This is a genomic window from Hoeflea sp. AS16 (assembly GCF_038900095.1).
In the GTDB taxonomy this organism is placed as follows: Bacteria; Pseudomonadota; Alphaproteobacteria; order Rhizobiales; family Rhizobiaceae; genus Hoeflea.
Map to the genome: position 1 here is coordinate 343,500 of NZ_JBBMQQ010000001.1, position 113,560 is coordinate 457,059.

The 113,560-nt window shown below is 61.4% G+C and carries 106 protein-coding genes and 1 riboswitch (2 of these 107 only partly in view); of the genes, 72 read left to right on the forward strand and 34 right to left on the reverse strand.

The genetic code is table 11. The features are described 5' to 3' along the window. Positions 1–769, reverse strand: the 5' portion of a protein-coding gene (locus tag WNY80_RS01605) for a citrate synthase family protein (RefSeq protein ID WP_342885589.1). It extends 410 nt beyond the left edge of the window; 769 of the gene's 1,179 nt are visible here — the first part of the coding sequence; the start codon lies at positions 767–769; the stop codon falls past the left edge of the window. Positions 770–862: 93 nt separating this feature from the next. On the opposite strand from WNY80_RS01605, the gene WNY80_RS01610 reads away from it, so the two are divergent. The 6 genes from WNY80_RS01610 to WNY80_RS01635 all read left to right on the forward strand — a co-directional run bounded on the left by WNY80_RS01610 (position 863) and on the right by WNY80_RS01635 (position 8,320). Next, on the forward strand, positions 863–2,254 hold the full coding sequence (locus tag WNY80_RS01610) for a CoA transferase (protein ID WP_342885590.1): 1,392 nt from the start codon (positions 863–865) through the stop codon (positions 2,252–2,254). A gap of 402 nt (positions 2,255–2,656) precedes the next feature. Then, on the forward strand, positions 2,657–3,064 hold the full coding sequence (locus WNY80_RS01615) for a GFA family protein (protein WP_342885591.1): 408 nt from the start codon (positions 2,657–2,659) through the stop codon (positions 3,062–3,064). A 318-nt stretch (positions 3,065–3,382) separates the two neighbouring features. Beyond that, positions 3,383–4,339, forward strand: coding sequence for a TAXI family TRAP transporter solute-binding subunit (locus tag WNY80_RS01620; protein WP_342885592.1), 957 nt, complete (start codon positions 3,383–3,385; stop codon positions 4,337–4,339). A gap of 93 nt (positions 4,340–4,432) precedes the next feature. Further along, on the forward strand, positions 4,433–6,538 hold the full coding sequence (locus WNY80_RS01625) for a TRAP transporter permease (RefSeq protein WP_342885593.1): 2,106 nt from the start codon (positions 4,433–4,435) through the stop codon (positions 6,536–6,538). Beyond that, complete coding sequence (locus WNY80_RS01630) at positions 6,539–6,907, forward strand: DUF1850 domain-containing protein (protein ID WP_342885594.1); 369 nt, start codon at positions 6,539–6,541, stop codon at positions 6,905–6,907. A gap of 123 nt (positions 6,908–7,030) precedes the next feature. Beyond that, positions 7,031–8,320, forward strand: a complete 1,290-nt coding sequence (locus WNY80_RS01635) for a DUF3422 family protein (protein ID WP_342885595.1) — start codon at positions 7,031–7,033, stop codon at positions 8,318–8,320. Between the two features lie 144 nt (positions 8,321–8,464). Here the strand turns inward: WNY80_RS01635 and groL are convergent, their stop codons facing one another. After that, entirely contained in the window at positions 8,465–10,090 is a 1,626-nt protein-coding gene (groL, locus tag WNY80_RS01640) for a chaperonin GroEL (protein WP_342885596.1), read from the reverse strand. A 43-nt stretch (positions 10,091–10,133) separates the two neighbouring features. Further along, a complete protein-coding gene (locus WNY80_RS01645) occupies positions 10,134–10,448 on the reverse strand; it encodes a co-chaperone GroES (protein ID WP_342885597.1) in 315 nt (104 codons plus the stop codon). 273 nt (positions 10,449–10,721) lie between these two features. On the opposite strand from WNY80_RS01645, the gene WNY80_RS01650 reads away from it, so the two are divergent. Further along, positions 10,722–10,991 (forward strand): usg protein, encoded by a 270-nt coding sequence (locus WNY80_RS01650; RefSeq protein WP_342885598.1) that lies wholly within the window; start codon positions 10,722–10,724, stop codon positions 10,989–10,991. 36 nt (positions 10,992–11,027) lie between these two features. On the opposite strand, the gene WNY80_RS01655 is transcribed toward WNY80_RS01650, so the two are convergent. Continuing rightward, on the reverse strand, positions 11,028–11,714 hold the full coding sequence (locus WNY80_RS01655; protein WP_342885599.1) for a TetR family transcriptional regulator: 687 nt from the start codon (positions 11,712–11,714) through the stop codon (positions 11,028–11,030). A gap of 85 nt (positions 11,715–11,799) precedes the next feature. Here WNY80_RS01655 and WNY80_RS01660 point away from each other — a divergent pair, with 85 nt between their 5' ends. From WNY80_RS01660 to WNY80_RS01695, 8 genes are all read left to right on the forward strand, one after another. Next, positions 11,800–13,155, forward strand: a complete 1,356-nt coding sequence (locus WNY80_RS01660) for an NAD(P)-binding domain-containing protein (protein WP_342885600.1) — start codon at positions 11,800–11,802, stop codon at positions 13,153–13,155. Further along, a complete protein-coding gene (locus WNY80_RS01665; RefSeq protein ID WP_342885601.1) occupies positions 13,152–14,054 on the forward strand; it encodes a bile acid:sodium symporter family protein in 903 nt (300 codons plus the stop codon). Before WNY80_RS01660 ends, WNY80_RS01665 begins: the two co-directional genes overlap by 4 nt. Further along, a complete protein-coding gene (locus tag WNY80_RS01670) occupies positions 14,051–14,989 on the forward strand; it encodes an SDR family oxidoreductase (RefSeq protein WP_342885602.1) in 939 nt (312 codons plus the stop codon). The genes WNY80_RS01665 and WNY80_RS01670 overlap by 4 nt, the downstream gene beginning before the upstream one ends. Then, positions 14,986–15,756, forward strand: coding sequence for an SDR family NAD(P)-dependent oxidoreductase (locus tag WNY80_RS01675; protein WP_342885603.1), 771 nt, complete (start codon positions 14,986–14,988; stop codon positions 15,754–15,756). The genes WNY80_RS01670 and WNY80_RS01675 overlap by 4 nt, the downstream gene beginning before the upstream one ends. A gap of 187 nt (positions 15,757–15,943) precedes the next feature. Next, positions 15,944–16,618, forward strand: a complete 675-nt coding sequence (locus WNY80_RS01680; RefSeq protein ID WP_342885604.1) for a CerR family C-terminal domain-containing protein — start codon at positions 15,944–15,946, stop codon at positions 16,616–16,618. Positions 16,619–16,620: 2 nt separating this feature from the next. Further along, complete coding sequence (locus WNY80_RS01685; RefSeq protein ID WP_342886285.1) at positions 16,621–17,574, forward strand: HlyD family efflux transporter periplasmic adaptor subunit; 954 nt, start codon at positions 16,621–16,623, stop codon at positions 17,572–17,574. Next, the gene (locus tag WNY80_RS01690; protein ID WP_342885605.1) at positions 17,571–18,488 is read left to right on the forward strand and encodes an ABC transporter ATP-binding protein; all 918 of its coding nucleotides are present in this window, start codon (positions 17,571–17,573) and stop codon (positions 18,486–18,488) included. Before WNY80_RS01685 ends, WNY80_RS01690 begins: the two co-directional genes overlap by 4 nt. Further along, entirely contained in the window at positions 18,485–19,621 is a 1,137-nt protein-coding gene (locus WNY80_RS01695; RefSeq protein ID WP_342885606.1) for an ABC transporter permease, read from the forward strand. The genes WNY80_RS01690 and WNY80_RS01695 overlap by 4 nt, the downstream gene beginning before the upstream one ends. Positions 19,622–19,642: 21 nt before the next feature. Here the strand turns inward: WNY80_RS01695 and WNY80_RS01700 are convergent, their stop codons facing one another. Genes WNY80_RS01700 through WNY80_RS01715 form a run of 4 tightly spaced genes read right to left on the reverse strand, consistent with a single transcriptional unit; the run spans position 19,643 to position 23,651 of the window. Further along, a complete protein-coding gene (locus WNY80_RS01700) occupies positions 19,643–21,262 on the reverse strand; it encodes a phosphoethanolamine--lipid A transferase (protein WP_342885607.1) in 1,620 nt (539 codons plus the stop codon). 19 nt (positions 21,263–21,281) lie between these two features. Then, positions 21,282–22,691 carry a HAMP domain-containing sensor histidine kinase gene (locus WNY80_RS01705; protein WP_342885608.1) on the reverse strand — a complete coding sequence of 470 codons (1,410 nt, stop codon included), beginning with the start codon at positions 22,689–22,691 and terminating at the stop codon, positions 21,282–21,284. After that, positions 22,688–23,359: a response regulator transcription factor gene (locus WNY80_RS01710; protein WP_342885609.1), complete on the reverse strand. Its 672-nt coding sequence runs from the start codon at positions 23,357–23,359 to the stop codon at positions 22,688–22,690. Before WNY80_RS01710 ends, WNY80_RS01705 begins: the two co-directional genes overlap by 4 nt. Before the next feature lie 4 nt (positions 23,360–23,363). Then, complete coding sequence (locus tag WNY80_RS01715) at positions 23,364–23,651, reverse strand: PepSY domain-containing protein (RefSeq protein WP_342885610.1); 288 nt, start codon at positions 23,649–23,651, stop codon at positions 23,364–23,366. A gap of 157 nt (positions 23,652–23,808) precedes the next feature. Between WNY80_RS01715 and WNY80_RS01720 the strand changes: the two genes are divergently transcribed. The 6 genes from WNY80_RS01720 (at position 23,809) to WNY80_RS01745 (ending at position 30,470) form a co-directional block, all read left to right on the forward strand. Then, positions 23,809–24,081 carry a PepSY domain-containing protein gene (locus WNY80_RS01720; RefSeq protein ID WP_342885611.1) on the forward strand — a complete coding sequence of 91 codons (273 nt, stop codon included), beginning with the start codon at positions 23,809–23,811 and terminating at the stop codon, positions 24,079–24,081. Further along, a complete protein-coding gene (locus tag WNY80_RS01725; protein ID WP_342885612.1) occupies positions 24,081–24,662 on the forward strand; it encodes a cytochrome b/b6 domain-containing protein in 582 nt (193 codons plus the stop codon). Before WNY80_RS01720 ends, WNY80_RS01725 begins: the two co-directional genes overlap by 1 nt. A 244-nt stretch (positions 24,663–24,906) precedes the next feature. Next, positions 24,907–26,313 (forward strand): bifunctional enoyl-CoA hydratase/phosphate acetyltransferase, encoded by a 1,407-nt coding sequence (locus WNY80_RS01730; RefSeq protein ID WP_342885613.1) that lies wholly within the window; start codon positions 24,907–24,909, stop codon positions 26,311–26,313. 162 nt (positions 26,314–26,475) lie between these two features. Next, complete coding sequence (locus WNY80_RS01735; protein ID WP_342885614.1) at positions 26,476–27,693, forward strand: 6-phosphofructokinase; 1,218 nt, start codon at positions 26,476–26,478, stop codon at positions 27,691–27,693. Positions 27,694–28,698: 1,005 nt separating this feature from the next. Continuing rightward, positions 28,699–29,808, forward strand: coding sequence for a cyclic GMP-AMP synthase DncV-like nucleotidyltransferase (locus WNY80_RS01740; protein ID WP_342885615.1), 1,110 nt, complete (start codon positions 28,699–28,701; stop codon positions 29,806–29,808). Further along, positions 29,805–30,470, forward strand: a complete 666-nt coding sequence (locus WNY80_RS01745; protein WP_342886286.1) for an SEC-C domain-containing protein — start codon at positions 29,805–29,807, stop codon at positions 30,468–30,470. The genes WNY80_RS01740 and WNY80_RS01745 overlap by 4 nt, the downstream gene beginning before the upstream one ends. A gap of 43 nt (positions 30,471–30,513) precedes the next feature. Here WNY80_RS01745 and WNY80_RS01750 read toward each other — a convergent pair whose 3' ends face one another. The 5 genes from WNY80_RS01750 to WNY80_RS01770 form a co-directional block, all read right to left on the reverse strand. After that, a complete protein-coding gene (locus tag WNY80_RS01750; protein ID WP_342885616.1) occupies positions 30,514–31,368 on the reverse strand; it encodes a universal stress protein in 855 nt (284 codons plus the stop codon). Positions 31,369–31,381: 13 nt separating this feature from the next. Then, positions 31,382–32,866, reverse strand: a complete 1,485-nt coding sequence (locus WNY80_RS01755) for a SulP family inorganic anion transporter (protein WP_342885617.1) — start codon at positions 32,864–32,866, stop codon at positions 31,382–31,384. 219 nt (positions 32,867–33,085) lie between these two features. Next, entirely contained in the window at positions 33,086–36,571 is a 3,486-nt protein-coding gene (locus WNY80_RS01760) for an AAA family ATPase (protein WP_342885618.1), read from the reverse strand. After that, entirely contained in the window at positions 36,571–37,908 is a 1,338-nt protein-coding gene (locus tag WNY80_RS01765; protein WP_342885619.1) for a DNA repair exonuclease, read from the reverse strand. The genes WNY80_RS01760 and WNY80_RS01765 overlap by 1 nt, the downstream gene beginning before the upstream one ends. A 109-nt stretch (positions 37,909–38,017) precedes the next feature. Further along, positions 38,018–38,587: a transglutaminase-like cysteine peptidase gene (locus WNY80_RS01770; RefSeq protein ID WP_342885620.1), complete on the reverse strand. Its 570-nt coding sequence runs from the start codon at positions 38,585–38,587 to the stop codon at positions 38,018–38,020. 354 nt (positions 38,588–38,941) lie between these two features. Here WNY80_RS01770 and urtA point away from each other — a divergent pair, with 354 nt between their 5' ends. From urtA to urtE, 5 genes are all read left to right on the forward strand, one after another. Beyond that, complete coding sequence (gene urtA, locus WNY80_RS01775; protein ID WP_342886287.1) at positions 38,942–40,216, forward strand: urea ABC transporter substrate-binding protein; 1,275 nt, start codon at positions 38,942–38,944, stop codon at positions 40,214–40,216. A gap of 62 nt (positions 40,217–40,278) precedes the next feature. Next, a complete protein-coding gene (urtB, locus tag WNY80_RS01780; RefSeq protein WP_342885621.1) occupies positions 40,279–42,228 on the forward strand; it encodes an urea ABC transporter permease subunit UrtB in 1,950 nt (649 codons plus the stop codon). Between the two features lie 3 nt (positions 42,229–42,231). Beyond that, on the forward strand, positions 42,232–43,404 hold the full coding sequence (gene urtC, locus WNY80_RS01785; RefSeq protein WP_342885622.1) for an urea ABC transporter permease subunit UrtC: 1,173 nt from the start codon (positions 42,232–42,234) through the stop codon (positions 43,402–43,404). Next, positions 43,401–44,141 (forward strand): urea ABC transporter ATP-binding protein UrtD, encoded by a 741-nt coding sequence (gene urtD, locus WNY80_RS01790; protein WP_342885623.1) that lies wholly within the window; start codon positions 43,401–43,403, stop codon positions 44,139–44,141. The genes urtC and urtD overlap by 4 nt, the downstream gene beginning before the upstream one ends. 2 nt (positions 44,142–44,143) lie before the next feature. Then, positions 44,144–44,839, forward strand: a complete 696-nt coding sequence (gene urtE, locus WNY80_RS01795) for an urea ABC transporter ATP-binding subunit UrtE (RefSeq protein ID WP_342885624.1) — start codon at positions 44,144–44,146, stop codon at positions 44,837–44,839. 313 nt (positions 44,840–45,152) lie between these two features. Here urtE and WNY80_RS01800 read toward each other — a convergent pair whose 3' ends face one another. Next, positions 45,153–46,247: a YeeE/YedE family protein gene (locus WNY80_RS01800; protein WP_342885625.1), complete on the reverse strand. Its 1,095-nt coding sequence runs from the start codon at positions 46,245–46,247 to the stop codon at positions 45,153–45,155. A gap of 105 nt (positions 46,248–46,352) precedes the next feature. Here WNY80_RS01800 and WNY80_RS01805 point away from each other — a divergent pair, with 105 nt between their 5' ends. The 3 genes from WNY80_RS01805 to WNY80_RS01815 all read left to right on the forward strand — a co-directional run bounded on the left by WNY80_RS01805 (position 46,353) and on the right by WNY80_RS01815 (position 49,262). Next, a complete protein-coding gene (locus WNY80_RS01805) occupies positions 46,353–47,279 on the forward strand; it encodes an MBL fold metallo-hydrolase (protein ID WP_342885626.1) in 927 nt (308 codons plus the stop codon). Positions 47,280–47,532: 253 nt separating this feature from the next. Beyond that, positions 47,533–48,543 (forward strand): YHYH protein, encoded by a 1,011-nt coding sequence (locus WNY80_RS01810; protein WP_342885627.1) that lies wholly within the window; start codon positions 47,533–47,535, stop codon positions 48,541–48,543. After that, positions 48,540–49,262 carry a PEBP family protein gene (locus WNY80_RS01815; RefSeq protein ID WP_342885628.1) on the forward strand — a complete coding sequence of 241 codons (723 nt, stop codon included), beginning with the start codon at positions 48,540–48,542 and terminating at the stop codon, positions 49,260–49,262. The genes WNY80_RS01810 and WNY80_RS01815 overlap by 4 nt, the downstream gene beginning before the upstream one ends. Before the next feature lie 63 nt (positions 49,263–49,325). Here WNY80_RS01815 and WNY80_RS01820 read toward each other — a convergent pair whose 3' ends face one another. From WNY80_RS01820 to WNY80_RS01830, 3 genes are all read right to left on the reverse strand, one after another. Then, positions 49,326–50,417, reverse strand: a complete 1,092-nt coding sequence (locus WNY80_RS01820) for a YeeE/YedE family protein (RefSeq protein ID WP_342885629.1) — start codon at positions 50,415–50,417, stop codon at positions 49,326–49,328. Between the two features lie 94 nt (positions 50,418–50,511). Continuing rightward, a complete protein-coding gene (locus WNY80_RS01825; RefSeq protein ID WP_342885630.1) occupies positions 50,512–50,859 on the reverse strand; it encodes a metalloregulator ArsR/SmtB family transcription factor in 348 nt (115 codons plus the stop codon). Then, the gene (locus WNY80_RS01830) at positions 50,859–51,209 is read right to left on the reverse strand and encodes a transcriptional regulator (RefSeq protein ID WP_342885631.1); all 351 of its coding nucleotides are present in this window, start codon (positions 51,207–51,209) and stop codon (positions 50,859–50,861) included. Before WNY80_RS01830 ends, WNY80_RS01825 begins: the two co-directional genes overlap by 1 nt. Before the next feature lie 231 nt (positions 51,210–51,440). On the opposite strand from WNY80_RS01830, the gene WNY80_RS01835 reads away from it, so the two are divergent. The 14 genes from WNY80_RS01835 to modC all read left to right on the forward strand — a co-directional run bounded on the left by WNY80_RS01835 (position 51,441) and on the right by modC (position 64,322). Further along, positions 51,441–52,175, forward strand: a complete 735-nt coding sequence (locus WNY80_RS01835; RefSeq protein ID WP_342885632.1) for a cytochrome c biogenesis protein CcdA — start codon at positions 51,441–51,443, stop codon at positions 52,173–52,175. Between the two features lie 10 nt (positions 52,176–52,185). Beyond that, positions 52,186–52,773 carry a thioredoxin family protein gene (locus WNY80_RS01840; protein WP_342885633.1) on the forward strand — a complete coding sequence of 196 codons (588 nt, stop codon included), beginning with the start codon at positions 52,186–52,188 and terminating at the stop codon, positions 52,771–52,773. A gap of 137 nt (positions 52,774–52,910) precedes the next feature. Continuing rightward, positions 52,911–53,363 (forward strand): sulfur oxidation c-type cytochrome SoxX, encoded by a 453-nt coding sequence (soxX, locus tag WNY80_RS01845; RefSeq protein ID WP_342885634.1) that lies wholly within the window; start codon positions 52,911–52,913, stop codon positions 53,361–53,363. Between the two features lie 25 nt (positions 53,364–53,388). After that, positions 53,389–53,844, forward strand: a complete 456-nt coding sequence (gene soxY, locus WNY80_RS01850; RefSeq protein WP_342885635.1) for a thiosulfate oxidation carrier protein SoxY — start codon at positions 53,389–53,391, stop codon at positions 53,842–53,844. A 21-nt stretch (positions 53,845–53,865) separates the two neighbouring features. Then, on the forward strand, positions 53,866–54,189 hold the full coding sequence (gene soxZ, locus WNY80_RS01855; protein WP_342885636.1) for a thiosulfate oxidation carrier complex protein SoxZ: 324 nt from the start codon (positions 53,866–53,868) through the stop codon (positions 54,187–54,189). A gap of 67 nt (positions 54,190–54,256) precedes the next feature. Next, positions 54,257–55,105, forward strand: coding sequence for a sulfur oxidation c-type cytochrome SoxA (soxA, locus tag WNY80_RS01860; protein ID WP_342885637.1), 849 nt, complete (start codon positions 54,257–54,259; stop codon positions 55,103–55,105). Between the two features lie 225 nt (positions 55,106–55,330). Then, a complete protein-coding gene (soxB, locus tag WNY80_RS01865) occupies positions 55,331–57,031 on the forward strand; it encodes a thiosulfohydrolase SoxB (protein ID WP_342885638.1) in 1,701 nt (566 codons plus the stop codon). A 106-nt stretch (positions 57,032–57,137) separates the two neighbouring features. Beyond that, positions 57,138–58,421 (forward strand): sulfite dehydrogenase, encoded by a 1,284-nt coding sequence (soxC, locus tag WNY80_RS01870; RefSeq protein ID WP_342885639.1) that lies wholly within the window; start codon positions 57,138–57,140, stop codon positions 58,419–58,421. Continuing rightward, the gene (locus tag WNY80_RS01875) at positions 58,405–59,514 is read left to right on the forward strand and encodes a c-type cytochrome (protein WP_342885640.1); all 1,110 of its coding nucleotides are present in this window, start codon (positions 58,405–58,407) and stop codon (positions 59,512–59,514) included. The genes soxC and WNY80_RS01875 overlap by 17 nt, the downstream gene beginning before the upstream one ends. A 119-nt stretch (positions 59,515–59,633) precedes the next feature. Then, positions 59,634–60,296 carry a c-type cytochrome gene (locus WNY80_RS01880; protein ID WP_342885641.1) on the forward strand — a complete coding sequence of 221 codons (663 nt, stop codon included), beginning with the start codon at positions 59,634–59,636 and terminating at the stop codon, positions 60,294–60,296. A 28-nt stretch (positions 60,297–60,324) separates the two neighbouring features. Beyond that, a complete protein-coding gene (locus WNY80_RS01885; protein WP_342885642.1) occupies positions 60,325–61,599 on the forward strand; it encodes an NAD(P)/FAD-dependent oxidoreductase in 1,275 nt (424 codons plus the stop codon). Between the two features lie 155 nt (positions 61,600–61,754). Then, positions 61,755–62,546 carry a molybdate ABC transporter substrate-binding protein gene (gene modA / locus WNY80_RS01890; protein ID WP_342885643.1) on the forward strand — a complete coding sequence of 264 codons (792 nt, stop codon included), beginning with the start codon at positions 61,755–61,757 and terminating at the stop codon, positions 62,544–62,546. Next, positions 62,539–63,237 carry a molybdate ABC transporter permease subunit gene (gene modB, locus WNY80_RS01895; protein WP_342885644.1) on the forward strand — a complete coding sequence of 233 codons (699 nt, stop codon included), beginning with the start codon at positions 62,539–62,541 and terminating at the stop codon, positions 63,235–63,237. The genes modA and modB overlap by 8 nt, the downstream gene beginning before the upstream one ends. Then, a complete protein-coding gene (gene modC / locus WNY80_RS01900; RefSeq protein ID WP_342885645.1) occupies positions 63,234–64,322 on the forward strand; it encodes a molybdenum ABC transporter ATP-binding protein in 1,089 nt (362 codons plus the stop codon). The genes modB and modC overlap by 4 nt, the downstream gene beginning before the upstream one ends. Here the strand turns inward: modC and WNY80_RS01905 are convergent. From WNY80_RS01905 to phnF, 4 genes are all read right to left on the reverse strand, one after another. Further along, positions 64,319–64,978, reverse strand: coding sequence for a class I SAM-dependent methyltransferase (locus tag WNY80_RS01905; protein WP_342885646.1), 660 nt, complete (start codon positions 64,976–64,978; stop codon positions 64,319–64,321). The two genes, modC and WNY80_RS01905, sit on opposite strands and share 4 nt — an antisense overlap. Continuing rightward, positions 64,975–66,219 carry a DUF3419 family protein gene (locus WNY80_RS01910; RefSeq protein ID WP_342885647.1) on the reverse strand — a complete coding sequence of 415 codons (1,245 nt, stop codon included), beginning with the start codon at positions 66,217–66,219 and terminating at the stop codon, positions 64,975–64,977. Before WNY80_RS01910 ends, WNY80_RS01905 begins: the two co-directional genes overlap by 4 nt. 37 nt (positions 66,220–66,256) lie before the next feature. Beyond that, a complete protein-coding gene (locus WNY80_RS01915) occupies positions 66,257–67,072 on the reverse strand; it encodes a UDP-2,3-diacylglucosamine diphosphatase (RefSeq protein ID WP_342885648.1) in 816 nt (271 codons plus the stop codon). A 102-nt stretch (positions 67,073–67,174) separates the two neighbouring features. Next, positions 67,175–67,930: a phosphonate metabolism transcriptional regulator PhnF gene (phnF, locus tag WNY80_RS01920; RefSeq protein WP_342885649.1), complete on the reverse strand. Its 756-nt coding sequence runs from the start codon at positions 67,928–67,930 to the stop codon at positions 67,175–67,177. A 103-nt stretch (positions 67,931–68,033) separates the two neighbouring features. On the opposite strand from phnF, the gene phnG reads away from it, so the two are divergent. The 7 genes from phnG to WNY80_RS01955 are packed head-to-tail and all read left to right on the forward strand — an operon-like array spanning position 68,034 to position 73,327. Further along, positions 68,034–68,516, forward strand: coding sequence for a phosphonate C-P lyase system protein PhnG (gene phnG, locus WNY80_RS01925; RefSeq protein ID WP_342885650.1), 483 nt, complete (start codon positions 68,034–68,036; stop codon positions 68,514–68,516). Beyond that, entirely contained in the window at positions 68,516–69,136 is a 621-nt protein-coding gene (gene phnH, locus WNY80_RS01930; protein ID WP_342885651.1) for a phosphonate C-P lyase system protein PhnH, read from the forward strand. Before phnG ends, phnH begins: the two co-directional genes overlap by 1 nt. 3 nt (positions 69,137–69,139) lie before the next feature. Next, the gene (locus tag WNY80_RS01935; RefSeq protein WP_342885652.1) at positions 69,140–70,267 is read left to right on the forward strand and encodes a carbon-phosphorus lyase complex subunit PhnI; all 1,128 of its coding nucleotides are present in this window, start codon (positions 69,140–69,142) and stop codon (positions 70,265–70,267) included. Beyond that, a complete protein-coding gene (locus WNY80_RS01940) occupies positions 70,264–71,181 on the forward strand; it encodes an alpha-D-ribose 1-methylphosphonate 5-phosphate C-P-lyase PhnJ (protein WP_342885653.1) in 918 nt (305 codons plus the stop codon). Before WNY80_RS01935 ends, WNY80_RS01940 begins: the two co-directional genes overlap by 4 nt. Next, on the forward strand, positions 71,181–72,005 hold the full coding sequence (phnK, locus tag WNY80_RS01945) for a phosphonate C-P lyase system protein PhnK (protein WP_342885654.1): 825 nt from the start codon (positions 71,181–71,183) through the stop codon (positions 72,003–72,005). The genes WNY80_RS01940 and phnK overlap by 1 nt, the downstream gene beginning before the upstream one ends. Positions 72,006–72,008: 3 nt before the next feature. Beyond that, positions 72,009–72,716, forward strand: a complete 708-nt coding sequence (phnL, locus tag WNY80_RS01950; protein WP_342885655.1) for a phosphonate C-P lyase system protein PhnL — start codon at positions 72,009–72,011, stop codon at positions 72,714–72,716. Continuing rightward, positions 72,713–73,327 (forward strand): DapH/DapD/GlmU-related protein, encoded by a 615-nt coding sequence (locus WNY80_RS01955; protein ID WP_342885656.1) that lies wholly within the window; start codon positions 72,713–72,715, stop codon positions 73,325–73,327. The genes phnL and WNY80_RS01955 overlap by 4 nt, the downstream gene beginning before the upstream one ends. Here WNY80_RS01955 and bluB read toward each other — a convergent pair. Continuing rightward, positions 73,324–74,004, reverse strand: coding sequence for a 5,6-dimethylbenzimidazole synthase (bluB, locus tag WNY80_RS01960; RefSeq protein ID WP_342885657.1), 681 nt, complete (start codon positions 74,002–74,004; stop codon positions 73,324–73,326). The genes WNY80_RS01955 and bluB overlap by 4 nt on opposite strands. Before the next feature lie 48 nt (positions 74,005–74,052). Further along, positions 74,053–74,234, reverse strand: a riboswitch (cobalamin riboswitch). Between the two features lie 181 nt (positions 74,235–74,415). On the opposite strand from bluB, the gene phnC reads away from it, so the two are divergent. The 7 genes from phnC (at position 74,416) to phnN (ending at position 81,293) form a co-directional block, all read left to right on the forward strand. Next, positions 74,416–75,297 carry a phosphonate ABC transporter ATP-binding protein gene (gene phnC / locus WNY80_RS01965; protein ID WP_342885658.1) on the forward strand — a complete coding sequence of 294 codons (882 nt, stop codon included), beginning with the start codon at positions 74,416–74,418 and terminating at the stop codon, positions 75,295–75,297. Positions 75,298–75,353: 56 nt separating this feature from the next. After that, on the forward strand, positions 75,354–76,265 hold the full coding sequence (phnD, locus tag WNY80_RS01970; protein ID WP_342885659.1) for a phosphonate ABC transporter substrate-binding protein: 912 nt from the start codon (positions 75,354–75,356) through the stop codon (positions 76,263–76,265). 75 nt (positions 76,266–76,340) lie between these two features. Next, complete coding sequence (gene phnE, locus WNY80_RS01975; protein ID WP_342885660.1) at positions 76,341–77,306, forward strand: phosphonate ABC transporter, permease protein PhnE; 966 nt, start codon at positions 76,341–76,343, stop codon at positions 77,304–77,306. Then, on the forward strand, positions 77,303–78,847 hold the full coding sequence (gene phnE, locus WNY80_RS01980) for a phosphonate ABC transporter, permease protein PhnE (protein ID WP_342885661.1): 1,545 nt from the start codon (positions 77,303–77,305) through the stop codon (positions 78,845–78,847). The genes phnE (WNY80_RS01975) and phnE (WNY80_RS01980) overlap by 4 nt, the downstream gene beginning before the upstream one ends. Next, positions 78,847–79,554, forward strand: a complete 708-nt coding sequence (locus WNY80_RS01985; RefSeq protein WP_342886288.1) for a DUF1045 domain-containing protein — start codon at positions 78,847–78,849, stop codon at positions 79,552–79,554. The genes phnE (WNY80_RS01980) and WNY80_RS01985 overlap by 1 nt, the downstream gene beginning before the upstream one ends. Beyond that, complete coding sequence (locus WNY80_RS01990; protein WP_342885662.1) at positions 79,555–80,694, forward strand: alpha-D-ribose 1-methylphosphonate 5-triphosphate diphosphatase; 1,140 nt, start codon at positions 79,555–79,557, stop codon at positions 80,692–80,694. Further along, the gene (gene phnN, locus WNY80_RS01995; protein ID WP_342885663.1) at positions 80,694–81,293 is read left to right on the forward strand and encodes a phosphonate metabolism protein/1,5-bisphosphokinase (PRPP-forming) PhnN; all 600 of its coding nucleotides are present in this window, start codon (positions 80,694–80,696) and stop codon (positions 81,291–81,293) included. The genes WNY80_RS01990 and phnN overlap by 1 nt, the downstream gene beginning before the upstream one ends. Before the next feature lie 71 nt (positions 81,294–81,364). On the opposite strand, the gene WNY80_RS02000 is transcribed toward phnN, so the two are convergent. Beyond that, positions 81,365–81,619: a hypothetical protein gene (locus tag WNY80_RS02000; RefSeq protein WP_342885664.1), complete on the reverse strand. Its 255-nt coding sequence runs from the start codon at positions 81,617–81,619 to the stop codon at positions 81,365–81,367. Positions 81,620–81,944: 325 nt separating this feature from the next. On the opposite strand from WNY80_RS02000, the gene WNY80_RS02005 reads away from it, so the two are divergent. The 3 genes from WNY80_RS02005 (at position 81,945) to WNY80_RS02015 (ending at position 85,652) form a co-directional block, all read left to right on the forward strand. Beyond that, complete coding sequence (locus WNY80_RS02005) at positions 81,945–83,864, forward strand: methyl-accepting chemotaxis protein (RefSeq protein ID WP_342885665.1); 1,920 nt, start codon at positions 81,945–81,947, stop codon at positions 83,862–83,864. Positions 83,865–83,933: 69 nt separating this feature from the next. Continuing rightward, the gene (locus WNY80_RS02010; RefSeq protein ID WP_342885666.1) at positions 83,934–84,521 is read left to right on the forward strand and encodes a hypothetical protein; all 588 of its coding nucleotides are present in this window, start codon (positions 83,934–83,936) and stop codon (positions 84,519–84,521) included. Positions 84,522–84,827: 306 nt separating this feature from the next. Continuing rightward, entirely contained in the window at positions 84,828–85,652 is an 825-nt protein-coding gene (locus tag WNY80_RS02015) for a metallophosphoesterase (protein WP_342885667.1), read from the forward strand. 33 nt (positions 85,653–85,685) lie between these two features. Here the strand turns inward: WNY80_RS02015 and WNY80_RS02020 are convergent, their stop codons facing one another. Then, the gene (locus WNY80_RS02020; RefSeq protein WP_342885668.1) at positions 85,686–86,090 is read right to left on the reverse strand and encodes a rhodanese-like domain-containing protein; all 405 of its coding nucleotides are present in this window, start codon (positions 86,088–86,090) and stop codon (positions 85,686–85,688) included. A 138-nt stretch (positions 86,091–86,228) separates the two neighbouring features. Here WNY80_RS02020 and WNY80_RS02025 point away from each other — a divergent pair, with 138 nt between their 5' ends. From WNY80_RS02025 to WNY80_RS02035, 3 genes are all read left to right on the forward strand, one after another. Next, entirely contained in the window at positions 86,229–87,500 is a 1,272-nt protein-coding gene (locus WNY80_RS02025; RefSeq protein ID WP_342885669.1) for an FAD-binding oxidoreductase, read from the forward strand. Between the two features lie 133 nt (positions 87,501–87,633). Further along, a complete protein-coding gene (locus tag WNY80_RS02030) occupies positions 87,634–89,286 on the forward strand; it encodes an FAD-binding dehydrogenase (RefSeq protein WP_342885670.1) in 1,653 nt (550 codons plus the stop codon). Positions 89,287–89,447: 161 nt separating this feature from the next. Further along, on the forward strand, positions 89,448–91,466 hold the full coding sequence (locus WNY80_RS02035) for a CocE/NonD family hydrolase (RefSeq protein WP_342885671.1): 2,019 nt from the start codon (positions 89,448–89,450) through the stop codon (positions 91,464–91,466). 24 nt (positions 91,467–91,490) lie between these two features. Here the strand turns inward: WNY80_RS02035 and WNY80_RS02040 are convergent, their stop codons facing one another. Then, positions 91,491–92,507, reverse strand: a complete 1,017-nt coding sequence (locus WNY80_RS02040; RefSeq protein ID WP_342885672.1) for an alpha/beta hydrolase — start codon at positions 92,505–92,507, stop codon at positions 91,491–91,493. Between the two features lie 14 nt (positions 92,508–92,521). On the opposite strand from WNY80_RS02040, the gene WNY80_RS02045 reads away from it, so the two are divergent. Further along, complete coding sequence (locus WNY80_RS02045) at positions 92,522–93,241, forward strand: HAD family hydrolase (protein WP_342885673.1); 720 nt, start codon at positions 92,522–92,524, stop codon at positions 93,239–93,241. A 33-nt stretch (positions 93,242–93,274) separates the two neighbouring features. Here WNY80_RS02045 and WNY80_RS02050 read toward each other — a convergent pair whose 3' ends face one another. Genes WNY80_RS02050 through WNY80_RS02060 form a run of 3 tightly spaced genes read right to left on the reverse strand, consistent with a single transcriptional unit; the run spans position 93,275 to position 96,782 of the window. Continuing rightward, positions 93,275–94,894, reverse strand: coding sequence for an ABC transporter ATP-binding protein (locus tag WNY80_RS02050; protein WP_342885674.1), 1,620 nt, complete (start codon positions 94,892–94,894; stop codon positions 93,275–93,277). Continuing rightward, entirely contained in the window at positions 94,891–95,805 is a 915-nt protein-coding gene (locus WNY80_RS02055) for an ABC transporter permease (protein ID WP_342885675.1), read from the reverse strand. Before WNY80_RS02055 ends, WNY80_RS02050 begins: the two co-directional genes overlap by 4 nt. After that, the gene (locus tag WNY80_RS02060; protein WP_342885676.1) at positions 95,802–96,782 is read right to left on the reverse strand and encodes an ABC transporter permease; all 981 of its coding nucleotides are present in this window, start codon (positions 96,780–96,782) and stop codon (positions 95,802–95,804) included. Before WNY80_RS02060 ends, WNY80_RS02055 begins: the two co-directional genes overlap by 4 nt. Positions 96,783–97,187: 405 nt before the next feature. Between WNY80_RS02060 and WNY80_RS02065 the strand changes: the two genes are divergently transcribed. After that, positions 97,188–98,795 carry an ABC transporter substrate-binding protein gene (locus WNY80_RS02065; RefSeq protein WP_342885677.1) on the forward strand — a complete coding sequence of 536 codons (1,608 nt, stop codon included), beginning with the start codon at positions 97,188–97,190 and terminating at the stop codon, positions 98,793–98,795. 58 nt (positions 98,796–98,853) lie between these two features. Here the strand turns inward: WNY80_RS02065 and WNY80_RS02070 are convergent, their stop codons facing one another. From WNY80_RS02070 to WNY80_RS02095, 6 genes are all read right to left on the reverse strand, one after another. Continuing rightward, on the reverse strand, positions 98,854–99,318 hold the full coding sequence (locus tag WNY80_RS02070) for a PACE efflux transporter (RefSeq protein ID WP_342885678.1): 465 nt from the start codon (positions 99,316–99,318) through the stop codon (positions 98,854–98,856). 221 nt (positions 99,319–99,539) lie between these two features. Beyond that, positions 99,540–101,123 carry an indolepyruvate oxidoreductase subunit beta family protein gene (locus WNY80_RS02075; protein WP_342885679.1) on the reverse strand — a complete coding sequence of 528 codons (1,584 nt, stop codon included), beginning with the start codon at positions 101,121–101,123 and terminating at the stop codon, positions 99,540–99,542. A 3-nt stretch (positions 101,124–101,126) separates the two neighbouring features. Continuing rightward, positions 101,127–103,274: an indolepyruvate ferredoxin oxidoreductase subunit alpha gene (locus WNY80_RS02080; RefSeq protein WP_342885680.1), complete on the reverse strand. Its 2,148-nt coding sequence runs from the start codon at positions 103,272–103,274 to the stop codon at positions 101,127–101,129. Positions 103,275–103,292: 18 nt separating this feature from the next. Further along, positions 103,293–103,784: a MarR family transcriptional regulator gene (locus WNY80_RS02085; RefSeq protein ID WP_342885681.1), complete on the reverse strand. Its 492-nt coding sequence runs from the start codon at positions 103,782–103,784 to the stop codon at positions 103,293–103,295. Beyond that, positions 103,781–105,358, reverse strand: a complete 1,578-nt coding sequence (locus tag WNY80_RS02090) for an NAD(P)/FAD-dependent oxidoreductase (RefSeq protein WP_342885682.1) — start codon at positions 105,356–105,358, stop codon at positions 103,781–103,783. The genes WNY80_RS02085 and WNY80_RS02090 overlap by 4 nt, the downstream gene beginning before the upstream one ends. Positions 105,359–105,385: 27 nt before the next feature. Beyond that, entirely contained in the window at positions 105,386–106,177 is a 792-nt protein-coding gene (locus WNY80_RS02095; protein ID WP_342885683.1) for a cyclase family protein, read from the reverse strand. A 135-nt stretch (positions 106,178–106,312) separates the two neighbouring features. On the opposite strand from WNY80_RS02095, the gene WNY80_RS02100 reads away from it, so the two are divergent. The 7 genes from WNY80_RS02100 to WNY80_RS02130 form a co-directional block, all read left to right on the forward strand. After that, positions 106,313–107,887 carry an NAD(P)/FAD-dependent oxidoreductase gene (locus WNY80_RS02100; RefSeq protein ID WP_342885684.1) on the forward strand — a complete coding sequence of 525 codons (1,575 nt, stop codon included), beginning with the start codon at positions 106,313–106,315 and terminating at the stop codon, positions 107,885–107,887. A 27-nt stretch (positions 107,888–107,914) separates the two neighbouring features. Continuing rightward, complete coding sequence (locus WNY80_RS02105; RefSeq protein WP_342885685.1) at positions 107,915–109,447, forward strand: ABC transporter substrate-binding protein; 1,533 nt, start codon at positions 107,915–107,917, stop codon at positions 109,445–109,447. A 101-nt stretch (positions 109,448–109,548) separates the two neighbouring features. Beyond that, positions 109,549–110,520 (forward strand): ABC transporter permease, encoded by a 972-nt coding sequence (locus WNY80_RS02110; protein ID WP_342886289.1) that lies wholly within the window; start codon positions 109,549–109,551, stop codon positions 110,518–110,520. Then, positions 110,513–111,364 carry an ABC transporter permease gene (locus tag WNY80_RS02115; RefSeq protein WP_342885686.1) on the forward strand — a complete coding sequence of 284 codons (852 nt, stop codon included), beginning with the start codon at positions 110,513–110,515 and terminating at the stop codon, positions 111,362–111,364. Before WNY80_RS02110 ends, WNY80_RS02115 begins: the two co-directional genes overlap by 8 nt. Further along, entirely contained in the window at positions 111,361–112,239 is an 879-nt protein-coding gene (locus WNY80_RS02120; protein WP_342885687.1) for an ABC transporter ATP-binding protein, read from the forward strand. Before WNY80_RS02115 ends, WNY80_RS02120 begins: the two co-directional genes overlap by 4 nt. Beyond that, a complete protein-coding gene (locus tag WNY80_RS02125) occupies positions 112,229–113,068 on the forward strand; it encodes an ATP-binding cassette domain-containing protein (RefSeq protein ID WP_342885688.1) in 840 nt (279 codons plus the stop codon). Before WNY80_RS02120 ends, WNY80_RS02125 begins: the two co-directional genes overlap by 11 nt. A 68-nt stretch (positions 113,069–113,136) precedes the next feature. After that, positions 113,137–113,560, forward strand: the beginning of a protein-coding gene (locus WNY80_RS02130; protein ID WP_342885689.1) for an aminotransferase class V-fold PLP-dependent enzyme. The gene runs 731 nt beyond the window's last position; only the first 424 of its 1,155 coding nucleotides appear in the window; its start codon is at positions 113,137–113,139; its stop codon lies off the right edge, out of view.

The window sequence follows — 113,560 nt, forward strand, 5'->3', positions numbered from 1 at the left end:
TGATGCCGCTCAATGCCGCGAGCGCGCCGACAATAACCGCCTTGAGCGAGGCGCCGGTGGAGGCGACGCAGCGCGCGGTGAAGCTCGAGGCGTTGAGTTCATGATCGGCGCACAGAACCAGGGCCTGGCGGATCAAATCAGCGCCGGAACTGTCGACGTTCCATGCCTCGGCCAGTTGGCGGTGGATCGGTGCGGACCGTGGAGGCTGACGGAGCGCGCAGGCCGTCAGGATGCGAACCAGATCTCCGCTGCCGCGTGCCACTGATACCGGATCAGTGCGCCAGGCCGATGTCGGCTCGTCACGTGCTGCCACCGCAAACAATGGCAGCAGGGTTTCGGCTGCGGGCGCGTCGCCTGCCTGTGCCGCGAGATCGACATAGGCCTTGATGCTCATCGGGGCGCGGCGCGGGAAAGCGCTCTTCGCCGGGAGCTGCCAGAGAAGGGCCGCAATGTCTTCGAGAGAAGCGGAGCGTGACAATTCCACGGCATTGCGGCCACGATAGAAGCACTCACCGCTCTCGATCAGCGTCAATCCGGATTCGAGTACCGGCATGCCCCAGTCGAGCGTTGCCTTGGCGATCTCCCGGGGTTTGCGGCCGCGCCGCCTGGTTTCGGCCAGTTGTTCGACCGCATCGGCAAGGTAGCGGCTCTGGCGTGGGTCGTCGCCCGGCACGGCCTTGATCAGCCCGCGGCTGACATAGGCGTACAGGGTCTGGCGGGAAACGCCGAGGCGGTCTGCGGCCTGCCTTGCATCCATGTAGTCCGCCATTCCGAAAACCTTATAGTTGATTTATATGATCAATATTGACGATATTCTAAATCGGCGGTTCTGTGAAGCTCGAAACCGGACAGGAGCTTTGCCATGACCCAGACATCGGAAGCAGCCAGAACAGGCACTCACAGGATGATATCCGCGCTTTGGAGCGCTCTCGGCGGAAACGCGGACCTGAGCGGGACAGTCGCGATCACCGGGGAGGGGGCGCTGCCATCGGTCTTTGCGGTGAGCGATTTTGCTGCGGCCGCGGTGGCCAGCGCAGGACTTGCGCTTGCCGAGTGGAGCGAGGTGCGTTCGGGCAAGCTGCCCGCTGTCACCGTTGACCGTCGGCTGGCTTCGTTGTGGTTCGGGTTTTCGATCGCGCCGCAGGGCTGGTCGCTGCCGCCGGCGTGGGATCCGGTGGCGGGAGATTACGCCGCCGCCGATGGCTGGATCAGGCTTCATACCAATGCGCCGCACCACCGCGAAGCCGCACTGAACGTGCTGGGAACCGAGGCAGAGCGCGCTGCGGTGACGGCGGCTGTGGCAAGATGGCGTGCGGACGAGCTGGAAACGGCGGTCGTGGCCAAGGGCGGATGTGCGGCAGCAATGCGCAGTGAGGACGAATGGGCGCAGCATCCGCAAGGCCGCTCGGTGCTGGCGGAACCGCTGATGCGGATGGAAACGGGGACAGGCGCGGAGGCGTTTGCCCGGGATTTCGATGCATCGCGACCGCTGAAAGGCACAAGGGTACTGGATCTGACGCGGGTGCTGGCCGGGCCGGTGGCGACGCGGTTTCTTGCCGGCTTCGGCGCGGATGTGCTGCGGATTGATCCGCCCTCATGGGAAGAACCCGGCGTCGTACCGGATGTGACGCCGGGCAAGCGTTGCGCACGGCTTGATCTCAAAAGCGATGCCGGCCGGGCGCGGTTCAAGGCGCTGCTGGGTGAAGCCGATGTTCTGGTGCATGGCTACCGGCCGGACGCACTGGAGGCACTGGGGCTTGGCGCCGAGATTCGCGCGAAAATCCGACCCGGCCTGATCGATGTGTCACACGACGCCTATGGCTGGACCGGACCGTGGGCCAACCGGCGCGGGTTTGACAGCCTGGTGCAGATGAGTTCGGGCATTGCCGAGGCAGGGATGGTGGCCGCAGGTGCGGACCGGCCGGTGCCGCTGCCGGTGCAGGCGCTGGATCATGGCGCAGGCTACCTGCTGGCGGCGGCCGCGGTGCGCGGGCTGAGCTTGCGCCAGAACCAGGGGACCGGGTCGCGGTGGCGTACGTCGCTGGCCCGCGTCGGCGGTTTTCTGGCCTCGCACCGGCAAGGTCCGGTTGCAATGGAGATCGGAAAGCCGGAACGGCGGGACTACGCCGGTGAGGTCGAGCATACGGACTGGGGGCCGGCGCTGAGGCTGCTGCCACCGGTGCGGCTTGGTGATGTCGGCATGAAATGGGACAGGCCAGCCGGTGCTCTGGGGACGTCGCCGGCGCAATGGTGAGCGGCGCTCCGGCGGCCTGGTGAGGGGCGGGACCGGATCCGGGATCCTGCCTGCCGGGCCCTCACGATTAGCAGACAATACGTAAAGACATCAGACCGCGGTGGCGCCATGTTGGTGGCGGGAGCGGCAGGCAGCGTCCTGAACCAGGCCTGCTCGTCTTCCGACCACAGACAGGTTTCGCTCCGCCGCATCCATACGGCCGCTATCCTCCCAAGCGGCCGGTGCGGGGCGAAACCGTCGAAGCCTATTGCCCAGGTGACGGTGTCTCTTTCGGGGCCACGCACCCGGGCGATCAAATGCAAGGTGTGTGCGCAGTCAAGGATAGGCGCCCGAAACTTGCTCATCCGCACCATTACCAACTCGCGAACCGAACATGGCCGATGCGGCCAGATGGAGACTTTGATGACAAAATTTACCGGCGGATGCCTTTGCGGCAGCGTGACATACAGCTGTGAAATCGATCCGCCCCTGATCATGAACTGCCACTGTTCCGATTGCCGCAAGGCAATGGGCTCGGTTCATGCCACAACCATGTTCGTGCCCGAGGCCAGCGTCACCATCAGGGGCTATCCGCGCACCTACAATCACGGTGCTGACAGCGGATCGAACATGACCAAGATGTTCTGCGAAAATTGCGGATCGCAATTGTTCAGCAAGAACACCAGCCGTCCGGGCGGAATCGGCATTCGGGCAGGCTCGGTTGACGATCCATCCGTGATCAGGCCGATGATGAACATCTTCCTCAGCAGTGCCTTGCCGACCACGCCGCTGGACCCCGACCTGCCGCAGCATCAGAAAATGCCAGGCTGAACTCCGAGAAGGCTGTTCGGCTTGCGCTGATCTTCCATATTCGATGCATTGAAACCGGACTGGCAAGGGGGTGCCAGTCCGCGCTTTCTGCCTGGCAAAGGCAGATGCGGGGCCTCTTGCAAAAGCGAGGGCGGGCAGTTCCTTGCCCATTGGGTCTTGCATGTGGGCAATAAATTGCCAGTATCCCAGTTCGGATCTGCCCAGAGCTGCAGAATTCCTGTACAGCGGAATTTGGCACGCTCATTGCAGGCGGAAACCCGTATTGAAGTGCTGCGAAGCCGCATGCTTCCCAATCAGAATAACATGGAGGAGATCCTTATGATCAGCATCAACCGAAGAAGCCTGCTCAGCCTTATGGCTGCGACAGCCATGGGCCTGTCGATGGCGCCTGCAAAGGCCGCCGAATTCGTCAACATCCTGACCGGCGGAACCTCGGGCGTCTACTATCCGCTCGGCGTTGGCCTGTCGAAAATCTACGCAGAGAAGATCGACGGCGTTCGCACCCAGGTGCAGTCGACCAAGGCTTCGGTTGAAAACCTCAACCTGCTGCAGCAGGGCAAGGGCGAACTGGCCCTGGCGCTCGGCGATTCCGTCAAGCTGGCCTGGGAGGGCGACCCGGAAGCCGGTTTCAAGGCTCCGCTCGACAAACTGCGCGGCATTGCCGCCGTCTACCCCAACTACATCCAGATCGTTGCGTCGAAAGAATCGGGCATCAAGAACTTTGCCGACCTGAACGGCAAGAGCCTGTCGGTCGGTGCTGCAAAGTCAGGCACCGAGCTCAATGCGCGCAAGATCTTTGGCGCGGCCGGCATGTCCTATGACGATCTGTCGAAGACCGAATACCTGCCATTCGCGGAATCGGTCGAGCTGATCAAGAACCGTCAGCTGGATGCGACACTGCAGTCGGCCGGTCTCGGCGTGTCGTCAATCAAGGACCTGTCGACCTCGATCGATGTGCAGATGGTGGCCGTGCCCGAGGACGTGGTGACGGCGCTTGGCGCACCTTACATCGCCGCAACCATTCCGGCCGGCACCTACAACGGCCAGGACACCGATGTCAGCACAGTGGCCGTGGTCAACTTCCTCGTCACGCATTCCGATGTCAGCGATGAACTTGCCTACCAGATGACCAAGCAGCTGTTCGAGAACCTTCCCGAACTCGAGGCCGCTCACAAGGCTGCTGCCCAGATCAAGCTGGAAAATGCGATCAAGGGCATGCCGCTGCCGCTGCATCCCGGCGCCGAGCGCTACTACAAGGAAAAAGGCCTGATGTAAGACCGGGCGACCGGATCACATCACTATCTGACCGTGGCGGCTCCTTAGGAAGGTGGCCGCCACGGACTTTTGCGTTTTGGGGGAGAACATCGCATGCTTCATGATCAGACGCCGCATCAGGCACCGGAAGGTCAACCCGATCTGGGTCTGCATGACCCGCTGGCGGAGAGTTTTCCCTCCACGCCGGAAGGGCGGCTCTTGTTCTGGCTGGCGCTGATTTTCTCGGTTTTCCAGATTGCGACGGCAGCCCATATTGTCGATTTCGCCAGCCAGGTGGTGCGGGCGATCCATGTTGGCTTCCTGATGCTTCTGACCTTCCCGCTGGTGGCGCTGGCAAGGAAATCCGGCCCGGCGGTCAAGACGCTGGCCTGGATCATGGCCGGGCTTGGCGTCGTTGTCGCCTTCTATCAATGGTATGAATACACCGAGCTGCTGTTGCGCGCGGGCGACCCGCTGCAACGCGACATCGTGCTGGGCGTTATCGCGCTCGCCACCGTGTTCGCTGCTGCGTGGGTGATCATGGGGCCGGCGCTGCCGATCATTTCCGGCGCGTTCCTGGCCTATTGCCTGTTCGGCGAATATCTGCCGGCGCCGTTCGATCATCGCGGCTACGATTTCGCCCAGGTGATCGACCATATGGCCTATGGCACGGAAGGGATCTACGGCATCCCGATCTTCGTGTCGTCGAGCTTCATCTTCCTGTTCATCCTGTTCGGCTCGTTCCTCGAGAAGGCGGGCATGATCCAGCTGTTCACCGATGTGTCGCTGGGCATCGTCGGGCACAAGCGCGGCGGGGCCGCCAAGGTGTCGGTGATTTCTTCGGGACTGATGGGCACGATCTCGGGCTCGGGCGTGGCCAATGTCGTGACCACCGGGCAGTTCACCATCCCTCTGATGAAGAAATTCGGCTACCGCGCGGCCTTCGCCGGCGGTGTGGAATCGACCTCGTCGATGGGCGGGCAGCTGATGCCGCCGGTGATGGGGGCGGTGGCCTTCATCATGGCCGAGACGCTCGGCGTCGAATATTACGAAGTGGTGCAGGCGGCGATCATTCCTGCGGTTCTCTATTTCGCGTCTGCCTTCTGGATGGTGCATCTGGAAGCGGGCAAGCACAACCTGGTCGGCCTGCCGAAGAGCGAGTTGCCATCGCCGATGAAGGCGCTGAAGGAACAATGGTACCTTGTGCTGCCGTTGCTGATGCTGATCTATCTGCTGTTTACGGGCTATACGCCGCTGTTTGCCGGAACGGTCGGGCTGGCGCTGACGGTGCTGCTTATTCTCGGCGGTTCGATCGCGCTGGGCCTGCCTGCCGGGGTGATCCGGATCATGTTCTGGATCGGGCTCGGGCTAGTCGCTGCAGCCTTCCTGCAGTTCGGCATCATGGTGATCCTGGCCGCGGTGCTGGCGCTGGTTGCCTGGAATGCGCTGAGCAAGGGCGGGCGCGAGACGCTTGTCATCTGCCGGGATTCGCTTGCCGAAGGCGCCAAGACCGCGTTGCCGGTGGGCGTTGCCTGCGCCGTGGTCGGCATCATCATCGGCACGATGACGCTCACAGGTGCTGCCAATACCTTTGGCCAGTTCATCGTCTCGGTCGGTGACAAGAGCCTGTTCCTCTCGCTGGTGCTGACGATGATCACCTGCATCGTGCTGGGGATGGGGATTCCGACGATCCCGAACTACATCATCACTTCGTCTATTGCCGGCCCGGCGCTCCTGGAACTCGGTGTGCCGCTGATCGTCAGCCACATGTTCGTGTTCTATTTCGGCATCCTGGCGGACCTGACGCCGCCGGTGGCACTGGCCTGTTTCGCTGCCGCTCCGATTGCCAAGGAGAACGGGCTAAAGATCTCGATGGAGGCGATCAAGGTGGCCGCCGCGGGCTTCGTCATTCCGTTCATGGCGGTCTACACGCCGGCGCTGATGCTGCAGGATGGCGGGCCCCTGGCAGCCGAAGTCGGCTATGTGCCGGCGGTGATCTACATCGTCGCCAAGACCGCGCTGGCGATCGGGCTGTGGGGGGCTGCAGTGATCGGGTTCCTGGGCAGCCCGCTCGGCTGGCCGCTCAGGGCGTTGGGAATGGTCGCTGCCTTCACGCTGGTGGCGTCCCTGCCGCTGACCGACGAGATCGGCTTTGTGCTGGCGGCTGTGTTCGCATTCCTCGCGTGGCGGCAGATGCGCAGGCGCACGGAAGCGGCCTGAATGTCGCTCGCGCTCTGTGTTGCGGCGGGTGGCAAGGCGGTTGCGATTGCGACCACGCTGTTTACGCTGTCCTGGACCCATTCGGTGGAAAAGACCGAATGGGCAGAGGCCTGGCGGGTAACGCCGCAGGGGCTGGAACTGACTGAGGCAAGGGTCAAGGGCTCGGGCGCCGGCATGGATCCGGGCGAAGGGGCAAGGCTCGAAGATGGCTGGTGGGTGTGGTCGCCCGACACACCGCTGGTGCCTGAACTGGTCCTGGCCTCCTCGGGGGCTACCGTGTCGGCCTGGAAACTGTGTCACGCGGGTGGGTGCCTGGAGCTTGGCGCCGCGGCGGACGAGCCGGTGCGGGTGTCGGCTTGCCAGCGCTGAATTGTCGCTTTGCCTGCCATTGCCGCCGGCCCTACACATAGCGCAAATGCAATGTTACGGTACTCCCGTGTCCGGGCAGATCTGCTATGATCAAAGTGCGCGGGGCAAGGAGAGGGCAGCAGCATGGGCAGATTCTCGTTTCCGATGGCTCCGGGCCGGGCCGATGCGCTGGGCGAAATCCATGCGCGGCCGCTGGCGCTTGTGGGCAAGTCGCGTGTCATCTTTCAGCTGGCCTTTTTAACCGATGGCGGGTCGGCGGTGGATCATGCGGTGCTGGCCGAGTTGGCGCGGGCGCGGGGTGTGGCGGTGCCGGGACGCGACGCGGCGCATTTTGCGATGGGCTGGGGGCAGGGCACCCTGCGCTGGGAACGGCACACGGAATTTTCCACCTATTTCTGGGATGCGCCTGCGCCGGCAAGGTTCGGCGACGGGCTGGACACGCACCCGTTCGGTGACCAGTTTTCGCCGCCGGGCAGCCTGATCGCGGGCATCCGGCTTGAGGTGCGCCAGGATTCGGCGGCAACAAAGGCGGCGCTTGAAAGTTTCGACCCCACCAGCCTTTGCCTGAGCGAGGTCAAGGATGGGCAGGCGCTGATCGCCACCGATTTCCGGCAGGATGGCGACGGGCTGACCCGCATTCTGGTGATCGACAAGGGCATGAGCGATGCCGGCCGCGGCGCGGTGGTGCAGCGGCTTCTCGACATCGAAACCTACCGGACGCTCGCTGCGCTGGGGTTGTCGTTGGCACGATCGCTTTCGCCTGAAATGCGCCGCATCGAGGACGGGCTGACCAAGATCACGCAAGCGATGAAGACCGGTGCGCGCGAGCAGGCCGACAGCCTGCTGGCCGACATCACGGTGCTTGCTGCAGAGCTCGAGGCCAACGCCGCGCTCAGCCTCTACCGGTTCGGTGCAAGCCGGGCCTACTACACCATCGTGCGTGAGCGCATTGCCTCGCTCAATGAGACCGGCCAGCCCGGCTTCGAGACCATCGGTGCGTTCCTGGAAAAGCGGCTGGCACCGGCGATGCGCACCTGCCAGTCGATCGAGGAGCGGCAGGCGAACCTGTCGCGAAAACTCTCGCGCGCAACGGCGCTGCTCAGAAGCTGGATCGATGTTGAACTCGAACGCCAGAACAGTGCGCTTTTGAGCTCGATGAACCGCCGGGTGAAGTTGCAGCTCAGGATGCAGCAGACCGTTGAAGGCCTGTCGGTGGCGGCAATTTCCTACTACATCGTCGGCCTGTTCGGCTATCTCGCCAAGCCGCTCGACGGGCTGGGGCTGCCGATCAAGGCGGGAATGATGTCGGCACTGTTCGTGCCGGTGGCGATCGGCTTTACCTGGATGGTGGTCCGGTCGATCCGCAAAGGCCATGACATCGAGGACACCTCCGGGGACGCGGACAAGTCCTAGAAGGGGGCGCGCGTGCCGGGCAGGTCTCGCCGGGCATTCTCGCGCGCCCGGTGCTGGTTTCGGGCTGGCCTGACGACCTGTTCGATCATATGAAAAAGCCGCCCCGGAGACGAGGCGGCTTCTTTTGTCGGGCCGGATGATGGATCAGAAGTCCATGCCGGACGGCATTGCCGGGGCGGGAGCTTCCTTCTTGGGCTTCTCGGCAATCATGGCTTCGGTGGTGACCAGCAGGCCTGCAACGGAAGCGGCATCCTGCAAGGCGGTGCGAACCACCTTTGCGGGGTCGATCACGCCCATCTTGAACAGGTCGCCATATTCACCGGTCTGGGCGTTCCAGCCCCAGGCGCGGTCGTCCTTCTCGCGCAGCTTGCCGACGATGATCGAGCCTTCGGCCCCGGCGTTCTCTGCGATCTGGCGGACGGGCGCCTCGATGGCCCGACGGACGATCTCGATGCCGACGCGCTGGTCGTCGTTGGCGGGCTTGAGGTCATTGAGCGCGGAGACCGCACGCAGCAGGGCTACGCCTCCGCCGGGCAGGATGCCTTCTTCGACCGCGGCACGGGTTGCGTGCAGGGCGTCGTCGACCCGGTCCTTCCGCTCCTTGACTTCGACTTCGGTGGAGCCGCCGACGCGGATGACGCCGACGCCGCCGGCAAGCTTGGCCAGCCGTTCCTGCAGCTTCTCGCGGTCATAGTCGGAGCTGGTTTCCTCGATCTGCGCCTTGATCTGGGCGATGCGGCCGTCGATCTCGCTGCGCGATCCGGAGCCGTCGATGATCGTGGTGTTTTCCTTCTCGATCGAGACCTTCTTGGCGCGGCCAAGCATCTCGAGGGTGACGTTCTCGAGCTTGATGCCGAGGTCTTCGGAAATCACCGAGCCGCCGGTCAGGATGGCGATGTCCTCAAGCATTGCCTTGCGGCGGTCGCCGAAGCCGGGTGCCTTGACGGCAGCGATCTTGAGGCCGCCGCGCAGCTTGTTGACGACCAGTGTCGCCAGCGCTTCGCCCTCGACATCCTCGGCAACGATCAGCAGCGGCTTGCCCGACTGGACCACGGATTCAAGAACCGGAAGCATGGCCTGCAGGTTGGAGAGCTTCTTCTCGTGGATGAGCACATAGGGCTCTTCCAGCTCGACCCGCATCTTGTCCTGGTTGGTGATGAAATAGGGCGAGAGGTAACCGCGGTCGAACTGCATGCCCTCGACAACTTCGAGTTCGGTCTCGGCGGTCTTGGCTTCCTCGACGGTGATCACACCGTCATTGCCGACCTTCTGCATGGCCTTGGCGAGATATTGTCCGATTTCGGTGTCGCCATTGGCCGAGATGGTGCCGACCTGGGCGATCTCGTCATTGTTGGAAATCTTGCGGGCGCTGTTCTTGAGGTCCCCGACAATGGCGTCGACGGCGAGATCGATGCCGCGCTTGAGGTCCATCGGGTTGAGGCCGGAGGCAACCGCCTTGGCGCCTTCCTTGACGATCGCCTGGGCGAGAACCGTTGCGGTGGTGGTGCCGTCGCCGGCCAGATCATTGGTCTTGGAGGCGACTTCGCGCAGCATCTGTGCGCCCATGTTCTCGAACTTGTCCTCAAGCTCGATTTCCTTGGCGACCGAGACGCCGTCCTTGGTGATGCGCGGTGCGCCAAAGGACTTGTCGATGACAACATTGCGGCCCTTCGGACCGAGGGTCACCTTTACCGCATCAGCGAGAATGTCGACGCCGCGCAGCATCTTGTCGCGTGCGTCGGTATGAAACCTGACTTCTTTTGCAGCCATTTTTCGTTCCTTTCAAATCTTTCCCAAGTGGTCCGGCAGACGATCAGGCCGCCGCCTTGACTGCAGAACCGGCGTCGAGAATGCCCAGTACGTCGGACTCCTTCATGATCAGCAGGTCTTCGCCATCAAGCCGGATCTCGGTGCCGGACCATTTGCCGAAGAGCACGCGATCGCCTTGCTTGACATCGAGCGCGATGGTCTCGCCCTGCTCGTTGCGTGCGCCGGGGCCGGTGGCGATGACTTCGCCTTCCTGCGGCTTCTCCTTGGCGGTGTCGGGAATGATTATGCCGCCCTTGGTGCGGTCGTCGCTTTCAACGCGGCGAACAAGGATACGGTCATGCAGAGGTCGGAATTTCATGTTTTCCTCCTGGACAAACATTGTATTGGCTCCCATTCCGCCCGGAGCCGATGGCCTCCCGGCGAAAGCCCGGCCCTCATTTTTCAAGGCGCCCGGCGGCAGACGATTTGGTTTTTGAAAAGTGCGTTTTCAAGAGCCTCATGCGAAAAAATCAGCACTCGTGAATGATGGCTGCTAACATATTGAAATATCATCGGAATGTACGATTTCTCTTGCCAAGTCAACCGTCTTTTGGTGTCATTTGACTGTTGAACAACAGGAGGTTCGAGAGCGATGGTTTCACCCGAGTTCGAACGGCAGATGGATGGCTATGGCTTGACCACAGCGCACATATTCTACCGGCGGCCCGACTTTCAGTCGCTGCTGCAAAGCTACATCTGGCAGGATTACGATCTTGCCCCGGAGTTTCCGGAAATGCGGAAGTTCCTCGATTTCTGGGAAGCCAGGCTCGATGGCAAGCTTCACTCCGTCCGGTATGCGCATCAGAAACTGATCGGCCCGAACGAGTGGCGCCGGGTTGACGGGGAAATCCTGCTGAACTGACCGGGATGGGATGGTTCTTTGGACAGGGTGCTGACGTCAGCGCTCGAGTGCTGCGCGCATGCCGGCGGCGCAGAACCTGACCAGATCATCGGCCAGCCGCTCCATGGCTGGCTGATCGCCGGATGCCGCGGCCAGAGCCTCGATACGCCATCGCGAGGTCGACAGTGACAGCATGGCAGAGACCGAGAAAATGAAGCTTACCGCGATGGTCGTTGTGTCGGCGTCGGGGAACAGGGTGGCGATTTCGGCGATGAAGACCCCGGCTGTCGGGTCGAAGCAGCGCTCGGAGATCGTATGCCAGCGGGTATCGGCGGAGACCATGGCCACCAGCCGTGCATAGGCAAGCCATTGCGGGTCCCCGGCGCCGGCCTTTTCGAGATAGGGGCGCAGGAAAGCCGACAGTACCGCTTCAAGCGTAAGCGGTTCATTCCCTTGCTTCCGCGCCGAAAGCGCTTCAAGCCGCAATTGCGACAATTCCGAAGCCCGCCGTTCGACAACACGCTCGAACAGTGTTTCCTTGTTGACGTGGTGAAAGCTGATCGAGGCGATCTGCGCGCCGGCGGCGCTGGCGATGTCGCGCACCGAGGCGCCGTCATAGCCGCGCTCGGCAAACAGCCGTTCGGCCGCATCCAGGATGCTCAGGCTGGTGGCCAGCGACCGTTTGGAAACGGCGCGGCGGCGCGGCTGGTCCTGTCGTCCGGTGGCTGGTGATTTGCTGTCCATAATTCATCTTGCCTTAAATTGAACGATCGTTCAATATTGAGTCGAAGAGGATATCCACTGAAGCCAGGGAGGGGGACAGTTGGACATGAGAGTTGAGACGGCTGGAGAGAAGCCGGCCGGTAGCGAAGACCTGCGCGGTCATTATGCCTTGATCGGCGCCGGCCCGATGGGGCTGGCGATGGCCAAGACGCTGATCGAGCAAGGGATCGCCTTTACCGGGTTTGAATTGCATGGTGACGTCGGTGGGCTTTGGGACATCGACGGGCCGAAATCGACCATGTACGAGACGGCGCATCTGATCTCGTCGAAAAAGATGACCGAGTTCGCCGATTTTCCGATGGACAGCGACGTGGCGGAATATCCTTCGCATCGTCAACTCAGGGACTATTTCCGCAAGTTCGCCGATCATTTCGGCATCTACGAGCATTTCCGCTTTGGCACTGAAGTGCTGTCGGTCAATCCGCTGGGCAAATCCGGCGACGGCTGGCGCGTGACATGGCGCGAGGCCGACGGGACGGAGAACCAGGCCGAATTTGCCGGGGTGCTGATCGCCAACGGCACCTTGTCGGAACCGAATATGCCGGAGTTCAAGGGCAGTTTTTCCGGCGAGCTGATGCATTCCAGCGCCTACCGGGATCCGGAGGCGTTCAAGGGCAAGCGGGTGTTGATCATCGGGGCGGGCAATTCGGGCTGCGACATTGCGGTGGATGCGATCCATCACGGCAAGAGCTGCGATATCTCGATGCGGCGCGGCTACTATTTCGTCCCCAAATATGTCTTCGGGCGGCCCGCCGATACGATGGGCGGCGCGATCAAGCTTCCGATGTGGCTCAAGCGCCGGGTCGACGGCATGATCCTGAAATGGTTCACCGGAGATCCGTCCAAATATGGCTTCCCGAAGCCTGATTATGCGCTTTACGAATCCCATCCGGTGGTCAATTCGCTGATCCTGTTTCATGCAGGCCACGGCGACATCAAGGTCCGGCCGGATATCGACCGGTTTGACGGCAACACGGTTCATTTCAAGGATGGCGGCCAAGCCGATTATGATCTCATCCTGGCGGCGACCGGCTACAAGCTGCATTACCCGTTCATCGACAAGGCGCTTTTGAACTGGCAGGGCGACGCGCCGCACCTGTTTTTGAACTGCCTGCATCCCGAGCGCGACGATTTGTTCGTGCTGGGCATGGTGGAGGCGTCCGGTCTCGGCTGGCAGGGCCGTCACGAGCAGGCTGAAATGGTGGCGCGTTATATTGCCGGGCTGAAGAAAGAGACAATGGCAGTCAAGGCGCTGAGGGAGGAGAAAGCCTCCGGCTTCAAACGTGCCACGGGCGGGATGAAGTACATCGATCTGCCACGGATGGCCTATTACGTCGACAAGGCCACCTACCGCAACGCCGTCAACAGCTGGATCGCGGCGCTGAAAGGCGGTGGCAAATGAGCGATATCGACGCCATCCGGCTGAATTTCAGCCCCGGAAGCCTGATGCTGCTCAATGCCATCCTGGCGGTCGTGATGTTTTCGATCGCGCTGGACCTGAAGCCCGGCGATTTCCGCGCGCTGGTGCGGACGCCGAAATCGCTGCTGACCGGCATGGTTTCGCAATTCGTGGTGTTGCCGGTGCTGACTTTCGCGATGCTGCTGGTCACCAATCCGCAACCCTCGATCGCTCTTGGACTGATCCTGGTGGCGGCCTGTCCGGGCGGCAATATCTCCAACTTCATCACCCACCGTGCGGGCGGAAATTCGGCACTGTCTGTGTCGATGACCGGGATTGCCACGGTTGCTGCCATCATCATGACGCCGTTCAACGTCGCCTTCTGGGGCAACCTGTATGAGCCGACGCGGGCGATCCTGCGACAGACGACGCTTGATCCGGTGTCGATAGCCATCACCGTGTTCTTCATGCTGATCCTGCCGTTGATCCTGGGAATCCTGCTCAATGTCAGAAGCCCGGAATTTGCCGCGCGGATCCGCAATACGATGCAGCGGATCTCGATGGCGATCTTCATCGCCTTCATCGTGCTGGCACTGGCGGCAAACTGGAGCTTCTTCCTGTCCTATGCCGGGGCTGTGGCCGGGCTGGTGATCCTGCACAATGGGCTGGCGCTGTCGGGCGGTTACCTCTCAGCCAGCGTGATGCGGCTGTCGGATTACGACCGCCGCGCCATCACCATCGAAACCGGGATCCAGAACTCGGGGCTCGGCCTGGTGCTGATATTCGCCTTCTTCGGCGGGCTTGGCGGCATGGCGGTGGCCGCGGCATTCTGGGGCATCTGGCACGCCATCTCCGGGCTTGCGCTGGCCAGTCTCTGGTCGCGCCGGGAGGCTGTGCGATGAGCCGTGTGCTGGTTACCGGCGCTGCCGGTGCGGTCGGGCAGGTGCTGATCGAGGAACTGGCGGCAGCCGGTATCGAGACGCTGGCGACCGATGTGCGCAAGCCCGACGTTGTGCCGGACGGGATTGGCTTCGAGGTGCTGGATGTCCGTGGCGACGATGCGGAACGCTTGATCGGGAATTTCCGGCCCGAGGTGATCGTGCATCTGGCGTCGATTGTCTCGCCATCGCGCGGCATGACCCGTGAATTTGCCCACGATGTCGATGTGAAGGGTACGCGCAATGTGCTTGACGCCGCGATCCGGCACGGCGTCAGGCGTCTCGTGGTGACCTCGTCGGGCGCGGCCTACGGTTACCATGCGGACAATCCTGTGCCGCTCAGCGAGAGCGATCCGGTGCGGGGAAACCGCGAATTTGCCTATTCCGACCACAAGCGCCAGGTCGAGGAAATGCTGGCCGAGGCGCGCGTTACGAACAAGCAGCTCGAACAGGTGGTGCTTCGGGTTGGCACGGTGCTGGGCGCCGGGCTGGAAAACCAGATCACCGAACTGTTTCACCGGCCAAAGCTGATCGCTGTCCAGGGCTCGGACAGCCCGTTCGTGTTCATCTGGACCCGTGACCTGGCACGCATTCTCAAGCGTGCAGCGGGTGAGGGGCCGGCAGGCATTTTCAATGTCTGCGGCGACGGGGCGTTATCGGTTCACGAACTGGCGAAAGCGCTGGGTAAACCGGTAATGGTCTTGCCGGCCTGGCTTTTGAAAGCGGCGCTGGGCATAGCGCGGCCGCTCGGCGTCTCGCGCTATGGGCCGGAACAGGTGCGGTTTCTGCAATATCGTCCGGTGCTCGACAATTCTGCCTTGAAAACCGAATTCGGCTATAGCCCGGAACTGACCAGCGCCCAGACTTTTGATCTGTGGCGCAAGGCGGCGGGATTATGAGCGGCGTTGCGGTTGTCACCGGCGGTGCCGGCGGGCTCGGGCAGGCATTCATGCGCCAGTTGCTCGCGGATGGCTGGCGCGTGGTGCTGGTTGACCTGCCGGGTGCGTTGCAGGCCTTGCAGCCTGAAAGTGACCGGGTTGAGCAATTTGCCTGCGACCTGACCGACGAGGACGCGGTCGCATCGGTGTGCACGGAGATTTCGGCGCGGCACCCGGCGCTTGATCTCGTCATCCACAACGCCGGCGTCACCCAGATCGGGCTGTTTGATGACACCACGCTGGCCTCGCAACGGCTGGTGATGGATATCAACTATTTCGGCTCGGTGCGGATGGCCGCAGGACTGCTGAAAGCTGTCCGGGCGGGCAGGGGCACGCACCTGGCGGTCTCCTCGGTGGCCGGCTTTGCGCCGCTCTACAAGCGCACGGCCTATGCCGCGAGCAAGCATGCGCTCAACGGCTTCTTCTCGTCGCTGGCATCCGAAGAGGCGCAGCACGGGGTCAAGGTGGTGATCGCGGCGCCCTCCTTTGTCGCCACCAATCCGGGGCGGCTTGATGCCGGGGAGGACGGGATCGGCAGGCCGGGGGCTGCGACGGACGGATTTGACGAGATGAGCCCGGATCATGCCGCCGGGATCATCCTGAGCGGCTGGCGGCGCGGCAAGAGCTTCATTCCTGTTGGCCGGGTGGCGAGCCTTGGCTGGCGCATCAACCGGCTTTCGCCGAGGCTCTACAGCTGGCTGATGATGCGAAAGATCCGTCGCAACTGAAGGCGGGCGTCAGGTGATGACGCCGCCTCACTTGTTATTCTGAATATATAGCTGAAGCCAAGGTGATTTGATGCCACGCCGATGATGCTCAGGGCTGTCTGTCGTCCTGATCAAAAATATAATCAAACGATTGATTAAATTTTTGATCGCGGCTACGGTCTGGTCAAGTCAAACCATGGAAAGTGCCGTGTCTGAAGGATCAACCGTCTCCCCCAATGTCACTAAAGCCGGCGACCAGACCCGCGCCGCGTTGCTGATGGCCGGTATCCGGCTGTTCGGGACGAAGGGATTCGAGGCGACCTCCACCCGCGAGATCGCTGCAGCCGCGGATGCGAACATTGCCTCCATCGCCTATCATTTCGGTGGCAAGGACGGCTTGCGTCTTGCCTGCGCGGAAATGGTCGCAAGCCGCATCCAGGGCGTTGTCGGTCCGGTGCTGGGCGCGATCGATCCGAAAGGCGATCCGGCGCTGGCGCAGGCGGGGTTCGAGCGCGTGCTGATGGGCATGACGGATTTCATGCTCGGGCAGGTCGATGCGCGCGACATTGCGAGCTTTATGCTGCGGGAAATGGGGGTGCCGGGCGCGGTCTTTGACCGGGTCTACAGCGATTTCATCCTGCCCGTGCACAGCAATCTTTGCGCGCTTCTGGGGCTGGCCACCGGCCATGACCCCGAAAGCGACCTGATCCGCCTTGGCACCTTCAGCATTGCGGGTCAGGTTGTCTATTTCCGCATCGGGCACGCCATCGTTGCCCGGCGGATGGAGTGGCAAGCGGCCGGCCCCGCCGAGGTCGAGGCGATCAAGGCGGTGATCCTGAACAATATACGCGCGTTCATAGCTACCAACAGAAAGCAGGACTGATGATGTCCTTCATTTGCGCCATACCCGTCATTGCCGGCCTGTTCTCGATGTGCGGCGGGGCAGGGCCGCTGGCTGTCGGATATGTCGAGGGCGAATATGTGCTGGTGGCGCCGATCGAGACGGCGCAGATCGTCGAGATCGGTGTCAGGCGTGGCGACCGGGTGCTTGCGGGACAGGCGCTGGGACGGCTGGAGCGGCGCGATGCGGAGATTGCTGTCGCACAGGCCGAAGCCGGGCTGGCGCAGGCCGAACGTCAGCTTGCCAATCTGCAGGAAGGCCGGCGGCCAGAAGAAATTGCCAGCATCGCCGCAGCGCTCAGGTCTGCACAGGCCCAGGCTGCCGAAGCCGAACGGGTGCGGCAGCGGCAGGCGGATCTGCTGAAACAGGGGATTTCGACCCAAGCCACCTATGACACGGCCTCGACCGCCGTGGAGCTGGCCCAGGCCAAGGTTGCCGAGCTGGAAGCCAATCTGGCGGTGGCGAAGCTGCCGGCACGCTCCAACGAGATCAAGGCGGCGCAGGCCGCGGTCGAACAGGCCAAGGCCATTCTCGAATCTGCTGAATGGCGGCTTTCCAAGCGGACATTGTCGATCCCGCAGTCCGGCGTTGTTTCCGACATCATCCGCAACACCGGCGAGGTTGCCGGGCCGCAAGCACCGGTGTTGTCGGTGCTGCCTGACGACGCACTCAAGCTCAGGGTCTATGTTCCGGAATTTGCGCTTTCGAGCATCCGTGTCGGTTCGCAGCTCAATGTCCATTGCGATGGCTGCGGCGAGGGGATGCGGGCAACGGTGAGCTACATATCGGCAGATCCGGAGTTCACCCCGCCGGTGATCTACTCGCTTGAGAACCGGCAGAAGTTGGTCTATCTCGTCGAAGCCCGCCCGGACGACGATGCCTGGGCGCTGGTGCCGGGACAGATCGTCGATGTCGATCTGGAAAGCGCCGGGCAATGAACGTCATCGACGTCAACGGGCTGGTCAAGCGGTTCGGCGACAAGACCGTTGTCGATCATGTCTCGATGCAGGTGGCGGAAGGCGAGATATCGGGGTTCCTGGGGCCGAACGGGTCGGGTAAGACAACCACCATCCGGGTGATGTGCGGATTGCTGACACCGGATGAAGGCGAGGGGCGGGTGCTGGGGCATGACATCCGCACCGAGGGGCTGCAGATCAAGCGCGAAGTCGGCTACATGACGCAGAAATTCTCGTTTTACGAGGATCTGTCGATTGAAGAGAACCTGACCTTCGTTGCCCGGCTCTATGATCTCGATCCTGTTACGGCTGTTGTTCGCGATACGCTGGAAGATCTCGGCCTGTCCTCGCGCCGCAAGCAACTGGCGGGCACGCTGTCGGGAGGCTGGAAACAGCGTCTGGCGCTTGCCGCCTGCATCATGCACAAGCCGAAACTGCTTTTGCTGGATGAACCCACGGCTGGCGTCGATCCCAAAGCCAGGCGGGAGTTCTGGGACGAAATCCACCTGCGCGCCACCTCAGGACTGACGGTGCTGGTCTCCACCCACTACATGGATGAGGCGGAGCGCTGTCACCGCATCCACTACATTTCCTATGGCAAGCTGCTGGCCAGCGGCACGGTGCCTGATGTCATCCGCGATGCGGCGCTGACGACGTTCATCCTCGAAGACGGCAAGATCACCGAAGCCGCGAGATTGCTGAAGGGGATGGACGGCGTTGACCAGGTTGCGCCTTTCGGGCTGACGCTGCATGTGGTTGGCCAGGACAAGGCGGCTCTTACGGCGGCGGTCACGCAGGTGGCCGGGCAAACCGGCGTACGCTTCAGGGAAGGCAGCACCAGCCTTGAGGACGTGTTCATCCAGTTCATGGGCAACGCTACGGACAATATGGCATGAGCACGATGTTCTCCCTTCGCCGCCTGATGGCCATCATCACCAAGGAAAGCATCCAGATGCGGCGTGACAGGATCACGTTTGCGATGATGCTGGGCGTGCCGCTGATGCAGCTGGTGCTGTTCGGTTTTGCCATCAACAATGACCCCAAGGACCTGCCGGCTGCTCTGGTGACCACCAGTCACGACCACTACACCCGCGCCATGGTTTCGGCGATGGAGAACACCGGCTACTACCGGTTCGACCATGTGGTGGCGAGTGCGGCGGAGGCGGAGCGGCTGATCCAGTCAGGGGCGGTGTCCTTTGTCGTCACCGTGCCATCGGATTTCGCCCGCCGGGTGCAACGCGGCGACCATCCGCAGATCCTGATCGAGGCCGATGCGACGGATCCGTCGGTGGCGTCCGGCGCGATATCGACGCTAGGCACCGTGGCGGCGCAGGCGCTGTTGCGCGAGCAGTCGGCGGAAGCGGCGGCCGCGCGGCAATCGACAGCCGCGCTCGAGGTCGTGGTGCACCGGCTCTACAATCCCGAGGGCATCACGCAATACAACATCGTTCCGGGGCTGCTGGGCGTGATCCTGCAATTGACCATGGTGATGATGACCTCGATGGCGCTGACGCGGGAAACCGAGCGCGGCACGATGGAGAACTTGCTGGCAATGCCGGCGAGCCCGCTGGAGATCATGCTCGGCAAGGTGCTGCCGTTCCTGGTTGTCGGCGGGGTCCAGGTGCTGGTGGTGCTGACGGCGGCCAAGTTCCTGTTCAACGTGCCGTTTGTCGGCTCGCTGACGCTGTTGCTGGTCAGCATCCTGATCTTCGTGCTGGCGCTGGTGCTGCTGGGCTACGCGTTTTCGACGTTGGCGCGGACACAGATGCAGGCGATGCAACTGACCTTCTTCTTCTTTCTGCCGTCACTGTTGTTGTCGGGCTTCATGTTTCCCTTCCGCGGCATGCCGCCATGGGCGCAGACGCTGGGCGAAATCTTCCCGCTCACGCATTTTCTCAGGATCATCCGGGCGGTGATGCTCAAGGGCGCCGACCTGCAAGGCGTGGCCACGCCGCTGCTCGCATTGCTGGTCTTTGTCGCGGTTTACATGGTCATCGCACTCATGCGGTTCCGCCGCACGCTGGACTAGAGCCGAAGCTGTGACTTCGGTTCAGCTGGACGGTGTCCGGCATCCGGTGGTGATGTCGAGCGCTGCATCATAGTGCGCGGCCTCCACGTCCATCAGTCCGAGCACCGTGTGAAACAGGTTATCATGGGAAACCGGCTCATCCGCCTGGCCCTGCAGGCATGCGGTGGTGACGCCGAAGATCCGCGAATAGCTGTCTGAGAGCCACATGATGGCCGGAATGCGGGTTTGTTCCGAAGGGGCGAACATATAGGGCATTCCGTGCAGATAGAGACCTTTTTCGCCCAGCGACTCGCCATGATCGGACATGTAGATCATGGCCGAGGCGAGGCGATCGGAACGTGCGGCCAGCATGTCGACAATCTGGGCCAGCATCCGGTCGGTGGCGACGATGGTGTTGTCGTAGGCGTTGACAATTTCCTCGCTGGTGCAGGCTGCGAATTCCGCCGAGCGGCAATCGGGCCGGAACAGTCTCTCTTCTTCCGAATAGCGTGCGTAGTAAGCCGGACCATGGCTGCCCAGCTGGTGCAACACGAGGGTGGCGTTGCCATCGACAGCGTCAAGCCAGGGCCCGAGTGCATCGATCATGACCTGGTCGCGGCATTCGTGCCTGATGCAAAAGCGCGGATCGTTCTCGGCGGAAAAATCGCGGGCAGGCAGCCTGCTGGCCACGCCCTTGTGGCCGGTGTTGTTTTCCCACCAAGTCACCTCGTTGCCGGCGTGAGCGAGGACGTCGAGAACATTTTCCTGTGCCAGTCCGGCCTCGTGTGAATAGCCGGACCGGGGCAGCAGCGAGAACATGCAGGGAAGCGAAATCGCGGTGGCGGTGCCGCAGGATGAAGCATTGTTGAAATAGGCGATGTCGCGTTTTTCAAGTTCCGGATTGGTCTTGCGCGGATAGCCGCCCAAAGAGAAATTCTGGGCGCGGGCGGTTTCCCCGGCGACGATGATGGTGACGACCGGCCGGTCAGCCTTGGCGATCAGCGGGCCCGGTTTGGCATCCGTATCAAGCGGCTGGGCGACGATTCTCCGGTTGTTGTCTTCGACGAATGCAAACTTGACCGCATTGAAGATCGGCGAGACCGGGTTGAGCGTCTTGATGATGATGCGGTTGTTTCTCAGCGTCGAGGCGATGGCGGGATATTGCCAAAGCGTCATGACCAGGGTGAGCAGCAGCAGCGGCACAACAAGTGCCGTGTTCCATTTCAGCTTGGCGCCGAAGGTGCGGTGGCGAATGCGGACAAGGGCAACCAGCAGCGAGGGCAGCACCGCGTACACGGTCATGTGGCGGAAGAAGGCCGGCGTCATCAGATGTCCGGCCTCGGAGCTGGTTGTCTGGGCTGCATTGCGGATCATGTCGATATCGATGATGACGCCGAATTTTTCCATGAACCAGGCCGCTGCGGCGGCGCTGAAAAGGGCAATGATGAAGATGGGTTTGCTGATGTATTTGAGCGTCACGCTGATCGAGAGGACCGTGAGCAAGGCAGAAATGCCGATGGCAAAGGCCATCAGTGCCTGCCGGTGATCGCCAAAGGCCGCGACAGTTCTGGTCCAGAAGGCATCGTTGACGACGAAGATCATCCATGCGGCCACCAGCAGGCTCAGGGTGGTGCTGCCGATTGCAGGCCGGGTCAGTTTCATGCGGGTCTTCCTTGCAGGTCTAATGGCTGTTTGGTGCGGGATGATGGAGCCCCGAGTGCGAGCCGGCCGTTGTGGTCAGCGGAACGGAAATCCGGGCTTCAAGCCCTCCCAGAGGTGATGTACCGAGGTCAAGCTTGCCGCCGAAAGAATCGACAATATCGCCGGATATCGCCAGGCCGAGACCGGCGCCGGCCCCTGTTTGATCAATCCGCAGATCAGGGTTGATGGCTTGCGTTGCTGCCGCGTGATCAAGGCCCGGGCCGTCGTCGACGATCCGGATCACGACCGCGTCCATCGTTGTCTCAGCGTCGATCAGGACACGGGTGCTGGCGAAGCGAACGGCGTTTTCCGCCAGATTTCCAATCAGTTCATTGAGATCATCGGGATCGACCGGGACGGTCAGATCCGCTTCGACAGTGCATGCCAAATCCAGATTTTCCCCCTCCGGCGTCCGCTTGAGCGCACGTATGATACCGTCCACAATCAGCTTCACTGGCGTTTGATCCTGACTGCGGCCATGACGCAGCCGGGCGCGGGCCAGTTCCCGCTGAATATGACGACGCATGCGCCCGGTCAATTCGGAAATGTCATCGGCGATGTCTGTCTCGCCCCTGGCGCGTAGCCGTTCCACATCCGAGACCAGGGCTGACAGAGGTGTTTTCAGGCCATGAGCCAGGTTGGCGGCGCGGTCCCTGGCGCGGCTGATGGCCTGATCCTGGGCGTCCAGCAAGGCATTGACCTCTTCGACAAGTGGCGCCACTTCCCGTGGTACACCATCGGCCTTTAGACGCCTTAGTGTTCCATTTCGGATTGCGGTGACGCCTGATAGCACCCGATGAACCGGTTTGAGGCCTTCCCCGATCTGCAGCAGAAAGCCAAGCAGCAGCACACCGCCGAGGATGGCCAGCACCGGGGCCAGATCCCTGGCAAATCCTGTTTCAAGCGCGCTGATCTCGGCCCGGTCGATGGCGACGGCCACCCGCAAACGGTGATCTCCGTCCGGTGCGGAGAGCAGGACCAGTGTTTCGTGAACCAGCACTCTCGAGCCTAGCGGACCGGTGGTGTCGTGCACGTGGGTCTCGCCGGGCCGCAGCACGTCGCCGGGTATGTCGAGATAGGTATCCCACAAGGACCGTGACTTGAGCTGGCTGGCCGCGGTTTCATCGTCAACCTGCCAGTACAAGCCACCGAACACCGCCTGGAACCGGGGGTCGACGGGTTCGCGGTTCAGCGACAGGGTTGCGTTGGCATCCAGACGCAAGCTGCCGGTCAGCTGGCTCAGGTGGGTGTCGAGTTCCTGGCCGATGCGGCGCTCGATATGGCGGGAGAACAGGGCAGACAGGCCGATGCCGGTCACCAGCAGGGCTGTCGCGAGAACGATGGCGGCATAGGCCAACAGCCTGAACCGCAAGGACCGGCCGGTTTTCATGAAGAACTTCCCGGCTCGTTGACGATGTAGCCAAAACCGCGGCGCGTCTCGATGAGCGCGACGGGCAGTTTCCGTCTGACCCGTCCGACCAGCACCTCCACGGCGTTGGATTCGCGCTCGAAATGAACCGATTGCAGATGCTCGGAGAGTTCCTGCTGGGGGACCACACGGCCCTTGTGCAGCATCAGATAGGCGACCAGGCGGTATTCCTGCGGCGAGAGGCTGACGGGAACCCCGTTTACGCTGAGCCGCATCTGCCGCGTGTCGAGTTCGGCCTCGCCAACGATGACGACCGGGCTCGCCTGACCGCCGGAACGGCGGATGATGGCGCGCAGGCGGGCAACCAGCTCCTCCATGCGAAAGGGTTTGGGCAGGTAATCATCGGCGCCCGCGTCGATGCCCTCCACGCGCTCGGTCCAGGCGCCGCGGGCGGTCAGCACCAGCACCGGAAAGTCACGGCCTTCGGCGCGCCAGCGCTTGAGCACGGTCAATCCGTCCATGCCGGGCAGGCCGAGATCGAGAATGGCGGCGGCATAGGTTTCTGTGTCGCCGAGAAACCATGCTTCCTCGCCATTGGCCTCGGCGTCGACGACATAACCGGCCGCCTCCAGGGCGGTCGTGACATCCTGCCGGATCCGTTGATCGTCTTCGACTAGCAAAATGCGCATGGGATCAATGGTCGTCTTCCAGGCTTATGATTCTGGCTGTCCGGGCGTCGACCTCATATTCGAGGCGGCGTCCGGTGCGGTCGAGGACATAGATCTCGTAAATCGGATGGTGCTTTGAGTTTTCGAACTCGATTTCCAGGATCCTGCCGTCGATCTGCGGTTTGACCTGCTTGAGGATTTCCGACAATTGCAGGATTTCGCCTTTCCTGACCGCCGCATCGATGTCGTGGCGTTTGTGATGATCATCATCGGCAACGGAGGCAACTGGTGCCAGCGCGAGTACAGTGATCAATGAGAGGCGGCATAGCGTGGGGTTCATCGTGGCAGCATCGCTGTTTGAAAATGACAAAACGCTGACAGACCCCATCAGCGGATTGTCATGATGGCTCTGCGATAAAGCCAGCGTCAACGGCCAAAGGGCCAGATCGCTTTATCGAAGGAGACAGATCATGAAATCACCGCTTATCGCCGCCGCCCTTTTTTCGGTTCTCGCACCGGCCGCAGCCCTTGCCTCCCAGGACTGCCCGAATGTGCCGCGCGACCAGTGGATGAGCGATGCCGCGATCATGGAAAAGGCCAAAAGCCTGGGCTATGACGTGCGCTCGATCAAGGTCGATGACGGCTGCGCGGAAGCCTATGCGCTCGACAAGGGTGGCAAGCGTGTTGAAGTCTATTTTCACCCGGGCACAGGAGATGTGGTCAAGGTGAAGGCTGACGACTGATGCTTGCAGCCAAGACCACGATGGAAGCCGGCGGCATTCGCTCGCCGGCAACCGTCCGGGTGTGGGACCCGCTGGTCAGGATCTTCCACTGGTCGCTTGTCGGCCTGTTCACATTCGCCTTTCTCACCGGCGACGAGTGGCAACAGCCGCATGAGGTGGCGGGCTACATCATTGCCGGCCTGATCGGTTTCCGGGTGATCTGGGGTTTTGTCGGGTCGCGGCACGCACGGTTTTTCTCGTTCATCTACGGACCATCGACCGTGGCGGGGTTTCTCGCCGATACGGCGCGACTGAAAGCCCGGCGGTATCTGGGGCACAATCCGGCGGGCGGCCTGATGGTGGTTGGCCTGTTGCTGGCCATCGCGGTGATTTCTCTCAGTGGCTGGATGATGACGACAGATGCCTTCTGGGGTGTGAAATGGGTCGAGGAACTGCATGAAGGCGCGGCTTTCACCGCTCTTGGCCTGATCGCGCTGCATGTCGGCGGCGTCATCGTCGCAAGTCTCGAACATGGCGAGAACCTGGTTCGCGCCATGATCACCGGCTGCAAGCGTGCGCCCGGTCCGGACGATATCGCCTGAGCGTCGATACGTCCCCGGACGCTCGGGCCGACCTGCCAGCTGCCGCCCGCGCTGGCAGGTCCTTTTGCGCATGACGCCGGCAGCGGCAGCTCAATCGCCGTCCGGCGTCCGGCCTGCCTTGTATCTGACGCAGCACTGATGCAAGTTCGCTGCCGTCCGGGGTTTGTCCCGTCATCTCGCCAAATTACCTTCCGGCAGGACGGATTGCCGGATGCCGTCAATGAAGTGCCTTTGGAGTGTCTGCATGGATCTGATTGAAAATCGCACCGTCGACGAGATCGCGGTCGGGGATCGCGCTGAAATCGAGAGAGTTCTGACCCGTCCGGACATTGCGCTGTTCGCCACGGTTTCGGCCGACGTCAACCCGGCCAGCCTGGAGGATGGCGAGGAGGAAGGGCCGGAACTTGAGCAGAGCATTGCGCACGGGATGTGGGCAGGCACGCTGATTTCCGCGGTTCTGGCAACGCGGCTGCCGGGGCCGGGAACCGTGCATGTGGGGCAGACGCTCAAGTTTCATCAGCCGGTCAGTGTCGGCGACCGCATCACCGTGCGGGTTGAAGTTACCGGCATCGACAAGAGCACCGGCCACGTCACCCTGGATTGCAGCTGCCTGAACGAAGCTGGCGAGACAATCGTCTCCGGCCATGCCGAGGTTGAGGCGCCGCGCACCAAGATCAGACGCCACATTGCCCGGATGCCGGTGTCGCGCCTTACCGCGCCGGGCGTGCGGTTCGGCGCGCTGGTTGAACAGGCAAGAACGCTCGATCCGTTGCTGACGGCGGTGGTTCACCCCTGCGATGATCTCAGCCTCGGCGGTGCGCTCGCGGCGCGTGACGAGGGCATGATCACGCCGGTGCTGGTGGGCCCGACGGCCAAGATCGAGGCCGCGGCAGAGCAGGCCGGGCTGGATCTTTCCGGTCTCGAGATCGTTGACGCGCCGCACAGCCATGCGGCGGCGGAAGTGGCCGTGGCGCTGGTGCACGAGGGGCGCGCCGGTGCCTTGATGAAGGGCAAGCTGCACACCGACGAACTCTTGGAAGCCGTGCTCGACAAGACCAAGGGGTTGCGGACCGAGCGGCGGCTTACCCATGTCTTTGCGCTCGATGTGCCCGGGCAGAACCGGACGCTGTTTGTCACCGACGCAGCGATCAACATCTCGCCCGATCTCGAATCCTTGAAAGACATCGTCCAGAACGCCATCGATCTGGCCATTGCGCTCGGCGTCGAGGTGCCGCTGGTGGCGTTGCTGTCGGCGGTGGAAACCGTGACCGGCAAGCTGCCGTCAACGCTGCTCGCCGCGGCCATCTGCAAGATGCACGACCGGGGCCAGATTGTCGGCGGCAAGGTCGACGGGCCGCTGGCCTTCGACAATGCCATCTCTCCGGCCGCAGTGGCTGCCAAGGGCATCGTCTCGGATGTGGCGGGCTATGCCGACATTCTGGTGACGCCAAATCTGGAAAGCGGCAACATGATCGCCAAGCAGCTGATCCATCTCGCCGGCGCCTCGTCGGCGGGGATTGCGCTGGGCGCCCGGGTGCCGATCATGCTGACCAGCCGGTCGGACACGGTGGACGCGCGGATCGTCTCGGCGGCGATGGCCAAGGTGTTTTATCACTGGCGGCAGCAAAGGCCGCTGGGGGTGCCGGGGTAGGGGCTTCGCACCGGGCGTCTGGTGCCGGGTCAACCAATGCCCGGTTCAACCGCAAGGCTGGCGGATTGATCAAACGAGAGGGCACCGCTGGATATCAGCCAGCTCTTGTTTGCCGGCCACAAATGGTGCTGATTGCAGATCGGCATACAGGAGGAGAACTCAGTGTTTCATGGCAAGGTGCTGGTCGCCCAGGGGGGTGGACCGACGGCGGTTATCAATCAGTCAATGGTGGGCGCGGTGCTGGAATCGCGCAAGTTCCGCAAGGTCGAGCTGATCTACGGCGCGGTGCACGGGGTGCGCGGGATTCTGGACGAGGATTTTTACGATCTGACCCAGGAAACCACCCACAATCTGGAAATGGTCGCCAACACTCCGTCTTCGGCGCTTGGCTCGACGCGCGACAAGCCGGACCTGAAATACTGCCAGGAAATCTTCAAGGTGCTGAAGGCGCACGAGATCGGCTATTTCTTCTACACCGGCGGCAATGATTCCTCCGACACGGTCCGGATCGTCAATGACGAGGCGCGCAAGGCGGGTTACGATCTGCGCTGCATCCACATCCCGAAGACCATCGACAATGACCTGGTCGAGAACGACCATACGCCGGGCTTTCCGTCGGCTGCGCGCTATGTGGCGCAGGCGTTCATGGGCATCAACCTCGACAATGCAGCGCTTCCCGGCATCTATATCGGCGTGGTGATGGGCCGCCACGCGGGCTTTCTCACCGCCGCATCGGCGCTCGGCAAGAAATTCTCCGATGACGGGCCGCACCTGATCTACATGCCCGAGCGAGCCTTCGACATCGACCGGTTCCTGGGCGACGTCAAGCAGGTCTATGACCGGCTCGGGCGCTGTGTCGTCGCCGTCAGCGAAGGCATCCAAGACGGCTCGGGCCAGCCGATCATCGCCAGGCTCGCCAATGAGGTCGAACGCGACGCGCATGGCAATGTGCAACTCTCCGGAAGCGGTGCGCTGGCCGATCTGCTGACGCAGAAGGTCAAGGAAAAGCTCAAGATCACCCGGGTCCGGGGCGATACGCTCGGCTATATCCAGCGCAGTTTCGTCGGTTGCGTGTCCGATGTCGACCAGAACGAGGCCCGCGAGGTCGGCGAGAAGGCGGTGCAATACGGCATGTTCGGCGACCGTGACGGATCGGTGGCGATCAAGCGCACCGGCCATTACTCGGTCGACTACGAACTGGTTCCGCTGGAACTGGTGGCCGGAAAGACCCGGATCATGCCCGACGCCTTCATCTCCGGCTGCGGCCACGACGTGACCGACGCGTTCCGCATGTATCTGCGCCCGCTGCTGGGCTCAGGCATGCCGGATGCGCATAGGCTCCGGCCAAACAAGGTGCCGAAGATCTTGGCGGGGAGGTGAGGTGTTGGGTGCCGATCGTACTGATCAGTCAGTGGGATGCCGTCGATGCAAGGATCGTGTCGGTAGCGCTGGCCAACTTGTTTTATTACTGGCGGCGGCAGAAGCCATTGGGGCAGCCGAGATAGGTTGGCTAATGGTTGGCCGTCCACCCGGCGATCTATAGGTTCGCGAGGGTTTTCTGATGGTCCATAGCGTATTGCTGGAGCGATTTCTGCTTTACAAAGTTAGCAGTGAGCAACGTCAATGCTAGGGTGCCGGCAGTGTTACGTCCGTTTCGCCAGGCACGTCTTGTCCAATATGTGCCCTCGGCACGGCGATAATCTTCAGCCATTAGTTCCAAGTCTGCAGAGCCAAGGTGAGTTTCCTCGTCAGTGATCGTGTGATTCGGCGTTTGCTGTCGGTAGACGTATGAGAGGTGTATCCGCCCAGTGTGCTGGTCTCGCCATGGCTTCGCGGTAATCGAATAGGATATACCGTTTGTGGAGCTTAAACCGGCTTGGACCTGTAATGTGAAAAGGGAGTTTATGATCCTTATTGCCATCGCGTCCTGCTGATCCGGCAGGTCGTGAAGTTCCTTCTCACTAATCTGACCATTAGACTGTGCGGCCTCAACCAACTTTTTGATGGTTGGCCAGTTGGAACTCGTGCTTCCGACCCATATCCCGTTCAGATCAGGAAACCAGTCGTTCAGTGCTGGGATTATGCGCCAAAGAATGCGCCATGGAGCGTAGTAGCCGGTCGGGCCGAAGAACCCGCTGAGTAACAGTAGAACTACTAGAGGCAAATACCGGACAACGATGTGGTCCGGTATGGGAACTCCGGTGAATCGTTGTACATCGTCGGCGTAGACGGCAAGGATTGTTACCAGAGTGAGCCCTCCTCCGATCCATTTCCAAGGCAATAATGCGTACACGATACGTTCTCCGATGTGGCTGCGGGGTTTTGCCCTTGAATCGTTGAGTCGGGCACACCACATATAAGCGCCAGGAAGAGTGAGGGCGCAAGATGTATGATTTTTCCAACCGAATATCTAAGTTTCACCAAGACCACGTCAGGCTGACGAACGGTCAGCGAGCTGACATGCGACGTCGACGGGAAACCAACCTTGAGCGGATTGAGAAGGGGCTGGATGAGGCCGACAAACCCTCAGTGGCAGAGACTATAAATCAAGGCGGGTACGCGCAAAAGACCATGACGCAACCGCCGGAGAGCGACCAAGAGAGCCGTTATGACATCGACCTCGGGGTTGTCTTCGAGGAGGCCGACGCTGTTGGCCCTAGGACGACGCGCAACTGGGTCAGGGATGCCGTCGCCCGAAAAGCAACGAACCTCAAAAACGATCCGGAAACAAAGAAGAAGTGCGTGCGGGTTGTGTATGCGGACGGATATCAGTGCGACTTTCCCGTATTCCGACGTATTCAGACTGAAGATGGGTGGAATTACGAGATTTCCTCTGGCGACGAATGGGTCAGCTCCGACCCTGCCGCCATGAACAAGTGGATAGATACGACGGTGTCGGCGAAGAGTCCAGAAACGTCGGGCAGCTATCAACTTCGCCGGGTCATTCGTTTGGGAAAGTTTTTTTCGAAGACGCATTCCAGCCGGTTAAACCGGAAGTTTCCAGGGGGTCTTGTTGCCACCGCACTTTTTATTGAAGCCTACCACTCTGTGGAAAGCCGCGACGACAAGGCATTTCGGGAAACGCTTCGGGCACTGTCCATCCGGTCCAAGCACTCGCCGGTTTACGCCAATGGTATTCAAGTCTCCGACGAAAAGGATATCGACCGGATCGGCAGGTTGGTCGATCAGGCGAAGGAGTCTGTTAAGGAGCTTGACAAACTCGACGCCGATAACGTGACCAATGCGGTTGCCAATAAAGCTTGGAATACCGTCTTTCGTCACAATTTCTTCGAAGAAGTGACCAAAGACTCGGCTAACAGCGCCGCATTACCGCTCGAGAAAAAGAGCGCACTAGGCTCGACGGGACTGGCAGCGCCGTTCCTAGCCTCGGAGGCTGCGGCGGCTCTCTCAGAGAGCGAGAAGCAGTCTCGGATGGAAGCAGCTGTGAGAGCTCGAAATGAAAGCGGGAGTGGCGGCAAACCTTGGTCGAAGTGACGATCCCGGATACGCTGCTCACTGATGTCCAGCAGGCGGTGGACATCCACCAGCCGGAGTTGGCTGTTTCGAGCACTGACACCTTTATCGTCCTCGAGGGGCTATTCGTCGTTTCTGGACCTGAAGGTCCATTCGACGCCTACCAAGTTAAGGTGCTGATTACGGCCGGCTTTCCAACTGAGAACCCCGTGGTATTCGAGCAAGGTGGTCGCATTCCCCGGACCGTTAATCGTCATGTCTTCCCGGAAGAAGGGTCTTGTTGCTTGGGCGTCTGGGAAGAATGGCTTTTGACAGCCCCCGACCACCGGTTCGAGACTTTCTTAACGGGGCCAATGCAAGATTATTTTATCAGTCAGACATACTTTGAAGCCAACGGTATGTGGCCCTTCGGTGAAAGATCACATGGAATGCTCGGAGTGGTGGAGGCTTATAGTGACTTGCTCGAAGTCCCTCAGGATGCCAAGATCATCGTTGCGTATCTTAACCTTCTGTCACTTAGCCAAATAAAGGGGCACCAACTTTGTCCCTGCGGAAGCGGCAGGCGTCTTAGACATTGCCACAGAGACGAACTCCAGAGGCTGAGCAGCAAAGTATCTCCGTTGATGGCCAAGCGAATGCTTGGGTCTATTTCGCCGAAAAAACCTGCTAAACAGCTGCGTTAGCACATAATTTCAGCCAAGTGGGCTCCCTGCCTTCAGCCCCCCTTCACCGCATCAACAGCACCGGTGCCTTGCAGCTCCTGAGCATCTCACTCGTGGTCGAGCCGATGACGAAGGCGCGGATGCGGGAGTGGCCGTAGGCGCCCATGGCGACGAGGCAGGCCCCGTTTTCTTCGACACGCTTGCCGAGCACTTCGTCGGGCTGGCCGGACAGGATGGTGGTTTCGACCTCCAGGCCTGCGCCGGTGAGGATGGCTCTGGCGTCTTCCTGGGCCTTTTCGGTGTCGCGGTTCTTCTGTCCGACGGTGACCAGGTCGATCTTGAGGCCTGCAAACAGCTTGTTGCGGGCGATGTGGTCGACCACGCGCTGGCTCGAGGCGCCGCCGTCATAGGCGACGATGACGGTGTCGATCGGCCTGAAGGCGCGCGAGGCGACGAAGACCGGCTTGTGGCTGGCGCGGATGAAACGTTCGAGGTGGGAGCCCAGCCGCAGGGTGGCCAGATCGGCCTCTTCGCCGCGTTTTCCCACCATGATCATCGAGGCAGGGCCTTCCTGCTCGATCACGGTCTCGACAATCTCGCCCTGGCGCAGATGGGCGCCGACGACCTTCTGGCCGGCGGCCTCGATGATGGCGCGGGCGTCATCGAGAATGGCGCGGCCCTTCTGCTGCAGCAGCCTGGCGCGCTGTTCGTCGAGCGTCGAGAGTTCTTCCAGCAGCGCGGTGCGGGCGCCGAGCGCAATCGATCCGGAGAGATCCGAGTTGCCGGCGCCGGGATGGCGGTCAAGCACGTGCAGCAGGTCGATGCCGGCGTCCATCCGGCCTGCCACCCAGACGGCATGGTCGCAGACGCTTTTCGAATAGGTGGACCCGTCAACTAGGGCCAAAAGGATGTTGGTCATGGTCTGCTCCTCCTCAATGCGCCGACAACTGGTCCATTGCGCCCGGCTTGTCGTGAATGGCAAGCCGGTCGACGATGGTTTCCGATGCTTCGTTCATGCCGATGATTTCCACCGTCGCGCCGTCGCGGCGGAATTTCATCACCGCCATGTCCAGCGCCGCGACACTCGAGATATCCCAGATATGGGCGCGGGACACATCGATGACGACCTTTTCCAGAAGTTCACGGAAGTCGAAGCTCTGCATGAAATCATCCGCGGAGGCGAAAAACAACTGGCCTTCAACGATGTAGGTGCGGGTCTTGCCATCCTCGGACAGTGTCGAGCGGACGCCGAACAATTGCGCGATCTTCCAGGCGAAGAACAGGCCCGACAGCAGCACCCCGACCAGAACGCCGATGGCGAGGTTGTGGGTGAAGACGACAAACAGCACGGTTGCCAGCATCACCACCGAGGACGAGCGCGGGTGGGTTCTGAGGTTCTTGATCGAGGACCAGGAGAAGGTGCCGATCGAGACCATGATCATGATGGCGACAAGGGCTGCCATCGGGATCTTGGCCACCCAGTCGCCGAGCACGACGATGAAGAACAGCAGCATGGCGCCGGCGACGAAGGTCGACAGGCGGCCGCGGCCACCGGATTTGACGTTGATGATCGACTGGCCGATCATGGCGCAACCGGCCATGCCGCCGATGAAGCCGGTGGCGGTGTTGGCGATGCCCTGGCCGACGCATTCCATGTTGCGGTTGGACGAGGTGTCGGTGAGTTCGTCGACGATGTTCTGCGTCATCAGCGATTCGAGCAGACCCACCGCCGCGACCGCGACCGAGTAGGGCAGGATGATCCACAGGGTTTCCAGCGTCAGCGGGATGTCCGGGATCAGGAAGATCGGCAGGGTGTCGGGCAGCGCGCCCATGTCGCCGACGGTGCGCAGGTCGAAGCCGAAGAATATGGTCACGGCGGTCAGCACGATGATGGTGACCAGCGGCGAGGGCACCGCCTTGGTGATCAGCGGGAACAGGTAGATGATGCCAAGACCGGCGGCGACCATGACATAGGTCAGCCAGGGCACGCCGATGAGTTCGGGCAGTTGCGCCATGAAGATCAGGATCGCCAGCGCGTTGACGAAGCCGGTCATCACCGATTTCGAGACAAAGCGCATGACGTAGCCAAGCTTGGCAATGCCTGCGGCAACCTGGATCAGGCCGGCCAGCACGGTGGCGGCAAGCAGATACTCGAGCCCGTGTTCCTTGACCAGGGTCACCATCAGCACGGCGGTCGCAGCCGTCGCAGCCGAGATCATGCCCGGACGTCCGCCGACAATCGCGGTGATGACGGCGATGGAGAAGGAGGCGTAGAGCCCCACTTTCGGGTCCACGCCGGCAATGATCGAGAAGGCGATGGCTTCAGGGATCAGGGCAAGGGCGACGACGAGGCCCGAGAGGATGTCGCCACGAAGGTTGCCGGTCCATTGCGAGAGATAGCTGTTGAACGAGATCATGGAGAATTGGCGTCCTGTCCGGTGAAAGGATGTTTCGAGACTGCAATGCTTGCAAACGCGGGCCAGGGCGGAGTGCGCTTTTGGCCCGGCATGTCTGCGGTTGCTGGAATTTCGACCCTGTTACGGGCTTGCGGGAGTGCGGCTTCGATACAGGGATAAAGCGCGGATGCCAAGCGTCGCCTGTTCGCAACTGCGAGAAAACGGCTTTACGGGCCGCAATCAGGTGGTGAGTTCGTGAATGGTGACGTCCGGACAGACCGATTTTGCGATGTCGCAGAGGTGGCGGTGATGGGTGAGATAGATCACCTGGCCGACATCGGCCATGCCGGCAAACAGCCGGAAGGTTTCCTCGGCGCGGAAATCATCGAAGGTTTCCATGATGTCGTCGGCGATGAAGGGCACGGTCTGGCGGGTTGCGGCGAACTCGTGGAAGCCTGCGACGCGTAAGGCAAGATAAAGCTGAAAACGGGCGCCCTTGGACATTTCCGACGCCTGTTTCGAGGTTCCGTCGTTCTGGATGGCAAGCAGCAGCTCGCGTCCCTTGTCGGGCTGGGAGGCGAGGCCGGTATAGCGTCCGCGGCTGATGGTGCGGATGGCTTCGGACGCGCGCTGCATCATCGAGGAGCTGTGACGCTCGCGGTAAAGGGTGAGCGCCTGTTCCATGGCGATCACCCCGGCGGAGAGCCTGAGGTAGCGCTCGGCGCCTTCGGCAATGGCAAGCAGGATGGTCTTGCGGCTCTGCTCGATGCGGGCCACCGCGTCATCTCCGCCAACCGCGTTGATGGCGTCGGCGGCGCGGGTCCGGGCGGCAAACAGGTGCTGGATTTCTGCGTCGAGGGTTTCCAGCGTGGCTTCGAGGTCCTGCTTTTCCCCGTTCAGTTCCACCGTGTCGGCGGCATCGAGCCGGGACCGGGCTTGCTCAAGCGTTGCAACGCCCAGCGTCTCGCAGAGCTCGGAGGTGATCTGGGCGATCCGCTGGCCGAGCTGCCTGCGCTCCAGCGCCTGGTCAATGCGCAGCGCCGCATCCGTCAGCGTGTCCGTGCCGAGAGCATCGAGCATCTGCGCCTTTCTGGCTGAATGGGCCGCGTGACTTTCCAGATGCCTGCGCTGGCGGGCGAGGGCTTCGTCGATCTGCCGGGTCAGATCCTGATGCCGGGCGCTGGTCTTCTGGGCTGTCTCCAGCCTGTCCGAGAGCTGCCGGGCGATCGTGGCGGCTGGCACATCCTTGGTCTCAAGCCCGGCCTCGGATGCGGTTGCCTCAAGCGCCGTGGCGTAACCGGCCTGATCCCGCTCCATCTTGGAAATACGGTCGGCGAGGCCGGCGCGCTCATGGATTGCGGTTGCCAGCTCGCCGAGCAGAGGCAGGGCTTCGCGGACCTGTGCCGCCGTCGGGGCCTGCGGGCCGTGTCCAAGCCAGCAGCCGTCACAGGCCTGTTTCCAGGCCAGCATCCAGGCCTTTGCTTCCTCTTCGGCGCTCTCCACATCGCGCTGGCGCCGGGCGAGCAGGCGGTCCTGTTCCGCCAAGGTCTGGCGGTAGGCATCGAGCCGGGTCTCCCGGCTGACGAGGTGCTGCGCGCGGCTTGCGAGTGTCTCGAGATCCTCGTCGGGCGATGTCTCCGGATCAAGCGGTGCCAGCACCCGGTGGAGCCGGGCCGTGGCGGTCCGCCGGTCTTCCTCCGCGGTTTCGAGCTCGCGAAGGTGGCTGCGCAGCGTCTCGTCGGCCTCCAGCACCTGGTCCCTGCGGCCGAGCCAGTCCTGCAGTGCCTCGGGCGTCATGCCGGCGGGCAGGGCGGGTGACAGCTGGGTGATGGCCGCATCGATCTGCTTGCGCAGATCAGCCATTGCCTTCTCGATGCCTGATCTTGCCGCCTTGGCACCGTCAAGGTCGGCCGTGGCAAGCGCCAATTGCACCGAGATCTCGTTGAGCTTGGCAACGTCGGCCAGATGCGCGGCCCGTTTGTCGGTGGCCTCATCATAGGCCTGCATGGCGGCTTCAAAGCGTGTTGCGGTTTCGGGGTCGAGAGAGGCCTTGTGGTCATCCCAGGCCTTGTCGCGCGCGTTGCGCAGTGCTTCGGTTTCCGCGTTTGACAGCAAGGCGCGTGAGTGGGTGAGGGCTTCCGCCTCGGCTTCAAGGCGCTTGAGCGCCTGACCCAGAGTGGCAATCTTGTCGTCAGCCGAGATGCGTTTGCGCTCCAGCTCCGCGATTTCCGATTTCCATCTGCCGAGTGTTTCCGTGGACGGGGGCAGCATGGCGCGGAGTTCAGCGATCTCGCCTGTCCAGGGAACCAGCGTCTGGCCGAGCGCTGTGCATGTGTCGCGCGCGGCCGCTACCGCACGGCTTGCGGCCTGGTGGCGCAAATCGTGATTGTCATTGCGCAGCAGGGCCAGGGCCTCGGTGACTGCCGCGATCTGGATTTGCCTGCGTTCCGGGGCGCTCTGCGCGGCCTCGCCGCCCGCTGAAAGCAATTGCGCCCGGGCCTCGTCGCGGCTTGCCTTTGCATCGGCGGCTTCCTTGCGCGCCGTGGCCAGGCGGACATCCAGGTTCGCGCGGGCGTCAATCAGGTCGCGAAGGGTTGCCGTTCTGGAGGTGTCGAGCAGAAGGTCTTCGGCCTTGGCGTCCTGCGGGGGAGAGAGGCGGGCGAGAAACTGTTCGATCCGCGCATCGATGCGGGCCAGGGCCGCGCGCCGCTCTGGAAGATCCTCGCCGGCGGCATCATGCCGGGTGCGCAGCCGGGCCAGTTCAGTCAGCCGGTCCTGCAATGACAGGATGCCGGCATCGAGACTGAGCCCATCGCGCTCTGTGGTCAGGCGCTCGATTTCAGCTTCCAATGCCGCGCCGGCGGCCTCAAGTGCAGCTTCTTCCTGACCGAGATCTCTGACCTGCTGGCGCCATTCGGGCGCAACGTCCGGCAGACCGGAGAGCGGTTCGAGCTCGGCCTGAATCCGGTCAAGTTCGGCAAGGCGCGGACGCGCCGACAGCAGCCGGTCGATGGCCGCCAGCCGCACGCGAAGCTGCTTCCGGTTCTTGCCGGCCTCTTCGTGGCGGGTGTTGGCCTCCTCAAGCTCCTTGCTCAGCTGTGCGAACTTGCTGGCCTGGGTGTCGATCCTGTCTCGCTCGGCCTTCAGCTCCGCGAGCTCGGCCTTGAGTTCGCCGAGGATGCGCTTTTGCGCCCGGGGCTTGTAGAATTCCTCGGTCTCGCTGCGGATTTCGACAAGCCGCTGGGAGAGGTCTCCGAGTCCGGCACTTGCCGAGAACAGCAGTTCGCCGAGATCGCCACGGCTTGCGAGAATGCTTTCGCCACCCTGCTCAAGGCTTTCATCATCCAGCGAAAACATGGTCTGGTAGCTGTCCCGGTCAAGCCCGCCAAGACCTGCCAACAGGGCGCCGTCGGAAACGGGCTGATCGCGGTTGTCGAGCAGGCTGTTGTGTTGCCGCTTGATGCGGACGAATTCCTGCGTCTTGCCGTCAATTTCGATTGCGGCGCCGATGCGCATGGACGGATAGGGATGGAGGAAATTGTAGCTGCTCTGCGCGCCGATGCCGAACAGCAGGTCAAGCCAGGCGCTGAACAGGGTCGACTTTCCGGCTTCATTCGGGCCGTAGACGATGTGCAGGTCGCAGCCGCCAGCGGTGCGGGGACCGAAGTCGATGCTGTGATCGGTGAACTTGCCGTAGCGGGTGAGGTCAAGGCGATTGAGGCGCATCAGGCGGTCCCGTTTCCGGATGCGGGGCCCGATTGCAGCCGGGCGAGCACGTCATCGGCGCCCTCGCGGGCCAGCGCGATGCGCCGCGCCCGGGTCTGGGTCTCGTCGATGCCGAATAGATCGCGGAGATCGGTCGGCAATTGCGCCTGCAGCGTATCGGCAAGGCTTGCCACCGCGGCTTCGTACGCGTCGGATTCGAGAATGGCGGTTTCAATCAGCGATCTGAGTTCGTGCAGCGGATCGGTCGCCGATCTTTCGGATGTTCGTGGCGGTGTGCAATTGATCTCGAGCTTTTCGATCCAGACGGCGCCGATCTGCATGGCCCGTTCTTCCGTCTCGGCGAAGAGAAGCTCGCTATCACGGCGCATGCGCCAGGCGAGCGGGGTTTCGCCCGAAAATGAAAGCCTGACTACCAGTTGAGGCGCGGATGAATTCGAGCGGGCCGGTTTCAGCGCGTCTGTGAGCGCGGTTGCCAGGTCACTCCATTCACCGATGCCGGTGGCGTCAATGGTGATGCGGGCAAATTCGGCGAGCGCGGTCTGCCGTTCATCGAGGTCTACGGATCCATCGTCACTGATGGACACCAATGTGACTGACTTGGGTCCGTCCTCGTTGATGTCACGGCCCTGCGGCATGCCAGGCATGACAATCGTGGTCGAGCCGGTGGTGACGGAGCGCTTGTGGATGTGGCCCAGCGCCCAATAGTCATAATCGGTGGCCTGCAGTTCGACAGGGCTGCAGGGCGCATAAGGGTCGTGTCCGGGGGCGCCGCCCAGGCTTGTGTGCATGATCCCGATGTTGATGGCATCGGGCAGGGCGCGGGCATACTTCGGAAGCAGGCTTTCGGGCGCTGTCGGATTGGCAAAGCTCAGCCCGTGTATGGCGACCGGCTTCTCGCCCTGTCCGCGTTCGATCAGGACATGCTCGGCACGCCCGCCGAACAGTTTGACCTCGCCGGGCAGAACCAGTTCCCTGGAGACCTTGGATAGAGCGTCGTGATTGCCACGGATGATGAAGGTGCGGATGCCGGCAGTGGCCAGACGGTTCAGCTCGCTTGCGAGGAAGCGGGCGGTTTTCATCGAGGTCTGGTCGCCATCGTAAAGATCGCCGGCGATGATCAACGCATCGACCCGCTCATCGAGGCACAGATCGATGATGTTGCTGAACGCCTGCCGCGTCGCCCCGCCGATGAGGTCGGCAAGCTCCGGATTGCGCAGCGCCAGCGACTTGAGCGGCGAATCAAGATGGATGTCAGCGGTATGAATGAAGCGGAAACCGGCGATTGCTATGTCCTCCGGCTGTTCCCGGATTGTTGTGGTGAGGCGATGCCAAGCCATAGCACAGGCTATCGGTGCGGCGGCAAGGCTTTCGACAGCAGAAGGGCCGTCTTTTCAAACGGCCCTGTAACTTCGCAATGTGCAGCCAATGGCTGCTGCAGGATGAAAATCAGGGCGCCCTGCCGGTCTTGCCGGTTACCTTCAGCCATTTGCCGCCGTGATGGGGCGACTGGATCTTGCGGAAGCTCATGCGCGCGGACTGGACCGGCACGACTTCATTGTTGAGATTGTCGAGGACATAATCTCCGTCGCGGGTTCTGACCACCAGCACCGTGTGTGCTTCGCTGCCGCTGTAGCCCATGGTCAACAGCAACTGCGAGGACTTGAAGCCCATGCGCAAAAGCTTGGCGCGTTTGGCGAGTGCGAAATCCTCGCAATCGCCTGACCGGGCCTTGGCTGTCCAGTATTCCTTGCGGCCAAACGCGGTTTGGTCTGCGGCCGCCTTGATCGAGCGGTTGACGGCCCGGTTGACGCCATTGAGCAGCTTGGTGCGGGCAGGCGGCAACGAGGAGGATGCCGAGCGTCCGCGGCAATCGGAAACGTTGCGCGTACAATATTCCACATGACCGTAAGGCCGCGTGGTCTGTTTGCCGGTTTTGAGCCATGTAGAAGCAGCCGCTGGCGAGAGAAACGTAAACAAGGCTGCCAGCATGGCGAGCAAGAAAAGAGGTGCGCTCATGATTTCCACGGAACTCCTTGTTGTCGTTGTTGATGAGGCCGGTTGCCTCGCCTGACTCGATAAGAGGCGAAAAATGATCGTTACGCAAGCCTTGCCTGGGGAAACTGTTTTTTCTGGGGCTTGTTGTATGGCGGGCAGGCTTCAGAAGACCGTCAATCGTCTGCGTAATAATTAGTCACTGTCTAAATATTGTGCGCAAAAGTGTGCTTTTTGTGACGCCCGGTCCGTGCATCCCAGGCCGAGGCCTTTCGAAACCCTTGAAAACCGCCCTTTGTCGCAACTGGCAAGGGGTTTGCATTGAAGACCTCCGTGGACACGAACAGCACGGAGGCTGACATGACTTTTACCACTAAAATGAAGATCGCAGGGGCGGCAGCATTTCTTACTTCAACCATTTTGACCCATTCGGCATATGCAGCAGAAGACACCATCAAGATCGGTGTGTTGCACTCGCTTTCGGGTACCATGGCGATCTCGGAAACGACGCTGAAAGACACCGTGCTGATGCTGATCGAGCAGCAGAATGCCAAGGGCGGCGTTCTGGGCAAGAAGCTCGAGGCTGTCGTTGTCGACCCGGCATCGGACTGGCCGCTGTTTGCCGAAAAGGCACGCGAGCTTCTCACAGTCGACAAGGTTGACGTGATGTTCGGCTGCTGGACTTCGGTTAGCCGCAAGTCGGTTCTGCCGGTGATTGAAGAGCTGAACGGCCTGCTGTTCTACCCGGTTCAGTACGAGGGCGAAGAATCCTCCAAGAACGTGTTCTACACGGGGGCCGCACCCAACCAACAGGCGATTCCTGCGACCGACTACTTCCTCGAAGAACTCGGCGTTGAAAAGTTTGCGCTGCTGGGTACCGACTATGTCTACCCGCGCACGACCAACAAGATCCTCGAGCAGTATCTCAAGGACAAGGGCATTCCGGCTGAAGACATTTTCGTCAACTACACGCCTTTCGGCCATTCCGACTGGTCCAAGATTGTTGCTGACGTGGTTGCCCTTGGCGCCGACGGCAAGAAGGTCGGCGTGATCTCGACCATCAATGGCGACGCCAATATCGGCTTCTACAAGGAACTGGCTGCTGCCGGGATCTCGGCGGACGACATTCCTGTCGTGGCTTTCTCGGTGGGTGAGGAAGAACTTTCGGGCCTCGACACCACCAACCTCGTCGGTCACCTCGCAGCCTGGAACTACTTCGAATCCGCTGACACTCCGGTCAATGCCGAGTTCATCAAGGAATGGAAGGCGTTTGCCGGCGAAGACCGCGTGACCAACGACCCGATGGAAGCCACCTATATCGGCTTCAATATGTGGGTTCAGGCGGTCGAAGCTGCCGGCACCACCGATGTGGACATGGTTTCGGAAGCCGTGGTTGGACAGAAAGTGCCGAACCTGACCGGCTCGACCGCTGAAATGCTGCCCAACCATCACCTGACCAAACCGGTTCTGATCGGCGAGATCCAGGCCGATGGCCAGTTCGACATCGTCAGCCAGACCGAGCCGGTTCCCGGCGATGCCTGGACCGACTTCCTGCCCGAATCCAAGGTGCTGGAATCGGACTGGATCGATCTGAAGTGCGGCATGTACAACACCGACACCAAGACCTGCGTGCAGCTCAATTCCAACTATTGATCTGTGACACGGGGAGGGGGCTTCGCGCCCCCTTCCACCTTTTCAACTGGTCTTGGTTTCCCATGCTCCGCATTATTCTGCTTTTTCTTGCCGCTCTGATCGCATTCGCGCCGGCCAACGCGCAGGACGTCACTCTCAACTCCCTGCTCGAGACACACCGGGCCAAGATCGAAAAGCCCTCACGCACGACCATTGGGCCGGTACTGGAAGCTCTGGTCGAGAGCCAGTTGCCCGGTGTTGCGGTGTTTCTGGAGAAGTGGCGCGAGAAGGATCTCTGGCAGCGCAAATCCGATGGGCGCTTCTTCTTCGTCGAGAAGGCCGATGCCGGCAAGCTGACGCTGATTGATGTCGATACCGGTGCGGAAGCCGGGTTGGCCGACAAAAGCGAGCTGAAAAACCTCAAGCCCAACAGCGGTGTGCGCGGCGTGATTGCCGCAGCCCTGGTTCAATTCCAGTTGTCCGACCCGGATCCGGAACGGCGCCTGCAGGCGTTGACCGCGCTCGAGCGTGACGCCAACCAATCTCACTTGAGCATCCTTCGGGCTGCGATCGAAGCCGAAACCGTCCCCGCGATCAAGGCACGCAAGCAACGGCTGCAGCGACTGCTGACCATCAAGTTCGGCAGCGACCAGGCGACGCGGGTTGCCGCGATCAAGAGTTTTGCCGGTGATCCCGGTGTTGATGCGCGCGCCGCGCTCAATCCGTTGCTCGCGACTTCGGTTGCGGTTTTCGACACCGCGCCCGAAGGCGTCAACGTGGCGAAGCTGCTTGTGCCGGGCCGCGACATCGACATGGACGCCGCCTATCAATTGCTGGTCGATGCGGGCAAGGCGCGGCCCATCGTTCCGCTGGACGCGCGCAAACAGGCGCTGATTGCCAATATCAGCAATGGAATGGTTGCCGGTATTCCTGTGGCTGAGCTGGTGACGCAGACCGCGCGCGACCGGGCCTATGTGGCGCTTGCTGGTGCGGGAACAGTGCCGCCGCTGGTGAGCGCGGATGAGCAGCGCTCGGCTGTCGCAGATCACGTGTTTGCGGAAGTCTACGCGGAACCGGATCCGGTTCTGACAACTGCTGCGCGGGAAACGCTTGCCAATATCAACGGTACGGTCGGCTTCTACCAATTTGTCGATCTGGCCATGGACGGGCTGTCGCTGGCGTCGATCTATTTTCTCGCGGCCATCGGGCTTGCCATCACCTTTGGCGTCATGGGGGTGATCAACATGGCGCATGGCGAGTTCATCATGATCGGTGCCTATACCGGCTACGTCGTGCAGCAGTATATTCCCAACTACACGGTCTCTATCATTGTGGCATTGCCGCTGGCTTTCGCGGTGGCGTTTCTGGCAGGTGTGGCGCTGGAACGGCTGGTGATCCGGCATCTGGCGCACCGGCCGCTGGAAACCCTGCTTGCGACCTTCGGCATCTCCATCGCGCTGCAGCAGATCGCCAAGAACATCTTTGGCACGCAGGCGCGGCCGCTGACCTCGCCGTCCTGGCTTGATGGCGCCTGGGTGCTCAATGACGTGGTGTCGATCAGCTATATCCGCATCGCGATCTTCGTGCTTGCACTCGCCTTCCTTGGCTTGCTGCTGTTCGTACTGAACAAGACCCGGCTGGGGCTCGAAGTGAGAGCGGTGACGCAGAACCCGCGCATGGCCTCGTCGATGGGGATCAACCCGGACCGGATCAACATGCTGACCTTCGGGCTCGGCTCCGGCATTGCCGGGATCGCCGGAGTTGCCATCGGGCTGTTTGCGAAGGTCACCTCCGAGCTTGGCTCGGGCTATATCGTCCAAAGCTTCATGACCGTGGTGGTCGGCGGTGTTGGCAATATCTGGGGCACGCTGGCGGGGGCCGGGATGATCGGCTCGCTGCAGAAGGTGATCGAGTTCTTCAATCCGTCGAACACGCTTGCCGCACAGACCTACATGATCATCTTCATCATCATTTTCATTCAGTTCCGACCCAAGGGCATCATCGCGCTCAAGGGCAGAGCGGCGGGGGATTAGACCATGCAACGTTCCCTGTTTGCCCGGCAGCCATCGGTGCTGATCTTCATTGCTTTGCTCGCGGTCTTCACCATTGCCATGGTGGTGATGTCGGAAGGATTTGGGCTGGGGCTGGTTTCGACCAGCATGATCAAGATCCTCGGCAAGACGCTGTGCCTGTGTCTGGTCGCCATCGCCATGGATCTGGTCTGGGGCTATTGCGGGATCCTGTCGCTCGGCCACTTCGCCTTCTTCGGGCTCGGCGGCTACATGATCGGCATGTGGCTGATGTATGAACGCACCAAGGACATCGTCATCGCCTCGCTGGCGGGTGGCGAGTTGCCGGCTACCGCAGAGGAGATCCGCGAAGGGATCGGGACGCAGATTTTCGGTGTCGTCGGTGGGTCGGATATCCCCGCTGTCTGGTATTTCGCGGACAGCCTGTTTGCGCAGCTTGCATTTGTGGTGCTGGTTCCGGGGCTGCTGGCGCTGGTGTTCGGCTGGCTGGCGTTCCGCAGCCGCGTGACCGGGGTGTATCTGTCGATCCTGACCCAGGCGATGACGCTGGCGCTGTCTCTCTATCTTTTCCAGAACGACAGCGGCCTGCGCGGCAACAACGGCCTGTCGGGATTGCAGAACATTCCGGGTCTGACAGAGGTGCCGCAATCAGTGGTTTCTGTCTGGTTCTTCCTGGCCTCGGCCTTCGCGCTCGGGCTGGGCTATGTCGTGGCGGCCTGGGTGGTGTCGGGCAAATTCGGCAATGTCATCCGCGCCATCCGCGATGACGAGGCGCGCATCCGCTTCATGGGCTACCCGGTGGAGACCTACAAACTGGTGGTGTTCACGCTGACGGCCGTGATCGCGGCGATTGCCGGGGCGCTCTATTATCCGCAGGCAGGCATCATCAACCCGGCGGAAATCGCGCCGATTGCCTCGATTTATCTTGCCGTCTGGGTGGCGATCGGCGGGCGCGGGCGGCTCTACGGTGCTGTCATAGGTGCGGCCACGGTGTCGCTGTTGTCGTCCTGGTTCACCGGCGGGCAGGCGCCAAGCATTCCGCTCGGGTTCTACACCATCAACTGGGTCGACTGGTGGCAGGTGCTGCTGGGTCTCGGTTTCGTGCTGGTGACGCTGTTCGTGCCCAAGGGTATTGGCGGTGTGTTTGACAGGCTGGTCAGAAAGGATGCTGCATCGTGAGCGCGCTACTGGAAGTGACCTCGATTTCGGTGTCGTTTGACGGCTTCAAGGCGATCAACAACCTGTCCTTCGAGATCGGCGGGCAGGAACTGCGCGCCATCATCGGGCCAAACGGGGCAGGCAAGACCACCTTCATGGATATCGTCACCGGCAAGACCAAGCCGAACGAGGGCCGGGTGCGGTTCGGCGAGCCGCAACTCGATCTGCTCCGGCTGTCGGAAAGCCAGATTGCGCGCGCAGGCGTTGGCCGCAAGTTCCAGCGCCCGACGGTGTTCGAGGCGCAAAGCGTGCGTGACAACCTGATGATGGCGCTGAGCAATGACCGGCTGCCGTTTGCAGTCTTGTGGTATCGTGCGACACCGCAGGACAGCGACCGGGTGCAAGTGCTTGCAGAGGAAATCGGCCTGTCTGGCGAACTGGACCGGACGGCCGGTGAACTCTCGCATGGCCAGAAGCAATGGCTGGAGATCGGCATGCTGCTGGCGCAGGACCCGAAACTGCTGCTGGTGGATGAGCCTGCGGCGGGGATGACGCTGGGGGAACGCGAACACACCACAGATCTGTTGCGCCGGGCGGCTCAAACCCGCGCGGTTGTTGTTGTCGAGCACGACATGGAATTTGTCCGACGGCTCGATTGCAAGGTGACGGTGCTGCACGAAGGCTCGGTGCTGGCGGAAGGGTCACTCGACCATGTCACGGCCAATTCCGACGTCATCGATGTCTATCTGGGGCGCTGAGAATGCTTGATATCGAAAACCTGACCCTGCACTACGGCCAGTCACAGATCCTCAAGGGCATTTCGCTGAAAGCCGATGTCGGGCAGGTGACCTGTGTGATGGGCACCAACGGGGTGGGCAAGACCAGCCTGCTCAAGGCAATCTCCGGGGTGCATCACCGCTCCGGTGGTGACTACAGGCTCGACGGGCAGGAAATCGGCAAGATCCCGGCGCATCAGCTGGCGGCAAGGGGTGTGGGCTATGTTCCTCAGGGACGGGATATTTTTCCGCTGCTGACGGTGACAGAAAATCTCGAAACCGGGTTTGCCTGCCTGCCGCGCTCGGAGCACAAGATCCCGGATCACATCTACGAGCTGTTTCCGGTGCTGAAAGACATGCGCAACCGGCGTGGCGGCGATCTGTCGGGCGGGCAGCAGCAGCAGCTTTCCATTGCACGGGCACTGATCACACGGCCGAAATTACTGTTGCTGGACGAGCCGACCGAAGGCATCCAGCCCAACATCATCCAGCAGATCGGGCGGGTGATCGCGCTGCTGCGCGACGAGGGCAAGATGGCGATCGTGCTGGTCGAGCAGTATTTCGAATTTGCCTATGGGCTGGCCGACCGGTTCTGCGTGATCGAGCGCGGCGAAGTGAAGATGGCGGGTGACCGCGAAAGCCTGAGCAAGGACGTCTTGCGCGAGGCGGTTTCGGTATGATGGTCGGGCGACCCTGGCTGTTTGACCTCACATGCCCAGGATTTGGGCGATTGCCGCAAATTTCGACCCGGCATGCATGCTGCAAAAGCAATCCCTTCAAGGGAGGGCCGGGAAATCGCATTAAAACCAGCGCCGGGCAGGTTCGTTTGAACTGGCACGGTTCCTGCTTTGTTAAAACCAGATCCAGAGGGGATCAATAAAAGACGCTCGCTAAGAGCGCTTGAATTAGGGCCGTCAGGCAGGATTACGCAAACCCGCATATCGGGAGTGCGCCTGTCTGGCGGCCTTTTTTGTTTTCTGCAGAAAGGCTGTGTCAGGATTGTCCGGCGACGCCCAGAACATCGCGTGCCTTGCGCGCGGGCAACTTGCGGTCAACCACCCAGTCGGTCGTTGCCGCGGCGATCCAGATGGCAAACAGGGTGACCCAGGCGGTGAGCGCGAAGATGCTGGCGCCGGTGACACCAGCACCGACGGCGCAACCGCCCGCCAGCATGCCGCCGAACCCCATCAGGGCAGCGCCAGCGAGATAGCGGCGCATCGAGTCGCCCCCTTCAAAGCCCTGAAGTTCGAGTTCGCCGGTGGCGAGGGCTGCAAGAAATGCGCCGATGAAGACGCCGGGAACCAGGCCGACATCGAAATCGATCATCGAACCGGGCTGCGACAAAAACAGCATCAGCGTGTTGGCGGATGGTCCGGTGAAGCTCAGCGCTTCGAGCTGCACCGGCTCGAATGCGATTGCGGTCATTGATTTCGTGAACCACCAGGCCAGCGGAATGCAGGCGCCGACGGCAAAGGCGGCAATGGTCTTCCAGAGCCCGATCTTGCGCCATAGCGCCAGCGACAGGCTGGCGGCGAGGCCGATGAGGACCAGTGTGAGGGCGGTTTTCTCGGAGACACCGGAGAGTGTCAGCAGGTCGTTGGATCCGATAGAGAGAGTTGTCAGCGGGGCTGCCAGCGCATCGCGCACCGGCGAGAGAAAGCCGTGCAGGCTTGCTTGTGCGACCACGGCGAAGACAAGACCCGAGAGCAGGGCGCGCAGGTTTCCGGTGGCCGAGAGCACCAGAAGCCGGGAGGAGCAGCCGCGCGCCAGCACCATGCCGGTGCCGAACAGCAGACCGCCGATGGCCGCGCCAGAGAGACTTTGCGGCGAGGCCAGCTGGCGGGCTTCGGTGGCGGTGAACAAGTCGAATGCCGAGAGCAGCATGGTTCCGGCGATGGCTGTGGAGAACACAATCAGCCAGATCGCCATCTTGCCACCGACCCGGCCGCGGGAAAATTCGATTGCCGCTGCGCGCAGGCAGAACCGGCTTTGCTGGGCGAAGGCGCCAAACAGCGCGCCAATGATGGCACCGCCGATCAACAGCGCGCCCTTGTCACCAAACCTGTCGGCAAGCCATTCAAGTTCCATTATGCTGCCCTCTTCAAAGGCAAATTGCCTGATTTGCGAGAACAAGCATTGACCTGCGTCAAGACAAAGGCAAATATTCATATAAATCTATATGGGAGAGACATCATGGCATCGCTTGATCTGACGCGACGGACCCTCATGCAAACGGGAGTGGCTGCTGCGGCGACCGCACTGCTGCCGGTGGGCTTGCGGCCGGCCAATGCCTTCGCAATCGGCGACGCGGTGCTGACCAGCATCAGCGACGGCAATCTGGTGCTGCCGCTGAGTTTCTCCTATCCGGATGCGCCGCAGGACGAACTCCTGGCGCTGTTGCAAGCAAACGGACTGCCGACCGATACACTGATGCCCGATTGCAATGTGCCGATCCTCAAATCCGGCGACCGGCTGATCATGTTCGATGTCGGCTCCGGCTCCAACTTCATGCCGTCTGCAGGCAGGCTGCTCGACAACATGGCCGAGGCAGGGTTCGATCCGGCCGATGTCACCGATGTTGTCTTTACCCATGGTCACCCGGACCATCTATGGGGCCTGATCGATGACTTCGACGAGATCGTCTATCCCAATGCCAGCTTTCACATGGGCCGCACCGAATGGGAATTCTGGCGCGATCCGGGCACGATCGACACGATGCCGGAAGAACGCAAGACCTTTGCAGTGGGTGCGCAGAACCGGCTGTCTTATCTCGAGGACATGATCAACCTGTTCGAGCCCGGCGCCGAGGTGCTGCCAGGTGTCGAGGCGGTGGACACATCGGGACACACACCCGGGCACATGTCCTTCATGCTGCATGGCGGGACTGATCCGATGCTGGTCGCCGGTGACGCGATCTCCCATTTCGCCGTGTCCTTCGCACACCCGTCATGGCCTAGTGGCTCGGACCAGGATCCGGAGATGGGGATTGCTACCCGCGTCAAGCTGCTTGACCGGCTGGCAACCGACAAGGCTTCGCTCGCCGCCTATCACCTGCCCAAGCCGGGTGAGGGCAGGGTCGAGCGGGACGGGATGGCTTACCGGTTTGTGGCGGAGGGGTAAGCGAGCAAGTCTGGTTTGATCCCGGTTTTTTCAGGCGCGGTTCTGCAATCGGCAAGTGATTGATTTTGCATGTTCATGGAGACCGTTGTCGAGGGGTGCTGAACGGTGGCTGCCCCGTCGGTTACATTACCAAAATGTAAGCGTGAAATCCCAAACCGTAACTTGAAATTCTGCGGTTGCACATGTCAATGAACGTGACAAGATCCAAGGCAATCAAGCTGGCGGATCTCGTCGTTTTCAAAGGAAGTACCGCATGATTTTGCCGAAGGCAGAGCCGCGATCAGTTGCGGCCAAAACCGCCGCACTTTTTGCCTTGCTGGTTGCACTCTATCCGAATTTGGCAAGTGCCCATGGCGAAGAAAATCATTGCAAAGCGGTAAAGGCATCTGTTGCCGATGCCGGGTTTTCCGATGTCGTCAAGGTGACATGCGAGGACGGCAAGGCGGTGATCACGTCAAACACCTATCCTTCCCATACGTTGATGACCGGCATTGTCGGCACAAACGAGCAGGTGCCGGTGCCTGCCAAGGACTACGCTGCGCCCATTCCCCTCACACCCGTACTGGGAAGCACGCCCCAGACTCGTGACGCGGCGTTGGGTGTCGCGGTCAACGGTGTTCCCATTTATGATTACACTGGCGGCGGCGAAATGACCTTGGAGGATTTGAAGCATCACCAGGCGCAGCACGACACATTGCAGACCAAGCAGCTGGACGTTTGTGGTGGGCATGCCGGGCGAGGTGACGATTATCATTATCACGTCAAGCCAAGCTGCATGATCGAGCAGATGAAAAATGCCGGCGATGCTGCCATTATCGGTTGGGCTTTTGACGGGTTTCCCATCTATGGCGACAACAATCCTGACGGCACGCCAATCGCAATTGGCGAACTTGATGTCTGCAATGGCAAGACAGATGACACTTTCATTTACCGGTATCACACCTCGGCCCAGGCACCTTACATCATTCAATGCCTGATGGGTGAGGTTGCCGACATGGACAAGCTGCCGAGGGTTTCCCCGCTAAAACCGGCAGGTGGCTGGTTCAGCTGGTTCGGAAAATCGGCGGGTGTGCCGCCGCGAGGCGGTGTCGAAAACCTCACATTCACGCAAGACGGCAATGGCCGGCGCAGCATGGACTACACCTACAAGGGCGAGGCCTACTACATGCGCTACACGCCGACACGGACACCTGATTGCTATGCTTTCGAGACTCGCACCATCACCGATGGCGGCTCTGTCGAAACAGGAGAATATTGCCGATGAATCGTACCATGAAATTGTCGGCAATCGCACTTGCCGCGGCAGCACTTCTTTCCGGATGCAACGACAAGCCGAAAAGTAACGGCGTGGTTTTGAATGAGCGCGTGATCGAGGGGGAGGGCGGCACCAAGGTCATCGGCGAAATCTGGGTCGACAACTGGTTCAGCCTCGCCGTCAATGGTGAGCCGTTGATTGAAGACAGCGTGGCCTACAACACCGAACGATCATTCAACGCCGAACGTGTCACCTTTGCCGCCACCTTGCCGATGACACTCGCGTTTCAAGTCCGGGATTTCAAGGAGAACGACACCGGCCTTGAATATATCGGGACGGATCGTCAACAGATGGGCGATGGCGGCATGATTGCCCAGTTTCGTGACGTGGCAACAGGCAAGACAATTGGCGTCACCGACAAAGCCATGCGTTGCCTTGTCGTGCACCGGGCACCTCTGGACCGGGCCTGCGCTGGCGAAAAGAACCCAGTTGCGGGCGAGGGGCTGTGTAACTTCAGCGTAACAACGGTCGCGGAAAACTGGACTGCACCTGGTTTTGACGACAGCAATTGGCCCGCAGCTGTCGAGCACAGTGTGCGAGACGTCAGTCCGAAAGACGGTTACGACGAGATCAACTGGGATCAGTCAGCCAAGCTGGTGTGGAGCGAAGACCTGGTGCAGGACAACACATTGCTTTGCCGCATGACAATTTCCGAACAAGCGAAATAAACGCCGAGCCGGTGGCTGCGGGTGTATGGCAAGCTGACATTGGAGCTCAGTGTTCCAGTACACTCACCCCTTCGTATCCGTTGCCCGCCAGTCGGCGATGAAGCTGAAGGGGGTGCCTTCCATCAGCATGCCCAGTCCCATGCGGGCACCGGCGGCGATGGAGATCATCACGATTGGGGCGGAAATGGCCATGACGGAAAAGGCGCTGACGCCCTGGCCGATGGTGCAGCCGAGCGCGAAGACACCGCCGGTTCCCATCAGGAAGGCGCCGAGCAGGTGGCGGGAGAGTTCGCGGGCATCGTCACAGGCTTCCCAGCGCATGTCGTCGGAACGGAAGGCGGAAACGGCGGCGCCGAGGAAGACGCCAACCACCAGGCCGACACCGTAGTCAGGTAGTTCACCGGTCACGGTGATGATCTGCATGATGGTTTCTCCGACCGGCATGACGAAGGATCCGGCCTCGATCTGAACCGGGAAGTAGGCATGGGCGGCGAAGTTGCTGGTGATCACCCAACCTGCTGCGATGCACAGGCCGATGACGATGCCGGCCAGCGCGCGGGTATGGTCGGCGCGGAAATGGGCCGATTTGAAAACCCACCAGAGACCGGCGGCTCCGATTGCCAGGCCCAGCGGCAGGGTGATGTCGAAACCGGTTGCGCGTGACAGCAAAGTTCCCGCGGATTGTCCGCCAAGGCCGGTCAGGTCCAGCGAGAGCGGATCAAGCAGGGCTGCGCGAAAATGCGCAGTGACGCCGCGCTGGGCGGCAAGGGCTGCAAGGCCGAGACCGGTAAGAACCACCAGCGCGCGCAGATTGCCGCCGCCCAGCCGCACCAGCGCGCCAAAGCCGCAGGTGCCGACGAGCGCCATGCCGACGCCGAACATCAGCCCGCCGACAATGGCGCCGGCCAACGGCAGAGGTTCGGTGATGTAAAAGGACTTCTCGATGCTGACGAGCCCCGCGGCACTGAGCAATTGGGTGGCGATGAGGGCGGTGAAGGCGGCCAGTGCCCAGGCCCGCAAGGGCCGGTCGTCGCCGGCATACCAATGACGCTCCAGCGCAGCCATGGTGCAGAAATGGCTTTTGCGAGCGGCAAAACCGATTATCGAGCCGACCAGGCAGCCCGACAGCGCCAGCACCCATCCCGAATCCATCATGATGCTCATTTCCTCCCGTTGGCCGGGTTTAAGCCCGGTCTTGTTACCTTGAACCTACGGCCAGGCTCAAACCAATGCAAGCAATGCGGGAAGCTCAGCTTGCCCGGTCCGGCGGTTCGCACAGCAGTTCATAAAGCGAGCTCACCACGGCCGAAACTTCCGGGCTGGTGATCGAATAATGTATCATGCGGCCTTCGCGGCGGGCGCTGACCAGATGGTCGTAGCGCAGCCGGGCAAGCTGCTGGGACACCGCAGCCTGTGGCAGCGCCAGCAACTCCTCGAGTTCGGAGACGGATTTTTCGCTTTCCGACAGCAGCCACAGAATCAGCAGCCGGGTTTCATGCGACAACGCCTTGAGAACGTCGCTTGCCTTGCGGGCCTGTCCTGCAAGGAGGGAGATGTCCTGCCCATTGAAATTATGGCCTTGCGACGTGTCGGTCATTACTGGTCCAGCTTCGACAGCATCTCGTCTACAATCGCCCAGAAGAACTGATCGCCAGGATAGCCGCGCAACCTTGCGATCTCGCGGCCGTCGTCAACCAGCACGAAGGTTGGCGTGAACCGCTCGACCGGAATTTCGGCCAGGTCGGCAGGGATGTCATCGTGAATGTTGACCCGGCGCAGCGGCGCGCGCTTGCCCTGTTCGGTTTTTGGCCAGGCCGGCGCGATTTCCTCGTTGAACCGCATGCACCAGGCGCAGCCGGGTTGCTCGAACATCACCATTTCCGCAGCCATGACGGGGGCTGAAAGGCACATGACGAGGGCCAGTGCGGCAGCGTAAATTGAAGTCATGACGCCGGTCCGTTCGTTAAAAATAGTGATTGCAATATATATATTATTTTGCATATCTTGCAATCGCATTCCTGTTGATTGCGGCTGGGGAGAGGCTTGGCGCAATACCATGGGGGCGGGCCTGTTTTGTGCAATTGACACGGTGTGAACAAAACCGGCATCCGCAAACAGATTGATGAGGGTGGTCTTGCCGGTCTGATTCGACAGGCGGCGCCGCGAGGGAGGACGGAAATGATTGATGTCGGGTATGGGGCCGCGTTTCTGGCGGGGTTGCTGTCCTTTTTCTCGCCTTGCGTGTTGCCGATCGTTCCGCCCTATCTCGCCTATCTGGCGGGCATGAGCTTCAACGAAGTGAAAAATGCCGATGCGGATGCCGTCGCATCGCGCCGCATTGCGCTTGCATCGATTGCCTTTGTGCTGGGCTTCAGCACGGTCTTCATTTCGCTGGGCGCGACCGCAAGCCTGATCGGCCAGTCGGTCGCCCGGTATTTTGACGTTCTGGCGATTGTTGCCGGAGTGCTGATCCTTTTGATGGGGCTGCATTTCCTCGGGGTGTTCCGGTTTGCGCTGCTTTACCGCGAGGCGCGGGTGCAGGTTGAGCGCAAGCCCGCCGGGATGGTCGGCGCCTATGTCATGGGGCTGGCTTTCGCCTTCGGCTGGACGCCTTGCGTGGGGCCGATCCTGGCCGCGATCCTGTTCATGGCGGCTGCCAAGGAGAGCGCCGGGCAGGGCGCGGTGCTGCTGGGGCTTTATGCTCTGGGGATCGGCATACCCTTTGTCGTCGCCGGGTTCTTTGCGAGCCGTTTCATCCGGTTTTCGACCCGAATCAAGAAACATATGGCTGTTATCGAAAAAGTCATGGGCCTACTTCTGGTGATCACCGGCATCCTGTTCATGACGGGGCAGATGTCACGGATCGCGCAATGGCTGCTTGAGATGTTTCCCGCATTCGCTACGATCGGTTAGGAGAAGATTCATGATCAGACGCGCGTTTTTTGCCTTTGCCGCCCTTGCGGCCCTGTCGGTTCAAGCCTGGTCGTCGGAGATCGGCGAGGATGGCCTGCACAAGCAGGACTGGTTTGCACTGACCTTCCGTGACATTGCCGAGGACATCGAAACGGCAAGGGACGAGGGCAAGCGGCTGGTGATGATTTTCGAGCAACGCGGCTGCATCTACTGCGCCAAGATGCACGAGGACCTGCTGTCAGATCCGGAAGTCTCGGATTTCATCAAGGCCAACTTCAAGGTCGTTCAATACAACATGTTTGGCGATGAGGAGGTCACCGACCTCGATGGCGAGGTGCTGACCGAGAAGACGGCTGCGCGCAAATGGGGCTATGTTTTCACGCCGACGCTGGTGTTTATGCCGGAGGAGGTGCCGGAAGGAAAGACCGCGGCCGAGGCAGCCGTGGCGACCATGCCCGGTGCCTTCGGCAAGTGGACATTCCTCAACATGTTCCAATGGGTAGCCGAAAAAGGCTACGAAAGTGACGAGCATTTTCAGAAGTATCATGCCCGGTTTATTAACGAGTTGCGGGCACAGGGTAGGCTTGACGCGGAGTAAGTCCCGCAAGTCATACATTCAAGAAATCATATTTTTGCATTGATTGTGCGCCAAAGTATGGGTATCTTGGAATCGGAGCGGAACCGGATTTTTTTGTCCGGTCAATCGGAGGAGGGAGCGCCAAAATGACAAGGCGAATGAAATTGACACTGGGGGCGATAGCGGCGGTTGCGCTGTCGACTGCAGCAATTGCGAGCGAAGTTTCGCCTGAAGCGGTGGAATTCACCGATGACGGTGTTGTTGTATCTCTGACCGGAGCGGCTGGTGATCCTGCCGCCGGGGCGGAAACATTCAAGAGCCGCAAGCTGGGCAATTGTCTGGCGTGTCACGCCAATACCGATATGTCTACGGAGCTTTTCCATGGCAATGTGGGGCCTTCCCTGGATGGTGTGGCCTCGCGCTGGGACGAGCCACAGCTCAGGGCGATCGTGGTCAACTCTAAGCAGGTCTTCACCGACGAGACGATCATGCCGGGTTTTTACTCGCTGGAAGTCGGACAGCATGTAGCGGAAAAGAACGTCGGCAAAACGATCCTGACTGCCCAGCAGGTTGAGGACGTTGTCGCCTATCTCGGTACACTCAAGGAATAATCTGGAGCAAGGGAGCTCGAAGCCAATGCAACTAACAAGACGGAATGTCTTAGGACTGACGGCGGGTGCGGCTGCATTCGCGGTCGCCGGTGCCCGGGTTACCCCGGCCCTGGCCTCTGCGGAAGACGCGGAGAAGATGATCATGGAATTCACCGGCGGTGTCACGCCGGGCGAAGGCAAGGTCTCGCTGAACACCCCCGAGATCGCCGAGAACGGCAACACCGTGCCGGTCTCGGTCAGTGTCGAGAGCGCCATGGAAGGCGACGATCTGGTGGAATCGGTTATCATCTTTGCGGATGGAAACCCGAGCCCGGCAGTTGCCACTTTCCATTTCACCGAAATGAGCGGTGAAGCGCTGGCAACGACCCGTATCCGCCTTGCCAAGACCCAGAACGTCATCGCGGTTGCGAAGATGAAAGACGGCTCGGTCTTCATGGACAAGAAGCAGGTCAAGGTAACCATCGGCGGCTGCGGCGGCTGAGGCAGGACAGGATTTACGAAAATGGCATCAAAACCACGCATCAAGGTGCCCAAGTCGGCTTCGGCCGGTGAGGTGATCACCATCAAGACGCTGATCAGCCACGAAATGGAATCTGGCCAGCGCAAGGACAAGGATGGCAACCCCATCCCCCGCAAGATCATCAACAAGTTCACCTGCACCTTCGAAGGTGAGACGGTGTTCGAGTGCGATCTGGATCCGGCGATTTCCGCCAATCCCTATTTCGAGTTCAACGCCAAGGTGCCGGCCAGCGGAACATTTGTGTTCACCTGGCTCGATGACGACGGATCGGTCTACGAGGCCGAGGCGCCGATCGAAGTCAAGTAACTTTGGGAGGGGAACCCGAGCGGGGGAGGTTCCCGCATCGGGAGTTCCCGGGAGGACGGAGAACGTTATGAAAAGACTTTTGATTGCCGGCGTCGTTCTGGCAGCCGCATTTGCCGGGTCCGGTCCGGTATTGGCCGACCCGGTCGATGACACGCTCGAAATCGACGGCATGCCGATTGTAACCCGCACCAAGGCGCCCGAGGGTCACCCCTTCGACGAGGTGTATTCGGGCTGGCTGTTCCGTGAAGCGGAAACCCGCGACGTGGAACGCGATACGATCGAAAACCCGGGCATGATCGCTGTCGAAGACGGCGAAGTGCTGTGGAACACGGTTGAAGGCACGGAAGGCAAGTCCTGCGCGACCTGCCATGGTGATGCCGCGGAAAGCATGAAGGGCGTCGGAGCGCATTTCCCGAAATGGGATGCGGATTCGAAAAAGCCGATCAATGTCGAGCTGCAGATCAACAAGTGCCGCACCGAGCAGATGGGGGCGGAAGCGCTTCCCTTCAACAAGAACGGGCAGCGTGAGTTGACTGCCTATATCAAGCATCAGTCGCTGGGTATGCCGGTGGAGCTTGATCTGTCCCAGGGCGACATGCAGTCGTGGTGGGAAAAGGGCAAGGAAGTCTACTACACCCGTACGGGCCAGTTGAACCTTGCCTGCGCCAGCTGCCACGAAGTGGCAATGGGCAAGATGATCCGTGCCGACCATCTCAGCCAGGGCCAGGTCAACGGTTTCCCGACCTATCGCCTGAAGAGTGGCCTGACATCGCTGCATCAGCGTTTCCGCGGCTGTATCCGTGATACCCGGGCAGAACAGCCCAAGGCATTCTCGGACGAGCTGATGGCGCTTGAAACCTACGTGACATGGCGCGGTACCGGCCTTTCGGTCGAAACCCCGTCGGTTCGCCAGTAGGCTTGAATTTGCCGGAGGCGTCTCGGCGCCTCCGGTTCCAGACCAAGCGCGTCTTGCATGACCCGCATTGCCAGCCGCTGCTGGAGCACTACGCGATCACCGTTCTTCAGCTCGATGTGACTTGAAGAGTATTGCGTTAACGGATTGAAATAAAAAGAAAATACGGATTCCGGCTGTTGCTGGAGCGAATACGTTTGTCCGTTTTTCACCCGAATGGAGAATGGGATGCATACCAGGCGAGATTTTCTGCAATATGCTCTGAATGCCGGTTTTGTGCTTGGTGCTGCCGGATTGGGCGCAAATCCGACACGTGCGCTGGCGCAGCAAAAGCTGACGCAGGATGATCTGCTCAAGTTCGATTCCAAGGGGCAGGTGACGCTGCTGCATTTCACCGATTGCCACGCCCAGCTCAAGCCGGTCTATTTCCGTCCGCCGGACACCAATATCGGGGTTGGAGCCTATTCGGGCGTGCCGCCGCACCTGGTTGCACAGGAGTTTCTCGATTATTTCAATATCGAGAAGGGCAGTCCCTACGCCTATGCCCACACGATGGTCGATTATGTCGATCTGGCCCGTACCTACGGCAAGCTTGGCGGCCTCGACCGCACGGCAACGCTGGTCAAGGCGATCCGTGCGGATCGTGGCGATGACAAGGTCCTGTTCCTCGATGGCGGCGACACCTGGCAGGGGTCTTACACCTCGCTAAAGACCAATGGCATGGACATGGTCGAGTGCATGAAGCTGCTCAAGCCCGATGCAATGACCGGACACTGGGAGTTCACCTTCGGCGAAGAGCGTTTCCTCGAACTGATCGAGGCCATGGGCTATCCGTTCCTGGCGTCGAACATTTTTGACGCGGAATGGGATGAACCGGCGTTTGAGCCGACCGCCTATTTCGAGCGTGGCGGCGTCAAGGTGGCGGTTATCGGCCAGGCGATGCCCTATACGCCGATTGCAAACCCCAGCTGGATGTTCCCGAAATGGTCGTTCGGCATTCGCCCGGAAGTGCTGCAGGCCAATGTTGATGCTGCGCGCGCCGAAGGTGCCGAGGTGGTGGTGATGCTGTCGCACAACGGCTTCGATGTTGACCGCAAGATTGCCTCGACGGTCAGCGGACTGGATGTGATCGTCACCGGCCACACCCATGATGCAACGCCCTTTGCGCTCGAGGTTGACGGTACGCTGCTGATGTCCTCGGGCTCGCACGGCAAATATCTCGGCCGCATCGATCTGGACGTGAAGGATGGCAAGGTCACGGGCTACAGCTCCAACCTGATCCCGGTGTTCTCGGACATCATCACGCCCGATCCGGAGATGGCAGCCAAGATCGACGAGGTGCGTGCGCCCTATGAGGCCGAAACGCAGCGCGTCATCGGCCGCACGGACAGCCTGCTTTACCGGCGCGGCAATTTCAACGGAACCTGGGATGACCTGATCTGTCAGGGCATCATGGAAGAACGCGATACCCAGATCGCGCTGTCTCCCGGGTTCCGCTGGGGCACGACACTGCTTCCGGGCTCGGACATCACCATTGACGATCTCTATACCGAAACCTCGATGAGCTACCCGTCGGTCTACCGGCTGGAGTTCACCGGAGCGCAGCTCAAGGACATCATGGAAGATGTCTGCGACAACCTGTTCAACAAGGATCCGTTCCTCCAGCAGGGCGGCGACATGGTTCGGGTTGGCGGCTTCAGCTACGCCTGCACGCCGGAGGCCGACATGGGGAGCCGGATTTCGGAGATGCGGCTGACCGGCAGCGGCGAACCGATCGAGGCCGACAAGACCTACATTGTCGGCGGCTGGGCGTCCGTGAACGAAGGTGTCGAAGGCCCGGCGGTCTACGACCTGATGGAAGACTACATCACCAAGAAATCGGTGGTTTCGCTGGATCCGGCGGCTGCGGCCGTCCGGGTCATCCAGTGACGCTGATCTGAACCGAAGACCATTGAACTGAAGCGGGCTTCCAGGCCGCGGCGATGAAGACGGAGACAACAATGCAGATGCTGGACAAGCGCAACGGGAGGATCTCATGGTAGATATTACCGACCCGAAACCGACGAAGCAGGCAGCGTCACGGCGCAATTTTCTCAAGGCCGGGCTTCTGGGTGGAGCCGCGGCAGCAGCAAGCGCCGGCGTGGCGCGGGCAGCGGGCGATCCGCTGATCACCGAGATCCAGGACTGGAATCGCTATCTCGGGGAAGGCGTGGACGTTGCGCCCTACGGCAAGCCGTCGGAATTCGAAGCTGATGTGATGCGCCGCAATGTGCCGTGGCTGACGGCGGATCCGGTCTCCTCGATCAATTTCACTCCCTTGCACGAGCTTGACGGCATCATCACGCCCAATGGCCTGTGTTTCGAGCGCCATCATGGCGGTACGGCAACCATCGATCCGGCCGACCACCGGCTGATGATCAACGGCCTGGTCGACACGCCGCTGGTCTTCACCATGGAGGACCTGAAGCGGTTCCCGCGCGAGAACCGGGTGTACTTCCTCGAATGCGCGGCCAATGGCGGCATGGAATGGAAGGGCTCGCAGCTCAACGGCTGCCAGTTCACCCACGGCATGATCCATTGCGTGGTCTATACCGGGGTACCGCTGCGCTATCTGCTGGAAGAGGCAGGGGTGAAGACGAACGGCAAATGGCTGCTGGCCGAAGGTGCCGACGCCTCGGCGATGACGCGCTCGATCCCGATGGAAAAGGCGCTGGACGACTGCCTGGTCGCGTTCAAGATGAACGGCGAGGCGCTGCGCCCCGAGCAGGGGTATCCGCTCAGGCTTTGCGTTCCCGGCTGGGAAGGCAACATGTGGGTCAAGTGGCTGCGCCGGCTGGAAGTGGGCGACGAGCCCTGGGCCCAGCGCGAAGAAACGTCGAAATACACCGATCTTCTCGCCGACGGAAAGGCACGCCGCCACACCTGGGTGATGGATGTGAAATCGGTGATCACCAGCCCGAGCCCGCAGGCACCGGTAACCCATGGCAAGGGGCCATTGGTCATCTCCGGCCTGGCATGGTCAGGCAGCGGCACGATCAAGCGTGTGGATGTGACGATCGATGGCGGGCGGACCTGGCAAACGGCGCGGATCGACGGGCCGAGCCTGCCTAAGGCGCTGCACCGGTTCTATCTCGACATCAATTGGGACGGTTCGGAAATGCTGCTGCAGTCCCGCGCCATCGACGATCAGGGGCTGGTTCAGCCGACCAAGAACGAGTTGCGCGCGGCGCGTGGCGGGAATTCGATCTATCACAACAATGGCATCCAGACATGGCACGTCAACAACGACGGGGTGGTTGAAAATGTTGAAGTTTCCTAAGTCTGCGGCTCTTGCCGTTGTTGCGCTTGCAGCCTTTACCAGCCCGGCGCTGGCCGATGGCGACGCCGATGCCGGCAGCAAGGTGTTCAAGAAGTGCAAGGCCTGCCATGCGGTTGGCGATGGCGCCAAGCACCGGGTTGGTCCCGAGCTCAATGATCTGTTCGGCCGCAATGCCGGCGGTGCGGATGGCTACAAGTACTCCAAGGCGATGATTGAAGCCGGTGAGGGCGGCCTGGTCTGGGATGCGGCATCCCTGACCGAGTATCTGGCCAAGCCAAAGGCCATGATCAAAGGCACCAAGATGGCCTTTGCCGGGCTGAAAAAGGACGACGATATCGCCAATGTGCTGGCCTATCTGAAGACCTTCTCTACAGAAACTGCGGCTGCTCCTGCCGCGGTTGAAGCGGAAGAGAAACCGGTTGAAACCGCCGATGCGGGCACTGCCGCCGAGGCTGAGCCCGCCGCAGAAATGGCTGTCGAGAAAAGCCAGGGCGCGTTCGGACTTGGCCGCAAGGCCATGCCTGATGAAATCGCGGCCTGGGACATCGATGTCCGTCCGGATGGCACCGGCCTGCCCGAAGGCAAGGGAACCGTGGCCCAGGGTGAGCCGATCTACAGTGAGAACTGTGCGGTCTGTCATGGTGATTTCGGCGAGGGCGCGGGACGCTGGCCCGTGCTGGCGGGTGGCCAGGACACGTTGCTGAAAGACCGGCCGGTCAAGACCATCGGCTCGTACTGGCCGTATCTGTCGACGGTGTTTGACTATGTCCGCCGCGCCATGCCCTTCGGCAATGCCCGGTCGCTGTCGGATGACGACGTCTATGCGCTGACCGCCTATCTGATGTATCTTAACGATATCGTGGATGACGAGGAGTTCGAGCTTTCGAAGGACAACTTCACCGAGATGCGGTTGCCGAATGAAGCAAACTTCATTGCCGATGACCGGTTGAGCGAGCCGCATTATGCCAAGGGGCTGGAACCCTGCATGACCGACTGCAAGCCGGGTCCGGTTGAGATCACCGCCCGCGCGCAAGTCATCGACGTAACGCCGGAAGGTGAGGGTGACGAGAATTCCGGAGGCGGAATCGATTGACAACGGGGCGCTGCAAAGCGCCCTTGAGGAGAGGCTAAATGGCCAAGATTGGCAGGCACCACAGGCGCAGCGGGATGTTGCGCCGACTGGTGCCTGCCATTTTTTTTGGACTTTTGATCTTGTCCTGCCATTCCGTCGTGGCCCTGGCGGACGAGGCTGAAGCGCTGTTCAAGCCGTGCGCCACCTGTCACGAGATAGGGGCCGGAGCAAAGCACAAGGTCGGTCCGCATCTCGATGGGCTGTTCGGACGCAAGGCGGGCGGTTTCGAGGATTTCCGCTACTCCGGGAGCATGCGCGCCGCGGGGCAGGCGGGCCTCGTCTGGAATGCCGAAACGCTCGATCGGTATCTCGAGAGGCCGCGCGATTTCATCAGGGGCAACCGGATGTCATTTCGCGGCATGGCTGACGCTGACGACCGTCAGGCGCTGATTTCCTGGCTTGAAACCGCCACCCGGCAAGCCCCGGCCGCAGATCCTGCGGCGGAGGACCTCTCGACATCGGGGCCGGTCAGCGGCTTTGCAGATATCGTGCTGCAGATGGAGGGCGACCCGGAATATGGCGAATATCTGGCCGGCGAATGCGTTACCTGCCACCAGGCCACGGGGCGTGCCGACGGCATTCCCTCGATCGTCGGATTGCCGAAGGACTATTTCGTTAAGGCACTGTTTGAATACCTGAACAATGTGCGCTCGAACGATGTGATGAAATTGCGCGTCGCGAACCTCTCGAACGAGGAAATTGCGGCGCTGGCGGCCTATTTCAGTTCGCTGGATCCGCAATAGACTGAGAACCTGAAACCGGGAGGATACCATGACAGGCCTGACAAGACGCCAATTCGGACTTTTCACCGGGGCGAGTGCTGCAGCGCTCTCGCTTCCGACCTATCTGCGCGCACAGGGCAAGCCGCGTGTTGTCGTCATCGGCGGCGGCGCAGGCGGGGCCACGGCGGCGCGCTACATCGCCAAGGATTCCGACGGCGCCATTGATGTGACGCTGATAGACGATGCCGAGATGTTCACCACCTGCTTCTTCTCCAACCTCTATATCGGTGGATTTCGCAGTTTTGAATCGATCACCCACAGCTATGACACGCTGCAATCGAGCTACGGCATCACCAAGGTGACCGGGCGCGCCAGCAGCGTCGACCGCGCCGCAAAGACGGTGACGATGGCTGACGGATCGTCGATCTCCTATGACCGGCTGGTGGTTTCACCCGGCATCGACCTGATCTGGGATTCGGTCGAAGGCTATTCGGAGGAATTGTCGAAGGCTGCGCCGCATGCGTGGAAGGCCGGAGAGCAGACGAAAATCCTCAAGGCCGGTGTCGACGCCATCGAGAACGGACAGCAGGTGCTGATGGTGGCGCCGCCCAATCCCTACCGCTGCCCGCCCGGTCCCTATGAGCGGGCTTCAATGATGGCGCATATGTTCAAGTCCAGGGGGCTTTCGGACGCAAAGATCATCATCCTCGATCCGAAGCCGAAATTCTCCAAGCAGGGTGTTTTTCAGGAAGGCTGGGAAAAACACTATCCCGGCATGATCGAGTGGTACGGCCCGGATGTGCATGGCGGCATCGAGGGCATCGATGTCAAAGCCGGCACGGTGGAGACCGGGCTCGATACGTTCAAGGGGGCCTTCATGAACGTGATCCCGGCGCAAAAGGCCGGTGCAATCGCCGCGGCCGCCGGGCTGACCGATGACAGCGGTTTCTGCCCGATCGAGGCCGAGAGCATGCGCTCGAGCGTCGATGAGGCGGTTTTCGTCATCGGGGATGCCTGTATTGCGGGCGACATGCCGAAATCCGCTTTCTCCGCCAACAGCCAGGCCAAGGTTGCGGCGATGAATGTTCGTGGCGACCTGATCGGATCGAAAGTGTTCCCGGCGAAATTCGCCAACACCTGCTGGAGCCTGATCGAAGCCGATAACAGCATCAAGGTCGGAGCCCAATATGCGCCGGGCGAGGGCAAGATCGCCTCGACCCAGGGCTTCATCAGCCAGATGGACGAGGAAGATGCGCTGCGCAAGGCCAATTTCGAGGAATCGGTCGGCTGGTATGCGGGCATTACCGCCGACATGTTCGGCTGACCGCGATCCCTCGCGACATGACCGGAAGCGGGCCACCCGCTTCCGGGATCTTGCGGGCACTGAGCGAATGGCTGTGCTTGAGGGCCATAATGCTTGCCAGCCAAGGGGGCGCACTGGTACGTCGGATCAGATGTGAGTGTGCCGGAGCGTATCTGATGTGTGCCTGTTCGCCTGGTCGGCTGTTTCAAGCCGTTGTGCTGGTCTGCCTGTTGCTTGTGCCCGCACAGGCGCGCGCGGAAGGTGTGCTGGTGTTTGCCGCAGCCAGCCTCAAGACCGCACTCGACCAGATTGCCGGGGACTGGCGTGAACAGACCGGCAAGAATGTGACCATCTCCTATGCCGGAAGTTCCAGTCTGGCGCGGCAGATCGCGCAGGGCGCACCTGCCGACATCTTCATCTCCGCGTCGGTCGACTGGATGGACTATCTTCAGACAGCGGACATGATCCGGCCGGAGAGCCGGAAGGACCTGCTTGGCAACCGGTTGGTGCTGATCGCCCATGGCCGGGAACCCGCCGGGGTTGATCTCGGGGGCGATATGGATCTTGCGGAGTTGCTGGAGGACGGGCGCCTGGCCATGGCGATGGTCGATTCCGTGCCGGCAGGGGTTTACGGCAAACAGGCGCTCACCAGCCTGGGGCAGTGGGGCACGGTGTCGGAAAAGGTGGCGCAGACCGACAATGTGCGCGCGGCCTTGGCACTGGTCTCTTCCGGTGAGGCGCCGTTCGGCATTGTCTATGCAAGCGACGCTGTCGCCGATGCCGGGGTCAGCGTGGTTGCTGTCTTTCCTGAAGCGACCCATGCGCCGATCATCTATCCGGCAGCCATTCTCGCCGGTTCTTCCGCGCCCGATGCTGATGATTTCTTCGCCTTTCTGAGCAGCCCGAAAGCGAATGCGGTGTTCAAGACGCAGGGCTTTGCCACCCTTTCCGGGCAGGGCGATGGCTGACTGGCTTACCCCGGATCAGTGGAGCGCGGTTGCGCTGTCGCTCAAGGTGTCTTTCTGGGCGACAGCGCTGAGCCTGCCGCTCGGCGTGGCGGTGGCTTACCTGCTGGCGCGGCATGAGTTCTGGGGCAAGCAGGCGCTCAATGGCCTGGTGCATCTGCCGCTGATCCTGCCGCCGGTTGTCACCGGATACCTGCTGCTGCTGACATTCGGCCGGCGCGGTGCCGTTGGTGAATTTCTTGAACAGAGTTTTGGATTGGTGTTCGCGTTCCGCTGGACCGGGGCTGCACTGGCGGCTGCGGTGATGGCATTTCCGTTGATGGTGCGGGCGATCCGGCTGGCGATTGAAGCGGTCGATCCAAAGCTGGAACAGGCGGCGTCAACGCTAGGAGCCTCGCGCCTCTGGGTGTTTGCCACTGTCACCTTGCCGCTGATCCTGCCGGGCGTGATCGCCGGGGCGATCCTGGCGTTTGCCAAGGCGATGGGCGAGTTTGGCGCCACCATCACCTTCGTCTCCAACATTCCTGGCCAGACACAGACCCTGCCATCGGCGATCTACAGCTTTCTGCAGGTGCCGGGCGGTGATTCCAAGGCCATGCAACTGGTGCTGATCGCGGTTGCGATTGCGCTCGCCGCGCTGTTCCTGTCGGAATGGCTTGGCCGGGCGGTGGCACGAAGGATATCGGGATCATGACGCTTAGAGTCCAAGTGTCGCATTCCTTTGGCGCATTCAAGCTTGATGTCGGTTTCGAAGCGCCGGCCGGGGTCACAGCGCTTTTCGGCCGCTCTGGGTCCGGCAAGACCTCGGTGATCAATGCCGTGGCCGGGCTGATCAGCCCGGATGCGGGCCGCATTCAACTCGACGACACTGTCCTGCTTGACACGAAACGGCGGATTTCGCTGCCGGTGCATCAGCGCCGGCTGGGCTACGTGTTTCAGGAAGGACGGTTGTTCCCGCATCTGAGCGTGCGGCAGAACCTCAATTACGGCCACTGGTTTGCGCCGCGCGGGCCGGCGGCGGAATTTGACCATGTGGTCGGCATGCTCGGTATCGAAGGCTTGCTCGAACGCAGGCCGGGCGGGCTGTCGGGGGGCGAGAAGCAGCGTGTGGCCATCGGCCGGGCCCTGCTGGCAAACCCGCGGCTGTTGTTGATGGATGAGCCGCTGGCGGCGCTCGACGAGGAGCGCAAGGCCGAAATCCTGCCCTATCTCGAACGTCTGCGCGGCGAAACCGACATCCCGGTGCTTTATGTCAGCCATTCGATGGCGGAAGTGGCGCGGCTGGCGACGACGCTGGTGCTGATGGACAACGGACGGGTGATCCGCTCCGGTCCGGCGCATGAAGTGCTGTCCGACCCTGAAAATGTTCCGGCGCTGGGTGTCCGGTCCGCGGGGGCTTCGCTGCAGGCGACCGTATCGGCGCAGGAGGAGGATGGGCTGACACGGCTGGAGGCGTCGGCCGGTCCGCTGTTCCTGCCGCGGGTGGAGGCGCCAATCGGGGCGCGGCTGTCGATCCGCATCCTGGCGCAGGATGTGATCCTGTCGCGAACGCGGCCGGAAGGCCTGTCGGCGCTCAACATTTTGCCCGCGACGGTCACGGCGGTGCGGCTCGGCGAGGGGCCGGGCGCTGTCATTCAGCTCAGGGCCGGGGATGATCTGTTGCTGGCACGGATCACCCGCCGCTCCGCGCACGTGCTGGAGCTTGCGCCGGGGGCTGCCTGTTTTGCGGTGATCAAGTCCGTTGCCGTGGCCCAGTCGGATGTCGGTGGCGCGGCTTAAGCTGACGGCAGGCTAATATGGCCGATCCTTGCGTAATCCCGGTAGAGTGTCGAAAAATGCAGTTCACCGTGAGTGGTCTTGGCAATTGCCGCCATGGCGTCGCCAAGGTTTTCGCGCGGGGTGACATGAAACCGTGCGAGCCAGGTTTTCAGCCCCTTGCCGAACCAGCCGGGCAGGGCAGTCTGCTGGCCGAAATCCACCACATGAAGCTCGCCGCCGGGGACGACGCAGCGGATGGCCTGATGAAGGGCTGCTTCCCAGCCGGGGATCATCGACAGGCTGTAGGAGAAGAACACCCGGTCGAAACGGGTGATGCCGAACAGCTCGGCCGCATCAAACCGGGTCGCGTCACCCTGGGCGAGGCTGACACGCCGATCGAACCGGTTGTTTGAAACCGTCGCTGTCGCCGATTTGAGCATTTCCGCCGAGATGTCGATGCCGAAGAGCCGCGCATCCGGATAGCGCTTTGCCGTCAGCACCAGATTGCGCGCGGTGCCGCAGCCGATTTCGAGCACGGTGCCGCCGGCGGGTGGCCTGAGAGCTGCGATCAGGTCGTTGCGGCCGAGCAGATAGTAGCGCCGGGTCAGATCGTAGATGTGGCGCTGATGCCGGTAGATGCCGTCCATTACCGAGGCGTTGGCGGGAACGGAGCTCATGCGGCGGAGTCGCGCTTCACATGAAGATGGAAGCCGCCATAGATGGCCGAGCGATCACGCGCACCCATTTCACGGCTTTCCTCGGTGCGGTAATCCCATTTGTCGAGAATGCCGTCGGGCACCTGGCCGGGCAGGGGCGAGTGAGCGGCAGCGGTGCGGTAGATGACGCGGGCGCCGGGAGCGGCTGTGCGGGTGATCTCGGCCCACAATTGGGACAGCTGCGGGCCGGTCATCCAGTCCTGCGCATCAAGCAGCACGAATGCATCGACCGAGGCTGAAGGCCGGGCAGCCAGCAGGGTGGTGATACTCTCGTTGATGATGTTCACCCGGCCTGCGTTGCGGCGGATGGTTTCGAAGTTGCGGGCTTGCAGATAGGGCGGGAGACTGGCTGCATCACCGGGCTGATAGCCGCGGCCGAAAGCCTGCCAGGCAAAATAGTTGTCCTTGAGCGGAAAGCCGCAGGCCAGCCGCTCGGTGCGGACCCGCAACGCACCGGTCATGCCATCGGGAGCATCGCCGGCCAGAGCCTCGTACTGTGCCGGCGGAATGCCAAGGCCGAACAGCGAGGCGCGCAAGGATGTGAGTGCCTTGAAGCTGCGGCTGTCAAACACCGGGGCGATGCGGGTTTCGAAGAACTCGCGCTGTTTCTCGATCGTGTCCATGCGCAGCAATTCGCGCGGGTCGACGCCGTAGATCCTGCCCACTACATGGGCTGCGGAAATGAAGCGCCCGAGCAGGCCTGTGGTGTAGAAGCCGCGGGTAAAGCGGCTGATGCGGCGGCGGCCGTTGAATTCCCGTCCGTCCCAATAGGCCCGTGTTTTCTCGTCGAGATGCGGGCGGATGTAGCGCTCGTAGAGTGCGACATTGGTTTTCAGGTTGGCGTGGCGGAACATGTTGGAGAAGGCGGTGTGGCCGGGCAGGTGCGCAGCGGCTGCAAGCTTGAGTTTGCCCAGCGCCACATGCGCCGGCGAGAGATCCACCGCGATGATTTCTGCCGGGTTGGCGGTCAGATAGGACATGACGTTGCAGGAGCCCGAAGCGATGGTGACAAGGGTATCGGTTTGTTTCAGCGCGAGGGCTTCCATGTCGACCAGAGGATCTTCCCAGATCTGTGGATAGACCAGGCCGCGGAACGCAGCCGAGAACACCCGTTCGAGGATGCCGGTCGAGGACATGGCAGTGTTGCGCACGACGGCTCCGTCAATGCGGGCGCCGACGGCGGTGGTTTCGATCATGGTCATGGGGATTACTCCGAAGGAGAGAATGAGGGGCGGGCAATCATGCCGCCTGGTTTTGCTTGCCTGGTACCTGCTTGAGGGTATCGCTCCTGGCGGCCTGTCCGGCTTTTTCCGAGATGCGGCGTGACCAGTCTATGATCTCCATCCGGCCATCAGCATGCTCGACGACGGCGGTGCAGCTTTCCACCCAGTCGCCGGTGTTGATGTAATGGATGCCGCCGCGCATCTCGTTGGCGGCGTGGTGGATGTGGCCGCAGATAACGCCGTCGGCGCCGTGCTTGCGGGCTTCCTCGGCCAGCACTTCCTCGAAATCGGAGATGAAATTGACGGCGCTCTTGACCTTGAGCTTGGCCCAGCGCGAGAACGACCAGTAGCGCAGGCCGAGCAGCTTGCGGGTGCGGTTGTGCCATTTGTTGGTCCACATCGCCATGCCGTAGGCTATGTCGCCGAGATGGGCGAGCCAGCGGTGGTTCATCACCACCATGTCGAATTCGTCGCCGTGGATGACCAGCAGCCGCTTGCCGTCGGCGGTCTCGAAGACATCGCGCTCGCGCACCTCGATGCCGCCGAAATGCACGCCCTGATAATCGCGCAACAACTCGTCATGGTTGCCGGGGACATAGATGATGCGGCTGCCCTTGCGCCCCTTGCGCAGCAGCTTCTGGACCACGTCATTGTGGGATTGCGGCCAGTAGAAGCCCTTTCGTTTCATGCGCCAGCAATCGATGATGTCGCCGACCAGGTAGATCGTCGCCGCATCATGCTGGCGCAGGAAGTCGATCAGGATATCCGCCTGGCAATCGGGTGTGCCGAGGTGGATGTCGGAAAGGAATATCGTCCGGTATTTCTTGGTCACGGGACCCGCCTGAACCTTGAGCAATCGTCTTGCTGGCAGGCTTAAACACGATTCAGTTCTCAGTTTTGTGACGGTAAATGTGACAGGGCCGGGCGGGCAGGGTCAGGCGGTGTCTCCGGATGTGCCGGAGGCCGCATTGTCGATGATCAATTCGACCCGGTCGGCAGCGAAACGGGATTCGCCGTACTGGATCGGAAGGCCTGCGGAATCGACATCGACCGAGCGGGTCAGAAGCACGATGGCGCCGGGTGAGAGAGCCAGCAGTTCGAGGTCCTCGCTGCTGGCGTGGCGGGCTTCGATCGCCGTGGTCCTGCGGGTGTAATCATCGACACCGAGGTTTGCCAGCGAGGCGGTGATAGAGCCGGTCTCTGCGTAAAGCTCGGCGATCGTGCCGAATCGGCTGGCATCAAACCAGGAGTTGGCGGCCGAGACCGGAACCCCGTCGGCAGCGGAAACGGTCGACAGCCGGATCACCGGTGCTCCCGCAGGCAATGACAACGCAGTTGCTACGGCGAGAGGGGCGGGCAAGGTCAGGCTTGCCAGCAATTTGCCGGACCGGGTTTGTGCCTGGCTTTCAAGGCCAGAGGAAAAGCGCGTGCGCTGGCCAATCGGGTAGCGTAGACGCTTGCGGTCATTGAGAAAGGTGCCGCGGCCCTGTTCGGCGCGCAGGATGCCTTCCTTTTCAAGTGCAGCGATGGCGGCGCGGACGGTGTGGCGATTGACGCCGAACCGGGTTGCCAGCTCTGCCTCCGCGGGCAGTCGCTCATTGGGCGCAAGTCCGGTGAGAACCGATTGACGGATCTGATCGGCGACCTGGCGCCAGAGCGCGATCCCGGTGCGTCTTTGCACAGTCTTCAAACCGGTATTCCTTTCGTGATGTCACAGGCTCGTCATATGAGCCGTTTAAGTGTAGCGTAAGTTATATTGTTGTCTAGATAAATAGACAAATAAGGAGTTATCAATGCCACTTGCGGAAACCATCCCGGATGATGCGCTGGCCCCGGAGGTCGCTGCGCGTCAGAGACGTCTGTCGGTTCTGGCCAAAGCGCCGGCCAAGCAGTTGTTGTCGTGCTGGAAGCAGACCGGTCTCAATCCGCCTGTCGAATTGCTGCGCGGGCCTGAGACCGGGCTTGTCGCGCTGCAGGGTCGTGCAGGCGGCACAGGGCAGCCATTTCATGTCGGTGAGGTTTCGGCCACCCGCGTGACCGTGCGGATCGGGTCGGGGCAGGTCGGGCATGCGATGATCAGCGGCCGCGACACCCGCAAGGCGCAACTGGTCGCCGTCATCGATGCGCTGGCCCAGGATCCCGCCCATGCCGACATGATCGAAGAGGTGATTGTCGCGCCGCTGGAAGCGCTCGCCAGCGAGGCGGATGCAAAACTGCGCGAAGAGACCGCGGCGACCCGGGTCAATTTTTTCACCATGGTGCGAGGGGAAGACTGATGCCGTCCGCCACACATACTTCCACCGTCTATGAAGGCGGGTTCGCCGATCCTGTCGGTGCCTCGCAAACCGTGTTCCGGGCTCTGATGGACGCGATGGCGCGGCCGGGCTCGGTGCGCGCACTTCCGGATGTGACCGCACCGCCGGCTCCGTTGTCTGCGTCGGCTTCTGCGCTGATTGCCACGCTGGCCGATGCCGATACACCGGTCTGGCTGGACCCGGCACTGGCAAACGCCTCGGCAGTCAGGGACTGGATCGTGTTCCACACCGGGGCATCGGTGGTGGACAACCCGTCCGATGCAGCATTTGCGCTTGTGGCCGCGCCGCAAAACCTTTCGGCGCTGAACGGGTTTTCGCTCGGTAGCCAGGAATTTCCGGATCGTTCGACCACGATCATCCTGCAGGTTGCCACGCTGTCCGAAGGCGCTGCGCTTGTACTGAAAGGCCCCGGCATCAAGGGCCAGGCTTCGCTGGCGCCGGCGCCGATGCCGCAGCATTTTCTGGAGCAATGGCAGGCCAACCGGGCGGCGTTTCCGCGCGGTGTCGATCTGGTTCTTGCCGGTCCCGATTGCGTGGCGGCACTTCCGCGCAGCACCCGTCTTGCCCGAAGGGAGGCCTAGGCCATGTATGTTGCTGTCAAAGGCGGTGAAGCCGCCATCGCCAACGCCCACCGCCTGCTTGGCGCGCGCCGCCGGGGCGATGCGGGCGTGCCCGGGCTGACGCTCGAGCAGATTGCCGGGCAGTTGTCGCTCGCTGTCGACCGGGTGATGGGTGAGGGCTCGCTTTACGATCCCGAGCTTGCAGCGCTTGCCATCAAGCAGGCGCGGGGTGATCTGATAGAAGCGGTGTTCCTGCTTCGCGCCTACCGCACAACCCTGCCGCGGTTCGGGCATTCCGAACCGATGGACACCGGCAAAATGCTGGTCGAGCGGCGGATCTCGGCAATCTACAAGGACCTGCCGGGCGGGCAGTTGCTTGGCCCGACCTTCGATTACACCCACCGTCTTCTCGATCCGGCCCTGGCCGGAGACGAGCCGCTGGATGCGCCCGAGACCGCGCCGGACGCGGGCGAGACGGTGACACGCGTCTCCGACATTCTCGGCGATGAAGGGCTGATCGAGGATGATCCGGTTGTGGATGCGTCACGTCCGGTGGCCGATATCACCCGCACCCCGACCGAATATCCGATGGACCGGGATGCGCGGCTGCAAACGCTGGCGCGCGGCGATGAAGGGTTCTTGCTGGCGCTGGCCTATTCGACCCAGCGCGGTTATGCGCGCAGCCACCCGTTTGCTGGTGAAATCCGCATCGGCGAAGTCGATGTCGAGGTGATGATCCCCGAACTCGGATTCACTGTGGTGATCGGCCGGGTGAAACTGACCGAATGCCAGATGGTCAACCAGTTTCAGGGCTCGGCCAAGGCGCCGCCGCAATTTACCCGCGGTTACGGGCTGGTGTTCGGCCACGCCGAACGCAAGGCGATGGCGATGTCGCTGTGCGACCGGGCGCTGCGCGCATCCGAGCTCGGCGAGGACATTGTCGCGCCGGCACAGGACGAGGAATTCGTGCTGTCGCATTGCGACAATGTGCAGGCGACCGGTTTTGTCGAGCACCTCAAGCTGCCGCATTACGTCGATTTCCAGGCCGAGCTGGATCTGGTGCGCCGCATGCGGGCTGAGCATTTCGCCAGTGCCACGAAGGCGAATGATGACGCTGCTGCGACTGATGACACGATGGAGGCCGCGGAATGAACGCGCTGACACAAAACGATTCCGCACAGAACCTGGCGAGCTACAATTTCGCCTATCTCGATGAGCAGACCAAGCGGATGATCCGCCGGGCGATTCTCAAGGGCATTGCCATTCCCGGCTACCAGGTGCCGTTCGCTTCCCGCGAGATGCCGATGCCCTATGGCTGGGGCACCGGCGGGGTGCAGGTGACGGCTGCAATCATCGGGCGCGACGATGTGCTCAAGGTGATCGACCAGGGGGCGGATGATACCACCAATGCGGTGTCGATCCGGGCCTTCTTCGCCAAGACCGCCGGTGTGGCCACGACCACGTCAACGCCGGATGCCTCGATCATCCAGACAAGGCACCGGATTCCGGAAACACCGCTCAAGGAAGGCCAGGTGCTGGTCTACCAGGTGCCGATCCCGGAACCGTTGCGATTTTTAGAGCCGCGCGAAACCGAAACCCGCAAGATGCATGCGCTTGAGGAATATGGCCTGATGCACGTCAAGCTTTACGAGGACATCGCCCGCAATGGCCATATCGCCACGACCTATGCCTATCCGGTCAAGGTCGAGGGGCGCTATGTGATGGATCCGTCGCCGACGCCAAAATTCGACAATCCGAAGATGCACCAGTCCGAGGCGCTGCAATTGTTTGGCGCGGGGCGGGAAAAACGGATCTACGCGATCCCGCCGTACACGGAAGTTGTCAGCCTCGATTTCGAGGACCATCCGTTCGAAATCCAGCATTTCAATGAGCCTTGCGCCATGTGCGGTGCAGAACAAGTCTATCTCGACGAGGTGGTGCTCGATGACAAGGGCGGGCGCATGTTCGTCTGCTCCGACACCCATTATTGCGAAAGCCGCCGGGCCGATGGCCATCGCGGCGTGTTGCTTGGCGATGACGCCGAGATTGAAAAGGAGGCGATGTGATGAGCCTTTCCCAGACCATTGACGCTCCTGCGGGCAAGCTCGCATCTGCCCCATCCCAGCCGCTGTTGAGCGTGGACAACCTGACCCGGGTCTATGGCAAGCGCATCGGTTGCGCCGATGTCAGTTTTGATTTGTGGCCGGGAGAGGTGCTGGCAATCGTCGGTGAATCCGGCTCCGGCAAGACCACGCTGCTCAACTGCATCTCCTCACGCATGACGCCGACTTGCGGCACGGTTCACTACCGGATGCGTGGTGGCGAAAGCGCCGACATCTACAAGATGGCTGAAGCCGAACGGCGCTACCTGATGCGCACGGACTGGGGTTTCGTGCACCAGAACCCGATTGATGGGTTACGGATGACCGTCTCGGCCGGCGCCAATGTCGGCGAGCGGCTGATGGCGGTGGGCAACCGGCATTACGGCAACATCCGTAGCACCGCGATCGAGTGGCTCTCCCGTGTCGAGATCGATGAAGACCGGGTTGATGATCAGCCGCGGACCTTTTCCGGCGGCATGCGGCAGCGGTTGCAGATTGCCCGCAACCTGGTGACCGAGCCAAGGCTGGTGTTCATGGATGAACCGACCGGCGGTCTTGATGTTTCGGTGCAGGCGCGGTTGCTCGACCTGCTGCGTGGGCTGGTTTCCGATCTCGGCCTTGCCGTGGTGGTGGTCACCCACGATCTGGCCGTGGCGCGGTTGCTGTCGGACCGAATGATCGTGATGAAGGAGGGCAGGGTGATCGAGGCGGGTCTCACCGACCGGGTGCTTGATGATCCGCGTGCGCCCTACACCCAGCTTCTTGTTTCCTCAATTCTGCAGGTCTGACCCATGAAAACGTTGCTTGTCGCTTCGGACGTGAAAAAGACATTCGTCATGCATATGCGTGGCGGTGTTGAATTGCCGGTCGTCACCAATGTGTCGTTCTCGCTGAAAGCCGGGTCCTGCGCGGTGTTGGGCGGACCGTCCGGCGTTGGAAAAAGCTCGATCCTGAAAATGCTCTACGGCAATTACGGCTGCGACAGCGGTCAGATCCTGGTGAGCCATCACGGCAAACATATCGATGTTGCCAGTGCCGATCCGCGCATGGTGCTGGCGATCCGACGCGACACGATCGGCTATGTCAGCCAGTTTTTACGCGCCGTGCCGCGCGTCTCGGCGCTCGATGTTGCCGCCGAGCCGTTGTTGATCCGGGGCATTGCGCAGGAGATCGCACACCAGCGGGCGCGGGATCTGTTTGCCGAGCTCAACCTTCCCGAAAAGCTCTGGTCGCTGCCGCCGGCGACATTTTCTGGCGGCGAGCAGCAGCGCGTCAACATTGCCCGCGGCTTCATCACCGATCACCCGATCCTGCTGCTGGATGAACCGACAGCCTCGCTGGATGCCGCCAACCGCGAAGTGGTGATCAACCTGATTGCCCGCAAGAAGGCAGATGGCGCGGCATTGCTCGGCATTTTCCACGATCAGGAGGTTCGCGATGCGGTGGCCGATCAGATCATCGATGTATCTGCCTTTGCCACCGGAAAGTCTGCGGCATGACGAAGCTGTCAGGGACACCGCTGGTGCATGACAGCGCCAAGGTCGTGGGTTCCACCCTTGGTCGCTACACCGAGGTTGGCGCCAATTGCACCGTGGCGCACTCGAGCATGGGGGATTATTCCTATTGCGTCGAGAACACCCAGATCGCCTATGCGAGCATCGGCAAGTTTGCCAATATCGCCAGTCATGTGCGGATCTATGCCAGCATGCATCCGATGGAGCGGGCGTCGCTGCATCATTTCAGCTATCGCTCGTCGTGGTATTTCGACGGCGAGACTGACGATCAGGATTTCTTCGACTGGCGCGCCGGGCAGGGGATCAGCATCGGCCACGACACCTGGATCGGCCATGGCGCGGTGGTGATGCCCGGTGTGAGCATCGGCAATGGCGCGATCATCGGGGCCAACGCGGTGGTGACCAAAGATGTTGCCGATTTCGCCATTGCCGTCGGCGTGCCTGCGCGAACCATCCGGCAACGGTTCTCCGATGACATCGCCAGCCGCCTCGATGCGCTGGCCTGGTGGGACTGGGAGCATGAAAAGCTGCATGCGGCGCTTCATGATTTCCGGGCGCTGCCGGTCGAGGCGTTTATCGAAAAACATGGTGGCTAGGGTTCGCCCTGCCAGCATTCCTCGAAAATCAGCTCATCGAGCGGCAGCCGGCGGTTCCAGCCCTTGACCTCGAGTTCCGGCCGCTCATAGAGCTCGTCGACATAGCCAAGGCAGAGATAGGCGACGATCTCGATCCGGTCGGGGATGCTCAGGATGGCTTTGAGATCGGCGTCGCGAAAGATGCTGACCCAGCCCATGCCGATGCCCTCGGCGCGGGCTGCAAGCCACAGGTTCTGCACCGCGCAGACCGTGCTGTAGAGATCCATGCTGGAATTGTGGGTCTTGCCCAGAACCACATCGCCGCCTCGTTTTCGATTGCAGGTGACGCAGATGTTGAGTGGCGCCTTGCGGATGCCTTCAAGTTTCAATGATTTGTATTTGGGTTGCCGTTCTTCTGGAAACAGTTTGACAGCTTCGTCGTTGGCGCGCGCGAACGCGTCGGCCACCCTGTCGCGCACCGGTTGGCTGCGGATGGTGATGAAGTTCCAGGGTTGCATGAACCCCACGGACGGTGCGTGATGCGCGGCTTGCAAAAGCCGTCGTAGAACGTCATCCGGAACCGGCTCCGGCAGGAACTGGTCGCGCACATCGCGGCGGGTGAAGATGGCCTTGTAAACGGCGTCGCGTTCAGCCGTCACGAATGGTTCTGCTGCAGACAGCATGGATGTCTTCGGCATTGTTTGATCCCCAACAATCCGGAAAAACCCGCAGCGCTGTCCATGCGCTGAAAGGCTATGACATCTGGCCGGTCTTCTGACTTCGGATCATCTGACCTGCGCGCCTTCCCGGGCTCTCCCAGTGGCATGAAGCGCAGACCATCCCCGTCACAGCGTTGGGCACGTTCCGGATTCTCGCCGGATTCCCGATTCTCCCGCATCACACGGGCACCAGACATCCACATAGGGCCATGACTGAAGCGCGGACGCAAGTCTGTTTTGCGCTTGGAAAATGGAGGTTTCGCACCAGGCCTCTCCGGGCCTGTGGAACGTAACAAAACTGACATCAAACCGACATCGGCCTTTCACATGGCTGGGCTAGGTCACTCCTCGAAAGTCGCAAGACCAATCGTGATCCCGGGGGATTTGCCCATGCTTGAATTGACCGACGTGACCCGCCGTTTTGGCACCAACATTGCTGTTGATGCCGTCACGCTGTCTATCCCGGAAGGGCAGATGGTCGGTGTTATCGGGCGTTCGGGCGCCGGCAAGTCGACGCTCCTGCGCATGATCAACCGGTTGACGCCGACAAGCAGCGGCGAGATCCGGTTCAAGGGCAAGACCGTGTCCGGGCTCGGTGGTGCAGGGTTGCGCAATTGGCATCGCGATTGCGCGATGATCTTCCAGCAGTTCAACTTGGTGCCGCGGCTTGACGTGTTGACTAATGTGCTGCTTGGCCGGCTCAATCACCGCTCGACGGTGCTCAACATTCTCAACATCTTCACGGTCGAGGAGCGAGCCAAAGCCTTGATGGCGCTGGAGCGTCTCGGCATTGCCCAGACCGCATTGCAGATGGCGGGAACCCTGTCGGGTGGCCAGCAGCAGCGTGTCGCCATTGCGCGGGCGCTGATGCAGTCGCCCTCGATGGTACTGGCCGACGAGCCGATCGCCTCGCTTGATCCGCTCAACGCGCAGATCGTCATGGACGCGCTCAAAGACATCAACGAGCGCGAAGGCATTACCGTGATCACCAATCTGCACACGCTCGATACGGCGCGTGCCTATTGCGAGCGGGTGATCGGCATGGCCGGCGGCAAGGTGGTGTTTGACGGCTCGCCCGACGAGCTGACCAGTGACGCCGTGCGGATGATCTACGGCGCCTCCGATGACGGTACAGAGATCTCGGAAGCCATCACCTCGACATCGATTTCCGCCGAACGCCCTATCGTTCCGGCCAAGTCCAAATCCACCGGTCCGTTGCAGCCGGCGCTCAGCGTCAAGCCTGCAGCAGCCGAGGTCGCCTTGCCCGCGTAACAGGCCCAACCCACGGAATGGCCGGCATCCTGCCGGATCTCACCAGGAGCAGATCAATGTTCAAGAAAGCCCTTCTCGCAGCGGCATCGTTCGCCGCCATCATCGCTGTCCAGCCTGCAGGCGCCGAAGACCTCAAGGACTTCCGTATCGGCATTCTCGGCGGCGAAAACGAAGCCGACCGCCTGCGCAGCTTCCAGTGCATGACCGAAAAACTGCCCGCCGTTCTCGGCGTGGAAAAAGTCTCGCTGTTTCCGGCCGCCGATTATGACGGCGTGATCCAGGGCCTGCTCGGCGGCACGCTCGATTATGCCGAACTTGGGGCATCGGGCTACGCCAAGGTCTATCTTGAAAACAAGGACGCTGTTGAGCCGATCCTGACCACGATCCAGACCGATGGCGCCACCGGCTACTACTCCGTCATGGTTGCGCGCAAGGATTCTGGCATCACCAAGCTGGAAGACCTCAAGGGCAAGAAGCTCGGCTTCGCCGATCCGGATTCCACGTCCGGCTTCCTGGTTCCTTCGGTCACGCTGCCTGCCGCCATCGGCATGCCGATTGCCGAGTATTTCGGTGAAACCGGCTTCGGCGGTGGTCACGAGAACCTGGTTCTGGAAGTCGTCAAGGGCAACTTCGATGCCGGCACCACCTGGGCTTCGGGCGTTGGCGAGTTCAAGGACGGCTACACATCGGGCAATCTGAAGAAGATGGTCGACAAGGGCATCGTCGACATGGGTGACCTGGTCCAGGTCTGGCAGTCGCCGCTGATCCCGAATGGTCCGATTGTTGTCCGTTCAACCATGGACACCGACATGAAGGCCAAGTTCAAGGACTTCATGATGGCACTGCCCGAGAGCGATCCCGAATGCTTCGCCTCCATCCAGGGCGGCGATTACAAGGGTTTCACCGAAGTTGATTCCTCGTTCTACCAGGCAATCATCGAAGCCCGCCGCGCCAAGATCGGCTCGTAAACCTTCCCTCTGCAAAACGGCCGCGGTCTCTTGTGAAAGGGACCGCGGTTTTCCTTGTCACAGCAGGATCAGATCATGAAACCGTCCCAGCATTCCCCGATGGTCACGGAGACCGAGCGGCACTGGCAGGCGCTGGCGCGGCAGCGGCGCATCTATACCGGGTTGGGGCTTGTCCTGCTGCTGATGGCGCTGGCCGGATCGCTGTGGTTTGCCAACGAGACCAATGCCGGCAAATTCTGGGACCGGCTGCCGCATTTCTTCGATTTTTTCGGTGACATGATCCCGCGCGACGGCTGGGAAGTCTGGCGGGCGCTGTTTGACCTGGAAAGTCCCTATGCCGATGGATCGCTGAAATACGACTATCCGGAGGGCCGGGTCTGGCTGACCGCAAACCTCTACATGCCCGAATATGTGTTCAAGATGATCGAGACCATCAACATAGCCATCGTCTCGACCATCATCGGCTTTGTCTTCGGTTTCCTGCTGTGCTTCCTGGCAGCGTCCAACCTGACCACGCGGGCCTGGCTGCGTGGCTTTGTCCGCCGCTTTCTGGAAATCCTGCGTGCCTTCCCGGAGATCGTGATTGCCGGCTTCTTTGCCGCGATCCTGTCGCTTGGGCCGGTGCCGGCGATCATTGCCGTGGCGATCCACACCATCGGCTCGCTCGGCAAGATGTTTTTCGAAGTGGTCGAAAACGCCGACATGAAGGCCGATGAAGGCCTGCGCGCGGTTGGCGGCAACTGGGTCGAGCGGGTCCGCTTCGGCATGGTTCCGCAGGTGCTGCCGAATTTCCTGAGCTACACCTTGATGCGGCTTGAAATCAATGTCCGCGCCTCGACCATTATCGGTGCGGTTGGCGGTGGTGGCATTGGTGAGGCGCTCAGGTTGTCGATCAGCCGTGGCCATGAGGCCAAGACCATTGCCATCATCATCCTGCTTCTGACCACGGTGATAGCCGTCGACCAGTTCTCGGCATGGCTGCGCAAGCGGGTGGTTGGCGAGCAGGCCTTCGAAAGCGCCTATGGGGAAGCTTTGACATGACTGCCATAACCGCAAGCCAGCTCGACGAGATCACCGGACGTTATCCGGATGTGTTCAAGCGATCGTTTCTGACCCGCTACAGCAAGATATTGGTGGTGGCAGCGGTCGCCATCTATCTGGTGTTTGCCTGGAACCTGTTCGCTGTAGGGCAGGTGATCCAGCGCGGCAGCTGGGACATTGCCGGCAGCTATCTCGCTGACTGGATCTCCTACGAAGTCCGGCCGGATATCGTCTATCACGACGGCTATCTGGAGGTGGAGTTTCCAAAATACTCACCTCTGGGTTCTGACCCGAGGCCTGACTGGCTGGTGACCGAAAATGCAGAAGTCACCGTCGTGACCAAAGCGGCGACTGCGGCGCCTGTTGCGACGCCGCCGGCGGCCACGGGCTTCCTGGTTCCGGGAGCGAAAGGGACGTCGACCGGGTTCATGGCGCCGGGTGCTGCAACCGGCGGCGCTGCGGCAGATGCCGGGCAACAGGCGGCCGAGACGAAAGCAACGTCGGAGCGGAAAGTGCTGCCGGTTCGCGCCGAGGTCAGCATGGGTTCTGCCGGTTCCGTGCTGGTGGAGCCTTACCGGGTGACGCTGAAGCGCGGTACCGAGACCGTTCTGGTCAATGTCGGATCCGACGGCATCGTCCGCGCCGAGGGCGCGCTGCCGGAATGGGTTGACGTGCGCCGGGGTGGCGAAAAGATCATTGCTGGTTTCGGTTTTGCCGGGCGGGTCGAAATCGAGGATGACGAGGTCAAGATCCGGCAACGGTTCCTGGGCTGGGAGAATTTCGTTTTCGATACGTCTTCGCCGTTCTGGAACCGCGGCTTTGGCGACGTGACGGCGACGATCCTGTGGGGCGAGCGGATCAAGCCGGCCCAGTCGAACCTGTCTCTGGCTGTGGACAATTTCCTCAACAATGCCGAGTGGCAGCATGGCGACGTGTTCGTCAAGCTCGGCCAGACCATCGTCATGGCCTTTGTCGGCACGCTGTTTGCCACGGCAATCGCCTTTCCGCTGTCGTTCATGGCGGCGCGCAACATCACGCCGAGTTTCCTCACCAACCAGGTGACCAAGCGGCTGTTCGATTTCCTGCGCTCGGTCGACATGCTGATCTGGGCGCTGTTCTTCACCCGCGCTTTCGGGCCCGGACCGCTGGCCGGTATTTCCGCCATTTTCTTCACCGATACGGGGACACTCGGAAAGCTCTACTCGGAGGCGCTGGAGAATATCGACGAGAAGCAGCGTGAGGGTGTACGCTCGCTGGGCGCGAATCCGGTTCTGGTGCAGCGGTTCGGCGTTGTACCCCAGGTCTTGCCGGTGTTTGTCAGCCAGTCGCTGTATTTCTGGGAATCAAACACCCGCTCGGCAACAATCATCGGAGCGGTCGGCGCCGGGGGCATCGGCCTGAAATTGTGGGAAGCGATGCGGACCAATTCGGACTGGGAAAATGTCGCCTATATGGTGCTGCTGATCCTTTTCGTGGTCTATGTGTTCGACACGATTTCGTCGCGGTTGCGCGGGATGCTGATTGGCAGGGGACAGATGTGATGCGGTATGCCTTCTATTTTTCGCCGGGTTCGGACGAACCGCTTCACCGGCTCGGGTCAAGCTGGCTGGGACGCGATGCCGCAACCGGCAATCCGGTCGAGCATCCCGATCTCGACGGCCTTGGCGCCAGTGAACTGGCGACGATCACCGGTCCGGCCCGGCGCTACGGGTTCCATGCCACGTTGAAGGCGCCGTTCCGTCTTGCCGACGGGGTGAGCGAAGCCGACCTGGTCAGGGCGATGGAAACATTTGCCGAACAGACCGACGTGTTTGAGATTCCATCGTTGATGGTGGGTCGCCTCGAGGGGTTTGTCGCGCTCGTGCCGGGCGGTCCGGCCCCGGAGCTGGCTGCCTTCGCCGGTGCTGTCGTTGAAGCGTTCGAACCGCTGCGCGCGCCCCTGAGCGACAGGGAGATCGAGCGGCGCAACCCGGAATCGCTGTCTTCGGGCGAGTTGAGGAACCTGATGCGGTGGGGGTATCCTTATGTTTTTGACCGCTTCCGTTTTCACATGACCCTGACCAACCGGCTGCCGGAGCCGGACATCACCCGCATCGCCGCTGCTGCGGAAACACATTTTGCACCGGCCCTGGCCGGACCGGTCGTGGTTCGCGCGCTCACGCTGTTTGTCGAGCCGGAACCCGGCGCGCCTTTTCAAATCCACAGCCGGACGCCGCTTGCGTCTGGCCAGCATAGAAAGACTGCCTGAATGACCACCGAGACAATTTTGACCAATGCCCGGCTTGTTCTTGAGGACCGGATCGTTTCCGGAAGCCTGGTGGTCCGCGATGGCGTGATTGCCGAGATCGCGGAAGGCAATTCGGCGAGTGGCGTGGACATGGAAGGGGACTACATCCTGCCCGGCCTGGTGGAGCTGCATACTGATCATCTCGAAGCGCATTACTCGCCACGTCCGGGCGTGCGCTGGAATGCCATCTCGGCGATCCAGTCGCATGACGCCCAGATTGCCTCTTCGGGCATTACCACCGTGTTTGATTGCCTGCGGCTCGGGTCTGACGCTGATGACGGTTTTGAGGTCGGCGAAATGCGCGCGATTGCCGATGCGCTTGCTTCGGCGCGGGCGGAAAACCGGTTGCGCGCCGATCATCTCATTCACTTGCGTTGCGAGGTGTCGGCGGCAGATGTGCTCGATCATTTTGCCGACTTCCAGACAGATACCCAGGTGCGGCTGGCGTCGCTGATGGACCATGCGCCGGGTCAGCGGCAGTTCCAGACGATGGAGCAGTACACGCTATATTACAAGACCAAGCGCGGCCTGTCCGACGAGGCCTTTGCGCACTTCGTCGCCCGGCGGCAGGAATGTTCGGCCCAGTATTCCGATGCGCACCGCAAGGCTATCGCAAGCGCCTGTACCCAGCGCGGGATCACGATTGCCAGCCATGATGATGCAACGCTCGGTCATGTCGAGGAAGCTGTCGGTTTCGGCGTGAAATTGGCGGAGTTTCCAACCAGCATCGAGGCGGCACAGGCATCTCACAAGGCCGGCATGAGCGTCCTGATGGGAGCGCCGAACGTGGTGCGTGGCGGCTCCCATTCCGGAAATATCGCGGCGACCGACCTGGCGCGGGCCGGTGTTCTGGACGTGTTGTCATCGGATTATATTCCGTTCAGCCTGATCCACGCGCCGTTCGTGCTTGCCGATGAAGTCGACGATCTCGACCTGCCTGCCGCGATCCGGCTGGTGACGGCAACGCCTGCGAAAACGGTCGGGCTGGATGACCGGGGTAGCCTGACGCCCGGTAAGCGCGCTGACCTTGTCCGGGTGCGCCGGGAGAGCGGCGTTCCGGTGGTGCGTTCGGTCTGGCGGCAAGGCGAACGGGTCGCCTGATGCAATTGCCGGCGAACCTCAAAAGCACGAATCCGGGCCGGTTGATCGTGGTGCTCGGGCCAAGTGGCTCGGGCAAGGACACGCTGATGTCCTATGCGCGGGATCAGCTTGCCGGCCGGGCAGACGTGCTGTTTGTGCGCAGGGCGATCACCCGGCCTGCCGATGCGGGAAACGAAGACCATGTCGCCATGACCGAGGCCGAGTTCGATGCGGCTATCGACGAGGGGCAGTTTGCATTGACATGGACTGCGAACGGACTGCGTTACGGCTTGCCACGTACCATCGAGGCTCACCTGGCCGAAGGCCGCCTTGCGGTGGTCAATGGATCGAGGGGGGCCTGGAATGTCATTCAGCAGGTGTTTCCGAGTGCTGTGGCCGTGGAGATCCGGGTTGACCCGGCCACTCTGGCGCAACGGCTCCAGGCAAGAGGCCGGGAGAGTGCGTCGGAGATAGAGGCAAGGCTTGAGCGTGCCGCAGCGCTGGATGCGCGGCTGGAGGCCGATGTCGTTATCGACAATTCCGGAGAGATGCATACGGCCGGATCGGCACTGGTGGCATACATGACGCGGGCGATGGGGGCTGGCCGCCTGTCTGAATGACGGGTGACTGACCGGTCTCCGCTGCGGTTCAGGGCAACCTGCCGCGCGCCAAGCAGGCGGCGGCCGGCAGCTCAGTCATCATCTTCCTCGACATCGGGGCCACCGTCGAGCCGGTGTTTGATGGCAAGCGCGTAAATCACGTTGAGAACGTTTCGATCCTTGACGTCGGGATCGCTGAGCGCGAGCAAGGCGGCGCGGACCAGCCGCTTGCTGGTTGCCTTGGGACAACGCTCAAAGACATAGTCGTGCAATTCGGCATCCGACAGGCCTTGGTAGGCTCCCTCGATGAGGGCGTCATATACTTTTCGGACCTTCTTTTTCGGCATTTGGGTTTCCTGCTGTATCGGTCGCTGTAAAGGGCGGTTTCTGATCGGTAAGCGTGAGCATTGTCACAAACAACTGCCAGTCACGTATTCGGTGTTTTCCTGTGTTGTTTTGTCTCCTGGCGTCTTCGGGTTGCCCAAAATTCTGGCAAGGTGCCCATGATTTGCACAGCATGTGAGCGCTTCCCCCTAGTAATTAAGGGTAATTAAACCAGTTGTGCCTAATCTCTAATACTTGAGGACTAGGTCAGACGTCGGACATGAAGCCCGTCGGCCCGCAATGATTGCATAACCGGGACTTGGCGACTGCAATTGTTGAGGGGGTATCATGGGGTTCAATCTGAGCAAGGCCTTGGCTGGCAAAGCCAAAGGCTCAACGCGAAGCATTACGCAAAAAATCGCGATTACCGTCATTCTGGTCAATCTGCTGGGGCTTGCTGTTACCAGTTTTGCGATCTCGCAGATGTCGGGTGCGAACCAGCTGGAAATGGCTGAGCGCAACTGGATCAAGGACACCACCCAGATCGGCGCCCAGGCCGCTGGGGGCGTGAAGTGGGGCAAGACCGAGTCGATCCGCTCGGCCTACGAGATCTTCCAGAATGATCCGAAGCTCGCTCTTGTCGGCTTTACCGCCTTCAATCAGGCCGGAGACCAGGTTGATGTCTGGACGCGGGCGGAAACGCCTGAAGCGTCACTGACACAGGTGCTGAATTCCAATCCCGGCGAATTGAAAGATGCGGTTATCGAGGAAGGGGCTTCGTCGGTAGTCGTTTCCGCCCCGTTGCCCGCCGGCAAGGATGGCGTATCGCTGGGACAGATCAAAACCGTCTGGACGACGGATGATATCGCCATGTCAGCGCGGGATTTTGCGCTCAAGGCAATGGTGTCGCAGATTGCGGTTCTGATCATCTCGGTCGCAATCCTGCTGTTCGCAATGCGCAAGTTTGTCGGCACGCCGCTGGCCGATGTGAACCGCCGTATCGGCGAGTTGCAGGCCGGTGACATTTCAGCCCCTGTTCCGCATGCGGAAAAGGGCGACGAGATCGGCGTCGTGGCGCGCGCCCTGACCGAATTCTGTGACGCCGCGCGGATGAAGCTGGAAGCCGATGCCGAGATGGTGCGGCAGCGCGAACAACTCGATGCGGAGCGCCAGGCCAACATGAGCGAGACCGAACGCTCCTCCGAGGCCCAGCGCAAGGTGGTCGAGGAACTCGGCACCGCGCTCGAAAAGCTCGCCGCCGGCGATCTGACAGCCCGGGTCCCCGACCTTGGCGGTGAATTTGCCGCGCTGCAGGACAATTTCAACAGGGCGCTTGAAGCGCTCGAGGCGACGGTCGGTACCATCGACAGTGCGCAAAATGCAGTCAAGCAGGCGTCGGACAGCCTGGGTGGCTCCACCGACGAGCTGGCCCGCAGGACCGAACAGCAGGCTGCAGCGCTAGAACAGACGGCTGCGGCGCTCGATGAAATCACCACCACCGTCAAGGCTTCCTCCGAGCAGGCCAGCGAAGCCGGTGATCTTGTCGGATCAACGCGTGACGCAGCGACATCGTCGTCGGAGATTGTCCGCTCGGCAATCACGGCCATGGGCGGGATCGAGGAATCCTCATCCCGCATCGCGCAAATTCTCAAGGTGATTGACGATATCGCTTTCCAGACCAACCTGCTGGCGCTGAATGCCGGGGTCGAGGCGGCGCGCGCCGGGGAGGCCGGCAAGGGATTTGCCGTGGTTGCGCAGGAAGTCCGGGACCTGGCGGGGCGCTCGGCCAATGCCGCCAAGGAGATCAAGGACCTGATCGAAGAGAGCGGAGTCCAGGTGAGCAATGGTGTCGATCTGGTCAACCGGACCGGACAGTCCATGGAGCAGATCGAACAACAGATCACGGCGGTGGCGCAGAAGATCGATTCGATTTCCCGGGCTGCCCGCGAACAGGCGACAGGACTGTCGCAGGTCAACACGGCCATCAACGAGATGGACACGATGACCCAGAAGAACGCGGCCATGGTTCAGGACAGCAATACGTCATCGCAGAAGCTGGCCGGTGAATGCGAACGTCTCGCTGACGTCGTCAAATCCTTCAAGCTGACCGGGGCTGCGGTTGCCGCCCGGACGCCGGAAGCACAACGACCCGCACCACCGGTTGCTGCCCGGCCTGCGTCTGCGTCCAGACCGGCCGCACAACCCCAGTATCAAGCCCAGGGCAATGCCGCGCTCGCCCAGAGCACGGACGACTGGGAAGAGTTCTAAGCCAGCGTACCAAGAGCAATGGCGATCAGTGACGATCGCACCCCACTTCAAAACGAGGAGAAGACCGAAATGAAGACCAAGCTTTTTGCATCAGCCCTGCTTGCTGCCACCACAATCGCGTTTGCACCTGTCAGTGTCCAGGCCGAGGAAGCCCATGTCGGCCCGGTCAAGGAATTCATCAGCCAGAGTGTCGAAACATGGCTGACGGATCCGGTCGTGGTCGGCGCCATCAAGGAACAGAACGCAAAGACCAGCGGCCTTGATGCGGCTGCAATCGACAAGCTCGACAAGGAATGGCGTGCGCAGGCAACCGCTTCGGACAAGCCTTTCGTCAACGAGGTGCTGGCGCGTGAACTGTCCAAGTTCCTGATGGAAAAGAAGGAAGGCAGCCAGGGCATGATCACGGAAATGTTCGTGATGGACGCCAAGGGCCTCAATGTCGGCCAGAGCGATGTCACCTCCGATTACTGGCAGGGTGACGAAGCCAAGTGGCAGAAGACCTACGGTGCGGGTGCCGGAGTGGTTTTTGTCGACGAGATCGAGGAAGACGAATCCACTCAGGCGCTTCAGTCGCAGGCCAGCGTGACCATTTCCGATCCGGAAACCGGTGAGCCGATCGGCGCGATTACCGTCGGCATCAATCTCGACATGCTGTAAGCACCAGCCCCGTGCTTTTCCAGTCCCGGCGGGTCCGGGGCCGGAACCACGGTCTTGACTGACCGAGAAGAATCCAACGCCGTGCTTTCCCTGCCTGTATCAGAGGGGAAAGCGCGGCGTTGTGCGTTTGAGTGGCAAGAGGCGCGGGCCAATACGTACAAGCTTGTTTGAAAACCAAAAAGCGGTGGCTTGCTGCCGGGAAGACTTGCGTGGTGTTTTCCGGCGTGGTCGATGGTGATCAAGGCGACTGTCATGGTGATGCAACACATTCCGGATAGTCAGGCCCAAGACGCAATGGAGGCCGTCATGAAGCTTGTGCATATTTCCGACATACACATCAGCGCCGAACCCATCCTCGGCCTCGATTCCGTTGCGAATTTCAGGAAATGTCTGGCCTATGTCGAGGCGCATGACCACGATGCCGACCGGGTGGTGATTACCGGTGACCTGACCCATTTCGGGCTGGAGGAAAACTACCTGGAGCTCAAGGCGATCCTGGATGGCAGCTCGCTCAAGGACAAGCTCGAGCCGCGGCTGATGATCGGCAATCACGACAATCGCGAGATGTTCGCCTCGATGTTTGCAGACACCTGCCGTGACGGGGCGGGATTTGTTCAATGGACCGAACAAACCCCTGCGGGGCTGTTCGTCTACATGGATACGGTTGACCAGGGCAAGCATAGCGGCCGCTACTGTGCGCAGCGGATGGACTGGCTCAGGACTGTGCTCGACAAGGCGCGGAGCGACGGCCAGCGGGCCTATCTGTTCATGCACCACAATCCTGTGCGGGTGCATGTGGCCAATGCCGACATCATCGGCATTGTCGACGAGCGCGCGCTTCAGGCCTTGCTGGCGGAGTACAGGGACACCGTTGCGCACCTGTTCTTCGGCCATTGCCACTATACGCTCAGCGGCTCTGTCTGCGGCATTCCCTATTCGGCTCCGCGCTCGACCAACCACATCTGCTGGCCTGAATTCTCGGGCGAGATCAACCGGATGGGCTACGGCGACCTGGCGCCGAACTACAATGTCTGTTTCCTGAACGAAAACAGCACTGTGGTGCACTCGATTGATTTTCTCGAGGCCGATGAGGTCAAGTGGAAAATCTACACCGATCTCGAACTGCACTGAGTGTTGCAGCTGTGGCAGCGACCATTGCCACCATCAGGAATGATGCTCTGGCGGGAATTCCACCGGGCCGCCCTGAGCTTCCCAGGTGGAAAACCCTTCCTTCAGGTGTGAGGCTTCAAAGCCCATGTCGTTGAGGGTTGCCGTGGTCAGCGCCGAGCGCCAGCCCGATGCGCAATGGAAGACGAATTTCTTGTCCTGGCCGAAAACCTCCTTGTAGTAGGGGCTTTGCGGATCGACCCAGAACTCGACCATGCCGCGCGGGCAGTGGAAACTGCCCGGAATGAAGCCGGAGCGCTGGCGTTCGCGGACATCACGCAGATCAACGATGATGACTGATGGATCGTCGACCATGGCGATGGCGTCACTGGTTTCGATCTCTTCAATGCGGGCGCGGGCTGCTGCGACGAGATCGGCAACCGGGGTGATGTTCTTGACCATAAGGATACCTGCTCAAACGTGTGATGACGCGCACGCATGATTGACGCAACACGGCGCTTGGTTCAACAGTCGTGATGGTGCCGGGCCAAAAAACATGCCCGGGCTGGCAGGTGCGCATCAACCGAAGGAAGTCAGGGCATGCAGGGTTCGTCGACAGTGTCGTTGTGGGATGAGACATCGGAGGAGGTCTGCCAGGGAGCGTCGATGAAGGCTGACGTCACGACCGACCTGGCAATTGTCGGCGGTGGTTATACCGGGCTTTCGACCGCACTTCATGCGGCGGAAAAAGGGCTGGATGCGTGCGTTCTCGAAGCCCACCAGATCGGGTATGGCGGCTCGGGACGGAATGTGGGGCTGGTCAATGCCGGACTTTGGCTGCCGCCGCAGGACGTGCGGGCGAAACTCGGCGGCGAGCCGGGCGCTCGGCTGGTGGATATCCTGGGCGACGGTCCGAACTGCGTGATGTCGCTGATCGAACGGTACCAGATCAGGTGTGAATTGACCCGTTCGGGCACGATTCACGCAGCCCATTCGCAAAGCGGTTTCAAGGATTTGGCGCGGCGGGCCGAGGAATGGACCAGGCTCGGTGCTCCGGTCCGGCTGTTGTCGCGCGACGAGACGGCAGAGAAGATCGGTTCGAGCGCGTTTCATGGTGGCCTGCTTGATGCGCGGGCGGGAACGATCAACCCGATGGGCTATGTGCGCGGCCTGGCGCGTGCGGCGCAGGCTGCGGGCGCACGTATCCATACCGGCGCTGCGGTGACCAGGCTCGAAAAGCAGGCCGGCGGCTGGCTGCTGGAAACCGGGGCAGGTGTTGTCAGGGCGAAATCGGTGGTTCTTGCGACCAATGCCTATTCCGACGATCTATGGCCGGGGCTGAAATCGAGTTTCGTGCCGATCCACTATTTCCAGGTGGCGACAGTTCCGCTGGGCGCCCGGGTTCAGGACATCCTGCCAGAGCGGCAAGGCATCTGGGACACGGGCAAGATCATGTTTTCGCTCAGGCGCGATGCGGCGGACCGCCTGATCATCGGCTCGATGGGATCCGTGGTCGGTGGTGAAAAGGGGCTTTCTGAACGCTGGGCGGCGCGACAGCTCAAGCGGCTGTTTCCTGATCTTGGACCGGTGGAGTTCGAGAAGAGCTGGCACGGCCAGATCGCCATGACCGGCGACCACCTGCCGCGCATCCACCGGCTGGACGAGGGGCTGTATACACCGATCGGATACAATGGCCGCGGCATCGCGCCGGGCACGGTGTTCGGAAAGGCCATGGCGGAGCTGCTGGCCGGTGGCAGCGAGGCCGATCTGCCGATGCCGGTGACGGGCGTCCGGACTGAAGCTGCCCGCGGTCTGAAGGCCGGGTTCTATCAGGCCGCCTTTGCCGCAAACCAGATGCTCAAGAGCCTCTAGGCTTGTCAGCAGGAGTTGCCGCCTGGGGCAGATGGTTTAATGATGAGTGGAGCTTTGCCAAGCTTAACCGGATAGGGCCTGATTGGGTCTGGTTCGGGGCAGGGCAAACAGGTTTGGATCGGGGTGAAGTCAGATGGACAGTTGCGATGTGATCATTGTCGGTGGCGGTCTCGCCGGGCTTGTTGCCGCGGCCGAGTTGGCTGACAGGGGCAAGCAGGTCATCCTTCTTGACCAGGAACCTGAAAACTTTCTCGGTGGACAGGCGTTCTGGTCTCTCGGCGGGTTGTTTCTGGTCGACACGCCGGAACAGCGGCGGATGGGCATCAAGGACAGCCGCGAGCTGGCGCTCAATGACTGGATGGGCTCGGCCCAGTTCGATCGCAAGGAAGATTACTGGCCGCGCAAATGGGCCGAGGCCTATGTCGATTTTGCCGCGGGCGAAATGCGGCCCTGGCTGCACGACATGGGCATGCGCTGGTTTCCGGTTGTAGGATGGGCGGAACGCGGCGGTTCGTTCGCCGACGGGCACGGCAATTCCGTGCCGCGGTTTCACATCACCTGGGGCGTCGGGCCGGGCATTGTCGAGCCGTTTGAGAAACGGGTGCGGGCGCATGTGAAGAACGGCCTTATCGAGCTCAGGTTCCGGCATCGCTGCTCGACCATCATCACTGAGAACAATGCGGTCAAGGGTGTGTCCGGCGAAATCCTTGTCGATGACGTCAAGGACCGCGGGCAATCGACCAGCCGCGACATCAGCGGCGAGTTCGAGCTCAGGGCGGCAAGCGTGCTGGTCACATCGGGCGGGATTGGCGGGAATTTCGACCTGGTGCGCAAGGTCTGGCCGCGCGACCGGCTGGGCGAACCGCCGCGCGAGATGATCGCGGGTGTGCCCGCCCATGTCGATGGCCGGATGATTGCCATCACCGAGGCCGCTGGCGGCCGGGTGATCAACGCGGACCGTATGTGGCACTACACCGAAGGCGTGAAGAACTGGAATCCGATCTGGCCCAATCACGGCATCCGTATCTTACCCGGTCCGTCGTCGATGTGGTTCGATGCGGAAGGCAACCGGCTGAAGCCGCCCTGCCTGCCGGGCTTTGACACCTTGTCGACGCTGCGCGAAATCCTGTCGACCGGTCATGACTATTCCTGGTTCATCATGACCCAGAAGATCCTGAAGAAGGAAGTCGCACTTTCAGGCTCGGAACAGAACCTGGATTTCGCCGCCAAGAGTTGGCTCAAGGTGATCCGTCAGCGGCTGCTGAACAAGCAGGCCGCCCCGGCTGTCGAGGCCTTCAAGCAGCATGGCGAAGACTTCATTGTCGCCAATACGCTGGAGGAACTGGTCGAGGGGATGAACCAGAAGGGTGGGGGGCTGCTTGATCTTGAAAAACTGCGGGCGCAGATCGTGGCGCGGGACAGCCAGATCGCCAATCCTTTCACCAAGGATGCGCAGCTGATGGCGGTGCATGCGGCACGGAACTATCGCGGCGACAAGTTGATGCGCACGGCCAAGCTGCACCGGTTCCTCGATCCGGACAACGGGCCGCTGATCGCGGTCAAGCTGCACATCATCACGCGCAAGACGCTGGGCGGCTTTGAGACCGATCTCAACGGCCAGGTGCTCAATGCGCGAGGCGAGCGAATCGAGGGACTGTTTGCCGCCGGTGAAGTCAGCGGTTTCGGCGGCGGCGGTTACCATGGCTACAACGCGCTGGAAGGCAGTTTCCTCGGGGGCTGCATCTTCTCGGGTCGCCATGCCGGACGGGCAGAGACGATCGCCTGACGCTGACCGAATGAAAGGGCGTCGGAGACTATCCGCAACCCGATCTTACGCCCGGTCCCCAATAGATTGGTTCCGTTTGGAAAACTTGCCAGCTGGAGCATTGCGCGGACCTGTTCGGGCATGACAGGGTCCTGCTTGTCCAATTGCGGGAGAGACATGCCATGGCGTCATTCATGCCGGAAACACAGACGGTGTTTGAGCGCGAGATCATCGAGATCGAGGACCAGCCGATCGAGATGCCCGATGGTTGCCGGTTGTCCGCCCGGATCTGGATGCCGAAGGATGCGGCTGAACAGCCTGTCCCGGTCATTCTGGAGCACTTGCCCTACCGCAAGCGCGACGGCACCATTGTTCGCGATAGCCTGACCCATCCCTGGATGGCGGGGCAGGGCTATGCTTGCATCCGCGTCGACATGCGGGGAAACGGCGATTCCGAAGGTCTGATGACGGACGAGTACACGCCGCAGGAGTTGCAGGACGCCTGTGACGTGATCGCCTGGGCGGTGGCCCAGCCCTGGTGCTCGGGAACAGCCGGGATGATGGGAATTTCATGGGGCGGGTTCAACTCGCTGCAGGTTGCGGCGCTGAGACCGGCTGCGCTGAAGGCGATCATCACCATCTGCTCGACCGCTGACCGGTTTGCCGATGACATTCATTTCAAGGGCGGGTGCCTGCTGGGTGAGAATTTCGGCTGGGCAGCGAACATGCTGTCCTACTCGTCACGTCCGCCCGATCCCATGCTGATGGGACCAGGATGGCGGGAGATGTGGCTCAACCGGCTCAAGGAAATGCCGTTCTTGGCGCGCGAATGGATCTCGCGGCAGGCGCGGGACGATTACTGGAAGCATGGGTCGGTCTGCGAAGATTTCGGTGCGATCGATGCCGCGGTGCTGTCGATCGGCGGCTGGCATGATGGCTACCGCAACACGATTTCCAACCTGGTCGAGAACCTGGAAGCTCCGGTCAAGGGCATCGTTGGGCCGTGGATCCACAAGTATCCGCACTATGCCGGGCCCGAACCGCGGATCGGTTTCCTGCAGGAAGCCAAGCGCTGGTGGGACCACTGGCTCAAGGGCATCGACAATGGGGCCGAAGCCTTGCCGGATTACCGGGCGTGGCTGATGGACAGCATTGCTCCCGAGCGGTGGGTGGATGAGCGTCCGGGCCGCTGGATTGCGGAGCAGGACTGGCCGTCCGCGGGAATTGCCAGCACCGAGTTCGAGCTGGGAGACGGAAGCCTGGGGCGGGGGGCGATGACCCGGCCAGTGGCTGTCTGCTCACCGGTCGATTGCGGCAGCCAGGCGGGCGAATATTTTCCCTTTGCCTATGGACCGGAATTGCCGGATGAGCAGAGCCCCGACGATCTGAAATCCGTCTGCTTTGATGGCGAGGTGGTTGACGCCCCGCTCGATATCGTCGGAGCGCCGCGGCTTGTGATCCGCGCCCGATCGGACAAGCCGATGGCGCAAGTGGCTGTCCGGCTGTGTGATCTGCGTCCGGATGGAACCTCGGCGCTGATCACCATGGGGGTTTTCAACCTGACCCACAGGACCTCCGCGGAGACACCGGAGCTGCTGACACCCGGAGAAGGGTTTGACGCGACAATAGCGCTTGACCAGATCGCCTACCGGATTCCCGCCGGTCACCGGCTGCGGATTGCGGTCTCGACCAGCTACTGGCCGTTCATCTGGCCCGCGCCGGAACATGCCACGGTGACGCTTGAAGCCGGTACGCTCGAGCTTCCCTGCCGTACGGTGCTGGCGGACAAGAATGAATGCAGCTTTGAAAAGCCGGTTGGAGCCGAGCCATGGCGCCATGAAAACCTCAGGCCATCCGCCTCGACGCGAACAACCGAAACCGATGCCGAAACCGGTGTTGTCACCACATCCATCTTCAATGATGCGGGCGAGAACCGCGATCTCGGGCACGGGCTTGTCTCCGGCAGTACGACGCATGAGCGCTGGTCGATCCATCCGGACGATCCGTTGTCGGCCACCGTCCATATCCGCTGGGAGCAGACCGGCGGACGCGACAGGTGGTGGACCAAAACAGTCACCGAGATGGACATGCGCTGCGACAAGGACTGGTTTTACATCACCGGGAAACTGGTGGCGACGGAGAATGACACGGTGATGTTCGACAAGGAATGGGACGAGCGGATTGCACGCCGGTTCGTTTGAGCCGGGGGGAAATCTGGATGGGGTTCAGTAGGGCCATTCGCCTGCGCCGAGTGCCTTGAAGCCGGATATCATCCGGGTGAAGCTTTCACGGGCACGGCTGACCGAATGTCGTGCCCGAAGATAGCCGTGGACAAGCCCCTTTTCCTCAAAGCAGACTGCCCGGCCTCCGGCCTTGTTCAACCGATCGCAATACTCCGGGGCATCGCCCGAGAGCGGATCGCATTCGCCGGTGATGACAATGGTCGGCGGCATGCCGGAGAAATCGTCTGCTGCAAGCGGCGTGAAGGAAGGATCGTCCATCGGGGAGGTTCCGCCTGTCCGCAGGCTGTCATAATAGAGCACATCGGCGGTGGTCAGCATCGGTGCCTTGGCATGGCTGACGAAGCTGCCCTTGCTGGTGTCCGCGCCAAGCAGCGGGTAAATCAGCAGCTGTCCTGCCGGCTTGTGATTGTCGCTGCGTGTCGCCCATGCCACTGCGGCGGCAAGATTGCCGCCGGCGCTGTCGCCGGCAAGGATCACCGGACGGTCGCGTTTGCCTGCAATGAAGCGGAATGCCGCAAGCGCATCGTCAAACTGGGCCGGATGCAGATGTTCGGGCGCCAGACGATAGTCAACAGCGACCACCTCGTATCCGGTTTGGTCACAGATCTCGGCGCAAATGCTGTCGTGGCTATCAAGCCCGCCAAGAATGAAGCCGCCGCCATGCAGATAGACCACCGTTGCCGCAGGTGCGGCGGAGTCTGGCAGGTATTCGCGCACCGGTATTGGCATGGCCGGGCCGGGGATGGAGAGGTCACGGACCGACACGCCCGAGGGGCGGCCGGCGTCGAACGCCCTGCACAATTCGTCATAGACGCGGCGCTGGCCCTGATGATCGAGGCTGGTCGCGGTCTCGGGGTAAAAGGCTGCCGATTTGTCAATGAATGCCCAGGTTTCGTCGTCAAGCAGGGTATCGTAGGGGGCGGGGCGCAATGGCGTGTCCTTCTCGTTTGAAAGCTTGGTGTTGACGCCCATGCAATCGCGGGGCACAGCTTGTGTCAAACCGGAAAAGCATCATGACATGGAAATTGGGTAATGAGATCAAGGCAATCCTGTTCGACAAGGATGGCACGCTGATCGATTTTGACAAAACCTGGGCCAAGATCAACCGCAAGGGTGCGCTGATTGCAGCGGATGGCGACGCGGCGCTCGCCGACATCCTGCTTGTCGAATGCGGGATGGACCTTTCGACCGGGAAGACCCGGGCAGACAGCATGTTCGCAGCGGCGAATGCCAGCGAGATCGCGGCGCACATGGTGGCGCATGGCAGCCCGTTCGAGCCGGAAGAACTGATGCGGCGGCTCGACCAGACCTTTGTCGAGGGAGCTGAATCACCGTGGCCGATATGCGACCTCAAGGCCCTGATGCAGACGCTTGCCGGGGCCGGACTGTCCCTTGGCATCGCTTCAAGCGACGGGGAAGCCAGCATCCGCCGCACGGTCGAGGTGCTCGAGCTGTCATCCGAAATCGATTTTATCGCCGGCTACGACAGCGGGTACGGCCCGAAACCCGAGCCGGGCATGCTGCTGGCCTTTGCCGCGCACCTGGGACTGGAACCGTCGCAGATCGCCATGATCGGCGACAACGGCCACGATATGGAGATGGCGCGGGCGGCGGCGGCGGGCGCTGCCATCGGCGTGTTGTCGGGAACCGGCACGCGCCAGACCCTTGAGGCGTTGGCGGATGTGCTGATCGGATCGGTGGCGGATCTGCCTGCGCTGCTGGCCGCACGATAGCTTGTGCGGCCCCAAGGCACAGGTGGGGGCCGCTCAGTCGTCGCGATGTTCGAGCAGGTTGGTGAGCCAGTCGGGATCCATTTCCGGCACCGATGACAACAGCAGCTTTGTGTAGTCGGGGTAGGGCGGCGACAGGATCTCGCTCTTGAGGCCCTGCTCGACAACCTCGCCTTCGAGCATCACCACGATCTCGTCGGAGATCGCCTTCACCGTGGCGATGTCATGGGTGATGAACAGGTATGTGATGTTGTATTTCTTCTGCAGCCGCAGCAGCAATTGCAGGATGCCTTCCTGCACGATCTGGTCGAGCGCCGAGGTGACCTCGTCGCAGATGATGACATCCGGTCTGGCAGCCAGTGCGCGGGCAATGCAGATGCGTTGCTTCTGGCCACCGGACAGCTCGGAGGGCAACCGGTCCATGAAACTCTCGTCGAGCTCGATCATGTCCAGTAGTTCGAGGATGCGTTCCTCGCGCGCTTTGCCTTTAAGCCCGAGATAGAACTCCAGCGGCCGGCCGATGATGTCCTCGACAGTCTGACGCGGGTTCATCGCCGTATCGGCCATCTGGTAGATCATCTGGATTTGTTGCAACTGTTCCTTGCTGCGATCCTTCAGAGCGGCTGGAAGCGGCTCGCCGTTGAAGAGCACTTCTCCGGCCGATGGCGGCAGCAGGCCGGTGATTACCCGTGCGGTGGTTGACTTTCCCGATCCGGATTCGCCGACAACTGCGACGGTTCGCCCGCGCGGAATCGACATCGAGACATCAAACAGCACCTTCACGTCGCCATAGGCGGCGTCGACATTGTTGATCGACAGGACGATATCCTCGCCCTTGACCTCTGGCTTTTCCAAAGCCCGGACCGACCAGAGCGACTTGGTATAGGCTTCCTTGGGTTCGGTCAGCATTTGCCGGGTCGGGGCCTGTTCGACCTCTTCGCCGTAGCGCAGCACCTTGATGACGTCGGCCATCTGCGCAACCACGGCCAGATCGTGGGTGATGTAGATCGCAGCGGTGTTGAATTCCTCGACGATGTTGCGCATCGCGGCGAGAACCTCGACCTGGGTGGTGACATCGAGCGCGGTTGTCGGTTCGTCAAAGATGATCAGATCCGGGCGCGGTGACATCGCCATGGCCGTCATCACCCGCTGCAGCTGTCCGCCCGAGACCTGGTGCGGATAGCGGCTGCCGATGGTTTCCGGATCGGGCAATTGCAGGGCGCGGTACAGTTCCACCGCATCGGCGCGCGATTCCGCATCGGGGCGGATGTGGCGCCGGTTGGCGGCTTCCACGGTCTGGTCGATCAGCCGGTGTGCCGGGTTGAAGGATGCCGCGGCGGATTGCGCCACATAGGCGATGCGGGTTCCCCACAGCGCCCGTTTTTCCGAATCCCTGGCCTTCACCAGATCGATGCCGTCGAACATGATCGAGCCGCCGGTCAGCTTGCAGCCGGGCTGGGTGTAGCCCATCGCGGCCTTGCCGAGGGTGGACTTTCCCGCGCCGGATTCGCCGATCAACCCAAGAATTTCGCCGCGCCTGAGCGTCAGGTCGACGCCCTTGATGATCTGGTGCCAGCTTCGGTCGGAATAGCCGTCGATGCGGACATCGCGCATTTCCAGCAGGATTTCGTTGTTGGGTTCTGAGGTATCTGTCATTCGCGAAGACCGCTCGTTTTCTGCAGGAACCAGTCGACGATGAAGTTGACGGCGACGGTCAACAGCGCAATCGCGGCAGCCGGCAGGAGCGGCGTGATGGCCGCTGTCATGTCGTATTTGGCGAACTGGATCAGCGAGGCGTTTGCACGCACCATCGAGCCCCAGTCAGCCGTTGGCGGCTGGATGCCGACGCCGAGGAACGACAAGGCGGCAATGGTCAGGAAGACGAAGCAGAAGCGCAATCCGAACTCGGCCACCAGCGGCGGCATGATGTTGGGCAGGATTTCCCGGCGCATGATCCAGCCAAGGCCTTCGCCGCGCAGTTTGGCTGCCTCGACATAGTCCATCACCGCGACATTGACAGCGACGGCGCGGGTGAGGCGGAACACGCGGGTGGAATCGAGCACCGCGATGATCATGATCAGGCTGGTGATGGTGGAGCCGAAGATCGACAGCAGCATCAGCGCGAAGATCAGGCTTGGAATGGCCATCAGAACGTCGACGACGCGGCTGAGCCCCTGGTCGAGCCATCTTCGGTTGATTGCCGCCACCAGGCCCAGTCCGCCACCGATCAGGAAGGAGAGAAAGGTGGTTGCCAGCGCAATGCCCATGGTGTTGCGGGCGCCGTAAATCAGGCGGGTGAGAACGTCGCGGCCGATCTGGTCGGTGCCGAAGAAGAACTCGTCTCCCCATGGTGCGAAGGGAACGGGATGGATCTCGGCTTCGCCATAGGGCGCGATGACATCGGCGAAAATCGCCACGAGGATGTAAAGCGAGACCACGATCATGCCGAACCAGGCACTTGGCGGGGCGGATTTCATCAGAAGGCCGAACCGCTCGAGGCGGCTGCGGCGTTTGCGGACTGCGCCGACTTCTGCTGACGCTGTGTAGGTGTCTGGTTGCTCGCTCATCTGGGGTGCAACAATCGCGGGTTGGTGACAATGCCGATGATGTCGGCGGTCAGGTTAAGCAGGATGTAGGTGGCTGCGAAGATCAGCGCACAGGCCTGGACCACGGGAATATCGCGGCTGGTCACTGCGTCGACCATCAGCTGGCCGACGCCGGGATAGACGAAGACCACTTCAACCACCACCACGCCGACGACCAGGTAGGCGAGGTTGAAGGCGATGACGGTGGCGATCGGCGCCCAGGCATTGGGCAGGGCGTGCTTGAGGATGATCTCGGAACGCGAGGCCCCCTTGAGCCGCGCCATCTCGATATAGGGACTGGCCAGCAGGTTGATGATGGCCGCACGGGTCATGCGCATCATGTGTGCGACAATCACCAGGGTCAGCGTCAGCGCGGGCAGGGCCACGCGATAGAGCCGCTCGCCGAGGGCGGTCGATGCATCGATGTTGGCCAGAGAAGGAAACACCGGCCACAGCGAGGCCAGGAACAGGATCAGGATGTAGGCAACGAAGAATTCCGGTGTCGAGATGGTGGTCAGCGTCACCGCATTGACGATTCGGTCGTAGGCCGTGTTGCGGTAGAGCGCTGCCGTCAGTCCCAGAAACAGTGCCAGAGGCACGGCGATCAGGGCTGTCACGCCAGCCAGAAACAGCGTGTTCCAGAGCCGTGGCATGACCAGGTCAACGACCTTGCGCGAGCGGTCCTGTCCGGATGCGTTGCGGCCCGAGAAAGATGTTCCGAGATCGCCCTGAAGCACGGAGCCGACCCACTCGAAATAGCGGACCGGTGCCGGTTTATCGAGGCCCAGTTCCTTGCGGAAGGCGGCAACGGTTTCCTTGGTGGCGGCCTGACCGAGAACCGCTTCACTGAAGTCTCCGGGCAGCATTGAAATGGAACTGAAGATGATGGCTGAGACGACGAAGAGCGTGGCTATGCCCATCCCAAGTCGTTTCACAATGGTCGACAGTACTGCATTCAAATGCGCATTCCCCTTGTTGATTTATGGTCTTGTCGCCATTTTCCCGGGGTCTGCTGGCCAAATTGCTATCAGCGGCCCGGTACTGGTCCTCATTGTTGACCAGCAATGTTGCGTTTGTAAACTGGCTAAGCAGATAATACAAAAAATGTGCAGAGGATGAATTGGTGACTCAACTCCGGCCGGGCTGCCGGGGATGAAATCCGACATGCTGACATCTGGCTATAACGATAACTTACGCTTTGCCCTTACATTTTTCGGTCTTGGGGTTTAAAACCTGACAGTATCATTGCGCCGGTCCGGCCGTTGGCGAACCTTGCCAGCGAGACAGGCCAGGCGAGGATTTCTGGTGTTGTGTTTTGCGCAATGCCGACAATTATAAATTTTGGGAACCTAACGGAGAATACCATGAGAGACGAATATCTTAAGAAGCAGGCACGCTGGCTCAGCGAAGGCCAGATCGGCCGCCGCCAGTTCATCAAGGCTGCCATTGCCGCAGGTCTGGCCGTGCCATCCGCTCTGACGCTGGCCACCGACGTGCTCGCCGCAACGCCCAAAAAGGGTGGCAAGCTTCGCTTTGGTTCGTCCTACGGTTCGACCACGGATGCGCTTGATCCCGGCACGTCTGAAAACGGCATGTCGCAGGCCATCAACTATGCCCGCGGCAACCAGCTCACCGAAGTGGGCAATGACGGCAAGCTTATTCCCGAACTTGCAGAAAGCTTCGAAGCCTCGAACGGCGCCAAGACCTGGGTCTTCAACCTGCGCAAGGGTGTGGAATTCCACGACGGCAAGACCATGACTGCCGACGATGTGATCGCGACTTTCAACTATCACCGCGATGAAAATTCCAAGTCGGCTGCCAAGGGCCTGCTGACCGCGGTCAAGGAGATCAAGAAGGACGGTGACAACCGGGTGATCTTCGAACTTGAAGGCGGCAATGCCGACTTCCCGTACATCGCTTCCGATTACCACATCATGATCATGCCTTCGGTCGATGGCCAGATTGAAGATGCCAACAGCCCGATCGGTACCGGCGGTTATATCATCGAGAGCTACGAAGCCGGCGTGCGCACCATGATGAAGCGCAACCCGAACTTCTTCAAGGAAGACCGCGCGCATTTCGATGAGGTGGAATTCATCACGCTCGCCGATACCACTGCGCGGCAGAACGCCATCATGAACGGCGATGTCGACTTTATCGACAATGTCGACCCGAAGACGGTGGCTCTGCTCGCCCGGGTGCCGACGCTTGATATCCTTCAGACAACCGGCACGCAGCATTACACCTTCCCGATGCGGGTCAATGCGGCTCCGTTCGACAACTATGATCTGCGCATGGCGCTGAAATACGCGATCAAGCGCCAGGAACTGGTCGACAAGATCCTGCTCGGTCACGGCAAGCCCGGCAATGACGTGCCGGTCAACGCCTCGATGCCGTTCTTCAACACCGAACTGCCGGTGCATGAATTCGACGCCGAAAAGGCTGCCGAACACTACAAGAAGTCCGGCCATTCCGGCGCGATCCAGTTGTCCGTCTCCGATGCCGCCTTCCCGGGCGCTGTCGATGCGGCCCAGCTGATCGCGGCATCCGCCAAGGAAGCAGGGATCGAGATCGAACTGGTGCGCGAGCCCAGCGACGGTTACTGGTCCAACGTGTGGAACAAGAAGCCATGGAGCGCCTGCTACTGGAGCGGCCGCCCGACCCAGGACTGGATGTACTCCTCGGCCTATACGGCCGATACCGAGTGGAACGACACCGCCTGGAAAACCGGCGAATCCGCAGACAAGTTCAACGAACTGGTTGTCATGGCGCGGTCGGAAACCGACGAAGCCAAGCGCAAGGACCAGTATTGGGAAGCACAGCGCTTGCTGCAGGATGATGGCGGCGCCATCGTCTCCATGTGGGCCAACTTCATTCATGGCCATTCCAAGGCGCTGGCGCATGATGAAAATGTTGCAGCCAACTGGCAGGCCGACGGTGGCAAGCTGGCCGAACGCTGGTGGTTCGCCTGATCCCAGGCTTTGACTGAAAACCATTCGGCCGCGGAGCAATCCGCGGCCGTTTTGGTTTCTAGGCGGTCTCTTGCCGCTTTGCCGCGGTGGAATGGTGTCCGGACTGATTGAGCGCGGGAACCGGAAATATCAGGTCATAGGCCCAATTGAAGGCAAAGGCGTAGAGCAGGTAGAAGACCGCGAACGAGATATCCATCAGGAATGCCTCGAGCAGGCTCATGCTCAGATACCAGGCGATGAACGGCAGCAGCACCAGCAGCAGCCCGGCCTCGAAGAGCACGGCATGGAAAATGCGGACGACGATCGATTTTTGCACACGGCCATTGATCCGGAGCAGCGCATGGTCGAACATCAGATTGTAGAGATAATTCCAGCCGGTGGCGATCGTGGCGCTGACGACGGCGACGATGCCAATGTCATCGAGTGGACGCCCGAATATCCAGGCTCCGAGCGGTATGACCAGAAAAAGCGCGATGATTTCAAAACTCAGCGCGTGACGAATTCTATCCTTGGTGGTTCTCATGGAGCTCCCCGAGCAATTATCGGGTCGTCCCGAACACTGTTCCCGGATGGGGGAGGTCGTCCTCGCTTGCCGCCCTATGTAAGATCATCAGTGCTGCGCTGCAAGAGATTTCCGGCCACCCGGCATCGAACTGTCTTGACTGAAGACGGTTCGATGCCGGGGTCCGAAATGGATAAAAAGCATTTTATCAAAGACTTGCGGCAGCTTGCAGCAAGATCGATTCAGTTTTGCAGCGCGGTCTCGTCCTGGCTGGCGAAGGAGCGGACGGTCTTGAGTGCGCCTTCAAGCTGTTCGCCTTTCTCATCGGCAAGGGCGGCTTCGCGCAGCAGACGGCACCAGTGGGCGGCATCGTCACGGCCGGCAAGCAGGGCCACTCCGTCCATCACCCGGTCGAATTTCGACAGGCCGCGCGCATGGGTGTCCGAGTACCCCTTGACCAGGCGGCGGTTGCGCAGGGTTTCGACGCCCAGCGCATAATCGATCTTGCGATAGGTCAGGGCCTTCCCGAGCCAGTTTTCCAGGTGCTCTTTCTCGATGGCGTGACGCAGGGTGCCGCGCCGGTACCTGCGCAAGCCGCCAAGCACGTAGAGCTGGGCGAAGGGCAGGAGCCTGTCGGTTCTGAGTCTGCGGCCCTTGTTGAACACCCGGTCGATCAGCCGCATGCTGCGCTGGCTTTCCGACAGTTTGCGGCCCAGCCGCGGGGGCATCATGCCGACGATTTCCTCGGCGCGCGGATGCATGAACTCGGTGAGTTTCATCTGTGCACCCTTCGCCGGGGCAATTTCGCTGCGCACCCGGGCGAAACGGCTGCCACGGGTCTTGAGGTCGGCAACGCGGAAGACGTCATCATAGGCCATTGCCTTGGCGATGTATTTGGCGGCTTCGAGTGTCAGCTCATGGCCCTTGGCCTCTTCGTCCTGGGCCAGTACATCCTCGAGCCGGTCAAGATATTCGGCGCCGTAATCGAGATCCTGGAAATCGACCACCGCGCGCAGGCCCGTCAGCGCCATGTCGCGCACCGCGCCGGGCATGGCGGCAGCACGTGCTTCAAGCTTCGCCCACTGCTCAACCAGGTGTTTCGGGCCTGCGGGCGTGTTGCCTGCAGCCGGTTTGGACTGTCCGGACGAGGGGCGTTCGATCTTGCCTCCGGCGGCGGCTTCAAAGCCAGCGGCAAAGGCGCGCAGGCTGGCTTCGACACCGCGTCCGGAGGCCTTGATCGCGGCTTCGAAACTTTCCCGCTCGAACGGCAGGGCGCCTGAGCCGGCCAGCGCGCCAAACAGGCTCGCCGAGATCATCGATCCGGCATCGACTGCCATCTTCTCCATGTCGAAGGCGATGAAGCGCTGCGCGGCAATTTCGGCTGCGGCGATCACTTCCTCGGAATCGGCAATGCCGTCGCCGGGAACGGTCTTCTCCGAAACGGCCAGCGCCCGGTGCGAGGAGGCGATCAGCGTGGTCCGGTCCGGGGTGACAAAGCCACGCATGATGGCGCGGCCGGCCTCCATCATTTCAGCGGCAACCAGAATGTCGACGTCACCGGCGGCGGGCATCAGCGAGAACACCGGCTGACGTTCCTGGGCCGGCGCCATTTCCATGTAGTAGATCGTCGCCCCGGTGCGCTGGGCGACACCGGCCACCGATGTGGCCTGCACCACATAGCCGTTGCGATGGGCGCAATCCTCGATCCAGTTGGTCAGGACGCCACCGCCCTGGCCGCCCACGGCCATGATCGCCAGCTTGATGATCTGATCAAGCGCGGGATCGTGCGCTTTGGATTGCAGTGCTGTTTGGGTTTTGCTTGCCATGGATCAGGTCCGGACGAATTCGATGCGGCCGCGGGAGCGGCGGTTTTGCAGCCAGGCTATGGTGCGGCTGGTGAAGGACCCGATCGTGCGTTCGAACCAGCCCGGATTGTGCACGACATCGGCGCGGAAGAACGAGGGGCAGAGCACGGCGGCATCGGCCACTTCGCCGCAATTGCCGCAGCCGACGCAACTCTGGTCGATGCTGGCGACCGGATCGTCCCTGAGCGGGTCATCGAGTTTCTTGAGCGACAGTGACGGACAGCCCGACAGGCGGATACATGCGTGATCGCCGGTGCAGATGTCCTCGTCAACGCCAAAGCGCGGCTTCTCGACACGCCGGCCTTCCTTGATGGCCTTGTTCATCAGCGGCTTTTCACGGCGCTGCTTGTTGAGCATGCATTCCGAGGAGGCGACGATGACCTTCGGGCCGACATGGTCGGTGGTCAATGCCTCTTTCAGGATCTCGCGCATCTTCGGCACGTCATAGGTGCGGTCGAGCTGGCGGACCCATTTGACGCCGACACCCTTGACGGCATCGGCGATCGGATGACCGGTGGCCTTGGATGCATTGTCGGCGCGCGAGGACAGGATGTCCTGACCGCCGGTGGCGGCGGAATAGAAATTGTCGACAATGACGATGACGCCGTCGGACTTGTTGTAGACCGCGTTGCCGATCGAGGATGACAGGCCGTTGTGCCAGAACCCGCCATCGCCAAGGATGGAGATCGAGCGCTTGTCGCCGCCACCGTCGAAGGCGGCGTTCGAGGCCGGGCCGAGGCCGTAGCCCATGGTCGAGCCACCGATCTCGAAAGGTGGAAGGCTGGCAAACAGATGGCAGCCGATGTCGCCGGCAATCTGGTGCTTGCCGAATTCCTGCTCGGTCATCTTCAACGCGGCAAAGATCGGACGTTCCGGGCAGCCGGTGCAGAAGCCCGGCGGGCGGATCGGCACGGTCTTGGAGAGATCGGGAAGTGCCGGCTTCTCCTCGGAGTTGGGGGCGCGCAGGCGGGCAGGCAGCAATTCGGGCGCTGCTTTCTTCAGGAAAGCCTCAAGGCCGTCGAGCATGACCTGGCCGGTATACTCGCCGGCCATCGGCAGCATGTCCTTGCCGTGCAGGCTGATGGTGCGGCCGGTCTTGTAGAGGGCTGCGCCCAGCGCCTGTTCGATGAACTCGGGCTGGCCTTCCTCGACCACCAAGACAGCAGACTTGCCTTCGCAGAACTCGAAGAACTCATCATTGACCAGCGGGTAGGTGACATTGAGCACGTAGAGCGGGATCTCGGTGTCGCCGTGGATGTCGGCCAGGCCGAGGCGTTGCAGCGCCCGGATCACGCCGTTGTACATGCCGCCCTGCAGAACGATGCCGACAGGCGCTTGCTTGGGGCCGAACATCTCGTTGAGCTTGTGCTCGACGATGTATTTCTGCGCCGCGGGCCAGCGATTGTTGATCTTGTCGTGTTCCTGCATGTAGGACATCGGCGGCAGCACGACGCGGGCATAGTCGCTGCGCGGATTGGCCAGCGCGTCCTTGACGGTGAAGGGCGGGCGCTTGTTGTCCCTGGCCGCGAAACTGCCGGTAACATGGCAGGAGCGGATGCGAACCATCAGCATAACCGGGGTGTTGGTGGCCTCCGACAGCTCGAAGCCCTGATGCACGGACTGGACGATGGAGGGCAGGTTGGGGCGCGGGTCGAGCAGCCACATCTGCGATTTCATCGCAAAGGCGTGGCTGCGCTCCTGCATGATCGATGAGCCTTCGCCGTAATCCTCGCCGATGATCACCAGTGCGCCGCCGGTGACGCCGGATGACGAAAGGTTGGCCAGCGCGTCGGAGGCGACATTGACGCCCACGGGGCCCTTGAAGGTGACAGCGCCACGAATCGGGTAATGCACGGAAGCCGCAAGCATCGCGGCCGCTGCCGCCTCGGAGGCATTGGCCTCGTAGCGCACACCGAGTTCGGTGAGAATTTCCTCGGCGTCGGCAAGCACGTCCATCAGGTGGCTGATCGGTGCGCCCTGATAGCCTCCGACATAGCCGACGCCGGCTTCCAGAAGCGCTTTGGTCAGCGCCAGAATGCCTTCGCCGGAAAAGGTTTCACCTTCCCCGACCTTGAGTTTCTGGACTTCCTTGGCGAATGAACGTTCAGCCATGCTGTGTCTTTCCCGTCATTAGAAATCGTGCTTGCGGATGTTCTTGAGCATTTTCTGCAGGGTGCTGACGAAGGCCTGACGCTCTTCGGCAGGGATCCCCTTGAACATCTGCGCATAGACCCGCGCCATCGATGGCCAGAGCTGATCGAGTGCTGCGCGGCCTGTCTCGGTGATGTTGATGCGGGTTACCCGGCTGTCATTGGAGTCGGACGCGCGGCGGACCAGCCCATCCGATGCAAGCTGTTCGAGGGCGCGGCTCAGTGTCGACTGCTCGACCACGGCATAAACCGCAAGATCGCTGATCGGCAGGTCGTCGATGACCGAGAGGACCGCAAGCGCGCGCATCTTCGGCGTGGTCAGTCCCAGGCCGGTCATCTCCTGCCGCAGGTCTGCATTGTAGCGGCCCATGATGCGGTTCATCAGGTAGGGTGCGAAATTGGACAGGCCGATCTCGCCGAGACGCTGAAACGGCTCGGATTTTTCGGTCTCGGGTGTCTTGGCCTCGTTCATCCGCCCAACCTCTTCGCCAACAGGAAGCCCGAACCGCCGCCGAGCCCGGGGCCGGGATGCGTGGAGGCGCCAATGTGATGCAGGTTTTCAATGGCGGTGGCATTGTTCTTCGACTGCGGGAAAGGCCGCCAGATGAAGAACTGGTCCAGCGCACAGGAACCGCCATAGGGGTCGCCGCCGACCAGGTTGATGTTCATGGTTTCCAGATCGACAGGCGAGTAGGCCTTGCGGGCCAGAACGCTCTCGCCAAAGCCCTCGATATGGGAGGCGAGAATGGTTTCGATGCGATCCGCAAAGGCTTCGCGCGTGGCTTCGCTCCAGACACCACCGGTCTCGATTTCGCCGGCCGCATCGCCCTTGACGGTGCGGGGTGCATCGGGGATCTGCAGCCAGAGGATCGACTTGCCGTCCGGGCAGCGTGCCGGATCAAGCCGGTGCGGCTGGCCAACGCAGATGGTTGGCGTGACCGGCAGCATGCCGCGTTCGGCCTCGTTGGAGGATTTTGAAACCGAATCGATGCCCTCGGCCAAGTGGATGAGAGCCACGTCTTCCAGCCCTTCGGTTTTCCAGCGGATCGGGCCATCAATGGCATAATGGAGCTGGAAGTTGCCGCGGCCATGGCGGAACTGGCCGAGGCTTGAACTCACGCTGTCGGGAAGCTGTCTGGTGTCGTCGCGCAGCAGCCGGTTGTAGAGCTGGCCGGGGGCGACGGAGCAGATGACATGGGCGGCGGAAAGCTCGGTTCCGTCAGCAAGCCTGACGCCGGTCGCCTTGCCGTTGCGCACGAGGATCTTGTCGACATCGGCATTGGCGCGCAGTTCGCCGCCTTTTTCCTCGATCAGCCGCTTGAACGCTGCGGTTGCCTGGCTGGCGCCGCCCTTGACCACCGGAGCGCCGGCGGCCTCCAGCGCAAAGGCGATGACCTTGCCCATCTGGCCGCCATAGGCGGACTCCGTGGTCAGGCCGGTATGCAGGGCCCATGGTGCCCAGAGCGCCTGAACAAGACCGGAGGTGTAATTGGCCTCAAGCCAGGCCCGGGTCGGGCGCAAGGCCTCTCCCATCCAGGCGGCGAGGCCGCGAAGCCCGCGCTTCCATGCTTGCCCGATCAGCAGTTTTGCCGTCGGCCAGCTCCACAATTCGCCGCCAAGCAGCGCGAAGAGGAAGGGGGCGTCAGCCTCGATGGCGCCGACGTCGGCGGCGTGGCGGTCTCCATCGCCTGCAGCGATACCGTTGAATTTTTCGATGTTGGCAGCCCGGTCGGTGGTCAGGACCAGGGACGAGCCGTCGGGCAGCAGGACCGCCGTGGGATGCGGGGTATGGCAGAATTCCAGTCCATGCCGCGCCAGATCGGGTCCGAGCGCGGCATGGGCGGGGGAGGTAAGGAAGAGCACGAAGGTTGCCGCCATCACGTCGTGATGGAACCCCGGCAAGGTGATCTCCTCGGTGCGCAGGCAACCGCCGAAACGGTCGCTGCGTTCGAGAACCAGCACGCGTTTCCCTTTCGAGGAAAGCATGGTCGCGGCAACCAGCGCGTTGATGCCGCTGCCCACGATGATGTGGTCAAAATCTGCCATTGTCCTGGTCTCCGGCGTGGATACGCCTTAGCTGCGTGCAACCAGCGCCATGGCGCGGATCGGGCTGCCTGTGCCCTTGACCAGCTTCAGCGGCGCGGCGATCAGAACTGCGCCCTTGGGTGGCAGCTTGTTCAGGTTGGCGAGCGAGGCGAGGCCGTACTTGTTGGCCGCATGCAGCAAATTGTGCGCCGGGAAGGGCGGTTCCATGCCGCCTGCCTGGCCTGCATCGGTACCAATGCACTGTGTGCCCCAGCCGATGGCGCCCTTGGAGAGAACGTATTGAATGCAGTCAACGGTCGGTCCGGGCGAATGCGGGCCGGTTTCGTCGGCATTGAGATAGGCGTCTTCGTCGTTTGCACGGGCGTCCCAATCGGTGCGCATGACCACCCATTCGCCCGGCTTGATCTCGCCGTGCTTGGCTTCCCATGCCTTGACGCCGGCTGCATCGAGCAGGAAGTCGGGATTCTTGGCGACTTCTGCAGAGCAGTCGATCACGTTGACGGGGGCGACGAAATTCTGCGGCGGAATGGAGTCTGTATAACCGTCGGAATAATCCTTGCCGGTGATCCAGTGGTGCGGCGCATCGAAATGGGTGCCGGAATGCTCGCCGATCTTGAGCCAGTTCCAGGCCCAGAACGGACCGTCATTGTCATATTCGGAGATCTTGTGGACTTCGATCTTCGGCGTATCCTTGGCCAGTTCAGGCGGCAGCTTGAGCAGCGGCGTATCCGGACCCAGCGATCCCGAGAGGTCGACGACCTCGACTTTTCCCTCAAGCAGCATTGCGGCGAGATTGCCCAGTGTTTCTGCAGCGTTCATGAGTGATCCTCCTCGGGTGGTCCCTGTTTGTTTCGGTGTGCAGCCCGGGTTGCAGGCCGCTGTTCTGCGATAAATAGATGCTAGACAAAATAATATGCATTTGCAATTATAAATCTCGAACGGAGAGTGGCTGCGGTGCAAAATGGGTATGATGCAATAATTGTCGGCGCCGGTGTTAACAGCCTGGCTTGCGCGGTCCATCTGGGCGCGAAAGGCTGGCGTGTCGGTGTGTTTGAGCAGGCGGACGTACCCGGCGGCGCAGTCAAGACGCTGGAATTGACCGCGCCGGGATTTCGCCATGACTGGGCGGCAATGAATCTGAGCCTTTTTGCCGGCTCGGGGTTTTTCAAGGCTTATGGTGAGGATCTGGCCAGTCGTGGCCTGGAGTTCGCGCCGGCTTCGCATTGTTTTGCCAGCGTTTTCGACGACGGTAGATGGATGGGCGTGAGCACCGGTGCGGGCGAAACCCGGGCGCGGATCGCGGCTTTCTCGGAAGCTGACGCCAAGGCCTGGGACAAGCTTTGTGCAGACTTTCCGGGAACTGCCGAATATGTGTTCGCACTGCTCGGAAATCCCATGCAAATGCATACACAGGGTAAACTCCTGGCGAAGGCGCTGTTCCGCAAGGGCTTTGGCTGGACCGCCGAGCTGGTTAGGATGCTGCTTTCCTCTCCGCGCAAATGGCTGTCGGAGACCTTTGAATCCGATCATGTGCGCACGACGATGGCTGCCTGGGGCATGCATCTCGACTTTGCGCCCGACATGGCCGGTGGTGCGGTGTTTCCCTATCTTGAATCCATGGCCAACCAGAATTTCGGAATGGTCATCGGCAAGGGCGGGGCCGATACCGTTACCCGTGCGCTGGTGTCGAAGATCGAGGCGTCCGGCGGAGAGGTTCATTGCGGCACCCGGGTAACGCGGGTCATCCGCGACGGCGGCAAGGCAACCGGGATCGTGCTTGAAGACGGAACCCGGGTCAGTGCGCGCCGTGCGGTGATCGCCAATGTTGCTCCGGGCGGCTTGATGTCCCTGCTCGAAGGGCAGTCGGGCGATGCCGGGTTTGACCGCAAGATGGCGGGCTTCGTTCATGCGCCCGGGACCATGATGATCCATCTGGCGCTTGATGGGCTTCCGGACTGGAAAGCCAGCGAAGAACTCAAGTCATTTGCCTATGTGCACATCGCGCCGTCGCTTGACCAGATGGCGCGGACCTATCAGCAGGCGGTTGCGGGACTTCTGCCCGATGAGCCGGTGCTGGTGGTTGGGCAGCCGACGGTGGTTGATCCGAGCCGGGCGCCGGAAGGCAAGCATGTGCTGTGGGTTCAGGTGCGCATGGTTCCCGGCGAAATCCGTGGCGATGCGGCAAGCAAGATCACGGAAACAGACTGGTCCAGGGTCAAGGAGACCTATGCCGAGCGGGCGCTCGATATCATTGAGCGGCATGCACCGGGCATCAGGCAGAAGATCATCAGCCGCGCCGTGGTGTCTCCACTCGATCTCGAGGCGGACAATCCGAACCTGGTCGGCGGCGACCAGGTGGCGGGCAGCCATCACCTTTCACAGAATTTCCTGTTCCGGCCGGCTCTCGGCCACGCCACGGGAAAAACCCCCGTCGAGGGTTTGCATCTGACCGGCGCCAGCGTCTGGCCGGGTGCAGGCACCGGAGCGGGTGCAGGCTTTATGCTCGCCCAGAAACTGGGCGGGAAATGAACACCCAAAAAAAACAGGGAGAACAGCATGAAACAGATTTCACGTCGTACGGTGCTCAAGGGCACCGTCGCAGCAGTGGCGATCAGCGCCTTTGCCGGACCTTCGCTTGCCCAAGGCATTGACGAACTGGTCATTGCCTACAACGTCAACCTGCCGTCCTGGGATCCGACAGTCGGCCCGTCGGCGGTCAACCCGACCATCCAGGGGATCTACCAGTCGGTTTTCGACCAGTTCATCCTGCAGAAGCCCGATCTTTCGCCCGCACCCGGCCTGCTGACCGAGTGGGGTTGGAACGACGACAAGACCAAGGTGACGATGACGGTGCGCGAAGGCGTGACCTGGCATGACGGCTCGCCGTTCACCGCCGAGGATGTGGCCTGGTCGCTGCGTCGTGCCGCCGACGAGACGACCGGCAACCCGATCCAGTTCATCTGGTCGACGCTGGCCAACATCAAGGCCGAAGGCAACGTGGTCACCGCCGATGTGGCGCGCTTCGAGCCGACCATCTTCAAGTGGATGTACTTCCTCACCGGCTACGTGCTGCCCAAGGCCTATTATGAAAAGGTCGGCGCGGAAGGCTTCGAGGCGGCGCCGATCGGCACCGGGCCGTACATGGTCGACAAGTTCGAGCGCAACGCGTTCGTGCGGCTGAAGGCCAACCCGAACTACTGGGGCGGCAAGCCGGACTTCGAAACCGTCACCATCAAGTTCGTCACCGATGCTGCAAGCCGCGTCGCCGAGATCGAATCGGGCAATGCGCATGTCACGCTGGAAATGCCTTACGAGGAATATGACCGCCTCAAGGGCAACAACGGTGTCGTGGGCACCGACGCGCCGATTTCAGATATCGGCATGATCTTCCTCAACGACATCGATGCGATGCTGGATCCGAACGTTCGCATGGCGGCTGCCATGTCGATCGACAAGCAGTTGATCATCGACCGCCTGCTGTCGGGCTACGGTGTTGCCATCGATACGCTGCAGACGCCGGAATACATCGGCTTCGATCCCTCGATCAAGGTTCCCTACGACCCTGAAAAGGCCAAGGAACTGCTGGCCGCTTCCGGCTTCTCGCCGGAAAATCCGGTGAAGTTCAAGATCCAGACGACCCGCGGCTTCAAGCCGAAGGACTACGAGATCATCCAGGCGATTGTCGGGCTGTGGCGCAAGGTTGGCATCGAGGCCGAAATCGAAGTCTACGAGATTGCCAAGCACTATGAACTGCGTGCAGCCGACCAGCTCGCGCCGGCGGCGTTCTACAACTGGGGCAACTCGGTCGGCGACCCGACGACATCGACAGGCTTTGCCATGTTTGGCCCGACTCCGCACTCGGTGTGGGATGGCCAGGATCTCATCGACATGATCGGCCCGCTCTGGGGCGAGGCTGACGAAGAGAAGCGGATTGCAGGCTGGAAGGCGGTCGACAAGTATATTGCCGACAATGCGCTGGTGATCCCGCTGTTGCAGTATGTGCAGCCGATCCTGCATGCGGATGGCATTGTCGTCACGCCGCATGCGTCGGGCGCTCTGCTTCCGCATCTGATGAAGCGGGCTTCGTAAGCCTCGTCTGAATGCACGGGCCGCTGCCTCCGGGCGGCGGCCCCATTTGCAGGATATCCATCTTGAAATTGTTGCGCGCAATCCTTGTTCGCCTTGCGACCATGTCGGTCACCTTGATCGGGGCGGCGGTGGTGGTGTTTTTCGTCATCCGCGTTGTGCCCGGCAACCCGATCGCCATGATGCTGCCGCCGGGTGCAACAGAAGACGATGTTGCGCGGTTGACGGCGCATTACGGTCTCGACAAAACCATCATCCAACAATTCGGCATCTGGCTGAGCGGCGTTTTCCAGGGGGACTTCGGGACCTCGATCTCTTTGCGCCAGCCGGTGATGCCCCTGGTGCTCGGCCGCTTGCCGGCGACGCTTGAACTGGCGATCTTTGCACTCGTCATCGCGGTCGCAATCGGCGGTGTAATGGCGCTGACCGGGGTCCGGCATCGCGAGACCCGCACCGAAACCGCGATCGATGTTGCCAATGGTGTCGGGCTTTCCATCCCCGATTTTCTCTGGGCGCTGATCCTGATCGTGCTGTTCGGTGTGCTGATGCCGGTGTTTCATATCTCCGGGCGGATCTCGCCATCGCTGGATTTGCCGTTCGTCACCCAGTTCTATGTCTTCGAAAGCGTCGCACGGCTGCGGTTCGATCTGTGGTGGGATCTGCTCAAGCACATGTTCATGCCAGCCCTGGCGCTGGCCATTCCGCTGGCGGCGATTATCAGCCAGCTGCTCAAGCAGTCGCTCAAGGAAACCATGCATCTCGATTACGTCACGCTGTCGCGGACCAAGGGCTACAGCGAAAATCACGTGATCCTGTCCGAAGCCCTGCCCAATGCGGTGCTGCCGACGCTGACGCTGATCGGGGTGCAGTTCACGTTCCTGATCGGCGGTACGGTGATCATCGAGCGGCTGTTTTCCTATGAGGGGCTTGGCAATATGGCGATCGATGCGGTGATCAACCGCGATCTGCCGCTGATCCAGGGCATCGTGATTGTCTTTGCGCTCCTGTTCACCATCATCAACCTGGTTGTCGACATGACCTATGCGCTGCTTAACCCGAGGTTGCGTCATGCTTGATGGCCGCGGTTCAATCAAACGACGCCTGGGCGCGCGGCTGTGGCTGTCGGGGACATGGCTCGGCATCATGGCGCTGCTGGCGCTGTTTGCGCCACTGGTCAGCCCGCACGATCCGCTGGCGCAGGACCTGTTCGCCGGCCGGCTGCCGCCATTCTGGGCGAGTGGTTCTGATCCAGCCTATCTGCTGGGGACCGACAGTCTGGGCCGGGACGTGCTCTCGCGCCTGATCCACGGTGCGCGGATCGCTTTCTCCGTGGCGCTGATCGCTGGTGCCGCCACTGCGATTGTCGGCTCCATGCTCGGTCTGCTGTCGGGCTATATGCGCGGCTGGGTCGATGTGGTGATCTCGCGGCTGGTCGATATCTGGATGGCGTTTCCGCCGGTGCTGTTTGCGATCCTGCTGATCGCGGTGATGGGCACGGGGCTGACCTCGATCATCATTGCCATCGTGGTGATCGACTGGACCCGGTTTTGCCGCGTGGTTCGGGCAGAAGCGATGAACCAGTCGGCGATGGACTATGTCTCGAGCGCCATCGTGGCAGGGCGTCCGCGGCGGGACATCCTGTGGCGGGAAATCCTGCCCAACGTGCTGCCGACCATCGTGGCGCTGTCGACACTGGAAATGGGCATCGCGGTGATCGTCGAGGCCATCCTGTCCTTCGTCAACCTGTCGATCTCGACCGATGCGCCGACCTGGGGCGGGATGATCGCCGAGGGCCGCACGTCGATCTACCAGGCCTGGTGGGTGCTGGCCTTTCCGCTCGGTGTCCTGTTTTTGACCGTCCTGTCCTTCAGCCAGTTTGGCGAAGGTCTCAAGGACCGCTTTGATCCGGTGCTGCGATGAGCGCGTTTCTGACCGTCAACAACCTGTCTGCAGTGCTGCACGGCTACGACCAGCGGGTGCTGCGTTCGGTGTCGTTTTCCATCGATACCGGCGAAGTGCTCGGCCTTGTCGGCGAGAGCGGTGCGGGCAAGAGCATGATCGGCAAGGCGATCCTGGGCATCCTGCCATCGGCGATCGATATCATTGAAGGCGAAATCCTGATTGACGGGCAGGATCTTGAAAAGATGAAGCCCGCCGACCGGCGCCGGCTGATTGGTGCGACGGCGGCGCTGATCCCGCAGGATCCGCTGACCGCGCTCAACCCGTCGCGGCGGATCGAGCCGCAGATCACCAACCGGCTGGTCGACATCCTGGGCTGGACCAAGGCAAGTGCGCGGGTGAGGGCGCTTGAACTGCTCAACGAGGTTCATATCGACAATCCGGAGCGGGTGATGAGCAGCTATCCGCATGAATTGTCGGGGGGCATGCGCCAGCGTGTGCTCATTGCTTCAGCCTTTGCCGCCAACCCGAAGCTGGTCATTGCCGACGAGCCGACCACGGCGCTCGATGTCACCGTGCAAAAACAGATCCTGCGGCTGATCCGGGAGTTGCAGCAACGCCATGCCACGGCGATGGTGTTCGTCACCCATGATCTCGGGGTTGTCTCGAAAGTCTGCCAGCGCCTGTCGGTGCTTTATGGCGGCAAGATCGTCGAGAACTCGAGTGTTCCTGAGTTCTTCGCCGGCCCGAAACATGCCTATTCCCGCGCCCTGCTGGCGGCGACGCCGAAATACACCGATCCCGATGCCTCGCTGCTGCCGGTCGACGAGGCGGTGATTGAAGCGGTGGCTGCCGAGGTTCTGGCATCCGACAAGGAGTGGCGTCATGACAGATAGGGATGACGTGACGGAAACTGCTGGGCAGCAAGACATCCTGTTTTCGGCCCGCTCGCTTGAGGTGGCGCTTCCGGACATGGCAGCCAAGCCGCTGTTTGGCCGTGCACCGATGATCCGCATTCTCAACGGCATCGATCTTGATATCTGCCGTGGGTCGGTGCTCGGCATCGTTGGCGGCTCGGGGTCGGGCAAATCGACACTCGGGCGCGCGCTGCTCAGGCTGATCGAGCCGACGGCGGGCACCATCGCGTTTGATGGTCAGGATATCACCCATCTCAACGAAGACGCGCTGCGGCCGATCCGCCGGCGCATGCAAATGATCTTCCAGGACCCGATGTCGTCGCTCAACCCGCGGCGGCGGGTGGGGGCGATCATTGCCGACCCGATGCAGATGCATGGTTTCGACCGCATCGATGGCCGCATTGATGAGGCGCTCGATCATGTCGGTCTGCCGCGCGGATTTCGCAGCCGTTATCCGCACGAGCTTTCGGGCGGACAGCGCCAGAGGGTCGGAATTGCGCGGGCGATCGCGCTGAAGCCGGAATTCATCCTGGCCGATGAGATTGTCTCCGGACTGGATGTCTCGTCACAGGCGCAGGTGCTCAATGTGCTGGCGGAACTGGTCAAGGAACTGGGGCTGACGCTTGCCTTCATCAGTCACGACCTGTCGGTGATCCGGCGGCTGTGCGACAGGGTCATGGTGCTGCAAAGGGGCAACATCGTCGAATATGGCAATGCCGACAGCGTGTTCGATGCGCCGCAGGCGGCTTACACACGCGAGCTGCTGGACGCCATTCCGCTGCCTGACCCGCAACAGGCAGGCTGGTAGACCGGGCGGACGCGATACATCATAAAGGGCTAGGGAACGCCGGGACGGCGTGGTCCAGGGAGACTGAGATGACAGCACAGACGAGCCAGACAGCCGCCGGGCACGCTGCAGGCGACGGTTACATGCTCTACCATTCGATCGGGCAATATCCGGACAAGGCCCAGGACATGTCGGCGGCATTGTCAGCCTTCGCCGAGTGCTGGGGGGCGGCCAATGACGAGCAATGGGGCTATGCGCTGGGACAGCGGCAGCGGTTTATCGATCTGTGGAGCCAGTTGCTCAAGGCGCCGTCGGCGTCGCTGACGACGACCGAGAATGTGACGTCCGCACTGGCGGCGCTGATCATGGCGCTGCCGCGCGAAGAGCTTGAGGGCAGGGTGGTGCTGGTGGCGGGTGATTGCTTCCCGAGCCTGCATTTCCTGCTCACCGGCCTCGAAGAGCGGTACGGTTTCAAATTGCGCACGGTGCCGCTTCGTGAGGGCGCGCACTGGG

Bases quoted from the DNA above. Each gene is read 5' to 3' on its own strand.
- phnD (WP_342885659.1), top strand. From the start codon at position 75,354: ATGTTCAAGAAAGCCCTTCTCGCAGCGGCATCGTTCGCCGCCATCATC.
- WNY80_RS01825 (WP_342885630.1), bottom strand. From the start codon at position 50,859: ATGACCGACACGTCGCAAGGCCATAATTTCAATGGGCAGGACATCTCC.
- WNY80_RS01620 (WP_342885592.1), top strand. From the start codon at position 3,383: ATGATCAGCATCAACCGAAGAAGCCTGCTCAGCCTTATGGCTGCGACA.
- phnE (WP_342885660.1), top strand. From the start codon at position 76,341: ATGAAACCGTCCCAGCATTCCCCGATGGTCACGGAGACCGAGCGGCAC.
- WNY80_RS01730 (WP_342885613.1), top strand. From the start codon at position 24,907: ATGGATCTGATTGAAAATCGCACCGTCGACGAGATCGCGGTCGGGGAT.
- WNY80_RS01955 (WP_342885656.1), top strand. From the start codon at position 72,713: ATGACGAAGCTGTCAGGGACACCGCTGGTGCATGACAGCGCCAAGGTC.
- WNY80_RS01935 (WP_342885652.1), top strand. From the start codon at position 69,140: ATGTATGTTGCTGTCAAAGGCGGTGAAGCCGCCATCGCCAACGCCCAC.
- WNY80_RS02020 (WP_342885668.1), bottom strand. From the start codon at position 86,090: ATGGTCAAGAACATCACCCCGGTTGCCGATCTCGTCGCAGCAGCCCGC.
- WNY80_RS02025 (WP_342885669.1), top strand. From the start codon at position 86,229: ATGCAGGGTTCGTCGACAGTGTCGTTGTGGGATGAGACATCGGAGGAG.
- WNY80_RS01765 (WP_342885619.1), bottom strand. From the start codon at position 37,908: ATGGCTTGGCATCGCCTCACCACAACAATCCGGGAACAGCCGGAGGAC.
- WNY80_RS02080 (WP_342885680.1), bottom strand. From the start codon at position 103,274: ATGGCTGAACGTTCATTCGCCAAGGAAGTCCAGAAACTCAAGGTCGGG.
- WNY80_RS01840 (WP_342885633.1), top strand. From the start codon at position 52,186: ATGATCAGACGCGCGTTTTTTGCCTTTGCCGCCCTTGCGGCCCTGTCG.
- WNY80_RS02005 (WP_342885665.1), top strand. From the start codon at position 81,945: ATGGGGTTCAATCTGAGCAAGGCCTTGGCTGGCAAAGCCAAAGGCTCA.
- WNY80_RS01740 (WP_342885615.1), top strand. From the start codon at position 28,699: ATGTATGATTTTTCCAACCGAATATCTAAGTTTCACCAAGACCACGTC.
- WNY80_RS01835 (WP_342885632.1), top strand. From the start codon at position 51,441: ATGATTGATGTCGGGTATGGGGCCGCGTTTCTGGCGGGGTTGCTGTCC.
- WNY80_RS02045 (WP_342885673.1), top strand. From the start codon at position 92,522: ATGACATGGAAATTGGGTAATGAGATCAAGGCAATCCTGTTCGACAAG.
- WNY80_RS01625 (WP_342885593.1), top strand. From the start codon at position 4,433: ATGCTTCATGATCAGACGCCGCATCAGGCACCGGAAGGTCAACCCGAT.
- WNY80_RS01770 (WP_342885620.1), bottom strand. From the start codon at position 38,587: ATGAGCGCACCTCTTTTCTTGCTCGCCATGCTGGCAGCCTTGTTTACG.
- groL (WP_342885596.1), bottom strand. From the start codon at position 10,090: ATGGCTGCAAAAGAAGTCAGGTTTCATACCGACGCACGCGACAAGATG.
- WNY80_RS02115 (WP_342885686.1), top strand. From the start codon at position 110,513: ATGCTTGATGGCCGCGGTTCAATCAAACGACGCCTGGGCGCGCGGCTG.
- WNY80_RS01990 (WP_342885662.1), top strand. From the start codon at position 79,555: ATGACCACCGAGACAATTTTGACCAATGCCCGGCTTGTTCTTGAGGAC.
- WNY80_RS02010 (WP_342885666.1), top strand. From the start codon at position 83,934: ATGAAGACCAAGCTTTTTGCATCAGCCCTGCTTGCTGCCACCACAATC.
- WNY80_RS01690 (WP_342885605.1), top strand. From the start codon at position 17,571: ATGAACGTCATCGACGTCAACGGGCTGGTCAAGCGGTTCGGCGACAAG.
- WNY80_RS01630 (WP_342885594.1), top strand. From the start codon at position 6,539: ATGTCGCTCGCGCTCTGTGTTGCGGCGGGTGGCAAGGCGGTTGCGATT.
- WNY80_RS02090 (WP_342885682.1), bottom strand. From the start codon at position 105,358: ATGGCAGATTTTGACCACATCATCGTGGGCAGCGGCATCAACGCGCTG.
- WNY80_RS01700 (WP_342885607.1), bottom strand. From the start codon at position 21,262: ATGAAACTGACCCGGCCTGCAATCGGCAGCACCACCCTGAGCCTGCTG.
- urtE (WP_342885624.1), top strand. From the start codon at position 44,144: ATGCTTGATATCGAAAACCTGACCCTGCACTACGGCCAGTCACAGATC.
- phnL (WP_342885655.1), top strand. From the start codon at position 72,009: ATGAAAACGTTGCTTGTCGCTTCGGACGTGAAAAAGACATTCGTCATG.
- WNY80_RS01635 (WP_342885595.1), top strand. From the start codon at position 7,031: ATGGGCAGATTCTCGTTTCCGATGGCTCCGGGCCGGGCCGATGCGCTG.
- soxY (WP_342885635.1), top strand. From the start codon at position 53,389: ATGCAACTAACAAGACGGAATGTCTTAGGACTGACGGCGGGTGCGGCT.
- WNY80_RS02030 (WP_342885670.1), top strand. From the start codon at position 87,634: ATGGACAGTTGCGATGTGATCATTGTCGGTGGCGGTCTCGCCGGGCTT.
- soxZ (WP_342885636.1), top strand. From the start codon at position 53,866: ATGGCATCAAAACCACGCATCAAGGTGCCCAAGTCGGCTTCGGCCGGT.
- urtA (WP_342886287.1), top strand. From the start codon at position 38,942: ATGAAGATCGCAGGGGCGGCAGCATTTCTTACTTCAACCATTTTGACC.
- phnC (WP_342885658.1), top strand. From the start codon at position 74,416: ATGCTTGAATTGACCGACGTGACCCGCCGTTTTGGCACCAACATTGCT.
- modA (WP_342885643.1), top strand. From the start codon at position 61,755: ATGTGTGCCTGTTCGCCTGGTCGGCTGTTTCAAGCCGTTGTGCTGGTC.
- WNY80_RS01645 (WP_342885597.1), bottom strand. From the start codon at position 10,448: ATGAAATTCCGACCTCTGCATGACCGTATCCTTGTTCGCCGCGTTGAA.
- WNY80_RS02075 (WP_342885679.1), bottom strand. From the start codon at position 101,123: ATGGCAAGCAAAACCCAAACAGCACTGCAATCCAAAGCGCACGATCCC.
- WNY80_RS01720 (WP_342885611.1), top strand. From the start codon at position 23,809: ATGAAATCACCGCTTATCGCCGCCGCCCTTTTTTCGGTTCTCGCACCG.
- WNY80_RS01755 (WP_342885617.1), bottom strand. From the start codon at position 32,866: ATGATCTCGTTCAACAGCTATCTCTCGCAATGGACCGGCAACCTTCGT.
- WNY80_RS02125 (WP_342885688.1), top strand. From the start codon at position 112,229: ATGACAGATAGGGATGACGTGACGGAAACTGCTGGGCAGCAAGACATC.
- phnH (WP_342885651.1), top strand. From the start codon at position 68,516: ATGCCGTCCGCCACACATACTTCCACCGTCTATGAAGGCGGGTTCGCC.
- WNY80_RS02095 (WP_342885683.1), bottom strand. From the start codon at position 106,177: ATGAACGCTGCAGAAACACTGGGCAATCTCGCCGCAATGCTGCTTGAG.
- WNY80_RS01910 (WP_342885647.1), bottom strand. From the start codon at position 66,219: ATGACCATGATCGAAACCACCGCCGTCGGCGCCCGCATTGACGGAGCC.
- WNY80_RS01800 (WP_342885625.1), bottom strand. From the start codon at position 46,247: ATGGAACTTGAATGGCTTGCCGACAGGTTTGGTGACAAGGGCGCGCTG.
- WNY80_RS02055 (WP_342885675.1), bottom strand. From the start codon at position 95,805: ATGAGCGAGCAACCAGACACCTACACAGCGTCAGCAGAAGTCGGCGCA.
- WNY80_RS01760 (WP_342885618.1), bottom strand. From the start codon at position 36,571: ATGCGCCTCAATCGCCTTGACCTCACCCGCTACGGCAAGTTCACCGAT.
- modC (WP_342885645.1), top strand. From the start codon at position 63,234: ATGACGCTTAGAGTCCAAGTGTCGCATTCCTTTGGCGCATTCAAGCTT.
- WNY80_RS01725 (WP_342885612.1), top strand. From the start codon at position 24,081: ATGCTTGCAGCCAAGACCACGATGGAAGCCGGCGGCATTCGCTCGCCG.
- phnK (WP_342885654.1), top strand. From the start codon at position 71,181: ATGAGCCTTTCCCAGACCATTGACGCTCCTGCGGGCAAGCTCGCATCT.
- urtC (WP_342885622.1), top strand. From the start codon at position 42,232: ATGCAACGTTCCCTGTTTGCCCGGCAGCCATCGGTGCTGATCTTCATT.
- WNY80_RS01750 (WP_342885616.1), bottom strand. From the start codon at position 31,368: ATGACCAACATCCTTTTGGCCCTAGTTGACGGGTCCACCTATTCGAAA.
- soxX (WP_342885634.1), top strand. From the start codon at position 52,911: ATGAAATTGACACTGGGGGCGATAGCGGCGGTTGCGCTGTCGACTGCA.
- urtB (WP_342885621.1), top strand. From the start codon at position 40,279: ATGCTCCGCATTATTCTGCTTTTTCTTGCCGCTCTGATCGCATTCGCG.
- WNY80_RS01830 (WP_342885631.1), bottom strand. From the start codon at position 51,209: ATGACTTCAATTTACGCTGCCGCACTGGCCCTCGTCATGTGCCTTTCA.
- WNY80_RS01705 (WP_342885608.1), bottom strand. From the start codon at position 22,691: ATGAAAACCGGCCGGTCCTTGCGGTTCAGGCTGTTGGCCTATGCCGCC.
- soxC (WP_342885639.1), top strand. From the start codon at position 57,138: ATGGTAGATATTACCGACCCGAAACCGACGAAGCAGGCAGCGTCACGG.
- WNY80_RS01820 (WP_342885629.1), bottom strand. From the start codon at position 50,417: ATGATGGATTCGGGATGGGTGCTGGCGCTGTCGGGCTGCCTGGTCGGC.
- WNY80_RS01905 (WP_342885646.1), bottom strand. From the start codon at position 64,978: ATGAGCTCCGTTCCCGCCAACGCCTCGGTAATGGACGGCATCTACCGG.
- WNY80_RS02110 (WP_342886289.1), top strand. From the start codon at position 109,549: ATGTCGGTCACCTTGATCGGGGCGGCGGTGGTGGTGTTTTTCGTCATC.
- modB (WP_342885644.1), top strand. From the start codon at position 62,539: ATGGCTGACTGGCTTACCCCGGATCAGTGGAGCGCGGTTGCGCTGTCG.
- WNY80_RS01615 (WP_342885591.1), top strand. From the start codon at position 2,657: ATGACAAAATTTACCGGCGGATGCCTTTGCGGCAGCGTGACATACAGC.
- WNY80_RS01660 (WP_342885600.1), top strand. From the start codon at position 11,800: ATGAGAGTTGAGACGGCTGGAGAGAAGCCGGCCGGTAGCGAAGACCTG.
- soxA (WP_342885637.1), top strand. From the start codon at position 54,257: ATGAAAAGACTTTTGATTGCCGGCGTCGTTCTGGCAGCCGCATTTGCC.
- WNY80_RS01810 (WP_342885627.1), top strand. From the start codon at position 47,533: ATGATTTTGCCGAAGGCAGAGCCGCGATCAGTTGCGGCCAAAACCGCC.
- WNY80_RS02015 (WP_342885667.1), top strand. From the start codon at position 84,828: ATGAAGCTTGTGCATATTTCCGACATACACATCAGCGCCGAACCCATC.
- phnN (WP_342885663.1), top strand. From the start codon at position 80,694: ATGCAATTGCCGGCGAACCTCAAAAGCACGAATCCGGGCCGGTTGATC.
- WNY80_RS01670 (WP_342885602.1), top strand. From the start codon at position 14,051: ATGAGCCGTGTGCTGGTTACCGGCGCTGCCGGTGCGGTCGGGCAGGTG.
- WNY80_RS01675 (WP_342885603.1), top strand. From the start codon at position 14,986: ATGAGCGGCGTTGCGGTTGTCACCGGCGGTGCCGGCGGGCTCGGGCAG.
- bluB (WP_342885657.1), bottom strand. From the start codon at position 74,004: ATGCCGAAGACATCCATGCTGTCTGCAGCAGAACCATTCGTGACGGCT.
- WNY80_RS01815 (WP_342885628.1), top strand. From the start codon at position 48,540: ATGAATCGTACCATGAAATTGTCGGCAATCGCACTTGCCGCGGCAGCA.
- phnG (WP_342885650.1), top strand. From the start codon at position 68,034: ATGCCACTTGCGGAAACCATCCCGGATGATGCGCTGGCCCCGGAGGTC.
- WNY80_RS02000 (WP_342885664.1), bottom strand. From the start codon at position 81,619: ATGCCGAAAAAGAAGGTCCGAAAAGTATATGACGCCCTCATCGAGGGA.
- WNY80_RS02035 (WP_342885671.1), top strand. From the start codon at position 89,448: ATGGCGTCATTCATGCCGGAAACACAGACGGTGTTTGAGCGCGAGATC.
- WNY80_RS01695 (WP_342885606.1), top strand. From the start codon at position 18,485: ATGAGCACGATGTTCTCCCTTCGCCGCCTGATGGCCATCATCACCAAG.
- WNY80_RS02105 (WP_342885685.1), top strand. From the start codon at position 107,915: ATGAAACAGATTTCACGTCGTACGGTGCTCAAGGGCACCGTCGCAGCA.
- phnE (WP_342885661.1), top strand. From the start codon at position 77,303: ATGACTGCCATAACCGCAAGCCAGCTCGACGAGATCACCGGACGTTAT.
- WNY80_RS02085 (WP_342885681.1), bottom strand. From the start codon at position 103,784: ATGAACGAGGCCAAGACACCCGAGACCGAAAAATCCGAGCCGTTTCAG.
- WNY80_RS02065 (WP_342885677.1), top strand. From the start codon at position 97,188: ATGAGAGACGAATATCTTAAGAAGCAGGCACGCTGGCTCAGCGAAGGC.
- WNY80_RS01650 (WP_342885598.1), top strand. From the start codon at position 10,722: ATGGTTTCACCCGAGTTCGAACGGCAGATGGATGGCTATGGCTTGACC.
- WNY80_RS01685 (WP_342886285.1), top strand. From the start codon at position 16,621: ATGTCCTTCATTTGCGCCATACCCGTCATTGCCGGCCTGTTCTCGATG.
- WNY80_RS01940 (WP_342885653.1), top strand. From the start codon at position 70,264: ATGAACGCGCTGACACAAAACGATTCCGCACAGAACCTGGCGAGCTAC.
- WNY80_RS02050 (WP_342885674.1), bottom strand. From the start codon at position 94,894: ATGACAGATACCTCAGAACCCAACAACGAAATCCTGCTGGAAATGCGC.
- WNY80_RS01875 (WP_342885640.1), top strand. From the start codon at position 58,405: ATGTTGAAGTTTCCTAAGTCTGCGGCTCTTGCCGTTGTTGCGCTTGCA.
- WNY80_RS01610 (WP_342885590.1), top strand. From the start codon at position 863: ATGACCCAGACATCGGAAGCAGCCAGAACAGGCACTCACAGGATGATA.
- WNY80_RS01985 (WP_342886288.1), top strand. From the start codon at position 78,847: ATGCGGTATGCCTTCTATTTTTCGCCGGGTTCGGACGAACCGCTTCAC.
- WNY80_RS02120 (WP_342885687.1), top strand. From the start codon at position 111,361: ATGAGCGCGTTTCTGACCGTCAACAACCTGTCTGCAGTGCTGCACGGC.
- WNY80_RS02070 (WP_342885678.1), bottom strand. From the start codon at position 99,318: ATGAGAACCACCAAGGATAGAATTCGTCACGCGCTGAGTTTTGAAATC.
- WNY80_RS01655 (WP_342885599.1), bottom strand. From the start codon at position 11,714: ATGGACAGCAAATCACCAGCCACCGGACGACAGGACCAGCCGCGCCGC.
- WNY80_RS01665 (WP_342885601.1), top strand. From the start codon at position 13,152: ATGAGCGATATCGACGCCATCCGGCTGAATTTCAGCCCCGGAAGCCTG.
- WNY80_RS01805 (WP_342885626.1), top strand. From the start codon at position 46,353: ATGGCATCGCTTGATCTGACGCGACGGACCCTCATGCAAACGGGAGTG.
- WNY80_RS01710 (WP_342885609.1), bottom strand. From the start codon at position 23,359: ATGCGCATTTTGCTAGTCGAAGACGATCAACGGATCCGGCAGGATGTC.
- WNY80_RS01885 (WP_342885642.1), top strand. From the start codon at position 60,325: ATGACAGGCCTGACAAGACGCCAATTCGGACTTTTCACCGGGGCGAGT.
- soxB (WP_342885638.1), top strand. From the start codon at position 55,331: ATGCATACCAGGCGAGATTTTCTGCAATATGCTCTGAATGCCGGTTTT.